The sequence below is a fragment of the Fulvimonas soli genome, from assembly GCF_003148905.1.
Lineage (GTDB): Bacteria > Pseudomonadota > Gammaproteobacteria > Xanthomonadales > Rhodanobacteraceae > Fulvimonas > Fulvimonas soli.
The window spans coordinates 112,428-227,044 of the sequence record NZ_QGHC01000004.1 but is presented as its reverse complement, the minus strand read 5'-3'; the positions used below and the strand labels follow the sequence as shown (position 1 = coordinate 227,044).

Sequence of the window (114,617 nt, the reverse complement as noted above, 5' to 3'; positions counted from 1 at the left end):
TCGATCACGTCCAGCCGCAGGGCGCGCACGTCGGCCCCGTGCCGCGGCTCGGCGCGGACGAAGCCGACGTCGATCTGGCCGCTGCGCAGCGCGTCGAACTGCGCCTCGGAATACATCTCGTGCAGCTGCATGCGCACCCTGGGCACGCGCTGGCCGAAGCGCAGCAGGGTCTGGGGCAGGGCGCGGTGGAAGGAGACCGATACCGTATAGGCGAGCTTGAGGTGGCCGCTGAAGCCGGCGGCCGCCTCGTTCACCTGCGCGCGCGCCTCGTCGGCCTTGGCCAGGATCTGGCGGGCCTGCTCGAGCATCACCCGGCCCGGCTCGGTCAGCGCCACGTTGCGCCGGTCGCGCTGGAACAGGCGCACGCCCAGGTCCTGCTCGAGCGCCTGGATCTGCTGCGAAAGCGGCGGCTGCGAGATGTGCAGGCGCTGGGCGGCCCGGGTGAAGCTCAGTTCCTCGGCAACCGCCACGAAGTAGCGCAACTGGCGGAAATCGAACATATACGAATATCAAATAAGAAGTATCCAAAATATATATTGGATTGGATACCCGGTCGATCATAATCTATCCCCGTCCCGCCACTACCCCTCCCCCAGGTGGCGGTGACCCTCGCCCCGCAGCGACGCTATCCCCGCGGTATCCGGCTATCTCCCCCCCGAGCCGATACCGACGCGTCGTTCGCGGGGCGCTTTCGTTTCCGCTTCCCTGCGCAAGCCGCGGCGGGCGCCGCCGCTCAGAGGCTCGCGGCCAGGCGGGTGCCCTGGTCGATGGCGCGCTTGGCGTCGAGCTCCGCCGCCACGTCGGCGCCGCCGATCACGTGGGCCTTCACGCCGATGGCCAGCAGGGCCTCGGCCAGGCGGCGGTCCGGCTCCTGGCCGGCGCAGACCACCACGTGGTCGACGGGCAGCACCTGCTCCCTGCCGTCCACCGTGATGTGCAGTCCTTCGTCGTCGAAGCGCCGGTAGGCGACGCCGCCCAGCATGGTCACTCCCTTGGCCTTCAGCGTGGCGCGGTGCACCCAGCCGGTGGTCTTGTTGAGGCGGGCTCCCGGGCGGCCCTCGCTGCGCTGGAGCAGCCACAGCTGCCGCGCCGGCGGTTCCGGCGCGGCGGGCAGCAGGCCGCCGCGGTGCGCCAGGCGCATGTCCACGCCCCACTCGCGGCACCAGCGCGCGGGATCGGTGGCGGGCGAGGGCGGCGTCTCGGCCAGGAACTCGGCGACGTCGAAGCCGATGCCGCCGGCGCCGACGATCGCGGCCCGCGGGCCGACCGCCGCGCCGCGCGCCAGCACGTCCAGGTAGCCGAGCACGCGCGGGTCGTCGCAGCCGGGAAAGTCGGCCCTGCGCGGCACCACGCCGGTGGCCACCACGATCTCGTCGTAGCCCCCGGCCTGCAGCGCGGCGGCGTCGGCCGCCTGGCCGAGCCGTACCTCGACGCCCAGCTCGGTCAGCCGCTGGCGGAAGTAGCGCAGCGTCTCGTGGAATTCCTCCTTGCCCGGAATCCGCTTGGCGTGGTTGAACTGGCCGCCGATCTCCGCGGCGCGCTCGATCAGCGTCACGGCATGGCCGCGCTCGGCCAGCGTGGTGGCGCAGGCCAGGCCGGCCGGCCCGGCGCCGACCACGGCGACGCGCTTGCGCCGCGCCGCCGGCGCGATCCTCAGCTCGGTCTCGTGGCAGGCGCGCGGGTTGACCAGGCAGCTGGCACGGCGGTTCTGGAACACGTGGTCGAGGCAGGCCTGGTTGCAGGCGATGCAGGTGTTGATGCGCTCGCTGCGGCCGGCGCGGGCCTTGGCCGCCCAGTCCGGGTCGGCCAGCAGCGGCCGCGCCATCGACACCATGTCGGCCTCGCCGTCGGCCAGCACGCGCTCGGCCACCTCGGGCATGTTGATGCGGTTGCTGGTCACCAGCGGCAGGCCCACCTCGCCCTTGAGCTTGCGGGTCACCCAGGCGAAGCCCGCGCGCGGCACGCTGGTGACGATGGTGGGCACGCGCGCCTCGTGCCAGCCGATGCCGGTGTTGATGAGGCTGGCGCCGGCGGCCTCGACGGCCTTGGCGAGCGCGACGACCTCGCTCCAGTCCTGGCCGCCCTCGACCAGGTCGAGCATGGACAGGCGGTAGATGATGATGAAGTCGCGGCCCACCGCCTCGCGCATGCGCCGCACGATCTCCACCGGGAAGCGCATGCGCCGCGCCGCGTCGCCGCCCCAGGCGTCGTCGCGGCGGTTGGTGCGCGCGGCGATGAACTGGTTGATCAGGTAGCCCTCCGAGCCCATCACCTCCACGCCGTCGTAGCCGGCCTCGCGGGCGAGCGCGGCGCAGCGCGCGAAGTCGCCGATGGTGCGCTCCACGCCGCGCGCGGAGAGCGCCCGCGGCGTGAAGGGGGTGATCGGCGACTTGAGCCTGGACGGCGCCACCGACAGCGGGTGGTAGCCGTAGCGGCCGGCATGCAGGATCTGCAGGCAGATGCGCCCGCCCTCGGCGTGCACCGCGCGGGTCAGCCTGCGGTGCCGCGCCACGTGCCAGGGCATCGACAGGCGGCCGCCGAAGGGCTTGAGCCAGCCCTCGATGCTGGGCGCGATGCCGCCGGTCACCATCAGGCCGACGCCGCCGCGCGCGCGCTCGGCGAAGTAGGCGGCCAGCTTGTCGTAGTCGGCGGCCCGGTCCTCCAGTCCCGTGTGCATCGACCCCATCAGGATGCGGTTGGGCAGGGTGACGTGGCCCAGGTCGAGCGGGGCGAACAGGTGCGGGTAGCGCATGCGGGCGGCCGGATTCAAACGAGTGTATGAATTTGCCGCCTGCACGGCCGCCGGTCAAGCGGGCGCGCGCGCGTCCGGCGGCGATGCCGGATGCGCGGGCGGTCGGGAGAACGGCGTGGGCCGGCGGATCAGGCGAGCAGCTGCCGCACCAGCGCGACGTAGCGGCGCATCGCCTCCTCCGCGCCGAGGCCGCGCAGCTGGTTCCAGGCTTCGTGCTTGGCGGTGCCGACGAAGTCGAAGAAGCCGGGCTGGTCCGCGTGGATGTCGCCCTCGGTGGCCTGCTTGTAGAGCGCGTACAGGCGCAGCAGGGTGTCGTTGTCCGGGCGGCGGGCCAGCTGCTTGACGTCCTCGGCGGCCTGGTCGAACTCGCGGCGAAGATCGTTCATGGGCGGGTGGCGCTGGCCTGCGGAAAAGCGGTGCGGCTTGATAGCACGCGCCCCCGGGAGGGTCAACGCGCTAGACTGGCGCATTCGTCCCGCACCACCAGGAATTCCCCATGAGCCGAGCCTCGTCCGTCCCCGTGCTGACCATCGACGGACCTTCGGGGTCGGGCAAGGGCACGGTCAGCCGGCTGGTGGCCGAGCAGCTGGGCTGGCGGCTGCTGGACTCGGGCGCGCTGTACCGGGCGGTGGGCTACGCCGCCGGCATGGAGGGGCTGGACCTGTCCGACGGCGACGCGGTGACCCGCTGCGCGCAGTCGGTGAAGATCCGTTTCCAGCCCAGCGCGGACGGCGCCGACACCCGCATCCTGGTCAACGGCCACGACGCCACCGACGAGCTGCGCACCGAGACGGCCGGCGCGGCGGCCTCGGCGATCGCCTCGATCCCGTCGGTGCGCCAGGCGCTGGTGGATTTGCAGCTGTCGTTCCGCAAGCCGCCCGGGCTGGTGGCGGACGGGCGCGACATGGGCACGGTGATCTTCCCCGATGCCCCATACAAGGTGTTCCTCACCGCCAGCGCCGCCGAGCGGGCGAAAAGGCGCTATAAACAGTTGAAGGAAAAGGGGCTTGGCGTTACACTCGGCACTCTTCAGCGGGAAATCGAGGCGCGGGACGAACGCGATGCGTCGCGGGCGGTCGCGCCGCTGAAACCGGCCGAGGATGCGCTGCTGGTGGATTCCACCGGCATGCCCATCGCGGACGTGGTCGCGAAGGTTTTGGCCGTCGTGCGTCCCTGACAAGGGGCCGTGCGCGGCCTTTAGGCGCCTCCGCCGCGGCGGGGGTCTTGGTCAACGGTGGCAACGGACCGGCGCTTCGCGCACCGGGCCTGCGGCACCCACAACCGGTGGGCCTGATCGTCCCTGCGCATGACATCCGACGGCGCGCACGGGCGGCGGCCTTTTCTCATTTCTGGAATCAACATGACTGAAAGTTTTGCCGAGCTGTTTGAACAGAGCCAGCAGGCCATCGCCAAGCTCAAGCCGGGCGCCATCGTCACCGGCATCGTGGTGGAGATCCGCAACGATGTGGTGGTCATCAACGCCGGCCTGAAGAGCGAGGGCATCGTCCCGATCGAGCAGTTCAAGAACGAGGACGGCACGCTGGAAGTGCAGGTGGGCGACGAGGTGAAGGTGGCCCTCGACGCGCTGGAAGACGGCTTCGGCGAGACCAAGCTCTCCCGCGAGAAGGCCAAGCGTTCGATGGTGTGGGACGACCTCGAGCAGGCCTTCGACAAGGAAGAGACCATCACCGGCAAGATCTCCGGCAAGGTCAAGGGCGGCTTCACCGTCGACATCAAGGACGTCCGCGCGTTCCTGCCGGGCTCGCTGGTCGACGTGCGCCCGGTGCGCGACCCGGTGTACCTCGAGGGCAAGGACCTCGAGTTCAAGATCATCAAGCTGGACCGCAAGCGCAACAACGTGGTGGTCAGCCGCCGCGCCGTCGTCGAGACCGAGTTCTCCGAGGAGCGCGAGAAGCTGCTGGAGCGCCTGACCGAGGGCGCGGTGGTCAAGGGCACGGTCAAGAACCTCACCGACTACGGCGCGTTCGTGGACCTGGGTGGCATCGACGGCCTGCTGCACATCACCGACATGGCGTGGAAGCGCGTGCGCCATCCGTCCGAGGTGGTCAACGTCGGCGACGAGCTGGAAGTGCGCGTGCTCAAGTACGACCGCGAGCGCAACCGCGTCAGCCTGGGCCTCAAGCAGCTGGGCGACGACCCGTGGGTCAACATCTCCCGCCGCTACCCGGTGGGCAGCCGCCTGTTCGGCAAGGTCTCCAACGTCACCGACTACGGCTGCTTCGTCGAGATCGAGCCGGGCGTCGAGGGCCTGGTGCACGTCTCCGAGATGGACTGGACCAACAAGAACGTCAACCCGGCCAAGGTGGTGCAGGTCGGCGACGAGACCGAGGTCATGGTGCTGGACGTGGACGAGGAGCGCCGCCGCATCTCGCTGGGCATCAAGCAGACCCGCTCCAACCCGTGGGAAGCCTTCGCCGCCATGCACAAGAAGGGCGACAAGGTCTCCGGCCAGATCAAGTCGATCACCGACTTCGGCATCTTCATCGGCCTGGAAGGCGGCATCGACGGCCTGGTGCACCTGTCGGACATCTCCTGGCAGGCCTCCGGCGAGGACCTGGTGCGCAACTTCAAGAAGGGCGACGAGATCGAGGCGGTGGTGCTGGCCGTCGATCCGGAGCGCGAGCGCATCAGCCTCGGCATCAAGCAGATGGAGCAGGACCCGTTCGGCCAGTTCATGGCCAACCATCCGCGCGGCAGCATCGTCAGCGGCACGGTGAAGGAAGTGGACGCCAAGGGCGCGGTGGTCGACCTGGGCGACGGCGTCGAGGGCTACATCCGCGCCAACGACATCGCCAAGGAGCGCATCGACGACGCCACCCAGCACCTGAAGGTGGGCGACAAGGTCGAGGCCAAGTTCACCGGCATGGACCGCAAGGGCCGCCAGCTCTCGCTGTCGATCCGCGCCAAGGACGAGGCCGACCTGCAGGACGCCATGGCCGAGTACGGTTCCGCCGGCGGCGGCGCCACCACCAAGCTCGGCGCCCTGCTGAAGGAACAGCTCAACAAGGCCGACTGATCCGCGGTCGCAAAGATGGAAGCGGGACGGCGCGAGCCGTCCCGCCACTCCACGTCACGGACATAGGGGACCCATGACAAAATCCGAACTGATCGAGGCACTGGCGCGGCGCCAGACCCATCTCGCGTTTGGCGATGTCGAGCTTGCGGTCAAGAGCGTGATCGAGCAGATGAGCCACGCGCTGGCCAACGGCGAGCGCATCGAGGTGCGCGGGTTCGGCAGCTTCGCGCTGCACTACCGTCCGCCGCGGATGGGGCGCAACCCCAAGACCGGCGAGGCGGTGGCGCTGCCCGGCAAGCACGTGCCGCACTTCAAGCCGGGCAAGGAGCTGCGGGAGCGGGTCAACCAGTCCGCGGGGAATCCGCCGGCCTGAGCGGCCCCGCGTTTTTTCCTCCAGCCGGGGGCAGGCGGCGCGAGCCGGTCCTGCCTTTTTCATGTCCGGGCGCCGGACGGCCGCGTCGACGGCGCCGTGCCTGTGCCTGCCCGGCGGCTTCGGGTAAAGTCCGTTCCATGCGATTGCTAGCCTTGCTCGTTCTGTTGCTGTCCGCGGCCGCCGGCGTGGCGATCGGCGCGCTCAACGCCGATCTGGTGAGCTACGACCTCGGCCTCGCCCGGATCGAATGGCCCAAGGGGGCGGCCCTGCTGGTTGCGCTGGTCGTCGGCTGGCTGCTGGGCGGCCTGACCGCGTGGCTGGGCGTGCAGTGGCAGCACCGCCGCCGGCGTGGCAAGGAGCGCCGTAGCGGCGCCGTCGCCAGGACGCCGGCCCATTCATGAGCATCGTGTATGTGCTGGTGCTGCTGATCCCGGCGGCGTTCGTGAGCGGCTGGCTCACCGCCCGCCGCGCGGCCGCCCACCGCTCGGGCATGCGGGTCAGCGAGCTGTCGTCGGACTACTTCCGCGGCCTCAACTACCTGCTCAACGAGGAGCAGGACAAGGCGATCGAGGTGTTCCTCAAGCTCGCCGAGTACAACCGCGACACGGTGGAGACCCATCTCGCGCTCGGCAACCTGTTCCGCCGCCGCGGCGAGGTGGACCGGGCGATCCGCGTGCACCAGCACCTGGTCTCGCGCCCCGGCCTCACCGACGCCATGAAGACGGTGGCGCTGCTGGAACTGGGCGAGGACTACATGCGCGCCGGCCTGCTCGACCGCGCCGAGACGCTGTTCTCCGACCTGGTGGCGATGAACGCGCACGCGCCCTCGGCGCTGCGCCACCTGGTGTCGATCTACCAGCACGAGCGCGACTGGCACAAGGCGATCGAGCACGCGCGCCGGCTGGAGGCGATGACCGGCGAGCCGGAGTCGCCGATGATCGCGCAGTTCTACTGCGAGCTGGCCGAACGCGCGCGCCAGCACGGCGCGCACGCCGAGGCGCGCGACTACCTGCGCCAGGCCTTCGAGTGCCAGCCCGACTGCGTGCGCGCCTTCATGATCACCGGCCGCCTGCACGCCGAGGACGGCGAGCACGCCGAGGCGGTCGAGGCCTACGAGCAGGCGGTGGCGGCCGACATCGCCTTCGTGCCGGAGATCCTGCCGCCGCTGCTGCACAGCTACGCGCGTTCGCACCAGATGGAGCGCGCCGAGCGCTTCCTGCAGGACATCCTCACGCGCTACCACGGCATCTCGCCGGTGCTGGCGCTGACGCACCTGTACGGGCAGCGCGACGGCGAGCGCACGGCGATCGACTTCCTCACCTCGCAGCTGCGCCAGCGGCCGTCGGTGCGCGGGCTGATGGCGCTGATCGACGCCACCATGGACAAGGTGGAAGGGGAGGCGCGCGAGAATTTCCTGATCCTGCGCGACCTCACCCGCAAGCTGCTCGAGGGCCAGGCGATGTACCGCTGCAGCCGCTGCGGCTTCGGCGCCAAGGCGCACCACTGGCAGTGCCCCAGCTGCAAGAGCTGGAGCACGATCCGCCCGATCCATGGCGTGGCCAACGAATGAGGCGGTGGCGCCCGGCATGCCGGTGACCGTCCTTGCCTGGCCGCTGCTGGCCTTCGCGCTGGCGTGGCTGCTGGTGCGCCTGGCGATCGCCTACGCGCATCGCCGCGGCATGCTCGACCAGCCGGGGCAGCGCCGCTCCCACCGGGTCGCCACGCCGCGCGGCGGCGGCATCGGGGTGGTCGTGGCCTGCGCCCTGACCATGGCGGGGGCCGGATGGACGCTGCCGGGCGCGCAAGGCCCCGGGACCGTGGCGGCCCTGCTGGCGGCCCTGGCGCTGGTGGCGGCGGCGGGCTGGTGGGACGACCACCGCCCGCTGGGCGTGCTGCCGCGCCTGGCGGCGCAGCTGGCGGCCACGGCCCTGTTCTCGCTCGCGCTGCTGGGCGGCGCGGGCGGCCTCCTCTGGCTGCCGGTGCTGGTGCTGGCGGGCGCCTGGAGCATCAACCTGCACAACTTCATGGACGGCATCGACGGGCTGCTGGCGCAGCAGGGCATGTTCGTCGGGGCGGGGCTGGCCGTGCTGGCCTGGGTCGCCGGCGCCCCGGCGCTGGCGGCCTTCGCGGCCTGCCTGGCCGCCGCCTGCCTGGGCTTCTGGTGCTACAACCGCTCGCCGGCCCGCATCTTCATGGGAGACGTGGGTAGCGGCAGCATCGGCCTGCTAGTCTTCGGCTATGCCGCGATGCTCTGGCGGACGCAACCCGTCCTGCTGTGGCCCGCACTCGCGCTCTGTTCCGCCTTCGTTACGGATGCCGGCCTGACACTGTCCAGCCGCATGCTGCGGGGCAAGCGCTGGTATGCGGCCCACCGCGAGCATCTCTACCAGTGGCTGGTGAGATGCGGCAACACGCATGCAAGGAGTGCGGATTTGTACACGGTCTGGAATTTGCTTGTGGCCGCCCCGCTGGCGGCATGGGGAACGGCGCGGCCGGCCATGGCCCTGCCGGCCTGCGCGGCCGCCTACGCGCTGGCGGCCGCGGCCTGGTGCCTGGGCAGGCGGTTCCTGCTGCGGCGCGGCCGCGACGGAGGGCGCCGTGTCGCTGCGTAGGCTCATCGGCTTCATCCCGCCGCGCACCGCGGTGGTGGTGCACGACCTGCTGATGGCGGCGCTGGCCTGGTGGCTGGCCAAGATGCTGCGCTACACGGTCAGGCCCGACGAGGTGGAGCACTTCGGGCTGCTGGAATTCCCCATCGTGCTGCTGGTGCAGGGGCTGATGTTCACCTGGACCGGCCTGTACCGCGGCGTGTGGCGTTTCGCCAGCCTGCCGGACCTGTGGAACATCTTCCGCGCCTCGGTCGGCGGCGCGCTGGTGATCGGCCCGCTGCTGTTCCTGTACAACCGCCTGGAAGGGGTGCCGCGCTCGGTGCTGCCGCTGTACGTGGTGCTGCTGGCCGTGCTGCTGGGCGTTCCCCGGCTGGCGTACCGCTTCTGGAAGGACAGCCGGCTGGACATGTTCCAGTCGGGGCAGGTGCGGCGCGTGCTGATCGTGGGGGCCGACCGGGCCGGCGAGACGCTGTCGCGCGACCTGCGCCACGACGGCCGCTACAGCGTGGTGGGCTTCGTCGACGACCGCGCGGGCCTGCGCGGCGCCAGCATCAACGGCCATCCCGTGCTCGGGCGGATCGAGCAGCTGCCGGAGATCGTGCGCGAGGCCGCGGTGGACATGCTGCTGATCGCGCTGCCGTCGGCCTCGGCCGCCGAGATGCGCCGGGTGGTCGAGCTGTGCGACGGCACCGGGCTGCCCTACCGCACCGTCCCGCGGCTGGAGGACGTCGTGGCGGGGCGCGCGCAGTTCAACGAGATCAAGGAGGTCGCGATCGAGGACCTGCTCGGCCGCGACGCGGTGGAGCTGGACTGGACCTCGATCCGCGAGACGCTCACCGGGCGCCGCGTGCTGGTCACCGGCGGCGGCGGCTCGATCGGCTCGGAGCTGTGCCGGCAGGTCTGCCGGCTCGGCGCGCAGACGCTGATCATCGTCGAGCACAGCGAGTACAACCTCTACCGGATCACCCAGGAGCTTCGCGCCGGCTACCCGGAGCTGGTGCTGGAAAGCGTGCTGGCCGACGCGGGCGACCCGGTCGCGATGCGCCGCGTGTTCGCCGAGTCGAAGCCGCAGGTGGTGTTCCACGCCGCGGCCTACAAGCATGTGCCGATGCTGCAGAACCAGCTGCGCAGCGCCTTCCGCAACAACGTGCTGGCCACGCGCACGATGGCCGACCTGGCCGGCGAGTACGGTGCCGAGTGCTTCGTGCTGATCTCCACCGACAAGGCGGTCAACCCCACCAACGTGATGGGCGCCTGCAAGCGCGTGGCGGAGATCTACTGCCAGAACCTCAACGCGCGCTCGGACACGCGCTACCTCACCGTGCGCTTCGGCAACGTGCTCGACTCGGCCGGCTCGGTGGTGCCGCTGTTCCGCCAGCAGATCCGCGACGGCGGCCCGGTGACCATCACCCACCCGGAGATCTCGCGCTACTTCATGACCATCCCGGAGGCCTGCCAGCTGATCCTGCAGGCGGCCAGCCTGGGCAAGGGCGGCGAGATCTTCGCGCTGGACATGGGCGAGCCGGTGAAGATCCGCGACCTCGCCGAGCAGATGATCCGCCTGGCCGGCAAGAAGCCGGGCACCGAGATCCCGATCGTCTACACCGGCCTGCGCTCCGGCGAGAAGCTGTTCGAGGAGCTGTTCCACCCGCTGGAGAACTACATCGCCACGGCGCACGCCAAGATCTTCCTGGCGCAGCACCGCGAGGTGTCGTGGGAGCTGCTGCAGGCCATGCTGGCCAGGGCCGCCGAGGCCGCGGGCGCCTTCGACGAGGACGAGCTGCGCCGCTGCGTGTCCAGCCTGCTGCCCTCGTTCCGCTGGAGCGACGGGGCGCAGCCGGACAACGTGGTTTCCATCCGCCGTACCGAACATGGAGAGAAGTAAGTGAGCAAGCCCCTGCGCAAGGTGGTGTTCCCCGTCGCCGGCCTCGGCACCCGCTTCCTGCCGGCCACCAAGGTGGTGGCCAAGGAGATGCTGCCGGTGCTGGACCGCCCGCTGATCCAGTACGCGGTGGACGAGGCGGTGGACGCCGGCGCCGACACGCTGGTGTTCGTCACCAACCGCTACAAGCACGCCATCGCCGACTACTTCGACAAGGCCTACGAGCTGGAGGCGAAGCTGCAGGAGAAGGGCAAGGACGACCTGCTGGCGCTGGTGCAGGGCACGCTGCCCAGGCACGTGCGCGCGATCTTCGTGACCCAGCCCGAGGCGCTGGGCCTGGGCCACGCGGTGCTGTGCGCCAAGCCGGTGGTCGGCGACGAGCCGTTCGGCGTGATCCTGCCCGACGACCTGATCTGGAACCGGGGCAAGGGCGCGCTGCGCCAGATGGCCGAGCTGGCCGAGGCCGAGCGGGCCGGCGTGATCGCGGTGGAGGAAGTGCCGCACGACCAGACCGACAAGTACGGCATCGTCGACGCCGAGCCGGTGGACGGGCGCAGCGCGCGCATCCGCTACATGGTGGAGAAGCCCAAGCCGGCCGACGCGCCGTCCAACCTCGCCGTGGTGGGCCGCTACGTGCTGCCCGGCCGCATCTTCCAGCTGCTGGAGCAGACCACGCCCGGCGCCGGCGGCGAGATCCAGCTGACCGACGCCATCGAGGCGCTGCTGCTGGAGCAGGGCAAGGTGCTGGCCTACCGCTTCGAGGGCATCCGCTTCGACTGCGGCAACAAGGCGGGCCTGGTGCGCGCCACCATGCACATGGCCATGCAGGACCCGAAGCTGGCGCCGGTCGTGCGCGACATGGCCGGCAAGCCGTAGAAAGCCCGCGCCGTCCGCACGGCGGGCGGCAACATGCCAGAATCCGCGCCGTTCCCTGCCATCTGCGGGCGGCAGGATGAGTAGGGGAGAGCAACACCGATACGCGCCGTCCGGCCGCCGCCTGGCGGCCGGCTGCGCGCGACTGTAGCCGCCGGCCGGGCCGGCTCCATGGAACAAGCACGGGAAGGCTTTATGGATCTGCTGCGGTTTCTGCTTCTGCTGCCGGTGCGCCTGGTGCGCGGACTGCTGACCGGGATCGGCTGGCTGCTGCGCCCGCTGCTGGGCGAGCTGCATTGGTCGGCGCCGGCCTGGATGCCGGCCACGGCGGCCGCCGCGCGGCGGCGGCCCCTGCATTTCGCCGGCGGCACGGCGGCCGCCGTGCTGCTGGCCGTCGGCGGCTGGTTCGGCTGGCAGTGGTACCAGCACCGCCCGAAGCCGCCCGAGCCGGAGCGGGTGAACTTCGAGGCCAAGGCGCCGGCGATCACCGACTACACCGCGCAGACCATCAGCTTTCCTCCGCTGGACGTGCGCTTCTCGGGTTCCGCCGCGCCGCTCGCGCGGGTCGGCAAGCCGGTGCCGGAGGGCATCGTGATGCAGCCGGCGGTGAAGGGCGAATGGCGCTGGGTGGGCGACCGCCTGCTGCGCTTCCAGCCGGCCGAGGACTGGCCGGTGGGCCGGCACTTCGAGGTGCGCTTCGACGTGCCCAGGGTGTTCGCGCCGCACGTGCGGATGGCCGACGATCGCTTCGCCTTCGACACCCGGCCGTTCGAGGCCCGTCTCGGCAGCGGCGAGTTCTACCAGGACCCGCAGGATCCGGCCGCCAGGAAGACCATCGTGCAGGTCCGCTTCAACTACCCGGTGGACCCGGCGCAGTTCGAGAAGCGGGTGTCGCTGGCGCTGCTGCAGCGCGACGGCACGCGCGGGCCGGAGCTCAAGTTCAGCGTCACCTACGATCCCTACAAGCTCAACGCCTGGGTGCACTCGCAGCCGCTGGACCTGCCGCGCGACGACGGCGCGGTGCAGTTCCGGCTGGACAAGGGCGTGCGCAGCGCGCGCGGCGGCGACGGCACGGACGAGGCGATCGAGAGCCGGGTGCGCGTGCCCGGCCTTTACAGCCTGGCGCTGGACGAGATCAGCCCCACCCTGGTCGACAACGACAGGTACGAGCCGGAGCAGGTGCTGGTGCTGCATTTCAACGGCGCCGTGCGCGACGGCGACGTGGCCGGCCTGGTGCGCGCCTGGGTGCTGCCCAGACGCAAGCCCGGCGTCGCGCAGGACGAGGACGCGCCGCCCTACGCCTGGGGCGGTTCGGAGGTCGGCGAGGCGGTCCTGCGCCAGTCCACCCCGCTGGCGCTGGACGTGGTGCCCACCGAGAACGACTTCGCCGAGCTGCAGAGCTTCAAGTACCGCGCCGAGCCGGGCCAGCGGATCTACGTGCGGGTGGAGCGCGGGCTGAAGTCCTTCGGCGGCTACATGATGGGCCGGCCGCGCGTGGAAACCTTCACCGTGCCGGACTACCCGAAGCTGCTGCGCTTCATGGCCGACGGCGCGCTGCTGCCGCTGAGCGGCGACCGGCGCGTCTCGGTGGTGGCGCGCAACCTGCCGGGCATGAGGCTCGCCATCGGCCGCGTGCTGCCCGACCAGCTGCAGCACCTGGCCAGCCTCAACCAGGGCAGCTACGCGCGTCCCTCGCTGCCGTGGAATTTCGGCGAGGATCACATCGTCGAGCGCTTCGAGCAGAAGGTCGCGTTCCCGGCCGGCGAGCCGGGCAAGGCGCACTACGAGGGCGTCGACCTCTCGCAGTACCTCAAGGACGGCAGACGCGGCGTGTTCCTGCTGCACCTGTCCGCCTACGATCCCAAGGCCGAGGCGCGCAAGGCGAAGGCCGCCGCCAAGGCGCAGGACGAGGCCGGGCAGGGCTATGCCGCGCCGCCGCCCGCCGACGAGGCCGAGCCCGGCAGCTACGACGAAGCCGCAAGCGGCGAGGGCGACGAGGCCGGCGGCGACGATGCGGGCGACGGCGGTGACGTCCCGCAGGACACCCGCCTGGTGGTGGTCACCGACCTCGGCCTGATCGTCAAGCGCGCGCTGGACGGCAGCCAGGACGTGTTCGTGCAGTCCATCCACGGCGGCCAGCCGGTGGCCGGCGCCAGCGTCGCGGTCTACGCGCTCAACGGGCAGGTCCTGTTCACCCAGTCCACCGGCGCCGACGGCGTGGTGCGTTTCCCCACCTTCAAGGGCCTGGAGCGCGACAAGAAGCCGGTGATGTACGTGGTGCAGAAGGACGGCGACCTGTCGTTCCTGCCGATCGGCGCCTACGACCGCCAGCTCGACTTCTCGCGCTTCGACATCGGCGGCGAGCGCAACGCGGTGAACCAGGGCCAGCTGTCCGGCTACCTGTTCTCCGACCGCGGCATCTACCGGCCCGGCGACACCTTCCACATCGGCCTGATCGTGCGCGCCGCGAGCTGGACGCGCAGCGTGGCCGGCATCCCGCTGCAGGCGGAGATCGTCGACCCGCGCGGCGTCACCGCCAGGCGCGTGCCGCTGAGCATGGACGAGGCCGGCTTCGGCGAGCTGGCCTACGCGCCGGCCGAGGCCGCGCCCACCGGCACCTGGACGGTGAACCTGTACATCGTCAAGGACGGCCGGCCCGGCGCGCAGATCGGCAGCACCACGGTGCAGGTGAAGGAGTTCCTGCCCGACCGCATGAAGGTCGCGGCGAAGCTCTCGCCGCAGCTGCCCGAGGGCTGGGTCAAGCCCGACCAGCTCAAGGCGCTGGTGGACGCGCAGAACCTGTTCGGCACGCCGGCCGCCGGCCGCCGCGTGGAGGGCGCGCTCACCCTGCGCCCGGCCTGGCCCGCCTTCCATAGCTGGCCCGACTACCACTTCTACGACGTGCGCCGCGCCAAGGAGGGCTACGAGGAGACGCTGGAGGATGCCAGGACCGACGACCAGGGCCACGCCGAGTTCGCGCTGGACCTGAAGAAGTACGCCGACGCCACCTACCAGCTGTACTTCCTGGCCAAGGTGCACGAGGCCGAGGGCGGCCGCAGCGTGGCGGCCGCGGCGCAGACCCTGGTGTCCGCCAACGACTGGCTGGTCGGCTACAAGGCCGCCGACGGCCTGGACTACGTGAGCCGCGGCGCGACGCGCGCGGTGCGGCTGGTGGCGGTGGACCCGCGGGCCAGGTCGATCGCGCTGGACGGCCTGCGCGCGCAGCTGGTCGAGCGGCGCTACGTCTCCGTGCTCACCAAGCAGCCCTCCGGCGTCTACAAGTACGAGTCCAGGCTCAAGGAGATCCAGGTGAGCGAGCAGCCGCTGAACATCGCGGCCGGCGGCACGGACTACCCGCTGCCCACCGACAAGCCGGGCGACTACGCGCTGGTGATCCGCCGCGCCGACCGCACCGAGGTCAACCGGGTGGACTACTCGGTGGCGGGCGCGGCCAACCTCGCGCGCTCGCTGGACCGCAACGCGGAGCTGCAGCTGCACCTGGACAAGAGCGACTACGCGCCGGGCGAGCGCATCGCCATCGACGTGCGCGCGCCCTACGCCGGCAGCGGCCTGATCACCCTGGAGCGCGACAAGGTCTACGCGCACGCCTGGTTCCACGCCGACACCACCGCCTCGGTGCAGCACATCACCGTGCCGGCGGACTTCGAGGGCAACGGCTACGTCAACGTGCAGTTCGTGCGCGACCCGTCCTCCGACGAGGTCTTCATGAGCCCGCTGAGCTACGGCGTGGTGCCGTTCTCGGTGGACCTGGACGCGCGCCGCAACGCGGTGACGGTGGATGCGCCGGCGCTGGTCAGGCCGGGCGAGACGGTCACCTTCAAACTCCGTGCCGCCAGGCCGACCCGGGCGGTGGTGTTCGCGGTGGACGAGGGCATCCTGCAGGTGGCGCGCTACAAGCTGGGCGACCCGCTGAAGTTCTTCTTCCGCAAGCGCATGCTGGAGGTCGGCACTTCGCAGATCCTCGACCTGGTGCTGCCTGACTTCGCCAAGCTGATGGCGATGGCCGCGCCGGGCGGCGACGCCGACGCGGCGATCGGCCGCCAGCTCAACCCGTTCAAGCGCAAGCGCGACAAGCCGGTGGCCTACTGGTCCGGCATCGTCGACGTGGACGGCGAGAAGGACCTCGACTACGCGGTGCCCGACTACTTCAACGGCAGGCTGCGCGTGATGGCGGTGGCGGTGTCGCCGCAGCAGGTCGGCACCTGGGAGGGCGCCACCACCGTGCGCGGCGACTTCGTGCTGTCGCCCAACGTGCCGGCCACGCTGGCGCCGGGCGACGAGGCCGAGGTCAGCGTGGGCGTGGCCAACAACCTCGCCGGGCTGGGCGGCAAGGCGGTGCCGGTGAGCGTGAAGCTGGCCACCGGCCCGCAATTGCAGGTGCTGGGCGCCGCCACGCAGACGCTCGATCTGGGCGAGATGCGCGAGGGCGTGGTGCGTTTCCGCGTCAGGGCCACCGACCAGCTCGGCTCCGGCAGCCTCAGCTTCGTCGCCGGCTACGGCGGCAAGTCGGCGCGGCAGAGCGTGGACCTGTCGGTGCGCCCGGCCTCGCCCTACCGCGCCCAGGTGGACGTGGGCCGCGTGGACGCCGGCGGCAAGGCCGACCTGCCGGGCCTGCGCAAGCTCTACGACGCCTACGCCTCGCGCGAGGCGGCGGTGTCCCCGCTGCCGGCGGTGCTGCTGCAGGGCCTGGCCAGCTACCTGGTGAACTTCCAGAACTACTGCAGCGAGCAGCTGGTGAGCATGGCGATGCCGCGGCTGGTGCTGTCGCGCTGGCCGCAGGTACCGCTGTTCCAGCACGCGCTGCAGCCGGCCTTCGGCGACAGGAAGGTCGGCAACGCCGAGCTGCTCTCGCGCAGCCTGGACGTGCTGCGCAGCCGCCAGAACGGGCAGGGCGGCTTCGGGCTGTGGACGGCCACGCCGGACAGCGAGCCGTTCGTCTCGGCCTACGTCGTGCACTTCCTGCTGGAGGCGCGCGAGCGCGGCATGGACGTGCCGAAGGACATGCTCGACGCCGGCGACCGCTACCTGCGCCAGCTCGCCGCCGACGGCAGCGTGGACTCGCTGCAGGGCCTGCGCGAGCGCGCCTACGCGGTGTACCTGCTGACCCGCCAGGGCAACGTCACCACCAACGACCTGGCCGCGGTGCAGAAGCGCCTGCAGGAGGCCTACCCGAAGCAGTGGCCGGACGACCTGGCCGCCGCCTGGCTGGCGGCCTCCTACCAGCTGCTCAAGCAGGACCGCGAGGCCGCGCGGCTGATCGCCGGCCCGGAGAAGCTGCTCCGACGCAGCGCGGTGGGCGACTACGACTACGGCTACTACTACGACCCGCTGATCCGCGACGCCAGCGTGCTGTACCTGCTCGCCAGGCACTTCCCGGAGCGCGCCAAGGCGCTGCCGCCGCGGGCGCTGGAGAACATCGTCGAGCCGCTCTCGCACGGCTGGTACAACACGCTGTCCTCGGCGATGACCCTGCTGGCGCTGGACGCCTATGGCGCCGACGCGGCGCCGGGGCTGGACAAGCTCGGCATCGGCGAGGTGCACGCGGACGGCAGCGTCAGGCCGTTCGCGGCGCCGCAGGGGGGGCTGGTGCAGGCCGGCAGCTGGAGTCCCGCGGCGGCGCGGCTGCGCTTCACCAACGGCAGCGACCTGCCGGCCTGGTGGGTGGCCAGCCAGGGCGGCTACGACCGCGACGCGCCCGCCAAGGCGATCGCCGAGGGCATCGAGATCGTGCGCGAGTACACCGATACGGACGGCAAGCCGCTGGACCGGATCGCGCTGGGCGAGGAGATCGACGTGCACGTGAAGATCCGCGCCACCGGCGACCAGGGCGTCGGCAACGTGGCGATCGTGGACCTGCTGCCGGGCGGCTTCGAGCCGGTGATCGAACCGCCGCCGCCGGTGACCGACCACCAGGACGACGGCAGCGGCGACCGCGACCAGGGCGGCGACAGCGAAGTGGCCGCCTCGGCCTGGCGCTCGCCGATCGGCCTGGACAGTTCCAGCTGGCGGCCCGAGTACGCGGACATCCGCGAGGACCGCGTGGTGATCTACGGCACCGCCACCCCGGACGTGCGCGAGTTCGTCTACCGCATCAAGGCCACCAACGCGGGCCGCTACGCGGTGCCACCGGCCTACGGCGAATCGCTGTACGACCGCCGCGTGCAGGCCCGCTCCGCCGGCGGCGGCACGCTCACCGTCACCGACAAACCATGATCTCCACGCGATCACTCCCTCTCCCCGCCGGGGAGAGGGCCGGGGTGAGGGGCCGGCGCTCGCGGCAGCGTCGGATTTGCCGCCTCTGAACCTACCCGCCCGCCGTGAACCTCCAAGCCCGCCTGAAGCCGCTCGGCCACACGCTGGCCCGCTGGCTGCACCGCTGGCAGAACGGGCTGGTGGGCCTCGCCCTGCTGGCCGCCGTGCTGCTGGGCTGCCGGCTGTGGCCGCACCCGCCGCTCAAGGCATGGCTGCCGTCTTCCACCGCCGTCTACGACGACCGCGGCCGCCTGCTGCGCCTCACCCTGGCCAGCGACGGCCGCTACCGCCTGTGGGTGCCGCTCAAGGACGTCGCGCCGCCGCTGGTGGGAGGCGTGCTGCTGCACGAGGACCGCTGGTACCGCTGGCATCCCGGCGTCAATCCCTACGGCCTGCTGCGCGGCGCCTGGGTCACCTACGTGCGCCACGGCCACCCGCAGGGCGGCTCCACCGTCAGCATGCAGCTGGCGCGCCTGCTGTGGCGGCTGGACACGCGCACGCCACTGGGCAAGCTGCGCCAGATCGCGCGGGCGCTGCAGCTGGAGCTGTGCTACTCCAAGGACGCGATCCTGGAGGCCTACCTCAACGCCGCGCCCTACGGCGGCAACGTCGAGGGCGTGGCGGCGGCCAGCCTGGCCTACTTCGGCAAGCCGGCCGCGGCGCTCACCCTGCCGGAGGCGCTGACCCTGGCGGTGGTGCCGCAGGACCCCTCGCGCCGCCTGCGCGCGCCGCGGCAGGGCGTGATCAACCCGCCTTTGGCCGAGGCGCGCAACCGCCTCTACGCGCGCTGGCTGCGCCGCCATCCGCGGGACGCCGCGTGGGCGCCGCTGTTCCGCCTGCCGCTGGCGCTCAGGCCGTTGTCGCAGCTGCCGTTCGAGGCGCCGCACGCGGTGGAGCAGGTCCTCGCCGCGCGGCGGCTGGCCGGCGACGACGGCGGCGCGCGGATCGACACCACGCTGGACCTCGACCTGCAGCACAGCCTGGAGCGCCAGCTGCGCCAGTACGTGCGGCGCAACGACGCGCGCGGCATCCGCAACGCGGCGGCGCTGCTGATCGACGTGCGCGACATGGGCGTCAAGGCGCTGGTCGGCTCGGCCGACTACTTCGATGCGGAGATCCAGGGCCAGGTCAACGGCACTGCCGCCAAGCGCTCGCCGGGCTCCACCCTCAAGCCCTTCATCTACGCGCTCGGCTTCGACCAAGGCGTGCTGCACCCGCAGACCGTGCTGCGCGACGTGCCCACCGCCTTCGGCCCGTACCAGCCGGAGAACTTCGACGGGCATTTCCTGGGGCCGGTCACCGCCACCGAGGCGCTGATCCGCAGCCGCAACATCCCCGCCGTATGGGTGGCCTCGCAGCTGGCGCAGCCGAGCTTCTACCAGTTCCTGCGCGACGCCGGCGTCGGCCGCCTGGCCAGCGAGCGCCACTACGGCCTGGCCCTGGTGCTGGGCGGCGGCGAGGTGACCATGCAGGAGCTGGGCGGGCTGTACGCCATGCTCGCCAACCGCGGCGCGCTGAAGCCGCTGCGCTTGCTCGCCGCCGATCCGCAGCCGCCGGGCACGCGCCTGTTGAGCGAGGAGGCGAGCTTCATGGTGATGGACATGCTGCGGCAGAACCCGCGCCCCGACGCGCCGGTGCTGGGGCAGCCCGCGCGCCTGCCGGTGTACTGGAAGACCGGCACCTCGTGGGGCTTCCGCGACGCCTGGACCGCCGGCGCGTTCGGCCCCTACGTGCTGGTGGTGTGGGTGGGCAACTTCGACGGCAGCGGCAATCCCGCCTTCGTCGGCGTGGACGCGGCCGCGCCGCTGTTCTTCGCCATCGTCGACGCGCTGCGCGCCGAGCACGCCGACCTCGCCGAGCCGGTGCGGCGCATGCCGCCGAACCTGAAGCGCGTGCAGGTCTGCCTGGCCAGCGGCGAGCTGCCCGACCAGTGGTGCCCGCAGAAGGGCTGGACCTGGTTCATCCCCGGCAAGTCGCCGATCCGGGTGAGCAACGTGCACCGCCCGGTGGTGATCGACGACGCCACCGGGTTGCCGGCCTGCCCGCCCTACGAGGGCAGGCGCACGCACGTGGAGGTGTACGAGTTCTGGTCCTCGGACCTGCAGCGCGTGTTCGCCCAGGCCGGCATCCCGCGCCGGCAGCCGCCGTCCAACCCGGCCTGCGCCGGCGCCGGCCGCTCCGACGGCGACCCGCCGCGGATCACCTCGCCGCTGCGCGGCAGCACCTACGCGATGCGCCTGAAGCAGCTCGGCCAGGAGCGCATCGCCTTCAGCGCCACCAGCGACGCCGACGCGCACACGCTGTACTGGTTCGTGGACGACGCCTACCTCGGCAGCAGCGCACCGGGCCAGGCGCTGTTCTGGCAGCCGCAGACGGCGGGCAGCTACACCGTGCGCGTGGTGGACGACCACGGCCGCAGCGACCAGCGTCCGCTGTCGCTGACCCTGGTCGACTAGCCCGCGAGCCTTGTTCCCTCTCTCCCTGGGCGGCGGCAGCGCTTGACTCCCTCTCCCCTCCGTGGAGAGGGCCGGGGTGAGGGGCCCGGGGCTCGCCCAGCCCTTCCATGGTGCCGTCCTTCCCCTAAACGCCACGACGCCCGTCATGCCCCAAGTCATGGCAGCCCCACCGCACGCCTGCGCTATGCTCCCGCGTCTCGTCCACCGGAACCGTCCGCGACGATGCCGCCCGCCGCCGTCTCCTACTACCGCGCCACCGCCGCGCCCTACGTGCCCTACGCGCCGCTGAGCGGGCGGCACGAGGCGCGCGTGGCGGTGGTGGGCGGCGGTTACGCCGGGCTCAACACCGCGCTGGGCCTGGCCGAGCGCGGCGTGCGCGACGTGGTGCTGCTGGAGCGCGAGCGGATCGGCTTCGGCGCCTCCGGGCGCAACGGCGGCTTCGTGTTCGCCGGCTACTCGCTGGGCGAGCAGGCATTGCTCGACCGGCTCGGCGAGGCGCGCGCCCGCGCGCTGTTCCGGCTCACCCTGGACGGCGTGGCGCGCATCCGCCGGCGCATTGCCGACTACCGCATCGCCTGCGACGCGGTGGACGCCGGCGTGATCTGGGCCAACTGGTTCCGCGACCCGCGCGTGCTGCGCGCGCGCCAGCAGCTGCTGGCCGAGCGCTACGGCGTGGAGTGGGAATGGCTGCCGGAAAGCGCGCTGCGCGGCCTGGTGCGCAGCGCGCGCTACCACGACGGCCTGTACGAGCGCGACGCGCTGCACCTGCACCCGCTCAACTACGCGATCGGCCTGGCCGGCGCGGCCTCCGCGCTGGGCGTGCGCATCCACGAGGGCAGCGGCGCGCAGCGCCTGGAGCGGACCGGCGCGCAGTGGCGCGTGCGCACGGCGGAAGGCGAGGTGCTGGCCGAACAGGTGGTGCTGGCCTGCGGCGGCTACCTGGCCGGGCTGGAGCGGCGCATCGACCGCGCGATCCTGCCCGTCGCCACCTACGTGATGGCCACCGAGCCGCTGGGCGACCGGCTGGAGGAATGCCTGGCCACGCGCGCCGCGGTCTACGACACCCGCTTCGCCTTCGACTACTACCGCCCGCTGCCCGACACGCGGCTGCTGTGGGGCGGCCGCATCAGCGTGCTGGACCGCCCGCCGCGCGCGGTGCAGCGGCTGCTGCTGCGCGACCTGCTCAGGGTGTTCCCGCAGCTGGAGGGCGTGCGCGTCGAGCACGCCTGGTCGGGCCTGATGAGCTACGCGCGCCACCAGATGCCGCAGCTCGGCGGCGACGGCCACGGGCTGTGGTGGGCGCAGGCCTTCGGCGGCCACGGGCTCAGCTCCACCTGCGCGGCGGGCGAGCTGCTCGCCGCGGCGATCGCCGCGGGCGACGGGGGCTGGCGGCAATTCGCCGACTACGGCCTGCAGCGCACCTGGCGGCCGCTGGGTTTCCTCGCCGCGCAGGCCAGCTACTGGCGCGCCGGCTTCGACGACTGGCTGAAGACGAGACTGGAAGGATGAGCGAAACGGCTTCGACGCCGGGCGAGATCGCCTGGGCGGACTTCGAGAAGGTGCTGATCGTGGCCGGCACGGTGACGCGGGTGGAACCGTTCCCCGAGGCGCGCAAGCCGGCGTGGAAGGTGTGGGCCGACTTCGGCCCCTACGGCGAGAAGAAGACCAGCGCGCAGATCGCCGCGCTGTACCGGGCGGAGGACCTGCTCGGCCGGCAGATCGTCGGCGTGATCAATTTCCCGGAGAAGCAGATCGGCCCGTTCCGCTCGCAGTTCCTGCTCACCGGCTTCCCCACGCCGGAGGGCGTGGTCGTCACCACCACCGAGCGCGCGGTGCCGAACGGCACGCGGCTGGCCTGAGGGCCGCACGGTCGCCGTGCCTGCCCGGAAGGCCGGAGGGGCGTTTCCGCCCGCTTTCCCTTCGTGGCCGAGGGAGGCGCGGTCTGGCGCGATGCGTCCGCGCTTCGCCCGGCGCCGGCCCGCGCGGTTCCAGGCCGCGCCGCTACCCTTGGGTGATCCCGCGGATGGGACGATGGAGGCATGACGTGATCCTGCGCGAAGCGACGATGGACGATGCGGGCGGGCTCGCCCGCCTGGCCGGCGAGCTCGGCTATCCCACGCCGGCCGGCGAGATGGCCGCGCGCCTGCAGGTGCTGCTGCGCGACCCGGCGCACCGCATCCGCGTCGCCGCGGACGATGGCCGGCTCGCCGGCTGGATCGACGTGGAGCGGCGCTGCACGTTGGAGTCGGGCGAGCGCTTCGAGATTGCCGGCCTGGTGGTGGACGCGGCCGCGCGCGGCCGCGGCGTGGGGCGGCGGCTGGTGGAGGACGCCGAGGCCTGGGCGCGCGGGCAGGGCGCCGCGACGATCACCGTGCGCTCCAGCGTGGCGCGCGAGCTGTCGCATCCGTTCTACCTGCGGCTCGGCTACGAGCGGCGCAAGACCCAGCACGTGTATGCCAAGGCGCTGGCCCCGCCTGCCAGCATCGCGCCATAGCGCGGCCAGCCCGCTTGCCGGGGCGGGTGGCAGCCTGGGCAAACCCCTTTCCTCCACGGAGCCGACCATGCGCCTCGGGCATTGCCTCGCCATCCTCCTGCTGGCCGTCGCTTCCAGCGCCGCGATGGCGGCCGGTCCCCACGCGAATCCCGCCTGGACCGCGCCGCAGCGGCCGTTCCGCATCTACGGCAACACTTGGTACGTGGGCACGCGGGGGCTCGGCGCCATCCTGGTCACCTCGCCGCAGGGCCACGTGCTGATCGACGGCACGCTGCCGGAGAACGCGCCGCTGGTGGAGGCGAACATCCGCGCGCTCGGCTTCCGGCTGCACGACGTGCGCGCCATCCTCAACTCGCACGCGCACGTCGACCACGCCGGCGCGATCGCCGCGCTGGCCCGCGACACCGCCGCCGGAGCGACCTCCGTGGGAGCGGCCTCCGGCCGCGATAGCCATGAGCCCGGAGCCACCGTCTACGCCAGCACCGCCGGCGCCCGCGCGCTGCGTGCCGGCGGCGACGATCCGGACGACCCGCAATACGGCGAGATCCCGCACTATCCGCCCGTCCCGGCCGCGCGCGCGGTGGCGGACGGCGGCACGGTGCGCGTGGGCGAACTCGTGCTGACGGAACACGACACTCCCGGCCACACGCCCGGCGCCGCCACCTGGACCTGGCGCTCGTGCGAGGACGGACGCTGCCTGTCCATGGTCTATGCCGACAGCCTCTCGGCCTTCGCCGGCGACCGCTACCGCTACGGCGACCCGGCGCATCCGCAGCGCGTGGCCGCGTTCCGCCGCAGCCTGGCGACGCTGGCGGCGCTGCCCTGCGACGTGCTGATGACCCCGCACCCGGAAGCCAGCGACCTGCTGGCGCGCGCGGCGGCGCATGCGCGCGGCGCGCGGCCGGACCCGCTCGTCGATGGCTCCGCCTGCCGCCGCTATGCCGCGAAGATGCAAGCCATGCTGGACGCGCGGCTGGCCAAGGAGCGCGCGGCGGACCGCGGCAGGAAGTAGACCGCGACCGCGCTCAGTCGCCGGCGGCGTCGCGCACGCGCAGCGGCAGCTCGCCGTCGGCCAGCCGCGCGCGCAGCGGCTCGCCGGCCTCGACGCCGCGCACCGAGCGCACCACGCGGCCGTCCGCGTCGAACAGGATGGCGTAGCCGCGCTCCAGCGTGGCCAGCGGGCTGACCGCGTGCAGCGCGCGCGCCGCCTGGCGCAGGGTCAGCCGCTCGCGTTCCAGCCGGCGGATGATCGCCTGCCGCAGCGCGCGCGCGTCGGCGTCGAGCCGGCGGCGCAGCGGCTGCAGGCCGGGGCGGGGATGCTGCGCGAGCAGGCGCGCCTGCAGCCGGTCCAGCCGCGCGAGGCGCTGCCGCAGCGCCTCGCGCGCCGCGGCCAGCAGGCGGCGTTCGAGCTGTTCCAGCCGCAGGGCGTCGCGCGCCAGCCGCGCCTGCGGGCGCTGCGACTGCAGGCGCGCCTGCAGATGGTCGAGCCGCTGCGCCAGCGATTGCAGGCGGCGTTGCTCGAGCGAGCGGAGCTGCTGTTCCAGCTGGCGCAGGTGGCGCTCCACGGCGGCCGCGTCGGGCACCAGCAGCTCGGCCGCCGCCGAGGGCGTGGGCGCGCGCAGGTCGGCGGCGAAGTCGGCGATGGAGAAGTCGATCTCGTGGCCCACCGCGCACACCACCGGCACCGCGCTGGCGGCCACGGCGCGCGCGACCGCCTCGTCGTTGAAGGCCATCAGGTCCTCCAGCGAGCCGCCGCCGCGGGTCAGCAGCAGCGCGTCGTAGCGGCCGCAGGCGGCGGCCTTGCGCAGCATCGCCACGATCGCCGGCGGCGCCTCGCGGCCCTGCACCGGCACCGGCAGCACCTCCACCTCCACCAGCGGCCAGCGCCGCGCCAGCACGCTCAGCACGTCGCGCACCGCGGCGCCGGTGGCCGAGGTGATCACGCCGAGGCGGCGCACGTAGCGGGGCAGGGGACGCTTGCGCGCGGGATCGAACAGGCCCTCGGTGTCGAGCCTGGCCTTCAGCTCCTCGAACTGCCGGCGCAGCGCGCCCTCGCCGGCCGGCTCCATGTGCTCGGCCACCAGCTGGAACTCGCCGCGTGGCTCGTACAGGCCGACGCGGGCGCGCACCAGCACCTGCATGCCGTCGGCGGGCCGGAAGCGCAGCCAGCTGCTCCTGGGCTTGAACATCGCGCAGCGCACCTGCGCGGCGCTGTCCTTCAGGGTGAAGTACAGGTGCCCCGAGGCCGGCCGCGAGACGTTGGACAGCTCGCCCTCCACCCACACCAGCGGCAGCGCGTCCTCCAGCAGCCCACGCACCAGCCGGTTGAGCGTGCTGGGGGTGAGGATGTGGCGCGGGGGCGCGTTGTCGCCGGGCGTCTGCATGGACCGTCGAGCCTAGCACGGGCTGCTTGGAGAACAAGCGCTTGCCGGTGCCTGTGAAAGAACTTTCTCGCCTCCCGCCGCTGCGGGCCGAGGGCGGGGGCGGCCTTCCGCCGCGACGGCTCCATCGGCCTCGGGCCGCCGGCCTCATGCCCCCGGATGGCGGCACCCCTCCACCCTCGTGGAAGCGGCCTCCGGCCGCGATGCGCTGCTCCCGTCAGGCCGCGGCGCAGACGGCTTCTGGTGGAACATGGGGGAAGCGTGGACAGGCGCTCAGGCGGCGTCGTTGCGATGCCGCCGGCGCTGGCGCCAGGCGTCGATGCCGAGGTTGAGCGCGAACCACGCCGCGATCGCCGCCAGCGGCCAGGCGAGCGCGGCGGGCCAGAGCGCGCCGACCACGGCCAGCGCCAGCAGCAGGACGGTGCCGCCGAGCAGCGGGCCGGTGGCGGTGTCGCCCAGCTCGCGGCGGTCGGTCAGCGCGGCGCCGACGCGGTTGGCGATGCGCAGCGCGCCCGCCGCCGCGCGGCCCGAGCTGCCGCCTGCGCGGCGCGGCCGCGGCGGGCGCGCCTGGGTGCTGCTCACGCGCTCGCCGCTGCGGTAGCGGCGCGGCGCCAGCACGATCTCGGTGGCGTCGGCCAGGTCGCGCTCGTACTGCGCGGCCAGCTGCGTGGCGAAGCCGGCGTCCTCGACCGCCACGTCCAGCTCGTGGTTGTTGAGCCAGCTCGCCACGTTGAGGTTGGACGAGCCCACCCGCGCCCACAGGCCGTCGGCCACCGCGGTCTTGGCGTGCAGCATCGAGCCGTTCCACTCGAACACGCGGATGCCGGCCTTCAGCAGCGGCCGGTAGCCGGAGCGCGACATGCCCGCCACCATCGGGATGTCGCTGCTGCCGGGCACCAGCAGGCGCACGTCCACGCCGTCGCGCGCGGCCGCGGCCAGCGCCTGCACGTAGGGCGCCACGCCGACGAAGTAGGCGTCGGTGAGCCACAGCGTCCGCCGCGCCATCGCGGCGATCAGCTGGTCCAGCCGGTACATGCCGGCGGTGGAGGGCTGGGTGGCGATCACCCGCAGCGCCACGTCGCCGGCGATGGGGGGAACCTCGTCGCCGAAGTCCGGCAGCGGCGGGCCCATGCCGCGCCAGTTCTGCGCGAAGGCGTGCTCCAGCTCCGCCACCGCCGGGCCGCGCAGCGCCACGCCGGTGTCGCGCCATGGCGGCACGCCGCGCCGGGGGTCGCCCAGCCACTTGGCGCTGATGCACACGCCGGAGAGGAAGCCGAGCCGGCCGTCCACCGCGAGCAGCTTGCGGTGGTCGCGGCTCAGCCAGCCGAACGATTGGCCCAGCTTCGGCGGGTTGAACACGCGCACCTCGCCGCCGGCCTCGCGCAGCGGCTTCCAGAACCGGCCGCGCGACTGGCCCAGGCAGCCCATCCAGTCGCAGATCACCGCCACCCGCACGCCGGCGCGCGCGCGCTCGACCAGCGCGTCGCGGAAGGCGCGGCCGACCTCGTCGTCGCGGATGATGTAGTTCTCCAGCAGCACGCGCCGCCGCGCGCCGCGGATCGCCGCCAGCCAAGCGGCGTAGTGCGCCTCGGCGTCGATCAGCAGCTCCACCGCGTTGCCGCCCAGCAGCGGCGCGCCGGCGGCGCGGCTCAGCGCCTGCTCGGCGAGCAGGCGGCTGGCGGTGGAGGCGAGCGGCAGCGAGGGCATGCCGGGGAGTGTAGGGCATGCCTGCGACGATGCCGTAGATGCGCTGCGGCGAAGGCTTCTGCCATGATCGGCGCATGTCGCCCCAGCTCCGCTTCACCGACACCGATGCCTGCGCGCGGCACCTGGCCGAACGGCTGGGAGCGCACCTGCGCGTGGCGGCGCCGCTGGGACTGGGCAAGCCGCACGGGCTGCTCAACGCGCTCTACCGCCTGGTCGCGGCGGACGCCGCGCGCTCGCTGACCCTCTACACCGCGCTCTCGCTGACCCGGCCGCGGCCGCGGCCGGGCCTGGAGGCGCGCTTCCTGCAGCCGTTCCTCGACCGCCACTTCGGCGCCGACTGCGAGGACCCCGCCTACGCGCTGGACATGGCGCGCGACGCGCTGCCGGGCAACGTGGCGGTGCACGAGTTCTACCTGCAGTCCGGCGCGCTGCTGCACGCCGGCCGCGCGCAGCGCGACTACATCAGCCAGAACTACACCCACGTGGCGCGCGACCTGGTGGTGCAGGACATCAACCTGCTGGTGCAGCTGGTGGCGCGGCGGGAGACGGCGGACGGCGCGCGCTACAGCCTCTCCTGCAACCCCGACCTCACGCTGGACTTCCTCAGGCGGACGGAGCAGGCCGGCATGCCGCGGCCGCTGTGCGTGGCGGTGGTGCACCCGGAGCTGCCGTACCTGAGCGGGCACGCGCAGGTGCCGGAGCGCTTCTTCGACGTCGAGCTGGCGCCGGCGCACTCGCCGCGCCTGTTCGCGCTGCCGCGCCAGCCGGTGGAGCCGACCGAGTACGCGCTCGGCCTGCACGCCAGCGCGCTGGTGCGGGACGGCGGCTGTTTGCAGATCGGCATCGGCGCGCTGTCCGACGCGCTGGTCAAGGCGCTGCTGCTGCGCCAGCAGGACAACGCCGCCTGGCGCGAGGGCCTGCGGGCGCTGGACGCGGAAGGCGCCACGCAGGCGCTGGCCGGCCACGTCGGCGGGCTCGAAACGTTCGCCGCCGGCCTGTACGGCGCCAGCGAGATGGTGATGGACGGCTTCATGCACCTGGCGCGCGCCGGCATCCTCAAGCGCCGCAGCTGGGACAACCTGGCGCTGGAGCGCGCCGCGGCCGCCGGCCGGCTGCACCCGGACACGCCGGGCGGGCACTGGCTGCGCGGCGCTTTCTTCCTCGGCACGCGCGAGCTGTACGAGTGGATCGCCGCCACCGAGGCGGCCGACCCGGACGCGATCGACATGTGCCCGGTGTCCAACGTCAACCAGCTCTACGGCGACCACCAGGCGCTGGCCGCGCTGCAGCGGCGCGGCGCGCGCTTCTTCAACACCTGCATGATGGCCACGCTGCTCGGCGCGGCGGTGTCCGACGCGCTGGACGACGGCCAGGTGGTGAGCGGCGTGGGCGGGCAGTACAACTTCGTGGCGATGGCGCACGAGCTGCCGGACGGCCGCTCCGCGCTGCTGCTGCGCGCGACCCGGCAGGGCCGGCACGGGGTGGAGACCAACATCCGCTGGAACTACGGCCATACCACCATCCCGCGCCACCTGCGCGACCTGGTGGTCACCGAGTACGGCGTGGCCGACCTGCGCGGCAAGAGCGACGGCGAGTGCATCGAGGCGATGCTGTCGGTCTGCGACGCGCGCTTCCTCGACGCGCTGGCCGCGGAAGCCAAGGCGCACGGCAAGCTGGCGCCGGACTTCCGCGTCCCCGAGGCCTGGCGGCGGCACCGCCCGGAGTGCCTGCGCGAGGCGCTGCGGCCGCTGGCCGAGCGCGGGCTGCTGCCGGCGTTCCCGTTCGGCAGCGACTTCACCGAGGTCGAGCGGCGCCTGCTGCAGGCGCTGGAATGGCTCGAGCGCCGCGGCGGCAGCTGGCGCGGGCGCGCGGCGCTGCTGGGCGCGCTGCTGCGCCCCGGCGAGCCGGCCGGAAGCGAGGCGGAGGCACTGCAGCGCATGGACCTGGCGCAGCCGGCGAGGCTCGCCGACCGGCTGCAGCGGCGCCTGCTGCAGGCCGCGCTGCGCCGCGCCGGCTGAGCGACAGCGGGCGGTCACGTCGGCGCAAGGGCGATCGGCTATCCTTGGCGACATTCGCCGCAGTCCTGCGGCCTGGTTTTTGTGTGGTTTCGGCATGAGCGAGACATCCCGGCAGCCGCGCGAGGCGGCGCCCGCGCCGCGCCGCCCGAGCGTGGGCGTGAGGATCGGCAAGGTGACGGTGGGCGGCGGCGCGCCGGTCGTCGTGCAGTCGATGACCAACACCGACACCGAGGACCCGGCCAGCACGGCCAGGCAGATCGCCGAGCTGGCCCGCGCCGGCTCCGAGCTGGTGCGCATCACGGTGAACACGCCGGCCGCCGCCGCGGCGGTGCCGCGCATCGCCGAGCGGCTGGCGATGATGGGCGTGGAGGTGCCGATCGTCGGCGACTTCCACTACAACGGCCACCAGCTGCTGGAGTCCGAGCCCGCCTGCGCCGAGGCGCTGGCCAAGTACCGCATCAACCCCGGCAACGTCGGCTTCGGCAAGAAGAAGGACGGCCAGTTCGCCGCGATCATCGAGAAGGCCATCCAGTTCGGCAAGCCGGTGCGCATCGGCGCCAACTGGGGTTCGCTGGACCAGGCGATGGTCGCCACGCTGATGGACGAGAACGCCAGGCGCGCCGAGCCATGGGACGCCGCCCACGTGGCGCGCGAGGCGCTGATCCGCTCGGCGCTGGACTCGGCGGCGAGGGCCGAGGAGATCGGCCTGCCGCGCGACCGCATCATCCTCTCGTGCAAGGTCTCCGGCGTGCAGGAGCTGATCGCGGTGTACCGCGACCTGGCCGGGCGCTGCGACTACGCGCTGCACCTGGGCCTCACCGAGGCCGGCATGGGCTCCAAGGGCATCACCGCCTCCAGCGCGGCGCTGGCGGTGCTGCTGCAGGAGGGCATCGGCGACACCATCCGCATCTCGCTCACGCCCGAGCCGGGGCAGTCGCGCACCGCCGAGGTGGTCGTGGCGCAGGAGCTGCTGCAGACCATGGGCCTGCGCGCCTTCACCCCGCTGGTCACCGCCTGCCCGGGCTGCGGCCGCACCACCAGCACCTTCTTCCAGGAGCTGGCCAAGACGGTGCAGGAGCACGTGCGGGCGAAGATGCCCGAGTGGCGCGTGAAGTACGACGGCGTGGAGAACCTCACCCTGGCGGTGATGGGCTGCGTGGTGAACGGGCCGGGCGAATCCAAGCACGCCAACATCGGCATCTCGCTGCCCGGCAACGGCGAGGCGCCGTCCGCGCCGGTGTTCATCGACGGCGAGAAGGCGGTGACCCTGCGCGGCGACAACATCGCCAGCGAGTTCGTCGGCATCCTGGACGACTACGTCAGCCGCAAGTACGCCAGTCGCGCCGGCTGAAGCCGTGGAAGCGCGCGGTCCGCGGAGCGGCTGGCGCACATCGAACATGGGCGATGTGCCATTGGCAGTGCGGCAAGCACAGCGAAGGCATCGGTCAGGAAAATGGAAGCCCGGTTGTCCCGGCAAGGCAAGGTTGGTCGAACGCTGGGGTCGACAGATTGCAGCACCTTACGGGCAACCTCAGCGAAGAAGGTAAGGATCGATATCACGAGCAGATTCGCGGACATCTGCCACTGATTGCCAGTGCTCTCTCGAGGGGCTAGTCAAACCGGCCGCATCCATGGCCTGAGGCATCCCTTTCGCGCCAGTGAAGTGGTTGCAGGTGGTCGTCCGTCGCTCAACGGAGCGCTTCCGCAAACCTTGCTAGTACGGCAGCGACCGTCTGCGGATCGAGAGGGGCGGAAGCGGCCCGCAGGCGCGCTTCCGCACTGGCCACGATCCCGGAGGCCGATTCCAGTACGTCACGGCCTTTCGTCGTCAGCTCGGTCCTTTGGACGCGCCCGTGTTCAGGATGGGGCGTCCGCGAAATGAAGCCTGCGCGCTCGAGAGCGACCAGGATGGCCTGCATCGTCTGCGGGGTCACAAAAGCCCGGCGCGCGAGCGCGGCGTTCGAGGCTCCTGCCTCCTCCCTCAGATAGGTGAGGACCGCGTACTGGGGTGTAGTCAGCCCGATCTCCCGCAGTCCGGAGTCCAGACGGGTGCGCAGCGCCTGCTGGGCCAGCTTCAATGCATAGCCGATCGTCGCGTACGGATCGCTCATCTTCGGGTGGGTCCCGCCGCTTGACATATCAGGGTCCTTATATAAGTATCAGCACACTGACACTATCGCCTTGCCCAACGAAAGGAAACCCAGTCATGCCCCATCTGATCGGACCCGATTTCATCGGCATTCAAGTTGAAGACCTCGATGCCGCACGTACCTTCTACACCGAAGTCGTCGGGCTGAAGGCCGCCGACAAGAGTCCCCCCGGCGCCGTCGTGTTCGATACCAGGCCCATCCCGTTCGCCGTCCGCACCCCATTGGTCGAACTCAAGGGAACGGACGAACTGGGCGAGGGCATCGCCATCTGGTTCGGCTGCGATGACGCCGACGCGCTGCATGACCATCTCGTCCGGCACGGGGCGCACATCGTCTTCGCGCCGAAGGACGGGCCGTTCGGCCGCTACTTCGCGTTCCGCGACCCGTTCGGCTACACGATCACCCCCCATACGGTCGAGAAGTCCTGAGCACGGCGACCCGAGGAAATCAAGATGGCGGATTCCAGTCGACTGTTCGTCACCGGTTCGACCGGCGGGCTCGGACGCCTCGTGATCCGCGAACTCCTCAAGCGGGTTCCGGCGGGCAGCATCGTGGCGGGCGTCCGCTCGACCCGTCACGACGTCGCCAGGCAGTTCGCCGCGCAAGGCGTCGAGGTCCGCGTTGCCGACTACACGCGGCCCGACACCCTGTCGGCGGCCTTCGAGGGCATCGATCGGCTGCTGCTGATCTCGTCGAGCGCGATGGGCGGCCGCACTGCCCAGCACGGGAATGCCATCGAGGCCGCGAAGGCCGCAGGTGTCGGCCTGCTCGCCTATACGAGCCTGCTCCATGCCGACGCCTCGCCCCTCGGCCTCGGCGAGGAACACCGGCGGACCGAAGCGCTCCTGAAGGCGTCCGGCCTCCCGATCGTGCTGCTCCGGCATGGGTGGTATACGGAGAACCACCTGGCCTCCGTCCCGCCAGCGCTGCAATATGGGGCGGTGCTCGGCAGCGCGGGCGAGGGCCGTTTCTCGACCGCGACGCGCGCGGACTTCGCCGAGGCGGCCGCCGTCGTGTTGACGACCGATGGTCATGCGGGGCGCGTCTATGAATTGGCCGGCGACGAGAGCTACACCCTGGCCGACCTCGCCGCCGCGATCGCGGCGGCCTCCGGCCGGCCGGTCGTCTACAAGGACATGCCCAAGGCGGACTTCAAGGGCGCCCTTGTCGGCATGGGGCTTCCCGAGGACGTGGCGGAACTTGTCGCGGACTCGGACGCCGCCGCCTCGACGGGTGGACTGGAGGACAACGGCCGCCAGCTGAGCGCGTTGATCGGCCGCCCGACGACCCCTTGGCGCCAGACCGTCGAGCAGGCGGTTGCCGCCACCTGAACCCGGCGCTCCGGATGGATGCCATGCGCCGCCGACCCGCGCGATGCCGGCGGACGCGGCGGCCTCGGCCCGATGCAGCTCAGTTCGCACTCGTGCGCAGCGGTCGTGCGTTTTTCTTCAGGCGGTGGCGTCTTGCCGCAGCAGCTCGGCAGCGTGCAGCGGCGCGGCGCCATGCCAGGGCACATCGTCGCAGGGCTGGTCGGCCAGCGCCCGGGCCTGGGCGAGGAAGGCGCCGCGCGGGATTTCCACCGCGCCGAGGGCCAGCAGGTGCGGATTGCCCACCTGCGCGTCGATCAGCGGGAAGCCCCAGCCGCGCAGCCGCCGCGCCAGCGCGCACAGTGCCAGCTTGGAGCCGCCGCTCTCGGCGCTGAACATCGATTCGCCGCAGAACAGCCGGCCCACCGCCACGCCGTAGATGCCGCCGACCAGGCGCGCGCCGGCCCATACTTCCACGCTGTGCGCGTGGCCCTGCGCGTGCAGGGCGGCGTAGGCCTCGATCATCGCCGGGCCGATCCAGGTGCCGCGCTGGCCCGGCCGCGGCGCGGCGCAGGCTTCCATCACGGCGCGGAAGGCGCGGTCCACGGTGACCGTCCAGTCCTTGCCGCGCAGCTGGCGGCGCAGGCTGCGGTTGGGCCGCAGGCGCGCGGTGAGGAAGACGCAGCGCGGGTCGGGCGACCACCACAGGATCGGCTCGCCTTCGTTGAACCACGGGAAGATGCCCTGCCGGTAGGCGGCGAGCAGGCGGCGCGGCGAGAGGTCGCCGCCGAAGGCGAGCAGGCCGTTGGGCTCGGCCAGCGCCCGCGCCGGATCGGGGAACGCCTCGGGCGCGTCGTCGCGGAGCAGGGGCAGGCGGATCATCGCTGGGCGTAGGGCGAGTGCGTGGCCAGGTCGTCCAGGTAAGCGTCGACGGCCAGCGCCTCGCGCGCAAGCGCGGCGCGCACGGCGTCGCGGAAGCGCGGGTCGGCGATGAAGTGCCGCGAATGCGTGCGCACCGGCAGGAAGCCGCGCGCCAGCTTGTGCTCGCCCTGCGCGCCGGGCTCGAAGCGCTCCAGGCCCTCGGCGATGGCGTACTCGATGCCGCGGTAGTAGCACAGCTCGAAGTGCAGGCCGGGCACCTCGACGGCGGCACCCCAGTAGCGCCCGTACAGCGTCGTGCGGCTGCGCAGGAACAGCGCCATCGCCACGATGCGTCCGCCGTCGCGCGCCAGCGCCACCTGCACGGCGTCGCCGAAGGCGCGCAGGCCGGCGAAGAAGCGTGGCGTCAGCGCCGCATGGTTGCCCTTGGCGTCGAAGGTCGATGCGTAGAGCGCGTGCACCGCGCGCCACTCGTCCGCCGGGAGCGCGGCGCCGGCGCGCATTTCCACGGCGAGGCCGCTGGCGGCGACCTGCGCGCGCTCGTGGCGGATGTTCTTGCGCTTCTTGTGGCTGAGCGTGGCGAGGAAACCGTCGAAGTCGCGGTAGCCGCGGTTGGGCCAGTGGAACTGCACGTCCGAGCGCGCCAGCCAGTCGCCGTCGAAGGTCGCCGTCTCCGCCTCGGGCAGGAAGTTGGCGTGCACCGAGGACAGGCCGTGGCGCTCGGCCTCCGCGCGCATCGCCTGCGCCAGCGCGCGGCGCAGCAGCGGGGCGTGCGCGCCCTCGCCGGCGAGCAGGCGAGGGCCGGTCACCGGCGAGTAGGGCACCGCGTTGAGCAGCTTGGGGTAGTAGTCGCCGCCGGCGCGCTCCCAGGCGCTGGCCCAGCTCCAGTCGAACACGAACTCGCCGTGCGAGTTGCCCTTGAGGTACAGCGGCGCGGCGGCGACCAGGCGGCCGCGCTCGTACAGGCCCAGGTGATGCGGCTGCCAGCCCCAGTCCTCGCGGATGCAGCCGTCGCGTTCCAGCGCGTGCAGGAAGGCGTGCGCGAGGAAGGGGTTGTCGTCCGGCCGCAGCGCGTCCCAGTCGGGCGCGGCGATGTCGGCGATGCGGTCGTGGAAGCGGGCTTCGATCACGGGTCGATCATGCCATTGCCATCCAGTCGCATGCCGGTTCCCTCTCCCCTCCGGGGAGAGGGTCGGGGGTGGGGGGCCGGTCCTGCCGCATCACCCGGACGTGTCGTGGTAAGAATCTCGAAGCGGAAGATCGTCATCCCAAGCCGAGCCGAGCGTCGGGGCTAGGTTGGCCCTTCACCCTAGCCCTCTCCCCTCGGGGGGAGAGGGAAAAACGGGTCAGACGCCGCCCGTCTGCTCCAGCCAGCGCTCGGCGTCCAGCGCGGCCATGCAGCCGAAGCCGGCCGAGGTGATCGCCTGGCGGTACACATGGTCGGCCACGTCGCCCGCGGCGAACACGCCGGGCACCGAGGTCATCGTGGCCATGCCGTTCTGGCCGCCTTGGATCCTGATGTAGCCGTCGTGCATCTCCAGCTGGCCCTCGAAGATGCCGGTGTTGGGCGTGTGGCCGATCGCCACGAAGAAGCCGGTGGCCTCGATGTCGCGGGTGGCGCCGGAGTTGACGTCCTTCACGCGCACGCCGGTGACGCCGGAGTCGTCGCCCAGCACCTCGTCCACGGTGTGGTTCCACACCAGCTCGATCCTGCCGGCGGCGGCCTTCTCGAACAGCTTGTCCTGCATGATCTTCTCGGCGCGCAGCTTGTCGCGGCGGTGCACCAGGTAGACCTTGCTGGCGATGTTGGACAGGTACAGCGCCTCCTCCACCGCGGTGTTGCCGCCGCCGATCACCACCACCACCTGCTCGCGGAAGAAAAAGCCGTCGCAGGTGGCGCAGGCGGACACGCCCTTGCCCTTGAACTTCTCCTCGCTGGCGATGCCCAGGTACTTGGCGGTGGCGCCGGTGGCGACGATCAGCGCGTCGCAGGTGTACTCGCCCGAGTCGCCCTTCAGGCGGAACGGGCGCTGCTTCAGGTCCACGCTGTGGATGTGGTCGAACACCATCTCGGTGTGGAAGCGCTCGGCGTGCTCGGCCATGCGCTGCATCAGCGCCGGGCCCTGCAGGCCCTCGACGTCGCCGGGCCAGTTGTCCACGTCCGTGGTGGTCATCAGCTGGCCGCCCTGCTGCAGGCCGGTGATCAGCGTGGGCTTGAGGTTGGCACGCGCCGCGTACACCGCCGCGGTATAGCCGGCGGGGCCGGAACCGAGGATCAGCAGGCGGCTGTGCTTGGGGGTGGTCATGGTTATAATCCTTGGGTTTGCTGGCGGCTCGAAACGGTTTTCGCTTCACCCCGCGCGAAGGTTTCTTCGCCGCGACCTGGAAACCGGGGGAAGGGGAGGCTGACCCGGAAGGATGGGGAACCGCACGGCACGATTCAAGGAGCAGCGGATTTCACCACCGGCCACGGCGACCCCGTGGCTTTTGCTTGAAGCACACAGGACTCTCCATGCGCATCGGTATCCCCTCTGAAACCAAGACCCTCGAAGGTCGTGTCGCCCTCGTCCCCGCCGCCGCCGCCGACCTGGTCCGCCGCGGCCACGAGGTGTTCATCCAGTCCGGCGCCGGCGAGAAGAGCGGCTTCGCCGACGAGGCCTACGCCAAGGTCGGCGTGAAGATCGTGCCGGACGCCGCCGCGCTGTACGAGGCCGGCGAGCTGATCGTCAAGGTGAAGGAGCCGATCGCCGGCGACCTCGCCCTGCTGAAGAAGCACCACCTGCTGTTCTGCTACCTGCACCTGGCCGCCGAGCCGGCGCTGACCAGGTCGCTGCTCGACATCGGCCTGACCGGCGTGGCGTTCGAGTCGGTGGAGGAGAACGGCGGCCTGCCGCTGCTGCTGCCGATGTCGGTGATCGCCGGCCGCATCGCCACCCAGATCGGCACCACGCTGCTGCACCGCCCGCAGGGCGGCAAGGGCAAGCTGCTGGGCGGCATGGCCTCCACGCCGCGCGGCAAGGTGGTGGTGCTGGGCGCCGGCGCCGCGGGCGGCAACGCCGCCGCGCTGGCCGCGGCGGCGGGCGCCAACGTGGTGGTGTTCGACAAGCGCCAGGACCGCCTGGCCGAGATGATGGCGCTGGGCCCCAACGTCACCGCGCTGTACGCCTACGAGTCCAGCGTGGCCGAGGAGGTGCGCGACGCCGACATCGTGGTGGGCGCCGTGCTGATCCCCAGCGCCAAGGCCCCGCGCGTGGTCACCGAGGAGATGGTCAGGACGATGGAGAAGGGCAGCGTGCTGGTGGACATCTCGATCGACCAGGGCGGCTGCTTCGAGACCTCGCGCCCGACCACCTGGAAGGAGCCGACCTACGAGGTGCACGGCGTCACCCACTTCTGCGTGACCAACATGCCCGGCGCGGTGCCGCAGACCTCCTCGCTGGCGATCTCCGCCGCGATCCTGCCCTACGTGCAGCGCCTGGCCGCCGGCGCCGAGTGGCGCGACTTCGAGCCGCTGAAGAAGGGCATCAACGTCGACGGCGGCAAGCTGGTGCATCCGGCCCTGCAGGGCATGGCCTGAGCCCGGCCGCCCAGCGACGGGCCCGTGCGCGGGCGTCGCCGGTCCTGCCCGATGCGGCAGGGCCGGCGGCGCCCGCGCCGTTTCCGGCGCCGCGGCCCTGCCGGGAAGCGTGCGCGGCGAGCCTTCTGGACGGTGGAGCGGCTGTGTAGACTTGGACCGATCATCCGTAGGAAGCCCAACCCGGTGGCGCGCAGCGCGAACGTCAAGAAAGAAAAAGAGAAAGTGGGGCTGAGCGAGGAGCTCAAGCGCCGCCTGCGCGAGGCCGGCGCGCTGCTGCTGCTGCCGCTGGCCCTGTACCTGCTGGTGTGCCTGCTCAGCTACAACGACCAGGACCCGAGCTGGGGCCACGTCGGCACGGCCGAGCACGCGCGCAACTTCGGCGGCGCGGTGGGCGCCGACATCGCCAACCTGCTGCGCTACATCTTCGGGCTGGTGTCCTACTGCTTCCCGCTGCTGCTCCTGCTGCTGGGCGTGCAGGTGCTGCGCCAGCACGGCGAGCGCAGCGTGCACCCGTGGGAGCCGTCGCTGCGGCTGATCGGCTTCGTGTTCTTCTTCATCACCGCGCCGGCGCTGCTCTACCTCAACTTCAACGGCACGCCGGTGCTGCCGCAGGGCGTGGGCGGCATCATCGGGCAGTGGGTGGGCGGCGCGCTGCTGCGCGCGTTCGGGCCCACCGGCGCGCCGCTGCTGCTGCTGGCGCTGTTCCTGGTGGCGGTGACGCTGGCCACCGGGCTGTCCTGGTTCAAGGTGATGGACTGGACCGGCCAGGCCACGCTGGCGCTGTTCGGCTGGCTGCGCGGCAAGCTGCGCAAGGCGCCGGAGGTGCTCATCGCGCAGCAGGCCCGCGCCGAGCGCGAGGTGGTCAAGAAGACCGAGGCGGTGAAGCAGGCCAGGCGCGAGCCGGTGCGCATCGAGGCGCCGGCGGCGCCGGTGGCCAAGAGCGAGCGCGCCCGGGTGGAGACGCAGATCCCGCTGTTCACCGGCGCCTCGCAGCCGGGCGAGCTGCCGCCGCTGTCGCTGCTGGACGAGGCGCCGGAGCAGGGCCCGGGCTACTCGGAGGAGACGCTGGAGGTGCTCTCGCGCCAGGTCGAGCTCAAGCTCAAGGACTTCCGCATCGAGGCCAAGGTGGTGGGCGTCTACCCCGGCCCGGTGATCACCCGCTTCGAGCTGGAGCCCGCCGCCGGCGTGCGCGGCTCGCAGGTGTCCAGCCTGGACAAGGACATCGCGCGCGGGTTGTCGGTGGTGAGCGTGCGCGTGGTCGACGTGATCCCCGGCAAGAACGTGATCGGCCTGGAGATCCCCAACGCCAGGAAGCAGATCGTCTACCTGTCCGAGATCCTGCGCTCGGACAAGTACGACCAGATGAAGTCGCCGCTCACGCTGGCGCTGGGCAAGGACATCGGCGGCCGCCCGGTGGTGGCGGACCTGGCCAAGATGCCGCACCTGCTGGTGGCCGGCACCACCGGCTCGGGCAAGTCGGTGGCGGTCAACGCCATGGTGCTGAGCCTGCTGTACAAGGCCAGCCCCAAGGACGTGCGGATGATCATGATCGACCCGAAGATGCTGGAGCTGTCGGTGTACGAGGGCATCCCGCACCTGCTGGCGCCGGTGGTCACCGACATGAAGGAGGCGGCCAACGCGCTGCGCTGGTGCGTGGCGGAGATGGAGCGCCGCTACAAGCTGATGGCCGCGGTGGGCGTGCGCAACCTGTCCGGCTTCAACAAGAAGGTGAAGGACGCCGAGAACGCCGGCCAGCCGCTGCTTGACCCGCTGTTCCGGCCCAACCCCGAGATGCCCAACCTGGCCGCCGAGCCGCTGGAGCCCTTGCCCTACATCGTCGTGATCATCGACGAGTTCGCCGACATGATGATGATCGTCGGCAAGAAGGTGGAGGAGCTGATCGCCCGCCTGGCGCAGAAGGCGCGCGCCGCCGGCGTGCACCTGGTGCTGGCCACGCAGCGCCCGTCGGTGGACGTGATCACCGGCCTGATCAAGGCCAACATCCCCACCCGCATCGCCTTCCAGGTGTCCAGCAAGATCGACTCGCGCACCATCCTCGACCAGTCCGGCGCGGAGACGCTGCTCGGCCACGGCGACATGCTGTACCTGCCGCCGGGCACCGCCACGCCCGAGCGCGTGCACGGCGCCTTCGTGGACGACCACGAGGTGCACAACGTGGTGGCCTGGCTGAAGGCGCAGGGCTCGCCGCAGTACATCGAGGGCGTGCTGGAGGAGGTGCAGGCCACCGCCGACGGCAAGTTCATCAACGACGCCGGCCTGCCGCAGGAGGGCGAGGAGGGCGGCGACGCCGACGCGCAGCTGTACGACAAGGCGGTGGCGATCGTCACGCAGACGCGGCGCGCCTCGATCTCCGGCGTGCAGCGCCACCTGCGCATCGGCTACAACCGCGCCGCGCGGCTGATCGAGCAGATGGAGGCCGACGGCGTGGTCAGCGCGCCCCAGCACAACGGCAACCGCGAGGTGCTGGCCCCGCCGCCGCCGAAGGGCTGACCGCCTTCTCCCACTCCTCGGGGAGAAGGGAGTGGCCCTCGCTTTGCGCCCTCTCCCCCCCGGGGCGGGGGGCGGGGCTCGCCGCAGTACCTGCCTGCTGGCCCCGATCCATCGCGGCGCTTCCGCAAGACCGCCCCCTCATCCCAACCTTCTCCCCGCAGGGGAGAAGGGGCAGGAAAGCGCGCGGAAGGGTCGAATGCTTTGCTCCCTCTCCCCGCCGGGGCGAGGGCCGGGGCGAGGGGCCATGGCTCGCCGCAGTATCCGCTTGTTGGCCCCGACCCGTTGCGCGCTCCCGCAAGCACCGCCCCCTCATCCCACTCTTCTTCCCGCAGGAGAGAAGGAGCAAAAGCGCGCGGGTCGGCGCCCGGTTAAGCCTTCCCGCTTACAATGCGCCAACCGCACCCCGCACAGGGCCTCCATGAAACGCCTCCTCCTCATCGCCGCCGCATTCCTGCTGCCGCTGGCCGGCCCGGCCCGGGCCGCCGACACCGCGCGCGCGCGGCTGGACGCCTTCGCCGGCGGCCTGCACTCGCTCACCGGCCGCTTCACCCAGACCCTGAGCGGCGGCGAGGGGCAGGCGCCCAAGACCAGCTCCGGCACGCTGGCGCTGGAGGCGCCGCGGCAGTTCCGCTGGGAGACCACCGCGCCGTACAGGCAGACCATCGTCGCCGACGGCAGCCGCGTGTGGCTGTACGACCCCGAGCTGGAGCAGGTCACCGTGCGCGTGCAGAGCACCGAGGAGGCGCACAGCCCGCTCACCGTGATCACCGACCTCAGGCAGCTCGACCGCGACTTCAAGGTGACCGAGCAGGGCGAGCGCGACGGCCTGCTGTGGCTGCGCCTGACCTCCACCGCCAAGGACCCGCAGTTCGACTACGCCGACCTCGGCTTCGACGAGCACGGCCTGGCGCGGATGAGCTTCCGCGACCAGCTCGGCGCGGTCACCGACATCCGCTTCTCCGGCTGGCAGCGCAACGCGCCGGTGCCGCCCGGCACCTTCGAGTTCACCCCGCCCAAGGGCGCCGACGTGATCGGCGACCTGCCGGTGATCACCACCCGGCCGCTGAAGGACTGAAGCCCCGCGCATGCTGCGCCAACTACCGCGCTGGGCCTGGATCGGCGGAGGCCTGCTGGCGTTCATCGCCGGCAGCATCAACGCCGTCGGCTACCTGTGCTTCCGCCACCAGCCGATCACCCACCTCACCGGCACCAGCACCGAGCTCGGCATCGCGCTCTCGCGCCTGGACCCCGGCGAGATCGTGCACTGGGCGCTGGCGATCGCCTCCTTCCTCGCCGGCGCGGTGGCCAGCGGCTTCATCGTGCAGCAGCGCACGCTGCAGCTGGGCCGCCGCTACGGCGTGGTGCTGATGATCGAGTCGGCGCTGCTGTTCGCCGCCACGCCGCTGATCCACGACGGCCGCGACCTCGGGCTTTACCTCGCCTCGGCGGCCTGCGGCCTGCAGAACGCGATGGTCAGCACCTACAGCGGCGCCACCTTCCGCACCACCCACCTGTCCGGCATCTTCACCGACCTGGGCATCTACCTCGGCCAGCGCCTGCGCGGGCTGGAGGTGGACATGCTGCGCATCCACGTCTGCCTGCTGGTGGCGACCAACTTCATCATCGGCGCGACCGCCGGCGCGGTCGGCTTCGCCTGGCTGCAGGAGCGGGTGCTGCTGGCGCCGGCCGCGCTCACCGGCCTGGTCGGGCTGGGCTACGCGATCTACCGGCACCGCGCGATGGCGCGGTGAAGGCGCCGCGCCGTCACGGCGCCGCGACGCAGCGGTTGCGCCCGGCGCGCTTGGCCTCGTACAGCGCGCCGTCGGCGCGCGACAGCCACTGCGCCAGGCTCTCGCCCTTGCGGTAGGCCGCCACGCCGATGCTGGCCGTCACCGCCAGCGTCTGGCCGCCGTGGGCGATGCCGCCGGCGGCCAGGCTGGCGCGGATGCGCTCGGCGATCGCCATGCCGTCCGCCAGCGCGCAGTCCGGCAGGCACACCACCAGCTCCTCACCGCCGTAGCGGCCGGCCAGGTCGCCGGCGCGGCACTGGCGCAGGATGCTCCGGGCCGCGCCGCGGATCACCGCGTCGCCCGCCAGGTGGCCGTAGGTGTCGTTGATCCGCTTGAAGCGGTCCAGGTCCAGCAGCGCCATGCAGGCGTGCCCGTCCTGCGCGGTCTGGCGGATGCCCTCGGCCAGCTCGAGGAAGCGGCGGCGGTTGCAGGCGCCGGTCAGCTCGTCGGTGCTGGCCAGCTCGTCCAGCCGGCGGTTGGCTTCCAGCAGCTCGTGCGTGTGCATGTCGATCTGGCGCTGCAGCTGCCGCGCCTGCCGGCGCAGGTAGAGCGTGCGCAGCTGCACCAGCCCGACGACCAGCAGGAACAGCAGCAGCACCGCCACCAGCCGCGCCGCGGCGGTCTCGTACCAGCGCGGCTCCACCCGCACGCTGAAGGCGGTCTCGACGGTGCGCGGCCGCATGCCGCGCGTCTGCGCGCGCAGCCGCAGCGTGTACTCGCCGTGCGGCAGGTTGGTGTAGATGGCGCTGGGCAGGCTTCCGCGGGGCATCTCGATCCAGCCCTCGTCGAAGCCCTCCATGCGGTAGCTGTAGGTCGTCTCGGAGGGCGCCTGGTAGTCGAGCAGGGCGAAGTCCACGCGCAGGCTGCGCTTGCGCGGCGCCAGCGTGAGCGTGTCGCCCGGGCGCGGCAGCTGGCCGAACGGCAGCGGCGCGCCGTTGACCACCGCCTGGCTGACCGCCAGCGGCGCGTCGGGGACCGGCGGCGGCTGCCAGCCGGGGCGGATCACGGTCAGGCCGCCCAGGCCGCCGAACAGCAGCTCGCCGCCCGGCGCGCGCGTGGCGGCGGCGTAGATGTAGCTGGGGATGCGCAGGCCGTCGCGGATGCCCAGGGTGTGCACGGCATGGCTGGCGCCGTCGATCATCGCGATGCCGTTGGGCAGGCTCAGCCAGAGGTTGCCGCGGTCGTCGGACAGCACGGCGTTGACGTTGTCGCTGTCCAGCCCGTCGGCAGTGCCGAAGCGGCGGAAGCGGTACGGCGGCGCGGGCGCGTCGAGCAGGCCCAGGCCGCCGGCGGTACCGACCCAGACCCGGCCGGCCGGATCGACCGCGACCGAGCTGACCGGGTTGGCCGGCAGCGAATGCGGATCGCCCGGCCGCGCCGCCAGGTTGACGAAGCCGCGATCCTGCCCGGCGTCGGCGGCGATGCTGATGCCGCGGCCGGTCAGGTACCAGATCGCGCCGCCGACGCGCGCGATGCTGCGCACGGTGTTGCCGGCCAGGCTGCCGGGATCGCGCTCGGCGTGCTCCAGGTGCTGCAGCGCCCGCGTGCGCAGGTCGTAGCGGTAGGCGCCGTCGTAGGTGGCGATCAGCAGGCGCTCGCCGTCGGCCAGCAGGTGCAGCACCGGCGCGTCGTCGAGCGCGGGCAGGACGGAGTCCTGCACGGCCAGGCTGTCCGGGTCCACCCGCGCCAGCCCCTGGGTGCCGACCCAGATGGCGCCGTCCGGCGTCTCGGCGAACGCCTGCACGTCGCGGCGGCGCTGGCTGCCGTCCAGCTCGAGGTGGCGGATCTGCCCGGCCGCCAGGTCGATCACGTCGATGCGGCCCGCGCTCAGGCCCAGCCAGATGCGCTTGCGCCGGTCGACGTAGATGCCGCGCACGTTGGTGTTGGCCAGCGCGTGGGCCTCGCGCATCGACGGCAGCAGCGCGAAGGCGGTGCGCGCGTCCGGGTGGGTGTGCGCTACGCCCAGGTCGGTGGCGGCCCAGACGTTGCCCGAGCGGTCCAGCATCAGCGCGCGCACGGAGTCGCCCGGCAGCGAGGACGGCATCGCGGTGTCGTGGCCGATCTCGCGCACCGCCGCCGCGCCGGGCGCGTAGGCCAGCACGCCGCTGCCGTCGGTGGCGATCCACATCGTGCCCGAGGCGAGCTCCTGGAAGTCGCGCACGGTGGCGCGCCGCGCGTGATCGGCCTGGTAGCCGCTGAAGCCGGGGACGGCGTGCCAGCCGCCGTCCGGGTCGCGCCAGGCCGCGCCGGCCTGCACGCTGCCCGCCCAGAGGCGGCCTTCGCGGTCCTCGCGGAGGGCCCAGATCTGGTCGGCCAGCACGATCGCCACGCTCTCCTCGCGCGGGCGCGGCGGGCGCACGAATTCGCGCGTGCCGGCCCGGCGCACGAACAGCCCGGCGTTGTTGCCCAGCCACAGGTTGCCCGCGCGGTCCTGCAGCACGCTGAAGCTGCGCGGGGCGGGGCCGTCGCCGGTGGCGACGTGCTCGATGCGGTCGCTGGCCAGGTCCAGGTGGTCCAGGCCGTGCTCGGTGGCGATCCACACGCCGTGCCCGCCGTCGTCCGCCAGGGCGTAGATCTTGCGGTCGACGGTGCCGCCGTCGCCGACCGGGTAGTTGCGGAAGCGGTTGCCGGCCGGGTCGAAGCGGCTCAGGCCGCCGGCGTTGGTGCCGATCAGCAGGCCGCCGTCGGGCAGGGCGAGCAGGCAGCGCACGTAGGCGTCGGGCAGGCCCGGCGCGCGCCCGGCGACGTCGGCGAAGACCTGCAGGCGGTAGCCGTCGTAGCGCACCAGCCCGCCCATCGTGCCGATCCAGACCAGCCCCTGGCGGTCCTGCACCACCGCGGTGGTGATCGAGTGCGGCAGGCCGTCGGCGATGCCCAGCCGGTCGAACCAGGGCGTGTCGAACGGCTCCCACGGGTCGTCCGCGCCCGTCGCGCCGGACGGCAGCGCGCAAAGCAGGAAGACGAGCAGGGCGAGCCAGCCGGAGAGGCGGCGCATGCGGCGGCTCATGGCTGGCGGGAAGAAGGGCGGGCGACGGGAAGCGCGGAGGCGGCCATCCTCAACCGTCCCAGGGAAGCTTGCCTTCTCGCCATGCCGTCACCCCGCCGCGGCCCCTGCGCCGCTGGGGACGCATGATAGCGGGTGCTCCGCGCCGCCGTGTGCAAGCGCGGCGGCGCCGCCTGCGGCATCCTGTCCTATCATGCCGCGATGCCCTCCACGTTCACTCCCCGGGACGCCGGCCTGTTCCCCGAGCCCGACGCGCTCAAGCCGCTGGCCGAGCGCATGCGCCCGCGCACGCTGGACGAGATCGTCGGCCAGCAGCGCCTGCTCGGTCCCGGCAAGGCGCTGCGCCGCGCGCTGGAGGCCGGCCGCGTGCACTCGATGGTGCTGTGGGGCCCGCCCGGCTGCGGCAAGACCACCCTGGCGCTGCTGGTGGCGCGCTACGCCGACGCCGACTTCCGCGCCGTCTCCGCCGTGCTGTCCGGCCTGCCGGAGGTGCGCAAGGCGCTGGCCGAGGCCGAGGCCAACTTCGCGCAGGGGCGGCGCACCGTGCTGTTCGTGGACGAGGTGCACCGCTTCAACAAGGCGCAGCAGGACGCCTTCCTGCCGCACATCGAGAAGGGCGTCATCATCTTCGTCGGCGCCACCACCGAGAACCCCTCGTTCGAGCTGAACTCGGCGCTGCTCTCGCGCTGCCGCGTGCACGTGATGGAGGCCGTCTCGGCCGACGACATCGTCGCGGCGCTGCACCGCGCGCTGGACGACGGGGAGCGCGGGCTGGGCGGGCTGCGCCTCTCGGTGGACGAATCCGCGCTGCGCCTGATCGCGCAGGCCGCCGACGGCGACGTGCGCCGCGCGCTCACCCTGCTGGAGATCGCCGGCGAGCTGGCCGAGGACGGCCGCATCGGCGAGACCACGCTGGAGCAGGTGCTGGCCGACCGCACGCGCCGCTTCGACAAGGGCGGCGAGCAGTTCTACGACCAGATCTCGGCGCTGCACAAGTCGGTGCGCTCCTCCGACCCGGACGCCGCGGTGTACTGGCTGTGCCGCATGCTCGACGGCGGCTGCGACCCGCTGTACCTGGCCCGCCGCATGACCCGCATGGCGGTGGAGGACGTCGGGCTCGCCGAGCCGCGCGCCTGGCGCATGGCGCTGGACGCCTGGGACACCTACGAGCGGCTGGGCTCGCCGGAGGGCGAGCTGGGCCTGGCGCAGCTCGCCCTCTGGCTGGCCGTCGCGCCCAAGAGCAACGCCGCCTACCAGGCCTACAACGCGGCGCGCGCCACGGTGCGCGAGACCGGCACGCTGGAGGTGCCGATGCACCTGCGCAACGCGCCGACCAGGCTGATGAAGGGACTGGGCTACGGCAAGGGCTACCAGTACGACCACGACGTCGCCGGCGGCGTGGCGCTGGACCAGCAGTGCCTGCCCGACGCGCTGGACGGCACGGTGTTCTACGAGCCGACCGAGCGCGGGCTGGAGGCCAAGCTGCGCGAGAAGCTCGCCGCCCTGCGCGAGGCGCGGCGGAAGGCGCGCGGCGGCTAGGCCGCCCGGCCGGCTTGCCGCCGCGGCGGCGCGGGCCTAGAGTCGCGGCACGCCTCGGAGGGGAGGATGTGTCATGCGCGTATTCATCGCCGGCATCGTCGGCGGCATCGTGGTGTTCCTGTGGGGCGCCATCGCCCACACGGCGCTCGGGCTGGGCAACGTCGGGCTGCGCCCGCCGGCGGCCGAGGACAAGGTGCTGGGCGTCCTGCACGAGGGGCTGGGCGACGATCCCGGCGTGTACGTCCTGCCCTGGCTGGGGCCGGAGAAGATGGGCGACCGGGCGGCGGTGCAGGCCTACAGCGACAAGAGCTCCGCCTCGCCCTACGCCTGGATCATCTACCAGCCGCGCGGCAAGGACATGACCCGGATGGGCCGGCAGCTGTTCCACCAGTGGCTCTCCAACACGCTGGCCGCGCTGGCGCTGGCCTTCGTGATGACGCTGGCCGCGCTGACGTTCCGCCAGCGCCTGGGCCTGGCGCTGGCGGCGGCGCTGTTCGCCTGGCTCGGTGTCCAGGTGCCGTACTGGACCTGGTACCGCTTCCCCGGCGACTTCACCCTGGCGGCGCTGGTCGAGCAGGTGGTCGGCTGGCTGCTGGCCGGCGCCGCGATGGCCTGGTGGATCGGCTGGAGCGAACGCCGCGCGGCACGCTGAGCGCGCGGCGAATGCCCGCCGCAGGCGCGAGCGGGCGGCGGGTTGGTCGGGCCGGAACGGCCGCCCCGCCGGGCACTCACGGCGTGGCGGCCGGCTCCAGCGCGAGGTCGGCGAACCAGGCGTTGGCCTGCGAGCGGGTGTTGTCGGTGTCCGCCGCAATGGCGATGCCGGTGATCCGCGGCGCCGGCGTGCCGAACGCCTTGCGGAAATCCGCCGCGAGATCGCGCGTTTCCGCCTGCCACTGGCCGGCCCTGGCGTCGCCGCTCTCGACCACGATGGTGCGCACCGGCGCGTAGAACGGGTTGGGCGCGACGGTGCCGACGGGGTGGCGGTTGTCCCACACGTAGCAGAGCGCCGCGCCGGGCAGGTCCTGGCCGGTGAAGTCGCGCGCCAGCGCCAGCTTCATGCGCTGGCCGAAGGTGAGCTGGCTGCGGGGCACGTCGAAGAACACGTAGACGCGCGCCGCGAAATCGTCGCCCGCCTTCTTGCCCAGGTCGCCCTTGGCCACGGTGCGGTCGATCTTCCAGCGCCAGCGCAGGGTGGACTGCGCCGGCGCGTCGAAGCGGTGCGCGATGGCGCCGGCGCCGCGGTCGGCCGCGATGTGGACCACGCTGCGGCCGTCCATCGCTTCCACCGTCACCGCGGCGGGCGGCTTGTGGCGGGACATGGCGTAGCGCGTCCAGCCGGCCGGCAGGTTCGTGCCGGGCGCCGCGCCGGAGAAATCGAGCGACGGCCCGGCCGCCGGCGCGGGAACCGGGGAGAGCGCGAGCAGACTCGCCATCGCGGGCCGGAGGAGTCGGTGCATCGGCATTGCGGAACGGCCTGGCATCGGGGGCATGCGCCAGCCTGCGCGGCGGCATGTGCAGGCGGCGTCGGCGCAACGTGGCGCATTTGCGCGGCCGCGGTCGCCGCCGCGATAATTCCGGTCTTATCCGCTTGCAAGGAACGACCATGCTGGACCCGGTGCTGCTGCGCGGCCAACTCGCCGAAACCGCCGCCCGCCTGGCGGAGACGCGCGGCTACGCGCTCGACGTGGCCGCGGTCGAGGCGCTCGAGAACGAGCGCAAGCGCCTGGCCACCGAGACGCAGGAGCTGCAGAACCTGCGCAACACCCGTTCCAAGGCGATCGGCCAGGCCAAGGCCAGGGGCGAGGACGTCGCGCCGCTGATGGCCGAGGTCGCCGGCATCGGCGACAGGCTCAAGGCCAACGAGCAGGCGCTGGCCGAGGTGCAGGCCCGGCTCGCGGGCATCGCGCTCGGCATCCCCAACCTCCCGCACGAGTCCGTGCCGCGGGGCAGGGACGAGCACGACAACCGGGAAGTGCTGAAGTGGGGCGAGCCGCGCCGCTTCGACTTCGAGGTGAAGGACCATGTCGACCTCGGTGCCCGCCACGGCTGGCTGGACGGCGAGGCCGGCGCGAAGCTCTCCGGCGCGCGCTTCACCGTGCTGCGCGGCCAGCTGGCCCGGCTGCACCGCGCGCTCGCCCAGTTCATGCTCGACCTGCACACCCGCGAGCACGGCTACCTGGAATGCAACGTGCCGCTGCTGGTCAACCCCGACACCATGCAGGGCACCGGCCAGCTGCCCAAGTTCGAGGAAGACCTGTTCGCCACCCAGGTGGGCGAGTCGAAGCGCTACCTGATCCCCACCGCCGAGGTGTCGCTGACCAACCTCGTGCGCGACAGCATCCTCGACGCCGCCGAGCTGCCGCTGCGGCTCACCGCGCACACCCCGTGCTTCCGCGCCGAGGCCGGCAGCTACGGCCGCGACGTGCGCGGCATGATCCGCCAGCACCAGTTCGAGAAGGTGGAGATGGTGCAGGTCGCCCGCGCCGCCGACTCCTACGCCCAGCTGGAGGAGATGGTCGGCCACGCCGAGACCGTGCTCAGGAAGCTCGGCCTGCCGTACCGCAAGGTGCTGCTGTGCACCGGCGACATGGGCTTCGCCGCGGCCAAGACCTACGACCTGGAAGTGTGGCTGCCCAGCCAGGGCGCCTACCGCGAGATCAGCTCCTGCTCCAACTGCGAGGACTTCCAGGCCCGCCGCATGCAGGCCCGCGTGCGCAACCCGGACACCGGCAAGCCGGAGCTGGTGCACACCCTGAACGGCTCCGGCCTCGCCGTGGGCCGCACCCTGATCGCGGTGATGGAGAACTACCAGAACTCCGACGGCTCGATCACCGTGCCCGAGGCGCTGCGCCCGTACATGGGCGGCCTGGAGGCGATCGCCTGAGGACGGCGACTGCGGCGTGGGCCGCTGGCCGCGACGATGCCGTCCATCCTTGCTAGGATGCGTGGGCATGTCCCGGGACGTCATTCCCGCGGAGGCGGGAATCCAGTGCCGCGGTGGCGATGAGGCCAAGGGCACGGCTATTGAGCCGAAAAGCGGAAGACAGGGAAGCCGCCGGGCAAGCCAGCGAAGCGGTGCGCCGAGCGCGCCGGCAACCATGCGATCGGAGAGATGGCCGAGCGGTTTAAGGCACCGGTCTTGAAAACCGGCGAAGGGTCAAACCTTCCGTGGGTTCGAATCCCACTCTCTCCGCCAAGTTTCGTGAAAAGGGCTGGTCCCGCCTTCGGCTCTCGTTGAATCAAACTAGCGGAAGGTGGCGTGCCTCGGGCATCGACCCGACGCGCTTGGCATCCAAAGAGCAAGGAGTCCAAGCTCAGGGTGACGTGCTTGATGGCTTCGCCATGAGGCTCTCGCGTGAGCCGGCAAGCCGTATCGAAGAAGCCAGCCTCAGTGCTTCGTTGCCGCCGGACTGTCCATCGTCGCCGGCGTGGCGCCGGCATGGATTGCGGAGCTGCTGCTCGATGCCGCGGCAGGCGCGGCGGCGGAGCTTGTGCCGGCCGGGTTGCTGGCCCAGTGCTGGTCCTGCACCTGCATGCTCCTGTCCATCAGGCTGTCGCGGGTCTTCTCGCTGGACTTGTCCGCCTTGGCACCCGTGGAGGCCGCGGTGGAAGCGTCGTCGCGGTGGGCGTGGCAGCCGGCCAATGCCAGCAGGCAGAGCAGGGAAAGAGTCTGGATTTTCATGCGGGGACTCCGGCAGCGAAAGCCGCACTCTGGCTGCATTTCGCTGAAGCGGACGTCAATGGGCGCATCTGCAAGGGCTTCCCGTTGCCACGCCATGCTTTCGCGTTCGGCTTGCCGTCGCATGGGTACGGTGGCACCGTTGGCCTTCGTCTTGCCGACCGCGTCCGCAGAGGCCGCCTTCCATGCGTTTCCCGTGTCTGCATTTGCCCGCAGCCTTGCTGGTGTTCCTGGCGCTGGCCGTGCCCGCGCACGCCGACCAGCACTACTCGAACGAGGTGTTCTTCGACACCAGCCTGGCGGCGGGTTCCTATCCCTACAGCGAGGGCGCCATCACCGCGCCCAGCACGCTGGCGCTGGTCGACGGCAAGCTGCCGGTGACGACCGAGCAGTACGTCAGCGGGCCGAACGCGCTGAAGCTGGCCTGGCGGTCCGCGCCAAACGGCGCCTGGGACGCGCGGATCAACGTCTACCGCTGGCGCAACCGCGACACGCTGTGGGCGGGCGACACGCTGTACCTGTGGCTGTGGAGCGAGGAGGGCATCGCCGCGGCCGACCTGCCGCGCATCGCGCTGGTCGCCACCGAGCGCGGCGGCCGCCTGTTCGGGCTGGACGTCGCGCACACCGCGCCGCGGCCGCTGGCGGATTTCAGCGGGGCGATCCCCGCCCGGCGATGGACCCGCGTGCGCATCCCGCTCACCAGCTTCAAGGCCGATTCCGCCGAGCCGTTCGACCCGCGCCGCCTCGGCGCGGTGGTGTTCTCGCAGGGCGCGGCGAACGGCAAGGCGCACACGCTGTACCTGGACGACCTGCGCATCCAGGCGGACGCCGGTTCCGCCACGCCGCCGCCGGCGCCCGCGCGGCTGCGGGCGCGCGGCTACGAGCGGCACGTGCTGCTGCAATGGGACGGCGTGGCCGACCCGGACGTGGCGCAGTACGTGGTCTACCGTTCCCTGAACGGCGGCGCGTGGAAGCCGGTCGGCGTGCAGCGCTACGGCGTGAGCCTCTATTCGGACTACCTTGGCGACCCGCACGCGAAGGCGGCGTACAAGGTGTCGGCGCGCACCTCGGCGCTGGCCGAGTCGCCGCCGTCGAACGAGGCCGACGCCGCGACGCATCCGATGAGCGACGACGAGCTGCTGACGATGGTGCAGGAGGCCAGCTTCCGCTACTACTGGGACGCGGCCGAGCCGAACTCCGGCATGGCGCGCGAGTCGCAGCCGGGCGACGACGACGTGATCGCCACCGGCGCCAGCGGCTTCGGCATCATGGCGATGATCGTGGCCGCCGAGCGCGGCTTCATCACGCGCGAGCAGGCGGTGGACCGCATGCTGAAGATCACCGGCTTCCTGGCCCGCGCCGACCGCTTCCACGGCGCCTGGCCGCATTTCATCAGCGGCCGGACCGGGCGCGCGGTGGCGCTGTTCATGATCTACGACGACGGCGCGGACCTGGTCGAGACCTCGTTCCTGATGCAGGGCCTGCTCGCCGCGCGCGGCTACTACACGCGCGACACGCCCGAGGAGCGCGAGCTGCGCGCGCGCATCACCCGGCTGTGGGAAGGCGTGGACTGGGACTGGTTCCGCGCCACCGCCAGGCGCGACGCGCTGTACTGGCACTGGTCGCCCAACTACGGCTTCCACATCGCCAACCGGCTGCAGGGCTGGAACGAGGTGATGATCGCCTACCTGCTGGCGATCGCCTCGCCGACCCATCCGTCGCCGCCCGGCATCTACCGGACCGGCTACACGCGCGAGGGCACCGGCGAGCCCTACGGCGTGCCGCACGACTACTACGGCATCCGGCTGACGCAGACCTACTACCCGCCCACCGCCACCTCGCCGGGTTCGCCCGGGCCGCTGTTCTTCACCCACTATTCGTACCTGGGCTACGACCCGCGCGGCGTGCGCGACCGCTATTCCAACTACTTCTCGAGCAACCGCGACCAGTCGCGGGTCAGCCGCAAGTACGCCGAGGCCAACCCCGGCCACTTCAAGGGCTACGGCGCCGACAGCTGGGGCCTGACCGCGGTGGACGGCCCCGACGACGAGTACCACGAGTACAAGCCCTTCCTCACCGACGACGGCACCCTCGCGCCCACCGGCGCAGTGAGCGCCTACGCCTACACGCCCGCGGCCTCGCTGGCGGCGATCCGCCACTGGTACCGCGACCTCGGCGCGCAGCTGTGGGACATCTACGGCTTCCGCGACGCCTTCAACGAGCAGGTGAACTGGTACTCCGGCATCGCCATGGGCCTCAACCAGGCGCCGCAGGCGGTGATGATCGAGAACGGCCGCACCGGCCTGGTCTGGCGCGCCTTCATGTCCAATCCGGAGATCCGCAGGATGCAGCTGGCGATCGGGCTGGTGCCGGACCGCGATTGAACGCTTGCCGCGCCGTGCTTGGCCGATCCAGCGGGGACAGCACAGAAAGCGGGATCGGGAAACAAGACTTTAGGGAGAGCTCTCATGCAAGGAACCATCGCGCAGTTGGCCGCGCTCGTAGTCCATGGCAACGGATTCCTGGCGGGTGCCGTCGATGATGCGGCGCCCTTTCCCCCGAGCACGATGAATTTCTGCGAATTCGTCAGGTTCGTCGATGCGAGGCGCGGGGCGGCCGGATGGGAGGAAACGGCGTTCGCCCCCGATCCGCTGGCCTGGCTGCATCGACTCAGGGAAAACGGGACGCACGCCTTGAGGCTGATGCATGCGCCTACGGATGGAACCGCCGTCGACGGCGGCAAGATCCCCGACCGCATGCTCGCCGGCTTCGTGGGCGGTGGCGGCTTATGGCATCTCGAAGCGCTCGGGGAAACCGGCGCGGATCACTGGCAAGGACGCTGGAAGGTCGGCGACCGCAACCATCCCGACCGGAAGGTCTGGCAGGTAACCTATGGCAGGGTCGCCAGGAACCAGCCGATCGCAGGCTTGCCTCCGATCGACCTGGAAGCGTTGAAGCGGACGTTGGCCGGCAGCCTGTCCGCGACTGCGGCCTTTGCGCGGGAACGGAAGCTGGATGGCTTCGCCGGCGCCTTCGAGAACGCCCTGGATCGGCTGGACTCGCCCGTGCCGGCGCGGGAGCTGTTCCACGCTGACCTGTGCGAGGCGCCGTGGCTCCCGTTGCCTGCGTCACAGCTGCTGGCGGCGGCGCAGCCGGCCTGGGTGTTCGGCGGCATGGGGTCGTGGAACGACCTGGGATTCGAGGAGGGCCTGCAGGCCACCTACGAACGGCTTTCCGAGGCCCTCTACGACGGGCTCAACCGAGCCATCGTCGCCGCGGCGAACGCATCGATGCCGGACGCGCTCCCTTCCGCGAGGCGGAAGCCGGCAAGGCCGCGACGATGGTGGCGCCTCTGGGGCTGAAGCGGCGTCCGGCAAGGGACAGCCGGGTGGACTGCGCGACCCCGGCACAGCCTGCGATCCCTACGGCAGCGCATGGCCCGCCGCGCGCGTTAAGATCGCGGTTTGCTCATGCTGCCAGGAGTCATCGCGTGATCATCAATCCCAAGGTGCGCGGGTTCATCTGCACGACGGCCCATCCGGTGGGCTGCGAGCGGAACGTGCTGGAACAGATCGAGATCACCAGGGCCCAGGGCGACCTGGGCGAGGGCCCGAAGCGGGTGCTGGTGATCGGCGCGTCCACCGGCTACGGCCTGGCCTCGCGCATCACCGCCGCCTTCGGTTACGGCGCCGCCACGCTGGGCGTGTTCTTCGAGAAGCCTTCCAGCGAGACCAAGACCGGCACCGCCGGCTGGTACAACGCCGCCGCGTTCGACAAGTTCGCCAAGCAGGCGGGGCTGTACAGCAAGTCGATCAACGGCGACGCCTTCGCCGACGAGACGCGCGCCAAGGCCATCGAGATCATCAGGAACGAGATGGGCGGCCAGGTGGACCTGGTGGTCTATTCGCTGGCCTCGCCCGTGCGCAAGATGCCAGGCACCGGCGAGGTGGTGCGCTCCTCGCTCAAGACCATAGGCGAGACGTTCACCGCCACCTCGATCGACACCAACAAGGACACCGTGGTGCAGGTGTCGGTGGAGCCGGCCACCGGGAAGGAGATCGAGGACACCGTGAAGGTGATGGGCGGCGAGGACTGGGCGCTGTGGATCGACGCGCTCTCCGCCGCCGGCGTGCTGGCGAAGGACGCCGTCACCATCGCCTACAGCTACGTGGGCACCTCGATCACCTGGCCGATCTACTGGCACGGCACGCTGGGCCGCGCCAAGCAGCACCTGGACAACACGGCGAAGCAGCTCACCGAGAAGCACAAGGCCGAGGGCCTGCACGCCTACGTGGGCGTGATGAAGTCGGTGGTGACCCAGGCCAGCGCGGCGATCCCGGTGATCCCGCTGTACGTCTCGATGGTGTTCCGCATCATGAAGGAGAAGGGCATCCACGAGGGCACCATCGAGCAGATCAACCGCCTGTTCCGCGACCGCCTCTACCGCAAGGACCGCCAGCCGCCGCAGACCGACGAGGAAGGCCGCCTGCGCCTGGACGACTGGGAGCTGCGCGAGGACGTGCAGGACGCCTGCAAGGCGCTGTGGCCCACGGTGACCACCGAGAACCTCAACCAGCTGACGGACTACGCCGGCTACAAGCACGACTTCCTCAGGCTGTTCGGCTTCGGCCGCGACGACGTGAACTACGAGGAGGACGTGGATGCGGACCGGAGGTTCGACTGCATCGAGCTGTGAGGCGGGGGCTTCGCGGTTCCTGTCCGCTTAGGGGGAAAGGCGCCGGCGACGGCGCCTTTCTTTTTGGGCATGTCTCCGGGTGCGGACGCTTTCCCGGAAGCCGGACACTCCAGCCGTCATTCCAGCGAAAGCTGGAATCCAGTGAAATACGTCGTGCGCAGCACTCGAATCAGGTTTTGCGTGCTTCGCACGGTTACTCGACTGGATTCCGGCTTTCGCTGGAATGACGCCGGAAGGTCATGCGGAGCGAGGCAGGCGCGAACGCCCGGAACCTCGTATTGCGGCCTATCCCATCCTCTCCGCACCCCCAGCTGCCGGATACCGCCGCAGCAGCCACGCCAGCACCGGCGGCGTCACCATCGCGGTGAGCAGCGACATCGCCACGATCAGCGCATAGGTGCGGTCGCTGAACACGCCCGCGGCCAGGCCCAGGCTGGCGATCACCACGCCCACCTCGCCGCGCGGCACCATGCCGAAGCCGACGATGGTGGCACCGCGGCGGCCCAGCGACAGCGCGCCGAGGAAGCCGCCGGCCAGCTTGGAGACGATGGCGATGGCGGTGACGGCCGCCAGCGCCAGCAGGGCATCCGGGCTGGCCAGCTGGCGCAGGTCGATCTTGCTGCCGGTGACGACGAAGAAGAACGGCGTGAGCAGCGCCAGCAGGGGCCGGGTCTGCTGCTCCAGCGCGTGCTGCTGGCGCGTCTCCGAGGCGATCATGCCGGCGAGGAAGGCGCCGATGATCGCGGCCAGCCCGAACAGCGTGGAGACGTAGGCCAGCCCCAGGCACAGCGCCAGCACGATGGCCAGTGCCGAGTGCGGGCTCTGCGGCTTGTCCAGCCAGGCGGAGTTCCAGCGCATCACCCGCGCGCCGCCCAGGCCGATCACCGCGATGAAGCCCACCGCGCCGGCCAGCACCATTGCCAGGTGCGACAGGTCGAGGCCGCCGCCGCCCTGCAGCGACACCACCACGCCGAGCAGCAGCATGGCGAGGATGTCGTCGATCACCGCGGCGCCGAGGATCACCTTGCTCTCCGTGCGCTGCAGCGCACCCAGCTCCTGCAGCACGCGCGCGGTGATGCCGGCCGAGGTGGCGACGAAGGCGGCGGCCACGAACAGCGACTTGCTCCAGTCGAAGCCGCTGCCATGCGCCCACAGGCCGCCCAGGCCGAACGGCACCAGCACGCCCAGCACGCCGACCAGGAAGGCGGCCTTGCCCACGCGCTTCAGGTCCTCCAGCCGCGTCTCCAGGCCCACCGCGAACAGCAGCAGCACCACGCCGATCTCGGCCAGCACGTCCAGCGGCGTGCCGGTGGCGATCTGCCCGGGCGTGATCCAGCCGAGCACGGAGGGGCCGACCACCGCGCCGGCGGCGATCTCGCCGACCACGCCGGGCAGCCGCAGGCGCTGCGCGATCTCGCCGCCCACCTGGGCGGCCACGAAGACGATGAACAGGGTGAGCAGGATGTCGCTGGCGTGGTGCATCTCGGACCGTCGGGCGGGGGCGTCCGCCCGATCCTACACGCCGCGCCGCAGCGGGCGAACCGTCAGGCGGCGCGGGCGGCGGCGGTCGCCGGGCGGTCCGGGCGCAGCTGGCTGAAGATGCGGCTGGCGCCGGCGGTGATCGCGGCGAGGATCAGCACCGTCCAGCGGAACGCCACGATGTAGTCCTCGTGCGCGTGGCCCCGCAGCAGCGACTCCATCAGCAGCGTGGACAGCGCGATGCCGAAGCTCATCGACAGGTACTGCGCGGTGGAGGCCATCGACGAGGCCATCGCCGCGTGGCGGATGTCCAAATCGTGGTAGATCAGCGTGTTCATCGCGGTGTACTGCATGCCCATGAAGCTGCCGTAGACGAACACCAGCAGCGCGATCAGCCACATCGGCGTCTCGCGCCCGAACAGCGCGAAGGAGGCCAGCAGCACGGCCACCACCAGCGTGTTGGTCAGCAGCAGGCGGCGGTAGCCGAAGCGCACCAGCACGCGGTTGATCAGCCACTTCGCGCTGATCGAGCCCAGCGCCTGCGGCACCATCATCAGGCCGGCCATCAGCGGCGACCAGCCGCAGCCGACCTGCAGGAACAGCACCAGCAGCAGGAACATGCCCGACACGCCCAGCCGGGTGAACAGGTTGCCGGCCAGCGACACCCACACGCTGCGCACGCGCAGCAGCGACAGGTCCGCCACCGGGTGCGGCGCGCGCCGGCTGTGCCACACGTACAGCGCGCCGAACAGCAGCGCCAGCGCCGCGCAGGCGCCGATCAGCCGCCACACCACGCGCTCGCCGCCGACCAGCTCCGAGGCGGTGAGCAGCAGCGCGGAGGCCGCGGCGAACAGCAGGAAGCCGAGGAAGTCGAAGCGGTGCGCGCGGTCCAGCCGGTAGTCGGGCATGTCCTGCTGGTTCATCCACAGCCCGGCGACGCCCACCGGCACGTTGATCAGGAAGATCAGCCGCCACGAGGCGAACTCGGTCAGCGCGCCGCCGAGCAGCGGCCCCAGCACCGAGCCGAGCAGGCCGAAGGTGGCCACCGTGGCCATCACGTGCACGAACTCGCGCTTGTCGAAGCTGCGCACCAGCACGTAGCGTCCCACCGGCATCAGCGAGGCGCCGCCGATGCCCTGGAGCACCCGCGAGGCCACCAGCTGCGGCAGGTTCTGCGAGATGCCGCACAGCAGCGAGCCGACGCCGAACACCGCGATCGCCGCGCCGAACACCCGCCGGGTGCCGAAGCGGTCGCACAGCCACGGGCTGGCGGGAATCAGGATCGCCAGGGTCAGCACGTAGCTGGTCAGCGCGGTGCGCATGCCCAGCGGGGTGACGCCCAGCGCCTCGGCCATCGCCGGCACCGCGGTGTTGACGATGGTGGAGTCGAGCGCCTGCATGAAGAACGCGGCGGCCACCAGCCAGATCAGGCCGCGGCTGGAGCCGCGCGCGCCGGCGCCGACCGCCGCCGCGTCGTCGGCGGATGCGGCGGCGACGGGGGAGGAGGCGGAGTCGTCCGGCATGGCCCGCCCATGATAGCTGCTGTGACAGCTTGCATTCCCGGGCAGGCATGGCCAGAGTCAGGGCGGTTTCATCTTCCGCGCGCGCCGGGCCTCGGTCCGGCGCGCCGCTTTTTCGGTACCGGAGTCCGCGCATGACCTTGCCACCCATCGTGCTGTCGCGCCTCGACGTCGAGCGCATCGAGGCATTGCTGGAGCGCCTGCCGCCCGCCGAGGCGGCGCGGCACGAGGGGCTGCGCGCCGAGCTGGAGCGGGCCGAGGTGCGCGAGCCGGAGGCGATGCCGCCCGACGTGGTCACGATGAACTCGCGCGTGCGCTTCGAGGACGGGCAGGGCGGCGAGCTCGCCGTCACCCTGGTCTATCCCGCCGCGGCCGGCGCGCCGGGCACGGTGTCGGTGCTGGCGCCGGTGGGCAGCGCGCTGCTGGGCCTGGCGCGCGGGCAGGAGATCGACTGGCCGATGCCGGACGGCCGCCTGCGCCGCCTGCGCGTGGTGGGCGTGGAGTGGCAGCCGGAGGCCGCGGGCAGGCTGCACCGCTGATCGGCTGGCTGGTACGACCTGGCGCCGCCGCATGATCCGTCATCCCGGCGCAGAGCCGGCCGCGGACCTGATCCGGGGCTGGGGTCCAGTAGTGAAGGAATTCATCCGGACCGTAAGGCGCTGGATTCCGGCTTGCGCCGGAATGACGGGCGGATGCGCCGACGTTGAGGCAGCGGCTTCCCTGGCCGCCGCGTTTGCAGCGCGGGCGCCCGAGCCTCCCGCTGATGCGATGGCGCCATGCCGCGCCGCCCAGCCGCTAAACTCGGCGGCATGAGGAAGCCCGCATGACCGACGCACCCGTTCCCGCCGCCGTCGCGGCGCGCGCCGCCAGGCTGCGCGCGCGGATCGAGGACGCCAACCACCGCTACTACGTGCTCGACGACCCGGACATCACCGACGCCGAGTACGACCGCCTGCTGCGCGAGCTGGAGGCGCTGGAGGCCGAGCATCCCGCCCTGGCCACGCCCGACTCGCCCACGCACCGGGTCGGCGCGCGCGCGCAGGGCGGCTTCGCCGAGGTCAGGCACGCGATCCCGATGCTCTCGCTCAACAACGCCTTCGAGCAGCCGGGCGAGGACGACCGCACGCGCTTCCGCGAGGTGGCCGAGTTCGAGCGGCGCATCGAGCAGACGCTGGACCGGCGCGAGCCGGTGTTCTCGGTGGAGCCCAAGCTGGACGGCCTGGCGATCAGCCTGCGCTACGAGGACGGCGTGTTCGTGCAGGGCGCCACCCGCGGCGACGGCGCCACCGGCGAGGACGTCACCGCCAACCTGCGCACCGTGCGCGCTATCCCGCTGCGCCTGCGCGGCAAGGGTTGGCCGCGCGTGCTGGAGGTGCGCGGCGAGGTGATCATGCTGCGCAAGGACTTCGAGGCGTTCAACGAGCACGCCCGCCGGCACGGCGAGAAGCCGCTGGCCAACCCGCGCAACGGCGCCGCCGGCTCGCTGCGCCAGCTCGACCCGGCGGTCACCGCGCGGCGCAGGCTCAGCTTCTACGCCTACGGCGTGGGCGAGGTGGACGGCTGGCGGCTGCCGCCCACCCACTCGGAGACGCTGGCGCAGCTGCGCGAATGGGGCTTCCCGGTGTCGTCCGAGGTGGGCACCGCGCGCGGCTTCGACGGCCTGATCGCCTACTTCCGGCGCATCGGCGCCAAGCGCGACAGCCTGCCGTATGACATCGACGGCGTGGTCTACAAGCTGGACGACTACGAGGGCCAGCGCGCGATGGGCTACGTGGCGCGCGCGCCGCGCTGGGCGCTGGCGCACAAGTTCCCGGCGCAGGAGCAGACCACCACGGTGGAGGCGATCGAGATCCAGATCGGCCGCACCGGCGCCGCCACCCCGGTGGCGCGGCTGAAGGCGGTGCAGGTGGCCGGCGTCACCGTCACCAACGCCACCCTGCACAACGCCGACCAGGTGGCGCGGCTGGACGTGCGCGTGGGCGACACGGTGATCGTGCGCCGCGCCGGCGACGTGATCCCCGAGGTGGTGCGCGTGGTGCCCGAGCACCGGCCGCCGCACGCCAGGCCCTGGCACATGCCCGCGCACTGCCCGGTGTGCGGCTCCGCGCTGCTGCGCGAGGAGGGCGAGGCGGCCTACCGCTGCTCCGGCGGCCTGGTCTGCGCGGCGCAGCGCAAGGAGGCGCTGATCCACTTCGCCTCGCGCCGCGCGATGGACATCGAGGGCATCGGCTCGCGCTTCGTCGACGCGCTGGTGGACTTCGGCTACGTGCACACGCCGGCCGACCTCTACAGGCTCGCGCTGGACGACTTCCTGGAAATGAAGCGCCGTGCCGACGAGCGCGACGGGACGACGCCCGAGACGGTGAAGCAGGGCAAGATCGCCACCAAGTGGGCGGAGAACCTGATCGCCGGCATCGACGCCAGCCGCCGCACCACGCTCACCCGCTTCCTCTACGCGCTGGGCATCATGCACATCGGCGAGAGCACCGCCAGGACGCTGGCCGCGTGGCTGGGCCGGCTGGAATTCGTGCGCAGCATGCCGGCGCCGGTGCTGCGCGTGCTGCCCGACATCGGCGACGAGGTGGCCGGCTCCATCGCCGGCTTCTTCGCGCAGAAGGGCAACCAGCAGGTGGTGGACGCGCTGCTCGCCGCCGGCATCGTGCTGGCCGACGAGGGCGATCCCGACCCGCGCCTGCGCGGGAAGCTCGACCTCGGCGTGCTGCTGGACGCGGCGAGGATCCCCAAGCTCGGCCCCAAGAGCACGGCGCTGCTGGCGCAGCACTTCGGCACGCTGGACCGGCTGCTGGAGGGTGGCGAGGCGCACTGGATCACCGCCGGCCTGCCGCAGGCCGCCGCCGCCGGGCTGGCCGCGCACCTGGCGCACGCCCGCGCGGTGAAGGAGCTGCGCGAGGCGGAGGCGGCGATGCGGCGCCTGCTCGACGCGATCCCGGCCGCCGCGAAGGCGGCGCGGGCGCCGCTGGCGGGGCAGACCGTGGTGCTCACCGGCGCGCTGGCCTCGCTCACCCGCGACCAGGCCAAGGAGCGGCTGGAGGCGCTGGGGGCCAAGGTGGCCGGCTCGGTGTCGAAGAAGACCAGCTTCGTGGTGGCCGGCGAGGAGGCCGGCTCCAAGCTGGACAAGGCGAAGGAGCTGGACGTGCCGGTGTGGGACGAGGCGCGGCTGCTGGCGCTGCTGGCCGAGCACGAGGGCGGCAGGTGAGCGGGGAGGCGTTCGCCGCGCTGCGCCTGCGCGCGCGGCTGTATACGCTGGTCCGCGCCTTCTTCGCCGAACGCGGCGTGCTGGAGGTGGAGACGCCCGTCCTCTCCGCCGCCGGCAACACCGATCCGCACATCGAGAGCTTCGGCACGACCTTCGGCGGCCACGTCGACGCCGGCGCGCGCGAGCGCTGGCTGCGCACCTCGCCGGAGTTTCCGCTCAAGCGCCTGCTCGCCGCCGGCCTGGGCGACTGCTACGAGCTGGGCCGGGTGTTCCGCAACGGCGAGGCCGGCGGGCGGCACAACCCCGAGTTCACCATGCTGGAGTGGTACCGCGTGGGCTGGGACCACCGGCGGCTGATGGACGAGACCGTGGCGCTGGTGCGCGAGGCGCTGGCTCTAGTGGGGCGGCGCGCCGAAGTGCGGGTGACGAGCTACCGCGAGCTGTTCCTCGACGGGCTGGGCCTCGACCCGCTGCGCGCGGACACCGGCACGCTGGCCGCGCCGCTGCGCGGGAGCATCGACCCGGAGGGCCTGACCCGCGACGACTGGCTGGACCTGCTGCTCACCCACAGGCTGCAGCCGGCGTTCCCGCGCGACCGCATCACGGTGATCCACGACTACCCGGCCACGCAGTGCGCGCTGGCGCGCATCCGACATGACGACCCTCCGGTGGCCGAGCGCTTCGAGCTGTATCTCGGCCCGCACGAGCTGGCCAACGGCTACCACGAACTGAACGACGCCGCCGAGCAGCGCGCGCGCTTCGAGCGCGACAACGCGCGGCGGCGCGCGCGCGGCCTGCGCGAGGTGCCGGTCGACGAGCGGCTGCTGGCCGTGCTCGACGCGCTGCCGGACTGCGCCGGCGTGGCGCTGGGCGTGGAGCGCCTGCTGATGTGCCTGGCCGGCACCGACGCCATCGCCGACGTGCTGGCGTTCCCGTTCGCCGAGGCCTGAGCCGCGTTCAGTCCAGGCGCGCGATGCGCGACGCGCGGTTGATCCAGACCAGGTAGAGCTCGATGCCGGCGAACAGGCCGAGCACCGCTGCCGCGCCGGCGGGGCCGGCCACGTCGTGGGCGAAGCGCGCGGACACGTACAGCAGCACCAGCAGGCTCTGCCCCATGCCGACCAGGCCGGGCGTCCGCGACAGCGGCCCGCGGTGGTAGCCGATCCAGAACGCGAAGCGGGCGAGGATCCAGACGACGGAGGTCGCCGTCACCGCACGCATCGATGCGCCGTCCCCGCAGTACTGCGCCAGCCCCAGCAGGCCGGGGATGAACAGCAGCAGCTGCTCCAGGGTGTTCTGCAGGTAGCGCAGGTTGACCTTCATGCGTGCCGATTCGGCGCCGGCCAGCGGATCCATCGCGGGCGTGACGAAGCGCTCGTGGGCGACGGCCTCGATGCCCGGCGCGAAGCACAGCAGCACCGACACGCAGCAGCAGCCGACGGCGTACCACAGCCGGTCCGGCCACGCCTGCATGCCCGGCACCGGCGGCAGGCCGTAGCGCAGGGCGAGCCAGAGCAGCAGGGCGATCGCCGCGGCGGCCGGCATGCCGCGCATGAGCGTCCTTCGCCGGGCGCGTACATCCTGCAGGTCGTTCGCCTCGCTCATGCCGGCGCCTCGTGGGGGCCCGGCCACGCGGGCCGGGCCCCGGGATCCAGGCTCAGTCCTGCCGCTGTTCCAGCAGGTAGCGGTAGATCAGGCCGCCGACGATGCCGCCGACCAGCGGCACCAGCCAGAACAGCCACAGCTGCTGCACCGCCCAGCCGCCCTGGAACAGCGCCACGCCGGTCGAGCGTGCCGGGTTCACCGAGGTGTTGGTGACCGGAATGCTGATCAGGTGGATCAGCGTCAGCGCGAGGCCGATGGCGATGCCGGCGAAGCCGGCCGGCGCGCGCCTGTCGGTGGCGCCGTGGATCACGATCAGGAAGAACGCGGTCATCACCAGCTCGCAGACGATCGCCGCGTGCATCGAGTAGCCGCCCGGCGAGTGCTCGCCGTAGCCGTCGGAGGCGAAGCCCGAGGCCGCGGCGTCGAAGCCGGGCTTGCCGCTGGCGATCACGTACAGCACCGCGCCCGCGGCGATCGCGCCAACCACCTGCGCGATCACGTAGGGCACCACGTCCCGCGCCGGGAAGCGGCCGCCGGCGCACAGCCCGACGGTGACGGCGGGATTGAAGTGCCCGCCCGAGATGTGGCCCACCGCGTACACCATGGTCAGCACGGTGAGGCCGAAAGCGAGCGCCACGCCCGCGAAGCCGATGCCCAGCTGCGGGAACGCCGCGGCCAGCACCGCGCTGCCGCAACCGCCCGTCACCAGCCAGTACGTGCCGAAGAACTCGGCCGCCAAACGCTTGCCCATGCCCATCGCGATTCTCCTTGCAACGTGGAAGGGAATGCCGAAACGCACAGCAGGAACGCAGCGGCGCAGCGGATGCGCCGCCGGCGCAGGCTAGCAGAACGGCGACGCCCCGGTGCGGCTGCCGGGGAGGCCGCCGGCGCCGCGGCGCCGGCGGCCCTCCGCTCAGGGCGCGTCGAAGCGCAGCGCCAGCGCGCGGCGCTCGACCAGGCCCATCGCCGGCTGGTCCTGCAGGCGCAGGTCGCGCAGCTCGTATGGCGCTCCCACGCCGCGCAGGCTGGCGGCGTCGTAGTGCAGCACCAGCGCGGCATTGCCCGGTTCGAGCCAGGCGGCCGACTGCGCGTAGGCGGCCGGCACCATCCGCCCGTGCGCGTCGCGGCCGTACAGCACGGCGGAGGCCGCGTAGCGGCTGGCCGATGCGGCGGCGACGCCGAGGCGCACGTCGAGGCCGCGGTCGGCCGCGCGGCGGACCTCCGCCGCGCCGTCGAGCCGCGCGTCCGGCGTCGCCGCGGTGAACACGGTGGTGGTGTCGCGGCGCACCGCGTGGCCCTGGCCATCGTCGCCCACGGTGAAGCTGTGGACTTCCCACAGGCCCGGCGTGGCGGGCACGGCGGCGGGCGCGATCTCGGCGGCGAAGCTGCCGTCGGGCTGGCGGCGGTAGTCGAGCAGGGTGGTGCTGCCGTCGGGCGCGCGCAGGAAGCCGCCGGCGGCCTGCAGCGGGCGGTCGCGCTCGCCCTCCTGCATGCCGACGCGCAGGTGCAGGCGCTGGCCGACGAGCAGGTCGTCGCGGTCGGCGCGCGCGGTCACGCTGAAGGCGCTCTGCGGCTCGAACACGTGCACCACGTAGCGGCCGCTGGCGGTCGGCGCCTGCAGCGTGGCCGTGCCGCTGCCCAGCTCGGGGCGCAGCTTCATCACCAGCGTGGCGTCCGGCACGGCCATGCCGGCGGCGCGCAGCGACGCGGCGTCGGCGAGCTGGCTGGCCGCCTGGTCGGCGCCCAGCGTCCGGCTGCCCAGCCGCAGGCGCACCGCCGACGGCTGCAGGCGGCCGCCCGTGCCGTCGCCGGGGCTGAGGCGGATCACCGCGCCGGGTGCGCTCAGCGGCAGCTCGACGCCGCGCTGCAGTTCGGTGGCGGAGACGTCGGTCCAGTATTCGCGGCTGCTGCGCGCGAAGGGTTGCGGCCGCGCCTGCAGCGCGGCGTCGCGCGGCAGCGGCCAGCTCACGCTGACCGGCTGGCGTTCGACATGCACGCGCGGCTGCGCGACGGCCTGCGCCGCCGGCGCGACGGTGGTGCGCGGCAGCAGCGTGGCGGGCACCATGTCGCCGTCCTGCGGCGGCAGCAGGGCACGGGTGGCGGACAGCGCGGGCAGGGCGGCGCCGAGCGCGCAGAGGGCGAGGACGAGCTTGTTCCGTGTCTGCATGGCTTAGCCCCGGATGTCGTTGGCGAGCGTGGCTTCCAGCCCGAAGCAGGCGCGCCGGCTCTGGTTGTGGTTGAGCACCTGGCCGCCGCTGGTGCGCTGCGTGTCGCGGAACCAGACGCTGCCGGCGGCCGCGGCGCTGGTGCACTCGATGAAGCCGTCCGAGCAGCTGCTCAGCCAGTTCTGGGTGATCTCCAGCCCCACGCTGTCGGCGTAGCCGCCGCAGTAGGCCTGGCTGCTGAACGGGCTGGACGCCACGTCGGTGCCGACCACGTCGCGGAACGGCACCGGCAGCGCCGGCCGGCCCGCGGTGCCGAGCAGGTACTGCTGGTTGTAGGTGGCCATCCAGCCGACCTGCTGCTGGCGCACCGCGTCGGTCTTGTAGCCGAGCAGCCAGCCCAGCGAGCTCTCGAACACGTTGCCCGCGATCACCGCGTCGGCCAGCGGCGTGCCGGCGCTGGAGGGCGCGATCGCGTCCACCTTGACGATGCGCCGGATGATGTCCGGGTAGCGCGCGTCCCAGGTCGGGTTGGACAGGATCCAGCGCATCACGTTGCCGCCGTTGGAATGCGTGATGACGATCAGGCGGTCGATGTTGCGGCTCTGGATGAAGCCGGCGAGCTGCGTGGCCAGGCAGCCGGCCGCGCGGTCGTCCCACATGTACTGGTCGAAGTCGCAGTTGACCACCAGCAGGTTGTTGCGGTCGGCGAGGCCGTTGCGGATGCCCTCGACCATGGCGGCCTGCCAGTAGTCGTCGTAGGCGTCGGTCTGGTGGCCGGTGCCGTGGACCAGGGCCACGCCGGTGGCGGCCTGCGCCCCGGCGGCGGCCAGGGCAAGGGACAGCAAGCATGTCATGCGTCGCACGTTGGTTTCTCCCCTCGGAGCGGCTTGCGCCGCGCTGGAAGCCGACCCGCGTGCAACGGACGGAAAAGCCAACCACCTCGTCCCTGCAGGAAGGCCGACCGGATGATGGGCGCCGCGACCGGCGCCCGCCTGCCGCGCGGGCTCTCCCCTCGGAACCATTCGGCGGCGCATGGAATCTAGCCCCGCCGTGTGACAAGGGCATGCCGCAGCGCCGCAGCCGGGCGGGGCAACGCTTGGTAATGTGACGCCTTTCGCCTTCGGGGAGCCGTCCGTTCCGATGAATACCGTCCCGCTCGCCGCCGCCCCGGCCGACCGGCTGCTCGCGCGCGACCTGCGCACGCTGGCGCTCGCCGCGCTGGGCGGCGCGCTGGAGTTCTACGACTTCGTGGTGTTCGTGTTCTTCGCGCTGCCGCTGAGCGAGCTGTTCTTCCCGCAGGGCACGGCGCCGTGGCTGGCGCAGGCGCAGGTGTACGGCATCTTCGCCGCCGGCTACCTGGCGCGGCCGCTGGGCGGCATCGTGATGGCGCACTTCGGCGACCGCTCGGGGCGCAAGCGCATGTTCACGCTCAGCGTGTTCCTGATGGCGCTGCCCACGCTGGCGATCGGCCTGCTGCCGGTGTACGCGAGGATCGGCGTGGCGGCGCCGCTGCTGCTCCTGCTGATGCGCGTCGTGCAGGGCATCGCGGTGGGCGGCGAGGTGCCGGGCGCGTGGGTGTTCGTGGCCGAGCACGTGCCGCGCCGGCGCGTCGGCTTCGCCTGCGGCTGCCTCACCGCGGGGCTCACCGTGGGCATCCTGATCGGCTCGCTGGCGGCGGCGTGGATCGACCGCCACCTCGCGCCGGCCGAGGTGCTGGCCGGCGGCTGGCGGCTGCCGTTCCTGCTCGGCGGCGCGTTCGGCTTCGTCGCGGTGTGGCTGCGCCGCTGGCTGGGCGAGACGCCGGTGTTCGTGGAGCTGCGCGAGCGCAAGGCGCTCAGCCGCGAGCTGCCGCTGCGCGTGGTGCTGGCCGGCCACCGCGGCGCCGTGCTGCTGTCGATGCTGGCGACCTGGACGCTGACCGCGGCGATCGTGGTGCTGGTCCTGATGCTGCCCACGCTGGTGCAGAAGGGCTTCGGCATCGCGCCGCCGCGCGCCTTCCTCGGCAACAGCCTGGCCTCGGCGGCGCTGGCGCTGGGCTGCGTGGCCTTCGGCACGCTGGCCGACCGGATCGGCAGCGGCCGCGCGCTGTGCCTGGGCTCGCTCGGGCTGCTGCTCGGCACCGCGGCGCTGTTCGCCGACCTCGCCGCGGGCGGCGCGCACTTCCTGCCGCTGTACGCCGCGCTCGGCTTCCTGGTCGGCATGGTCGGCACGGTGCCGGCGGTGATGGTGGAGCGGTTCCCGCCGGCGGTGCGCTTCTCCGGCGTGTCGTTCGCCTACAACGTGGCGTATGCCGTGTTCGGCGCCGGCACGGCGGGCCTGGTCGGCCTGTTCGCCGCCTGGGCCGGGCGGATGGCGCCGGCCTGGTACGTGGGCTTCACGGCGCTGCTGGGCGCCGCGGTGGGCGCGTACCTGTCGGGCGGCGCGAGGCGCGGGGCGCGCCGCTAGTTCCGGAGCAGGCGCGACACCCCCGCTCCCTCTCCCCGGAGGGGAGAGGAGGCGCGGCGGCCGGCCGGCTTGGCCAGGGTCGCGGGCGCTAGAACTCCAGCTCCTGCGTCGCGCACAGGTAGTCGATCATCGGCGCCAGCCGCTTGTAGCACTCCACCGTCCACGGCAGCAGCTCGGCCGAGCAGGCGAAGGCCTCGTCGAAGTCCTCGCCGGCGGCGAAGTCCTTGCGCTTCAGGTCCTCGATCAGCTCGTGGTTCGGGTCGAAGCCGCGCGGCGGGCGGCTCAGCGACTCGCCCCAGAAGGTGAAGCGCTCGCGGAACGCCTTGCCGTGCGTGGCGCGCTTCCACGCGGCCGGGTTGTCGGCGAGGAAGGCGCGGATGCGCTTGAGCGCGTCCGGCTCGGGATGCCACATGCCGCCGCCGGCGAAGCACTCGCCCGGCTGGATGTGCAGGTAGAACGAGGGTGCCGGGATCTCGTGCCGCCGCTCGTGGAAGAAGCGCGCGCCCTGCCAGGGCTTGTACGGCAGCTTGTTGTTGGAGAAGCGCGTGTCGCGGTAGATGCGGAACAGCGAGCTGCCGTTCCTGCGCGCGTCGGCGCGGTAGTGCGGGCTGATCTTCGCCAGCGGCGCGGCCATGTCGGCGATCAGCGCCAGGAACGGCTCGCGCACGTGGCGCTCGTAGTCGGCCTTGTGCGCGGCGAACCACTCGCGGTTGTTGTTGCGGTCCAGGCCGCGCAGGAAGCGGAAGGTGGCGGGCGTGAAATAGGCTCGGTGGGGCATGGCGTCGTCGGGTCAGGCGGAAAGCGGCAGGAGTTCGGCGGCCAGCTGCTCGCCCCAGGCCTGCAGCCGGTCGAGCAGCGGCAGCTTGCCGGCGGCGGCCGGGTCGACGCGCAGCTCGGCCAGGCGGGCGAAGTAGTCGTCGAGGGTGAGCGTGGTGAGCGGCGTCGGCCGGGTCAGGCGCGCGCGGCGGAACGCCTCCCAGCGCTCGCGCTCGGCGGCGTCGAGCGTCTCCGGCCAGTTGCGCGCGCGGTAGCGGAACAGCAGCTCCGGGTAGCGCGGGTCGCGGAACGGGAACGCGCGCCGGCCCAGCTCGGCGGGCGGCGTGCCGCGCACCTCGGCGAGCAGGCGCTTGTCGGCGTCGGGCAGGAAGCCGGCGTACAGCGCCAGCTCCGGGTCCTCCGGCGGCGGCAGCTCGGCGGCGCGGGCGAACACGCGGCGCAGCTTCGCCGCCAGGCCCTCGGCGCGCGCGAGCAGGGCGCGGTGGCCCAGCGCCCGCTCCACGTCCAGCCCCAGCCGCGCCAGGTCCACGCCCTTGAGCGCCGACAGCGGCGCCAGCGCCGGCGCGTGGTTGGCGCGCACGGTGCGCAGCGGGATGCGCTCGACGTCCTCCGGCAGGTCGGCGCGCGCGGTGAAGATGCGGTCGGCGATCTCGTCCTCGTCCAGGTCGAGCCAGCCGGCCGGGTCGGCGGCGAGGTCGTACACGATCACCTCGCTCGGCCGGCTCGGATGCAGCGCCAGCGGCGCGATCAGCGCCAGGCAGTGCCGGCTGGCCGGGTAGCGCGAGGACACGTGCACCAGCGGCGTCATCCCGGCCACGTCCAGCAGCTCGAACACGCGCTGCTTGCGGCGCAGCGCGAAGTGCCAGTCCCACAGCCGCGGCTGGCGCACGCGGATCAGCCGGGCCAGGTCGACCAGCGCGTACACGTCCGACAGCGCGTCGTGCGCGTGCTCCTGGCGCAGCCCGTTGGCCGCGGCGAGGTGCTCGAGCCTGAAGCTGGGCGAGCCGTCCTCGCGCAGCGGCCAGGCGATGCCCTCGGGGCGCAGCGCCTGGCACATGCGCGCCAGGTCGATCAGGTCCCAGCGCGAGTTGCCGTTCTCCCACTCCCGCGCGTAGGGATCGTGGAAGTTGCGGTAGAGCATCTGCCGGGTGAACTCGTCGTCGAAGCGCAGCGAGTTGTAGCCGGCGCCGCAGGTGCCCGGCTCGGCCAGCTGCTCGTGCACGCGCGCGGCGAACTCGGCCTCGCCGAGCCCCTCGCGCTCGGCGTCCTGCGGCGCGATGCCGGTGATCAGGCTGGCGTCGGGCGAGGGCGGCATCTCGCGCGGCGGCCGCGCGTAGAACATCACCGGCTCGCCGACGATCTCCAGCTCCATCGTGGTGCGGATGCCGGCGAACTGCGCCGGCCGGTCGCGCCGCGGGTCGGCGCCGAAGGTCTCGTAGTCGTGCCAGAAGAACGTCTGCATGAACGGATCATCGCACGGCCGGAGGCGCGCCATGCGCTGCTGCTAAACTGGCCGCTTGCAGGGAGGACGCATGAACCAAGCCAACGACGAGAACCTGATCTGGATCGATCTGGAAATGACCGGCCTGGACACGGATGCCGATTCCATCCTGGAGATCGCCACCATCGTCACCGACAAGGAACTCAACGTGCTGGCCGAGGGGCCGGTGTTCGCGATCCGCCACGAGCTGGACCGGCTGGAAGGCATGGATGCGTGGAACCGCAACCAGCACCGCAAGTCCGGCCTGTGGCAGCAGGTGCTGGAGTCGCCGACCGACCACGCCCAGGCCGAGCAGGCCACGCTGGAATTCCTCAGGGCCTGGGTGCCGGCCGGCAAGTCGCCGATGTGCGGCAACTCGATCTGCCAGGACCGCCGCTTCCTGCACCGGCAGATGCCGCGGCTGGAGCGCTACTTCCACTACCGCAACCTCGACGTGTCCACGCTCAAGGAGCTGGCCCGGCGCTGGGCGCCGGCGATCGGCCGCGGGGTGAGCAAGGAATCGGCGCACACCGCGCTGTCGGACATCCGCGACTCCATCGAGGAGCTGCGCTATTACCGCCGGCACATGGGCGCGCTGGGCGGGCAGGCCTGAAGGCGAGCGGCCGATGATCGACACCGACCCGTTCGCCCCCGTGCTCGACTGCAACGGCCGCCGGCTGGCGCTGGACCGGCCGCGCGTGGTCGGCATCCTCAACGTCACCCCCGACTCCTTCTCCGACGGCGGCGCGCACGCCGACGTCGACGCGGCCGTGGCGCACGGGCTGGCCATGGCCGGGCAGGGCGCGGACATGCTCGACGTGGGCGGCGAGTCCACCCGCCCCGGTGCCGCCGAGGTGCCGCTGGAGGAGGAGCTGCGCCGGGTGATCCCGGTGGTCGAGCGGCTCGCGGCGGAAACCGCGCTGCCGATCGCGGTGGACACCTCCAAGCCCGAGGTGATGCGCGCCGCGGTGGCCGCCGGCGCCGGCATGGTCAACGACGTCTACGCGCTGCGCCGCGAGGGCGCGCTCGACGCGGCGGCGGAACTGGGCGTGCCGGTGTGCCTGATGCACATGCTGGGCGAGCCGCGCAGCATGCAGGACGACCCGCGCTACGACGACGTGGTGGGCGAGGTGCACCGCTTCCTCGCCGACCGCCTGTTCGCCTGCGAGCTGGCCGGCATCGACAAGCGCAGGGTGATGGTCGACCCCGGCTTCGGCTTCGGCAAGACGCTGGAGCACAACCTGGCCCTGCTGCGCGCGCTGCAGCGCTTCGCCGACCTGGGCAGCGGGGTCTACGTGGGCCTGTCGCGCAAGTCGATGATCGGCGCGCTGACCGGCCGCCAGGTGCCGGCCGATCGCGCGGCCGGCTCGGTGGCCGCGGCGCTGGTCGCGGTGCAGCGCGGCGCGCGCATGGTGCGCGTGCACGACGTGGCCGCCACCGTCGACGCGCTGGCGGTGTGGCGGGCGGTGAAGGCCGGCGACGCGCCGCCGCGGCGCGACGAGCGCCCGGCCATGCCGCGCTGGCCGGACGACGAATAACCAGAACGAGGCGCACGGGGCGCCGCAGGGATCCCTCCATGAACCAACGCAAGTATTTCGGCACCGACGGCATCCGCGGCCAGGTCGGCCGGTGGCCGATCAGCGCGGACTTCATCCTGCGCCTGGGCCGCGCCGCCGGCGCGGTGCTCGCGCGCGGCGCGCAGCGGCGGCCGCTGCTGCTGATCGGCAAGGACACCCGCGTGTCCGGCTACATGTTCGAGTCGGCGCTGGAGGCCGGCCTGGTCGCCGCCGGCGCCGACGTGGGCCTGCTCGGCCCCATGCCCACGCCGGGCGTGGCATTCCTCACCCGCTCGCTGCGCGCCTCGGCGGGCATCGTCATCAGCGCCTCGCACAACCCGCACCAGGACAACGGCATCAAGTTCTTCTCCGCCGACGGCGAGAAGCTCTCCGACGAGATCGAGCTGGCGGTCGAGCAGGAACTGGAGGCCGAGTTCACCACCGTGCCCTCGGAAAAGCTCGGCAAGGCGCGCCGCATCGACGACGCGGTGGCGCGCTACGCGGAGTTCTGCAAGGCCACGGTGGCCGAGGACTTCAGCCTGCGCGGCCTGAAGGTCGTGCTGGACTGCGCCAACGGCGCGACCTACCAGGTGGCGCCCAAGGTGTTCGCCGAGCTGGGCGCCGAGGTGAGCGCCATCGGCGACCGCCCGGACGGCTTCAACATCAACGCCGGCGTCGGCTCCACCCATCCGCAGGCGCTGCAGCAGGCAGTGCTGGCGCAGGGCGCCGACCTCGGCGTCGCCTTCGACGGCGACGGCGACCGCGTGCAGCTGGTCGACCGCCACGGCGTGCTCGCCGACGGCGACGACATCCTCTACGTGCTGGCCCGCGACTGGCAGGCGCGGGGCCTGCTGGAGGGCCCGGTGGTCGGCACGCTGATGAGCAACTACGGGCTGGAGCAGGCGCTCGCCCGGCACGGCATCCCGCTGCTGCGCGCCAACGTCGGCGACCGTTACGTGCTGCAGCAGCTCAAGGCGCACCGCGGCATCCTCGGCGGCGAGACGTCGGGCCACATCCTGTGCCTGGACCGCGCCACCACCGGCGACGGCATCGTCGCCGCGCTGGCCGTGCTGGAGGCGCTGGCGCGCGGCGGGCAGGATCTCGCCGCGGCGCGGCAGGGCCTGGCCAAGCTGCCGCAGGTGATGCGCAACGTGCGCTTCGCCGGCGACGCCAGGGCGGTGCTGGGCAGCGCGCCGGTGCGCGCCGCGGTGGCCGACGCCGAGCGCGCGCTGGCCGGGCGCGGGCGCGTGTTCCTGCGCGCCTCGGGTACCGAGCCGCTGATCCGCGTCACCGTGGAGGCCGCCGACGCCGGCGAGGTGGCGCGGATAGCCGCCGGGCTGGCGGACGTCGTAAAATCCGCCGCCGAACGCTCGTGAACCAGCGGGCGCCGCGCGCGCGGCGCCCGCCCCAGGTCGCCAAGGATTGGCCCGACGTGCCCCGCCCCTGCGGTGGCGGAACAAGACGACCGCACGCCCACCTGGACACGACAGCCATGAAAAACGTTCCCACCCTCGACATCCGCCGCTACGACACCGACCGCGACGCCTTCGTCGCGGAGCTGGGCGCGGCCTACCGCGAGTTCGGCTTCTGCTGCATCAGCGGGCACGGCATCCCGCGCGAGCTGGTGGACGGTGCCTACGACGCCTTCCAGCGCTTCTTCGCGCTGCCCGCCGAGGTCAAGCTGAAGTACCACGTGCCCGGCGGCGGCGGCGCGCGCGGCTACACCCCGTTCAAGGTGGAGACCGCCAAGGACAGCCAGTACCCCGACCTCAAGGAGTTCTGGCACATCGGCCGCGAGATCCCGCGCGGCTCCAGGTTCGCCGACGTGATGCCGCCCAACCTGTGGCCGGAGGAAGTGCCGCAGTTCAGGGAATACGGCTACGGGCTGTACGAGGCGCTGGACCAGCTCGGCACCCGCGTGCTGCGCGCGCTGGCGCTGCACATCGGGCTGCCGGAAAGCTACTTCGAGGACAAGACCGACCAGGGCAACTCGATCCTGCGGCCGATCCACTATCCGCCGATCACCGAGGAGAACATCCCCAACGTGCGCGCCGGCGCGCACGAGGACATCAACTTCATCACCCTGCTGGTCGGCGCCAGCGCGGAAGGGCTGGAGGTGCTCACCCGCGAGGGCGGGTGGCTGCCGATCACCACCCAGGGCGACGCCATCGTGGTCAACATCGGCGACATGCTGCAGCGCCTGACCAACCACGTGTACCCGTCCACCACCCACCGCGTGGTGAACCCGCGCAACGAGAACGCGCGCAAGCCGCGCTACTCGGTGCCGTTCTTCCTGCACCCGAACCCCGACGTGGTGCTCGACCCGCTGCCGCAGTGCGTGACGCCGGACAACCCGAGCCGCTACGCCACCTCGATCACCTCGCACGAGTACCTGCAGCAGCGCCTGCGCGAGATCAAGCTGATCTGAGCAGCGCGGCCCCTGATCTCCCTCTCCCCTCAGGGGAGAGGGCCGGGGTGAGGGGCCGGCCTCGAAACACCATTCGGGGTCGCCCGCTCAAGCCATCCAGAAGAACACCGCCGTCATCCGCCGCTCGGCGAAATCCTGTCCCCAGTACGCCGTGGCGCTGTGGATGATGTTGGCCTTGTACAGCAGCAGCCGGTTGTAGCGGTGCGGCACGCGCACGTCCTCGGCGAAGGCGTTGGGCGGCACGAAGCGGGCGCCCAGCGCGTCGACCAGGTTGCGATGCGGCGGCATCACCACGTTGCCGCCGAGCTGGCCGTTGGGCATGCGCTGGCGGAAGAAGCTGGTGCCGCAGCGGTCCGGTACCGCCGGGTTGAGGTAGAGCACCGCCGCGTAGCGGCACAGGTGCAGCGAGTCGGTATGCGGCTTCACCGCGCCCTCGGTGGCGCCGACCACCTGCACGCAGTTGTGGTTGAGCTTCACGCCCGCCCCGGTGCTTTCCACCCACACCTTCTTCGCCCCGGTGAGCTGGCACACCAGCGCCTCCAGCGAGGACAGCTCGCCGTCCAGCAGCGCCGGCGCGGCGCGCATGCCGGGCCACACCTCGCCGGTGGTGGGATAGCCGTACTCCCAGTCGGTCTTGGCCAGGCAGCGCGCGCGCACCTCGTCCGCGTTCGGCAGCGCCTCGTCCACCACCCAGTAGTCGCGGCCCTCGGTGGGCTTGCGGTAGGGCAGCGGGCGCATCGCGGGATGCTGCGGGAACAGGGACATGGGGGCTCCTTGCGTCGTGCGCGTCCAAGGTAGCGCACGCGAGTGCATTCTGCCGGGAAGGGGGAGGGGCGCGCTGCGGCTCATTCCTCCAGTTGGCGGTAGCGCTTCGACTCCCGTGCCGACAGCGCGAGCGCCAGCCGGTCCGGCAGCAGCTCGGCCAGCGCCTTGATCGCCCGGTTCACCCGCCCGGTGACGTGCACCACCTTGCCGCGCTCCACCGCCGCCACGCCCTGCCGCGCGACTTCCTCCGCGGTGAGCCACATGAAGCGCGGCAGCCTGTCCATCTTCGCGCGCGTGCCGGTGACGTCGTGGAACTCCGACCAGGTGAAGCCGGGGCAGAGCGCGCACACGTTGACGCCGGCGGCGCGGTTCTCCAGCGCCAGCGACTGCGAGAACTTGACCAGGTAGGCCTTGGCCGCCGCGTACAGCGTGTGCCCGGCCGAGCCCGGCACGAAGCCGGCCAGCGAGGCCACGTTGACGATGCGCCCGTAGCCGCGCGCGCGCATCGCGGGCAGCAGCCGCCAGGCCAGCTCGGTGGGCGCGGCCAGCAGCACCTGCAAGAAGTCGGCATGCGTGCGCCAGGCGTTGGCGACGAAGCTGCCGGGCACGCCGTAGCCGGCATTGTTGACCAGCCAGTCCACCGCCAGGCCGCGCCGCTCCAGTTCGCCGCACAGCCGATCCGGCGCCGCCGGATCGGCCAGGTCGCACGGCAGCACGGCGACCGCGCCGCCGTGGCGTTCGCGCAGTTCCGCGGCCAGCGCCTCCAGCCGCTCGACGCGCCGCGCGACCAGCACGAGATCGTGCCCGCGCGCGGCGAGCTCGCGCGCGAAGGCGGTGCCGATGCCGGCGGAGGCGCCGGTGACGAGGCTGAGCGGTCGGGCGGGCGGCATGCGGGTTCCATCGGTGCGGGCGACGCATCCATCCTGCCTGCGGCCCCGGCGGCGCGCCAGCGGTTTGCCCGCCTCGGGCGGCCTCGCTTAAGCTTCCGCTCTTTATCGACACGGACTCACGCCATGCGCAGGAAACTCGTCGCCGGCAACTGGAAGATGCACGGCAGCCGCTCGATGGCCTCGGCCCTGGTCGGCGAGATCGCCGCCGCCCTGCCGGCCGCCGCCGACGTGCTGGTGTTCCCGCCGTTCCCCTACATCGCCGAGCTGGCCGCCGCGCACGGCGGCAACGGCATCGGCTTCGGCGCGCAGGACGTGAGCGCGCACGAGGGGCAGGGCGCCTACACCGGCGAGGTGTCGGCCGCCATGCTGGCGGACGTGGGCGCGCAGTGGGTCCTGGTCGGCCACTCCGAGCGGCGCCAGTACCACGCCGAGAGCGACGCGCTGGTGGCGGAGAAGTTCGCCGCCGCGCGCGCCGGCGGGCTCACCCCCGTGCTGTGCGTGGGCGAGACGCTGGAGGAGCGCGAGGCGGGCCAGACCGAGGCGGTGATCGCACGTCAGCTCGGCGCCGTGCTGGCGCGCAACGGCATCGCCAGCTTCGACACCGCGGTGATCGCCTACGAGCCGGTGTGGGCGATCGGCACTGGCCGCACCGCCACGCCCGCGCAGGCGCAGGAGGCGCACGCCTTCATTCGTAGCCAACTGGCGAAGGAAGATGCTATGATTGCCGGTCTGACCCGGCTGCTTTACGGCGGCAGCGTCAAGCCGGCCAACGCCGCGGAACTGTTCGCGCAGCCGGACGTCGACGGGGGCCTGATCGGCGGCGCGTCACTGGCCGCGGCCGACTTCCTCGCCATCTGCGCCTCGGCGCAACAGTAAGCGCCACGGACCTTCGGAACCCCATGTTCGTCATCTTCAGCGTGTTCTACATCCTGATCGCGGCGGCGATGATCGTGCTGATCCTGATGCAGCGCGGCGCAGGCGCCGACGCCGGTTCCGGCTTCGGCGGCGGCGCGTCCGCCACCGTGTTCGGCGCGCGCGGCTCGGCGAGCTTCCTCACCCGCACCACTGCGGTGCTGGCCACGCTGTTCTTCCTGCTGAGCCTGGGCATGGGCATCTACCTCAGCCACAACGGCGCGCCCAAGGGCAGCACCGACAGCGACCTCGGCGTGATGGCGGGGCTTGCCAACAAGCCCGCCGCCACCCAGAATGCGCAGCCCGCGAAGCCGGCCGGCGCGGAAGTCCCGCAGGCCACGGCCCCGGCGGCCAACGGCGACGTGCCGGCCGCGCAGCCCGCGACGGCCGGCTCGACCCCGGCGCAGCCGCCCGCGAAGCAGTAACCGACGCTAGACAACACACACCTGCCCAGGTGGCGGAATTGGTAGACGCACTACCTTGAGGTGGTAGCGACGCAAGTCGTGGGGGTTCGAGTCCCCCCTTGGGCACCAATCGATGGCCGGACGCCGTTCCGTCCGGCAGCAAGAAGACCCGCCGCGAGGCGGGTTTTTCGTGTCCGGCCGCCGCGCCTGGGCGCACGGGAGAAGACCCGGACCCCGCCGCGATGGCATGGCGGGCTGCCCGGACGGGGCGGGCGGAAAAAAAACCGGCAGGAAAAGCCGGAAATTTCGCCTTGCCTATGCGTGCGAAGCCTCGATTTCGCGTAGATTTGACAGGCCGCAAGGCCGCCGCTCGCGGAGCGGCGTTTCCTTATCCATCCTTGGAAAATCTATGGCCACCAAATCCACTGCCAAGAAACCCGCTGCCAAGCCCGCCGCCAAGGCCGCCCCGTCGGTCAAGCCGGTCAAGGACGTGCTCAGCAAGTCCGGGCTGATCGCCCACCTGGCCCAGCAGGCCAGCGTCGAAACCAAGCACGTCAAGGCGGTGCTCGCCGCGCTCGAGCACACCGTGCTCGGCGCCGTGAGCAAGAAGGGCGCCGGCCTGTTCACGCTGCCGGGCCTGTTCAAGGTCACCGCCGTCAAGGTGCCCGCCAAGCCGGCGCGCAAGGGCAAGAACCCGTTCACCGGCGAGGAGCAGGTCTTCGCGGCCAAGCCGGCGACCGTCAAGGTCAAGGTGCGTCCGCTCAAGAAGCTCAAGGACGCCGCCGTCTGAGGCTTCCGGCGCCTATCCGCCGCCGGCGGATAGGCGCCCCCGGTTTCCAAGGCCGTCGGCATCGTGCCGCCGGCGCGGGGCGAAGGGTTCGCCCGCGCGTTTTTTTCCTTCATCCAACCCAGGGAGGGCAACCGATGATCAAAGTCGTACTCGTGGACGACCACGAGCTGGTGCGCACCGGCTTCCGCATGATCCTGCAGCAGCAGGCCGACATCAGCGTGGTGGGCGAGGCCGGCTCGGCGGAGGAGGGCCTGCGGCTGATCCGCAAGCACGCTCCCGACGTGGCGCTGGTCGACGTGCACATGCCCGGCATGAGCGGCATCGAACTGACCGAGCGCGCCAGCCGGCTCAAGGCGCCCACGCGCATCGTCATCGTCACCGTGGTGGACGACGCGCGCTTCCCCAAGCGTCTGCTCGACGCCGGCGCGCTGGGCTATCTCACCAAGGGCTGTTCGGCGGACGAGCTGCTGCTGGCGGTGCGCCAGGTGTCCGGCGGGCGCCGCTACCTGGCGCCCTCGGTCGCGCAGCAGCTGGCGCTGGCCACGCTGGACGGCGAGGGCTCGCCGTTCGACGCGCTGTCCAGCCGCGAGCTGGAGGTGGCGATGATGCTGGTGCGCGGCAAGCCGCTCACGGTGATCGGCGAGCAGCTCAGCCTGAGCCCCAAGACGGTCTCCACCTACAAGCAGCGGCTGATGGAAAAGCTGCACGTGGACCACATCATCGGGCTGGCGCACCTGATGACGGTGCACGGACTGATCGACCAGCCCGGCCAGACGACGGGCGGCTAGCGCAGAAAACCAGGACAGAAAAAAGCCGGACGAAGCGTCCGGCTTTTTTCATCGCGGGTCGATGGCTCTTCAGCCCTGGCCGACGTTCTTCTTTTCCTCCGGCCCGTCCGTGGCCGCCGCCGGCGGCAGGCTGGCGGCGAGCAGGTCGCCCTGGGCGGGCTCGGCCGCAGTCTGGGTGGGCGCCGGCACGGCTTCGGCTTCCGCCGCAGGCGCCGGCGCGTGCAGCGTCACGGCGTCCGTCGCGGCCGGCGGCGCGGCGACCAGGTTGACCCCGACAGGGGCCGGGGCAGGCGCCTCGGCGCCGAGCGGCGCGGTTTCCGCCACCGCCTCCAGCTCCGCCGCGCCGTGCGGCAGGATGGCAGGCTCCGGCGTCTCGTGGACGGACGGCGCCAGTACGACGTCGGCGTCGGCCGCCTCGGTCCGTGCCGGGATCGGCGGCAGCGGCGGCAGGTTGAAGGAGCTGGGCGTCGGCGCCGGCATCACGACGGCGGGCGCTTCATCGTGCGCCGCGGCCGGCGTCGCCGGGGCCGGCTCGTTCGCCGCGGCGAACGCTGCCGCCGGGCGGTCCGGGGAAACGGTCCCCGGCGTCGCCGCCGGCGCGGGGCTGCCGGCCAGCTCGCGGGTCACGTCGGCGACCACCGAGCCGGGCTGGCGGTCTTCGTCGTCCAGTTCGTCGAGCGCGCTCGCCTCGGTGGCGGAAAGGGCGGCTGCGCCTTCCTCGTGGCGCCGGCGGCGCCGGCCGCCGCGCCGGCCGCGCCGGCGGCGCGCCGGTCCCGCTTCGCCGGCCGCAGCCTCCTCGGGCCTGGATTGCTCGCCGGCGGTGGCCGCCACGGGCTTGAGGGTCGTCTCGTCCTCGGCCGACGGGGACACCGCCGGCGTCGCCGGGGCCTGCTCGACCGGCGCCGGGGCCGGCTTGGGCTGGCGCTCGGGTCTGGGCTGGGCCGGCGGCTGGCGGCGCTCGTTCTGAGCCGCCGCATCGGCCTGGCCACCGGCCTGCGGGCGCTCGGCCCTCGGCTGGGACTGGGGCTGCTGAACGGCGGGTTGCTGGCGCGCCTGCGCGCCGGCCTCGTTGCCGCGCTGGCGATTGCCGCGCTGGCCCTGCGAAGGATTCTGGGCACTGCCGCCCTTGCCGGCCGCCTGCGGCTGCTCGCGGCGGCCCTGGCGCGCGTTGCCGCCCTGCGCCTGGTTCTGGCCGCGGGGACGCTCGTCGCGGCGGGACGGCTGGCGGGCCTCGCTCTTGCCGCTGGCCGGCGCGGGAGCGGCCGCGACCGGCGCCGGCGCGGCGGCGGGCTGGCCGCGGAACCAGCCGAGCAGGCGAGCGATCACGCCGCCCTGCGGCGCGGGCGTGGCCGGCGCCGCGGCGGGCGGCCTGCGCGGGGCGACGACAGGGGCGGGCGCGGGGGTGGCGGCGACCGGCTGCGGGGCCTCCTCGCGCACCGGCGCGGGCGTGGCCGGCACGATGCCGCTGACCGCCGGCTGCTCGCTGCTGCCCAGCAGCTGCCCCATCTTCGGGACCGGCGTGGCCTCGACCGGCGTCAGCCGCTCGTAGCTGGGCTTGCTGTGCTCGCCCATGTCCGCCTCGCGGATGCGCTGGATCTGCAGGTGCGGCGTCTCCAGCTTGTCGTCGGCGACGATCACCACGTGCACCTTGTGGCGCAGCTCGATCTCGACCACGCTGGCGCGCTTCTCGTTGAGCAGGAAGTTGGCGACCGGCGGCGGCGCCTGCACCAGCACCTGGCCGGTGTTGTCCTTCATCGCGTGCTCTTCGATCAGGCGCAGGGTGGACAGCGACAGCGACTCCACGCTGCGGATGTGGCCGTGGCCCTCGCAGCGCGGGCAGACGATCTGGGTGGCCTCGCCCAAGGACGGGCGCAGGCGCTGGCGCGACATCTCCAGCAGGCCGAAGCGGCTGATCCGGCCCACCTGCACGCGGGCGCGGTCAAGCTTCAGGGCGTCCTTGAGCTTCTCCTCGACCTCGCGCTGGTGGCGCGGGCTGTCCATGTCGATGAAGTCGATCACGATCAGGCCGCCGGCGTCGCGGATGCGCAGCTGGCGGGCGATCTCCACCGCCGCCTCGCAGTTGGTGTTGAAGGCGGTCTCCTCGATGTCGCCGCCCTTGGTCGACTTGGCCGAGTTGATGTCGATGGCGGTGAGCGCCTCGGTCTGGTCGATCACGATCGAGCCGCCGGAGGGCAGCCGCACCTGGCGGTCGAAGGCGCTCTCGATCTGCGTCTCGATCTGGTAGCGCGAGAAGAGCGGGGTGTCGTCCTTGTAGAGCTTGAGCTTGCGCAGGTTGTTGGGCATCACCTGCTGCATGAACTCGCGGGCGTCGTTGTAGAGCGACTCCTCGTCGATCAGGATCTCGCCGATGTCGTTGCGCAGGTAGTCGCGCAGGGCGCGGATGAACAGCTTGGATTCCTGGTAGATCAGGAACGGCGCCTTCTGCTTGCCGGCCGCCTCGGAGATCGACTTCCACAGCTGCAGCAGGTAGTCCAGGTCCCACTGCAGCTCCTCGGCGTCGCGGCCCATGCCGGCGGTGCGCACGATCAGGCCCATGTCGTCGGGGACGGTGAGGTGCTCCAGCGCCTCCTTCAGCGCCTGGCGGTCCTCGCCCTCGATCCGGCGCGAGACGCCGCCGGCCTTCGGGTTGTTGGGCATCAGCACCATGTAGCGGCCGGCCAGGCTGATGTAGGTGGTCAGGGCGGCGCCCTTGTTGCCGCGCTCCTCCTTCTCCACCTGCACGACCACTTCCTGGCCTTCCTTGACCAGCTCGCGGATGCTCGCCTTGTTCGGGTCCAGGCCCGCGGTCATGTACTCGCGGGCGATTTCCTTCAGCGGGAGGAAGCCGTGGCGCTCGGCGCCGTAGTCGACGAAGCAGGCTTCCAGGGAGGCCTCCACGCGGGTGATGCGACCCTTGTAGATGTTGGCCTTCTTCTGTTCGCGGGAGGGGATTTCGATATCGAGATCGTAGAGGGTCTGGCCATCGACGATGGCCACGCGCAACTCTTCACGCTGAGTTGCGTTGATCAACATGCGCTTCATTGTGTGTCCTCGGCCCTGCCGCGCGTCGCGCGCCGCGGTGGCGCCGGGAAGGGCGGCCTGCCGGGGATCGCGCCGCAGCGGTAAAGCGGCAAATTACGGTATCGCTCCCGATACCTGGGGTGATTCGTGGCTTTCGCGCCCGTCGGGTCCGGCGCAGGGCACCGGGCAAACGGCGTCCCGAACCGTTACGATGCATGGGAGTCTGCGGCCGGTGCCGGGGAAAGGCGATCGGCGCAATCCTCGCCGGCGTCACGGACGGGCGCCCGATCCCCCACTGAGTGCCTGCGAGACCGGGCGTAGCGCCCGCCAAGTATCCCCTTTCGCCAGGTTTTTTTCAATGCAGACGGCAACTTCCCCCACCGCACCTCAAGGCGTGCGTCAAGTCCTGATCGGCCCGGAACGGGATGGGCAAAGGCTGGACAACGCCTTGGTGACCCTGCTCAAGGGGGTGCCCAAGAGCCTGATCTACCGGCTGCTGCGCACCGGCCAGGTGCGGGTGAACGGCAAGCGGGCCAAGCCCGACACCCGTCTCGCGGCTGGCGATACGCTGCGCATCCCGCCGGTGCGGACGGCCGAGAAGGCGGAGACGCAGGGGCCGCCGCCCGGCCAGGTCGAGCAGGCCGCCGCCGCGGTGATCTTCGAGGACAAGCACTTCCTGGTGATCGACAAGCCCGCCGGCATGGCCAGTCACGGCGGCAGCGGGGTCAGCCATGGCGCGATCGAGCTGCTGCGCGCCGCGCGTCCGAACGAGTCGCTGGAGCTGGTCCATCGCCTGGACCGCGACACCAGCGGCGTGCTGGTCTTCGCCAAGACCCGCGCCGGCCTGACCGGCCTGCAGGCGGCCATCCGCGCCGGCGAGGTGACCAAGCAGTACCTCTGCCTGATGCTGGGGCACCCGTCCAAGGCCAGGTTCAGCGTCAACGCCCCATTGCAGAAATCGGTGCTCCAGGGCGGAGAGCGCATGGTAAGAGTGTCCGATAACGGCAAGCCATCGCTCACTTTTTTCCGCGAGATGGAGCAGTATCCAGGCGCCCGGCTGATGCAGGCGACGCTGGGCACCGGCCGCACCCACCAGATCCGCGTGCACGCCGCGCACGCCGGCCATCCGCTGGCCGGCGACGCGAAATACGGCGACAAGGAAGCCAACCGGCGCTTCCGCGAGCTGGGCCTGCACCGGCTTTTCCTGCATGCCTCGCACATGGGCTTCGAGCTGGACGGGCGCGCCTACGGCTTCTCCGCGCCGCTCCCGGACGACTTGAAGTCTTTCCTGGATGTACTTGCCACTAAAGGAAAAAGCGCGCGCTGACCTCGAGCGAGCGCAGCAGGCCGCCGGCCAGGCCGGCTTCCGCCAGCAGGGCGCAGAGGGCATGGGCGAGCGCGACCGGCAGCAGCCGGCGCCGGCGCAGGAAGCACCAGCCCCACCACAGCTCGGCCAGCAGGCACAGCTGCATCAGCCGGCCGTTGGGCGTGTGCAGCAGGGCGAACAGCAGCGCCGCGCCCAGCACGGCGAGGCCAGCCCGGGGCAGCAGCCGTTCCAGCCGGCGCTGCACCACCACCAGGACCAGCCATTGCTGCAGGGCGGCCCAGGCGAGGTAGGCCGCCACGTGCGCCGGACGCGGCGGCGCGAAGGGATGCCCGTACAGCCGCCACAGCAGCAGGACCGCCGGCAGCAGGGCGAGCGGCGGCAGCCAGGCGCGCCATTCGCCCGTCCAGCACCAGTCGCGGCGGGGGGCGCGGCGCTCGGCCCAGGCGGCGTAGAGCAGGGCCAGGACGAACCCCAGCATGGCCGGCATGCCGGGACGCGGCCCCCATTGCAGGCCCGCGATCAGCCACAGGGGGCCGAAGGCGAGGGCGCCGATCTCCAGCCAGCGGCCGCCCCGGCCCGAGGGCTCCCGCCGCGCCAGCAGCAGCAATCCCGCCGCATAGGCCAGGGCCAGCGCCCAGCCGGGCCATGCCGCCGGCTCCGCGGATGCGGCCGGCGGGAACGGCAAGTCGGCCGGCAGGAGCAGGGCTGCCGGGCGCACCGCCTGGACGGCGTCGCGCCAGTCCAGTTGCCGCTCGGCCGTCGCGCCCGGCGGCAGCCGGAGCACCGGCGCCGCCGCGGCGAGCCCGAGCCGTTCCGCCGCCACCACGGACGGGGCCGTTCGTGGTGGCAGCTCATGTGCATCGGCCGGGTCGGGCAGGGGAGCGGGCGCGACGGCCTGCAGCGCCGCGGCCCGCAGCACGATGGCCCGTTGCGCCGGCACCGCGATGCGCAGCCGCAGCATCGTGGCGCCGGCCGGCGCCGCGCAGCCGCCGGGAGCCATCGCCTGCCAGTGCAGGCCGCGCAGGTCGATGCGCAGCCGCCGCTGGCTGTCGCGCAGGGGCATCGCGGCCGCGGCCATGCAGGCCGCGCCGTCGGCACCGCGCCAGACCACGCCCAGCATGCCGTCCGCCGGACTTTCCAGTTCCAGCGCCAGCAACGGCCAGTGCGCGAGATCGACCGGGCGCGCCAGCGGCAGGCCCAGCTCGAACGGCGAACCGTCCAGGCCGGTGATGCGCAGGCCCGACGGCGCGGCCTCGACCCGCGCCGCGCCGAAGGCGCGGCCGGCGACCAGGTCCGCCGGCCGGTGGAACCGCCACTGCCACAGCGGCTGGCCCGAGCGCAGCAGGGCGAACTCGCGCGCGGCCTCGCCGGCGAGGTGCGCGGCGGTGAGGCGCGCGGCGAGCGCCTGCAGGGCCAGCAGCAGGACCGCCGCCAGCACGGCGATGGCGGCGGCTTCGAGCCAGCGGCGCGGCGGGGCAGCCACGTCAGCGCGCGAGCAGGGTCTCGACCTTGGCGGCGCAGATGAAGTCGTTGAGCGACAGCCCGCCGACGTCGTGGGTGGACCAGTACAGCCGGCAATGGCCGTAGCCGGCCTCGAGGTCGGGGTGATGGTCCTCCCGGTTGGCCATGAAGCCCACGGCGTTGATGAAACCCAGCGTGCGGTGGAAGTCGTCGAAGCGGAAATCCTTGACGATGCCCTTGCCGTCGGCACTGCGCTGCCAACCAGGCAATTGGGCGAGCAGCCCGTCCACCGCGGCGGCGTCCAGCGCGTGTTCCGCTCCCCTGCGCGGTACGCAATGCTGGGCGGCGAGCTCGTTGAGGGTCATGGCGGTTCTCCATGGGCGTGACGAGGTGGCGAAGCGTCGGGGCAGTGCGCGGAAATGTCAAAGTGTCCGCGCGGCCAAAATAGGACTAAAATGGTGCTGTTTCGGCCCGCGCCCTGCGCGGGCGCCGCAGGACATGCAGCGACACGCCATGATCGAGATTTCCGAACGCGCGCAAGCGCACTTCCGCCGCCTGCTCGCCCAGCAGGGCGGCGATGGCCTGGGCATCCGCCTGCGCGTCACCGCCGCCGGCACCCCGGCGGCCAACTGCGAGCTGGAGTTCTGCGAGCCGGGCGAGCTGGACGGCAGCGAGTGGACCATCGAGTGCCCGGGCTTCGAGTTCCACGTCGAGGGCGCCAGCGTGCCGTGGATCGAGGGCGCCTCGATCGACTTCGAGCCCAGCCCCACCGGCGGCCTGCTCAACATCCGCGCGCCGAAGATCAAGGGCGAGGTCCCGGGCGCGGAAGCCGGCCTGATCGAGCGCGTGCGCTACGTGCTGGAGGCCGAGATCAATCCCCGGCTGGCCTCGCACGGCGGCCGGGTCAGCCTGCTGGAAGTGGATGCCGAGGGCGCGGTGGTGCTGCAGTTCGGCGGCGGCTGCCACGGCTGCGGCATGGTCGACGTCACGCTCAGGCACGGCGTGGAGAAGACCCTGCGCGAGCGCGTGCCCGAGATCACCGCCGTGCGCGACGGCACCGATCATGCCGGCGGCGCCAAGCCGTACTACCGCGGCCGGCAGGGACGCTCGGCGATCGGCTGAGCCGCACGCCCTTTCCGGAAAGACGAAGGCCCGCCGGAGCGGGCCTTCCTTGCATTGCGCATCGCATCGCGGCGCGGACCTACTTGGCGCCGTCCCCGTCGCCCTGGATGTGGCCGTGCAGCGTGCCGAGCTTGCCGGGCAGGCTGGAGAAGTAGGCGGCGACGTCCTCGATGTCCTGGTCGGACAGCGTGGCGACGAAGCCCTTCATGATCGCGTTGTTGCGGCGGCCGTCCTTGTACTCGTGCAGCGCCTGCTGGATGTACAGGTTGTACTGGCCGGCCAGGCGCGGGTACTGCGGGTCGACCGCGTTGCCGTCGGCGCCGTGGCAGGCGAAGCAGGTGGCGGCCTTGGCCTTGCCGTTCTCGATATTGCCCTCGGCCAGCGCGGCGGTGGCGGCGAACGCCAGGACGGCGCCGAACGAAAGCAGGATGGTTGCGCGCTTCATGCGGTGGTCCTTGGGCTTACTTGGCGAGGCTGGAGAGGTAGGCGGCGATGTCGGCGATGTCCTTGTCGGACAGGCTCTGCGCCTGCGCGCCCATGGTCGGGTGGGTGCGCTCCCCGGACTGGTACTCGTGCAGCGCGTTGAGCAGGTACTGCTCGTTCTGGCCGGCGATCTTCGGCACCGGGTAGCGCGGGTAGGCGTTCTCGTAGCCCACGACGCCATGGCAGCCGTTGCAGGTGTAGACCAGTTTGCGCCCGGCGGCCTTGTCGCCCTCGGCATGCGCGCCGGCGGCGAACAGGGCCGCGGCCGCGGTCAGGCCAAGCAGTTGCAGTCGTGTCATCGAGATGTTTCCCACGCTACGGAGGTTCGAGAGGTGAATCCGCGGAAGTATAGACGTTGCTCCGCAGCCTGAACAACAGCGGGCGGGTCGTTCAGAACAGGCTCCTGAGGATGCGGATGCCGGCGGCGTATTCGCCGACGATCGTGCCCAGGCTCACCAGCAGGAAGTTGAGCAGGGTGCGGGCCACGCGGTTGCTCCACCAGCCGCGCCAGTGGCCGACGTCGTCGCGCAGGGACTCGAAGTCCGCCACGCGCGGCTTGCGCACCCAGGCCTCGACCATCGCGCTGATGCCGCCGGAGGGGATGCCGGGCCGGAACGGCTTGACCGGCGCCGCCACGGCCGCCGCCAGCAGGCTGAGCGGGTGGGCGCCGGCGACGAGCGCGCCCAGCGCGGCGAAGCCGGCGGTGTAGAGCACCCAGTCGCGCAGCGCCAGCGCGCCCAGCGCGGTGTCGCGGTGGAAGGCCAGCGCGATCGCGGCGAACACCAGCAGCACCAGGCCCAGCGCCAGCCACTTCGGCCAGCGCGCCCTGGGCGGCGACTGCGCCAGCGCCGCGGCGCGCGCGGCCGGGTCGTCCTGCTGCGCGCGCAGTTGCTCGCACAGGCCCTTGAGGTGGCCGGCGCCGATCACCACCAGCACGCGCCGCGCCGCCGCCGCGGACCGCCCGGCCTCCTCGCGCAGGCGCGCGGCCATGTAGGCGTCGCGCTCGGCGATCAGGCTTCCGTACAGCGGCGCGGAGTTGCTGGCGAACTCGCCGAAGGCGCTCTCCAGCAGGTCGCCCTGCTTGAGCTTCTCGATCTCCGTCTCCTCGACCTCGCTGCGCTCGAACACGCTGGCCAGCAGGCCGCCGAGCAGGCCGAAGCGCTGCCAGAAGCCCACGCCGTGCCAGGCGCGGCGCAGGGTGGTGCCCACGTCGCGGTCGACCAGCCACACCGGCACGCCGCGCCGCTCGGCGCCGTCCATCGCCGCCTTCATCTCGGCGCCGGGCTGGATGCCGTACTGCGCGGCCAGCCGCTGCTGGAAGGCCGACAGCACCAGGCTCGCCGCGACCATGCCGACCTTGCCCTGGCGGATCACCTGGAACAGGTCCATCCGCTTGAGCGCCTCGGGATCGCGCATGCCCTGCGCGCGGCTGGGGCACAGCTCCACCGCCACCGCGTCGAAGCGCTCGCGCTCGAGCAGCGCCTCGACCGCCACCACCGAGCTGCGCGAGACGTGGGCGGTGCCCAGCACGACGTATTCGACGCCGTCGCGGACGACGCGCTCGACGGGCTGGCCGTCCAGCGCGTCGGGCAGGGGCGGTGCGGGTTCCGGGACGCTCATGCGATCGATGGCCGTGGCGGGGAAAGTCCCAGCATGGGGACCGGCGCGCGGCGAAGCAAGCGTGGCGCGGCGGGCGTCGGTAACGTCATCCCAGTGAAAGCCGGGATCCAGCGTCGCTGACTTCTCGAGGAAACGTCACTGGATGACCAGTCCTTCGGCTGTTGAAAAGCGCCTCCTGCCTTCGAAGGAATGACGGCGAGGCAATAGCCGGACCAACACGGTAGATCGTGAACAGGCGCTCAGTCGCGGAAGCGCTTGAGCAGGTCGCCGTAGGCGTCGATGCGGCGGTCGCGCAGGAACGGCCAGATGCGCCGCACGTGCTCGCTGCGCGCCATGTCGATCTCGGCGAGCAGCAGCTCGCGGCCGTCGGTGCCCGCCCTGGCGAGGAACTCGCCCTGCGGCCCGGCGACGAAGCTGGTGCCCCAGAACCGGATGCCGGCGCCGACGCCGGACGGGTCGGCCTCGTAGCCGGCGCGGTTGCAGGCCAAGAGCGGCAGGCCGTTGGCCACCGCATGGCCGCGCTGCACGGTGACCCAGGCCTCGCGCTGGCGGTCCTGCTCGTCCTGCGCGTCGTTCGGGTCCCAGCCGATCGCGGTGGGGTAGAGCAGCAGCTCCGCGCCGGCCAGCGCCATCAGGCGCGCGGCTTCCGGGTACCACTGGTCCCAGCACACCAGCACGCCGAGGCGGCCGACCGAGGTGTCGATCGGCTCGAAGCCCAGGTCGCCCGGCGTGAAGTAGAACTTCTCGTAGAACGCCGGGTCGTCCGGGATGTGCATCTTGCGGTACCTGCCCGCGATCGCCGCCGAGCGGTCGAACACCACCGCGGTGTTGTGGTACAGCCCGGCGGCGCGCTTCTCGAACAGCGAGGCGACTACTACCAGCTTCAGCGCCTCGGCCAGCTTGCCGATGCGCGCGGTGCTGTGGCCGGGAATCGTCTCGGCCAGCTCGAACTCGTCCACCGACTCGCGCTGGCAGAAGTACGGGCCGTTGTGCAGCTCCTGCAGCAGCACCAGCTCGGCTCCGGCCGCGGCGGCCTCGCGCAAGCCGGCCTCGATCGCGTCCAGGTTGGCGTCGCGGCTGCCGCGGTGGGTTTCCTGCAGCAGGGCGACCTTGAGGGTCTTGCGGGTCATCGGCTCGAATCCTCGACGGCCAGGGCCGCCCGTGCGGCGGCGAACGATGCGGGGAAGTCTAGATGGCGGCGGCTGAAGCCCAGGCCAAGCCCGCCGGCAGCTGCATGGTGATGCAGTGCAGGCTGCCGTTCTGCCAGATCAGCGGGCGGCAGGGCACCTGCACCACCTCGCGGCCCGGATGCGCCGCGGCGATCACGCGCGCGGCCGCGTCGTCCGCCGCGTCGCCGTAGGCGGGCACCAGCACCGCGCCGTTGACGACCAGGTAGTTCGCGTAGGAGGCGGCCAGGCGCCGGCCCTCGTCGATGATCGGCCGCGCCCAGGGCAGCGGGTGCAGCGCGTAGGGGCGGCCACCGGCGGTGCGCAGCGCGGCGAGTTCCTCCGCCATGCGCGCGAGTTCCGCGTGGTGCGGATCGGCCGGGTCGTCGCAGGCCTGAAACACGATGGCGTCGCCCGGCGCGAAGCGGGCGAGGGTGTCGATGTGCGCGTCGGTGTCGTCGCCTTCCAGGTAGCCGTGGTCCAGCCACAGCACGCGCGCGGCGTGCAGGGCGTCGCGCAGGATCGCGTCCATCGCCTCGCGCGGCTGCTCCGGGTGGCGCTGGTGCAGGCAGCGCCAGGTGGTGAGCACGGTGCCCGCGCCGTCGCTTTCGATCGCGCCGCCTTCCAGCGCCCAGTCGATGCGCCGGTGCGCGGCCCGGCCGAACACGCCGGCGCGCACCAGCGCGGCGACCAGCGCGTCGTCGCGCTCGGCGCCGAACTTGCCGCCCCAGCCGGTGAAGCGGAAGTCGGTGAGCTGGAAGTGGCCGTCGGCGCCTTTCAGCGTGATCGGCCCGGAGTCGCGCAGCCAGGTGTCGTCGTAGGGCAGCTCGACGAAGCGGACCCGCGCGAGGTCCGCGCCGGCCCCGCGCAGCAGGCCCTCGGCGCGCGCGCGCACGGCGGCGTCGGCCGTCACCACGACCAGCGCCTCGAAGCGCGTCACCGCGGCGGCCAGCGCCACGTAGGTGGACTCCACGGCGGCCAGCCGTTCGGCCCAGTCGGTGCCGGCATGCGGCCAGGCGACCAGCACCGCGGCCTGCGGTTCCCATTCCGCCGGCAGGCGCAGGGGAGCATCGGTCATCGTCGTCACTCGGAAGGATGGAGCGCCGCGGCGGACGCCGGGCGGGTGGCGAAGTGTACGACGGAAGGCGCGGCCGTGCCGCGGCCGGGAGGGCCGCGGCAGGCGCGGAAGGTCAGTTCACCGCAGCCGGATTGGTGTTGTTGCCGGCCGGCGTGTTGAGCACGCTGTGGATCACGTGGTCGTGCTCGAAGTACACGATGAAGCTGGCGTACTCCCAGCGGTTGATCACCGGGTGCCTGGCGCTGTCGCCGCCGCGCGGCGACAGCTTGCGCTGCGGCGCACCGTACTTCCTCTCCACCTGCGCCATGCTCATGCCGCGGCTGGGCAGGTCCATGCCCTTCTCCTGCTGCACGCGGTGGATCAGCAGGTTGTCGGCCCGCGCCGGCTGCGGCGCGGCGAAGCCGATCGCGGCCAGCAGGGCGATCAGCGGCAGGCTGGAAATGCGCGTGTTCATGGGTCCCCTCTCCGCACTAGGCGTGGCCGCGCCGTTGTAGCAGAACCGCCGCAGGCCCGCCACGGGCGGCCGCGGGCATTGCGATGGGGTGGGCATTCTCCCGGCCGGCTATCATGCGCGGCTGTCCCACGCGAAGCTTCCGCATGATCGCCTTCCGCCATTTCGCCCTGCGCCGCGGCGCCCGGCTGCTGCTCTCCGACATCGACCTGGTGATCCAGGCCGGCTGGCGGCTGGGCGTGGTGGGCCGCAACGGCTGCGGCAAGTCCAGCCTGTTCGCCGCGCTGCAGGGGCAGGTGGAGGCGGACGCCGGCGAGCTGGACCTGCCGGCGAAGCTGCGCCTGGCGGCGGTGGCGCAGGAGACGCCGGCGCTGCCCGATCCCGCCATCGAGTACGTGATGGGCGGCGACGAGGCGCTGGCCGCGGCGATCCGCGACGAGGCCGACGCGCAGGCGCGCGGCGACACCGAGGCGGTGGCGAAGGCGCACCACCGCATCGAGGAGCTGCACGGCTACGACGCCCGCGCCCGCGCCGGCCGCCTGCTGCACGGCCTGGGCTTCGCGCCGGAGACGCACGAGCGCGCCGTGCGCGCGTTCTCCGGCGGCTGGCGCGCGCGCCTCAACCTCGCCCGCGCGCTGATGGCGCCGTCCGAGCTGCTGCTGCTGGACGAGCCGACCAACCACCTCGACCTCGACGCCGTGCTGTGGCTGGAGGAATGGCTGCGCCGCTACCAGGGCACGCTGCTGGTGATCTCGCACGACCGCGACTTCCTCGACGCGGTGACCACCCACACGCTGCACCTGCACGAGGGCCGCGCACGGCTGTACGTGGGCGGCTACAGCGCCTTCGAGCGCCAGCGCGCCGAGCAGCTGCGCCAGCAGCAGATCGCGCACGAGCGCGAGCAGGCCGAGCGCGCGCACCTGCAGTCCTTCATCGACCGCTTCAAGGCCAAGGCGAGCAAGGCCAAGCAGGCGCAGTCGCGGATGAAGCGGCTGGAGAAGCTGGCCGGCACCGAGGCGGTGCGCGCCGAGCGCCCGTTCCGCTTCCAGTTCGACGCGCCGGAGAAGGTGCCCGACTCGATGCTGCAGCTGGAGGGCGTAAGCGCCGGCTACACACACGCGGAACCGCTCCCTCTCCCCGCCGGGGAGAGGGCCGGGGTGAGGGGCCGGTCTGGCGACGAGGTTTCATCCGGGCGTGGCTCCGATGAAGCCGCCCGCGAGCTTGCCCCCTCGTCCCGGCCTTCTCTTCCCCAAGGGGGAGAAGGAGCCAAGGTCGTGCTGCGCGACGTGCGCTTCCGCCTCGAGGCCGGCGAGCGCATCGGCCTGCTCGGCCCCAACGGCGAGGGCAAGTCCACCCTGGTGAAGACGCTGATGGGCGAGCTGCCGGCGCTGGCGGGCGAGCGCAAGGCGCACAAGGACGTGCGCATCGGCTACTTCGCCCAGCACACGGTGGAGAGCCTGCGCGCGGGCGCCACCCCGTTCGACCACCTGCAGGAGAAGGCGCCGGACGCGCCGGCGCAGGCGCTGCGCGATTTCCTCGGCGGCTGGAACTTCGCCGGCGACCGCGCCTTCGAGCCGGTGGAGGGCTTCTCCGGCGGCGAGCGCGCGCGCCTGGCGCTGGCGCTGATCGCCTGGGACAAGCCCAGCCTGCTGCTGCTCGACGAGCCGACCAACCACCTCGACCTGGACATGCGCGAGGCACTGGCCGACGCGCTGGCCGACTTCGACGGCGCGCTGGTGCTGGTGGCGCACGACCGCCACCTGCTCGGCATGGTCTGCGACAGCTTCTGGCGCGTGGCCGACGGCCGCGTCGAGCCGTTCGACGGCGACCTGGACGACTATGCGCGCTGGCTGCGCGCGCGCGGCGGCGGCGCGAGGAAGGCGGACGAGGCCAGGGCCGCGCCGGCCGAATCCGCCGCCGACCGCCGCCGCGCCGCCGCGGCCCAGCGCGAGAACGAGAAGGCCTCGCGCCAGCGGGTGAGGAAGATCGAGGCGCGCGTGGCCGCCATCGACGCCGAGCTGGCGGCGCTGGAGGCGAAGCTGGCCGATCCGGCGACCTACGACGGCCCCACCGCGGCGCTGCTGCAGCTGGGCCAGCGGCAGGCCGAGCTGCGCCGCGAGAAGGACGCGCTCGAAGCCGAATGGCTGGAGCTCTACGAGGCGCTGGAAGCCTGATGGCCGCGCCGTCGCCCGCCCGCGCGCTGGAACTGTGGCTGCCGGACCTGCGGCGCTTCGACCGCGCCTCGCCGCTGCGCCGGCTGCTGGCGCGCGCGGACCGCGAGGCGGACGGCCCGGCCGGCTACCTCGGCGGCCTGGACGGCTATTTCGACGCCGGCGCGCGGCCGCTGCCCGCCGCCGCGCTGACCCGCGAGCTGCTCGCCGGCGATGCCGGCGCGGCGCCGTGGCTGGCGGCCGACCCGGCGTGGATCGAGCCGGACATCAACGGCGCGCGCCTGCTGGCCTGCGGCCGGCTCGGCCTCGACGCGGCGGAAGCCGAGGCCCTGGCCGAGACCCTGCGGCCGCTGTTCGCGGAACACGGCATGCGGCTGGAAACCACCACGCCCGACCGCTGGCACCTGCGCGTGCCGGAGGACGTCCCGCTGCCGGATTTCCCGTCGCCGGAGCAGGCGCTGGGCGAAAACCTGCTGGGCCACCTGCCGCAGGGGCCGCAAGGCCGCCGCTGGCGCGTGCTGCTCAACGAGGCGCAGGTGCTGCTGCACCAGCATCCGCTGAACGCCGGGCGCCGCCGGCGCGGCCAGCCGCCGGTCAACAGCCTGTGGCCGTGGGGCGGCGGCCGCCTGCCGGCCACGGTGGAGAGCACGCTGGCCGGCGTCTGCGGCGACGATCCGCTGCTGCTCGCGCTGGCCGCGCGCGCCGGGCTGCCGCATCGCCGCCGCGAGCCCGCGCGGCTGGCGGACCTGCCCGCCGGCTGGCTGGCCGACCTGCAGGACCTGCCCGTCGACGATATCGAGCAGGCGTGGCGGCCCGCGATCGAGGCCGCGGCGCGGCGGCGCGCGCTGCGCCTCGCGTTCGCCAGCGGCGAGCGCTGGCGCTGGCGGCCGTGGCACCGGCTGCGCGCCTGGCGCGGGGCGCGCGCATGAGCGCGCCGAAGCCGGAGCTGCGCCGCCGCGCGCCGCAGGGCGAGCCGCACGGTTGGGACGAGCGCGTGCATCCGGTATTGCGGCAGGTCTACGCGGCGCGCGGCGTGCTGCATCCCGCGCAGGCCGAACACCGGCTGCAGCGCCTGCTGCCGCCGCAGACGCTGGGCGGTCTGGACGCGGCGGTGGAGCTGCTGGCCGAGGCGATCCGCGCCGACTGGTCGATCGTGGTCGCCGGCGACTACGACTGCGACGGCGCCACCGGCACCGCGCTGGCCGTGCGCGGGCTGCGCATGCTCGGCGCGCGGCGGGTGGACTTCGCCATCCCCAACCGCTTCGCGCACGGCTACGGGCTCAGTCCCGCGCTGGTCGAGTCGTTGCAGCCGGCGCCGCAGCTGATCGTCACCGTGGACAACGGCGTGGCCAGCGTGGCCGGCGTGGCGGCGGCGAAGGCGCGCGGCATCCGCGTGATCGTCACCGACCACCACCTGCCGGGCGAGCGCCTGCCGGCGGCGGACGCGATGGTCAATCCCAACCTCGCCGGCGACGGCTTCCCCAGCAAGGCGCTGGCTGGCGTGGGCGTGATGTTCTACCTGCTGCTGGCCCTGCGCGCGCGGATGCGCGGGCAGGGCGCCTTCGCCGGCCGCGAGCCGGACCTGGGCGGCCTGCTCGACCTCGTCGCGCTGGGCACGGTGGCCGACCTGGTGCCGCTGGACTTCAACAACCGCGTGCTGGTGGAGGCGGGGCTGAAGCGCATCCGCGCGGGCCGCGCCTGCGCCGGCATCGCCGCGCTGGTCGAGGCCAGCCAGCGCAGCCCCGCCGCGCTGTGCGCCAGCGATCTCGGCTACGCGCTGGGGCCGCGCCTCAACGCGGCCGGCCGGCTGGAGGACATGCGCCTGGGCGTGGCCTGCCTGCTCGCCGACGACCCCGCGCAGGCCCGCCACCTCGCCGGGCAGCTCAGCGCGATCAACCAGGAGCGCCGCGAGCTGCAGGCGGCGATGGTCGCCGAGGCGGAGGCCATGGTGGCGCTCGCCGGGCCGACCGACGCGGTGGGCGTGGCGCTGTACGAGCCGTCCTGGCACGCCGGCGTGGTGGGCCTGGTCGCGTCCAAGCTGAAGGAGCGGCTGCACCGCCCGGTGATCGCCTTCGCGCCGGCGGGCGAGGACGACGCGGCCGAGCTGCGCGGCTCGGCGCGCTCGATTCCCGGCTTCCACGTCCGCGACGCGCTGGCCGCGATCGACGCGCGCCATCCGGGCCTGATCGGCCGCTTCGGCGGCCACGCGATGGCGGCCGGCCTGAGCCTGCGCGCGGACGACTACCCGCGCTTCGCCGCGGCCTTCGACGCCGTGGCGCGCGAGTGGATCGCCGCCGAGCAGCTGCAGGCGGTGCTCTACACCGACGGCGAGCTGCCGCCCGGCGCCGTCTCGCTGGAGCTGGCGCGCCAGCTGCGCTTCGGCGGGCCGTGGGGGCAGGGCTTCCCCGAGCCGGTGTTCGACAACGTGTTCGACTGCGCCGGCTGGCGCCCGATGGGCGAGCGCCACTGGCGGCTGGACCTGCGCGACCCGCGCGACGGCGCGCGCCACGACGCGGTGCTGTTCAACGCGCCGCCGGGACCGCCGCCGCCGCGGCTGCGGGCGGCCTACGAGCTGACCGTCAACGACTGGCAGGGCCGCGAAAGCCCGCGCCTGCTGCTGCGCCACGTCGAGCCGGCCTGAGCCCGTCCGCTTCGTGCCTTCACGCACTGCCGCTTGCCTTCGGGCCGCGCCGGCGCTTGGATGGAGCCCTCCCGCGCCAAGGAACAACGCAGCCATGATCGAACAGATGAGCGGCCTGCCGGCCGGCGTGCTGGGCTTCAGCGCCCACGGCCAGATCACCGCCGCCGACTACGAGAACGTGATCATGCCGGACATCGAGGCGGCCTTCGCCCTGAACCGCAAGATCCGCCTCATCTACCACCTGGGCCCGGACTTCACCGGCTACGACGCCGGCGCGATGTGGGACGACGTCAACCTCGGCCTGCGCCACTTCAGCGGCTGGGAGCGGGTGGCGCTGGTCACCGACGTGGGCTGGGTGCGCGCGATGGCCAGGATGTTCGGCTTCGCCATCCCCGGCGAGTTCCGCCTGTTCGGCAACGCGGAGCTGGAGGAGGCCAAGCGCTGGATCGCCGGGCCGCCCGAGCGCACGCCTTCCGCATAGGCCGCACGGGATACTTGCGCGCCCGCCGCGGTTCTGTTCTAGTCGGCGGCATGTCCACGTCCGCCGCCCGCTTCGCCGCCGTCCCCGCGCCCATCGCGCGGACCGCCGTGCCGGGCGGCGACCGCAACCGCGCGAACAATAACAACGCCAACCGCTGGCGGGCCCGCGCGTAGCCGAGACACAACCGGATACACGCGACGAAGGCCCGCCCACCGCGGGCCTTCGTCGTTTCCGCATGCCGTTTTCCAGACGATGAAGGGGAAAGTGCGATGTGCTCGATCTTCGGAATGTTCGACCTGGCGCCGGGCGACGACCTGGCCGCGCTGCGCCGGCTGGCGCTGGAGCTGTCGCAGCGCCAGCGCCACCGCGGCCCCGACTGGAGCGGCGTGTTCGTGGACGCCGGCGCGATCCTGGTGCACGAGCGCCTGGCCATCGTCGACCCGGCCAGCGGCGCGCAGCCGCTGCGCTCGCGCGACGGCGCGCTGGCGCTGGCGGTGAACGGCGAGATCTACAACCACCGCGAGCTGCGCGTGGGCAGCGCCTACGACTTCACCACCGGCTCGGACTGCGAGGTGATCAACGCGCTGTACCGCGAGCTGGGCCCCGAGGCGTTCGCCGCCGAGGGCGTGGGCCGGCTCAACGGCATCTTCGCCTTCGCGCTGTGGGACGGCGCGGCGCGGCGCTGCCTGATCGCGCGCGACCCGATCGGCGTGTGCCCGCTGTACTGGGGCCACGACCGCGAGGGTCGCCTGTGCGTGGCCTCGGAGATGAAGGCGCTGGCCGGCGTGTGCGCCGACGTGGCGGCGTTCCCGCCCGGCCACGTGTACGACAGCGCCGCCGGCCGGCTGGCGCGCTACTACGAGAGGCCATGGCGCGACTACGCGGCCACGCGCGGCAGGGCGGTGGCGCCGGGCGAGCTCCGCGCCGCCTTCGAGCAGGCCGTGCACCGCCAGCTGATGACCGACGTGCCCTACGGCGTACTGCTCTCCGGCGGCCTGGACTCCTCGCTGGTCGCCGCCTGCGCGGCGAAGTTCGCCCGCGAGCGCGTCGAGGACGACGACCGCAGCGAGGCCTGGTGGCCGCGCCTGCACTCCTTCGCCATCGGCCTGGAAGGCTCGCCCGACCTGGCCGCCGCGCAGGTCGCCGCCGACGCGCTGGGCACCGTGCACCACGGCTTCGTCTACACCTTCTGGGAAGGGCTGGACGCGCTGCCGGAAGTGATCCGCCACATCGAGAGCTACGACGTCACCACCGTGCGCGCCTCCACGCCGATGTACCTGCTGGCTCGGCGGATCAAGGCGATGGGGGTGAAGATGGTGCTCTCCGGCGAGGGCTCCGACGAGATCTTCGGCGGCTACCTGTACTTCCACAAGGCACCCTCGGCCGAGGCCTTCCACGAGGAGACCGTGCGCAAGCTCGACGCGCTGCACAGCTACGACTGCCTGCGCGCCAACAAGGCGATGATGGCCTGGGGCGTGGAGGCGCGCGTGCCGTTCCTGGACCTGGCCTTCCTCGACGTGGCGATGGGCATGGACGCGGCGCACAAGATGGCGGGGCAGGGGCGCATCGAGAAGGCGGTGCTGCGCGAGGCCTTCCAGGGCGCGCTGCCGGACTCGATCCTGTGGCGGCAGAAGGAGCAGTTCAGCGACGGCGTGGGCTACGGCTGGATCGACGGCCTGAAGGCGCACGCCGAGCAGGCGGTCAGCGACCGCGAGTTCGCCGCGGCCGCCGCGCGCTTCCCGTACAACACGCCGGCGACCAAGGAGGCCTACCTCTACCGTGCGATCTTCGAGAGGCACTTTCCCGGCGAGGCCTGCGCGGCCACGGTGCCGGGCGGCAAGTCGATCGCCTGCTCCTCGCCGGCGGCGCTGGCCTGGGACCCGGCCTTCGCCGCGATGGCCGATCCGTCCGGGCGGGCGGTGCGGGGCGTGCACCAGCAGGCGCTGGCCTGAGCGTCCTTCGCGGCCGGAGGTTGCCCCCGCAGGGTTGCCGCAGCGCTGTGGGGGAGCGGCCTCCGGCCGCGAAGTCCCGGCTCAGCGCAGCCCGTCATGCAGCAGCATGCAGGTATGGCGCCCCCCGAAGTCGAAGTAGAAGTCCATGTCGTCCAGCGCGCCGCTGCCGAGCACGTAGTCCCAGCGCATCCGGGCGTCCTTGAACACGCCGAAGGTCATCCTGATCGGCTGGCCGGAGATCACCACCTCGGCGGTGGCCTCGTTGACCCGCGCCGCGTGCCGGCGCGGCCCGATGTCGCCCAGCCCGATGCGGTGGGTGTAGGTGGCGTGCAACTGGCCCAGCGCGGTCTGGTCGCCGCTCAGGTAGAAGCTGCTGCCGCTGTCGAGCAGGGTGGTGCGCAGCGTGCCCTCGATCGGCAGCGCGGCGACCACGCGGATGTCGTTGCCCCACACGTCGCTTGCGACCAGCATGGGCTCCTGGCAGGCCGGGCGCGGCTCGGCCTTGCCGTAGACGTGGATGCGGTCCCTGGTCAGCCGGAAGGTGCCCAGGTGCCGCAGCACGTCGATGCCGATCAGCCGGGCGTGGCCCGGCAGCACCTCCACCGGCGCGTTCTCCACGACGACGCCGGCGAAGCCGAGCCGGTCCAGCACGCCGTACTCCACCGGCACGCCGCGCGACAGGAAGCCGTTGGCCTGCCCGGACCTGCCGAGCATGCGCACGCCCAGCCGCCGCGCGGTGTCCGCGTCCATGGCGAGGAAGGAGGCGCCGGTGTCGACCGTCAGGCGGGCTTTCCCGCCGTTGGCCTCGACCTCGATCGCGCCGCGGTTGTCGTGGACCGGATGCTCCAATGGAATGTCGAAGCCCGCCTCGGGGCGCTGCAGGCGCAGCGGCGGGCGCGCGCGGCGTTCCTCGACGTAGCGGCGCATCCCGTCCAGCTCGGCCTGCGGCACGCGGCCGGCGAAGCGGCGCGCGATGTCCAGCTCGGCGGCGGCGGCCACGCCTTCGCCCTGCGCCAGGCGCAGGTTGCCGTTGGCGAAGCGGGCGCAGAACAGGGCGATGCCCGGCCGGCTGGCGAAGAGCTCGCGCTCGCACAGCCGCGCGTCCTCGTCGGCCTTGTCCAGATTGAAGTGGATGCGTTCCAGCGCCATCGCCGCCAGCACGCGCGACACCGGGTCCGGCGACTGCCGGTAGATCGCGGCCAGCGTGGGCACGTCCGCCAACAGCAGCGACTGCGTGACGACCACGCGCGGGTCGGCGGGAGCGGAGGGCGCCGGTTCCGGCGCCGTGCCGGCGACGGCGGCGCCGCTGCCGAGGACGGCCAGCAGGCCGCGGGCTAGCCAGGACTTCACGATCCCTGTTCCCCTGTCCGAGCGCGAGCGGCGCAGTCTACCGCCGGCGGGGCGATGCGCGCGAGCCGCGTCCCGCGCATCCGTGGCGGCCGCCGGCTCTGCTACCATGGGCGGCCGTTTTTCCCACAGTGTCATCTCCATGATCGAGACCAATCCGATCCTCGCGCAGATCGCGGACCTGAAGGGCCGCATCGAGTCGCTTAGGGGGTATCTTTGACTACCCGGCCAAGCGCGAGCGCCTGGAGGAAGTAGGCCGCGAGCTGGAAAGCCCCAACGTCTGGGACGATCCGCCGCGCGCGCAGGAACTGGGCCGCGAGCGGGCCCGCCTGGAAAGCATCGTCAGCGGCATCGACGGCATCACCGCCGGCCTGGCCGACGCGGGCGAGCTGCTCGAACTGGCCGCGGCCGACGGCGACGAGGCCACGGTGAACGCCGTGCTGGCCGACGTGGCCAGGCTCGACGCGCAGGTGAACAAGCTGGAGTTCCAGCGCATGTTCTCCGGCAAGATGGACTCGGCCAACGCCTTCGTCGACATCCAGGCCGGCGCCGGCGGCACCGAGGCGCAGGACTGGGCCGAGATGCTGCTGCGCATGTACCTGCGCTGGTGCGAGTCGCGCGGCTGGAAGACCGAGCTGATGGAAGTCAGCGCGGGCGAGGTGGCCGGCATCAAGTCCGCCACCTTCCGCGTGGAGGGCGACTACGCCTACGGCTGGCTGAAGACCGAGATCGGCGTGCACCGGCTGGTGCGCAAGAGCCCGTTCGACTCGGACAACCGCCGCCACACCAGCTTCACCTCGGTGTTCGTCTCGCCGGAAGTCGACGACGACATCGACATCGAGATCAACCCGGCGGACCTGAAGACCGACGTGTACCGCTCCAGCGGCGCCGGCGGCCAGCACGTCAACAAGACCGAGTCGGCGGTGCGCATCACCCACGTGCCCACCGGCGTGGTGGTGGCCTGCCAGACCGAGCGCAGCCAGCACGCCAACCGCGACCGCGCGATGAAGATGCTGAAGGCCAAGCTGTACGAGCTGGAGCTGCAGAAGCGCAACGCCGAGAAGGACGCGCTGGAAGCGAGCAAGTCCGACATCGGCTGGGGCAGCCAGATCCGCAACTACGTGCTCGACCAGAGCCGCATCAAGGACCTGCGCACCGGCGTCGAGCGCTCGGACACGCAGAAGGTGCTCGACGGCGACCTGGACGAGTTCGTCGAGGCGAGCCTGAAGGCCGGCCTGGATGCCGGCGCCAAGCGCGTCGATGCTTGAGCCGCCGGCATGGCGGGGTTACGATATGGCTACCCATATTCATGGATAAGGGTAACCATATGAAGACCACGCTGGACATCAACGACGAACTGTTCCGGCAGATGCGCGACATCGCCCAGCACGACAAGGTCACGCTGAAGAGCCTGGTCGAGCAGGGGCTGCGCCTGGTCATCAAGAGCAGGGAGGCGGCGCCGGCGCGCAAACGGGCCGAGCCCGTGGTCTTCAAGGGCAGGCTCGGCTTCACCCCCGAGTTCGAGGGCAAGGACTGGCGCGCGTTCAAGGACGAGGCGCGGCGCAGGTGATCGCCGTCGACACCAACATCCTTGCCTACGCGCACCGCCCGGACTACCGCGACGAGCATGCGCCGGCCCGCGATGCGCTGGCCGAACTGATCGGCGGCGCGCGCAGCTGGACCGTTCCATGGCCGTGCGTGCATGAATTCCTCGCCCTGGTGACCAATGCCCGCGCGTTCCGGGAGCCCAGCCCGATCGACATCGCCTGGGCTGCGGTGCGGGCATGGTTCGATTCGCCTGGGTTCATCCGGATCGGGGAATCGGCCCAGCATCTGCAGACGCTCGAACGCATCGCGCGGCAAGGCAAGATCAGGGCCGCCATGTACCACGACGCCCGCATTGCGGCGATCTGTATCGACAATGGCGTGTCCGAGTTCTGGACCGCTGACCGGGATTTTTCCCGATTCCCCGAGTTGCGCCTGCGCAACCCGCTTGTGGCCTGAAGCATGAACGACGCGAACCCGACCCAGACCGCCATATCCGACGAAAACAAGCTGATCGCCGAGCGCCGCGAGAAACTGAAGGCGCTGCGCGGGCAGGGCATCGCGTTCCCCAACGATTTCTCGATCGACAGCTTCGCCGGCGACCTGCAGGCCGAGTACGCCGACAGGGAGGCGCACACCGCCGAGGCGATCGAGGCCGCCGCGCGCCGCGTGAAGGTGGCCGGCCGCATCCTGCTCAAGCGCGTGCAGGGCAAGGTCAGCTTCGCGCAGCTGCAGGACATGACCGGGCGCATCCAGCTGTTCGTCCACCAGGGCACGGTGGGCGAGGCGGCCTACGAGGCGTTCAAGGGCTGGGACGTGGGCGACATCGTGGGCGCCGAAGGCACGCTGATGCGCACCAAGACCGGCGAGCTGTCGGTGAAGGTCGAGGCGCTGCGCCTGCTCACCAAGAGCCTGCGTCCGCTGCCGGACAAGTTCCACGGCCTGGCCGACGTGGAGCAGCGCTACCGCCAGCGCTACGTGGACCTGATCGTCACCGAGGAGGCGCGCCGCACCTTCGCGCTGCGCTCGCGGATCATCGGCTTCATCCGCCAGTGGCTGGAGGCCGCGCCGCGCCGCTTCATGGAGGTGGAGACGCCGATGATGCACGTCATCCCCGGCGGCGCCACGGCCAAGCCGTTCGTCACGCACCACAATGCGCTGGACATGGACCTCTACCTGCGCGTGGCGCCGGAGCTGTACCTCAAGCGCCTGGTGGTGGGCGGCTTCGAGCGCGTGTACGAGATCAACCGCAACTTCCGCAACGAGGGCGTGTCGACCCGGCACAACCCCGAGTTCACCATGCTCGAGCTGTACCAGGCCTACGCCACCTACAACGAGGTCATGGACCTCACCGAGAACCTGATCCGCGAGACGGCCCGGCAGGTGATCGGCAGCACCGAGCTGACCTGGGAGGGCGCGCGGATCGACCTCGGCCCGCCCTTCCGCCGCTGGACCATGGAAGACGCCGTGCTGGAGCACAACCCCGCGATCCGCCGCGAGGAGCTGCGCGACCGCGCGGCGATGGCCGCGCACGCCGCGCGCCTGGGCATCCCGGTCAAGCCGGGCTACGGCTGGGGCAAGCTGCTGCTGGAGATCTTCGAGAAGACGGTGGAGCACACGCTGGTCCAGCCGACCTTCATCACCCAGCACCCGGTGGAAGTCTCGCCGCTGGCGCGCGAGAACGACGCGGACAAAGGCATCACCGACCGCTTCGAGCTGTTCGTCAACGGCAAGGAGCTGGCCAACGGCTTCTCCGAGCTCAACGACCCGGAGGACCAGGCCGCGCGCTTCCAGGCCCAGGTGGACGCCAAGGACGCCGGCGACGACGAGGCGATGCACTTCGACGCCGACTACATCCGCGCGCTGGAGGTGGGCCTGCCGCCCACCGGCGGGCTGGGCATCGGCATCGACCGGCTGGTGATGCTGCTCACCGGCTCGGCCTCGATCCGCGACGTGCTGCTGTTCCCCTACATGCGGCCGGAAAGCTGACGCGCCCGCGCGGCGGGCCTCCGCCGTTCCGGCCGCCGCCCGCCATGGCGGACGACGCAGTCGGGTAAAATGCCGTTTTGCCCGCGCGGAGTCTGTCCCATGTGGTTCTCGATCGTCGCCAAGGATCATCCCGGCTCGCTGGACAAGCGGCTGGCCGCGCGCCCCGCGCACCTGGAGCGGCTGCACGCGCTGCAGCGGGAAGGGCGCCTGCTGCTGGCCGGCCCGTTCCCCGCGATCGAGTCGGAGGACCCGGGCCCGGCCGGCTTCACCGGCAGCCTGATCGTCGCCGAGTTCCCCTCGCTGGCCGAGGCCGAGGCCTGGGCGGCGGCCGATCCCTTCGCCGCCGCCGGCGTCTATGCCGCAGTCGAGGTCAGGCCGTTCCGCAAGACCCTGCCATGAGCGAGGCGATGGTCGAGGAAATCCGCCGGCGCCTCACCGAGGCGCTGGCGCCGGTGGAACTGGAGGTGCTGGACGAGGGCCACAGGCACGCCGGCCACGCCAACGAGGGCAAGGGGCACTACCGCGTGCGGATCGTCAGCGCCGCCTTCGCCGGCGCGCTCCCGCTCGGGCGGCACCGCCTGGTGTATGCCGCGCTGGCCGGCCTGATGGACCATGGCATCCACGCGCTGGCCATCGATGCGCGCACGCCCGACCAGCAGGATCAAGCAGTTGGACGACATTCCTGAAGCGGCTTCCGGTGCCGTGCCGCGTTGCGGCCTCACCCCGCGTTTGGCACAGTGCCCCATCGCCCGGCGAACCGGGCGGCTCACCCCAAGTCGATGACCGCATGCGCCTGACCACCATCAAACTCGCCGGATTCAAGTCGTTCGTCGATCCGACCACGCTGCACCTGCCCACCAACATGACGGGCGTGGTGGGGCCCAACGGCTGCGGCAAGTCCAACATCATCGACGCGATCCGCTGGGTGATGGGCGAGAGCGCGGCCAGCCGCCTGCGCGGCGACTCGCTCACCGACGTGATCTTCTCCGGCTCCAGCGCGCGCAAGCCGGTGGGGCAGGCCACCGTCGAGCTGATCTTCGACAACGGCGACGGCACCATCCAGGGCGAGTACGCCCAGTACGCCGAGATCTCGGTGAAGCGCCAGGTCACGCGCGACGGGCAGTCCTCCTACTTCCTCAACGGCGCGCGCTGCCGCCGCCGCGACATCACCGACCTGTTCCTCGGCACCGGCCTCGGCGCGCGCAGCTACTCGATCATCGAGCAGGGCATGATCAGCCAGATCATCGAGGCGCACCCGGAGGAGCTGCGCACCCACCTGGAGGAGGCCGCCGGCATCTCCAAGTACAAGGAGCGCCGCAAGGAGACCGAGAGCCGCATCAAGGCCACCCGCGAGAACCTCGACCGCGTCAAGGACGTGCGCGACGAGGTGGACAAGCAGCTGGAGCACCTCAACCGCCAGGCGCGCGCCGCCGAGCGCTGGAAGGCGCTGAAGGAGGAGCAGACCCGCGGGGAGGCCGAGCTGCGCGCGCTGGAATACCGCGCGCTCAAGCAGCAGCACGACGGCGAGGGCGCCGGCCTGTCCGCCGCCGAGGTCGAGATCGAGAAGCGCCTGGCCGAGCAGCGCCAGGTCGAGGCCCAGCTGGAGGGCGTGCGCGAGCGCCACGCCGCGGCCAGCGAGCACCTCAACGGGGTGCAGGCCGAGGTCTACAAGGTCGGCGCCGAGATCGCCCGCGTCGAGCAGCAGGTGCGCTACAACCGGGAGACCGCCGAGCGCCTGCAGCGCGCCCAGGCCGACGCCGAGCGCGAACACGCGGAGCTGGCCGAGCACATCGCCGGCGACCGCGCCCAGGTGGAGGCGCTGCGCCAGGCGCTGGCCGAGGGCGAGCCCCGGCTGGAGGCCCTGCGCCAGCTGCAGGACGAGACCGCCGAGGCGCAGCGCAGCACCGAGGCCAAGCTGGCCGACTGGCAGCAGCGCTGGGACGCCTACACGCGCACCGCCGGCGAGGCCAGCCGCGCCGCCGAGGTGGAGCGCACCAGGCTCGACTACCTCGACCGCCAGGCGATCGATCTGGCCAAGCGCCGCGAGGCGCTGGAAGCCGAGCAGAAGGCCACCGACGTGGCCGCGCTGGATGCCGCCGCCGAGCAGCTCGCGCTGGAGCACGACACGCAGCGCGAGCGGGTGGAGTCGCTGGGCGGCCTGCTCGACCAGCACAAGCTCGCCCACGAGAAGGTGCTGGACGAGGAGCGCCAGGTGCAGTCCGCGCTCAACGAGGCGCGCCAGCAGCTGCAGTCCGCGCGCGGCCGCCTGTCCTCGCTGGAGGCGCTGCAGCACGCCGCGCTGGGCCAGGAGGAGAGCGCCGCCAGCGGCTGGCTGGCGCGGCTGGGGCTGGACAAGGCGCGCCGCCTGGGCGAGGCGCTGCAGGTCGAGGCCGGCTGGGAGACCGCGGTGGAGACCGTGCTGGCCGGCTTCATCGACGGCGTGCTGGTGGACGGCGCGCACGCGCTGGCCAGCGAGTTCGGCGCGCTGGAGAACGCCGACGTCGCGCTGATCGACGCGGCCGAGGGCGGCGCCAACGCCGCCGGCACGCTGGCCGCGCACGTGCGCGGTCCGGCCGCCGCGGTGGCCTACCTCGGCCACGTGCTCACCGCCGAGACGCTGGAGGAGGCGCACCAGCGCCTCGCCGCGCTGTCCGCGCTGGCGCCGTACCAGTCGGTGGTCACCCGCGGCGGCGAATGGCTGGGCCCGGGCTGGGCGCGCGTGCGCCGCGCGCAGGGCAACCAGGTGGGCGTGCTGGCACGCGAGCGCGAGATCCGCGCGCTGACCGGGCAGGTCGCCGCGCTGGAGGCGCGCATCGAGGAAGCCACCGAGCGGCTCGACGAGCTGTGCACGCGCAAGTTCGAGGCCGAGCGCGCCCGCGACGACGCCCAGCGCGAGCTGTACAACGCGCACCGCCGCCAGTCCGAGCTGGCCGGCCAGCTGCAGGGCCACCGCGGCAAGGTCGAGACCGCGCGCGCGCGCGCCGAGAAGGTCGCCGGCGAGCTGGCCGCGCTGGTCGCGCAGGTGGACGAGCTGCAGGGCCAGACGCGCGAGGCGCGCGCGCGGCTGGACGAGTCCGTCCACCACATGGGCGACCTGGAGGACCGGCGCCGCGAGCTGGAGAACGAACGCCGCGCGCTGCTGGAAGCGCGCGAGGAAGCGCGCATGAACGCGCGCGAGGCGGCCGAGCAGGCGCACGCGCTGGCGCTGGCGCTGGAATCCAGGCGCTCGTCGCTGGCCTCGCTGGAACAGTCGCTGGCGCGCATGGAGGCGCAGCTGAAGCAGATCGAGGCGCGCCGCGCCGAGATCGCCGAGCAGCTCGCCGCCGGCTCCGACCCCATCGCCGAGCTGGAAGCCGAGCGGCAGACCTACCTGGACCAGCGCCTGCTGGTCGACCGCCAGCTGGTCGAGGCGCGTCGCGCGCTGGAGGACTGCGACGTCGAGTTCCGCCGGCTGGAACAGCAGCGCCAGCAGATCGAGCAGGGCCTGACCGCGCTGCGCGAGAACCTGTCGCAGAAGCGCCTGGCCGCGCAGGCGCTGGAACTGCGCGCCGCGCAGCTGGCCGAGGCGATCGCCGCCTCCGGCCTGGAGCTGGAGCCGCTGCTGGCCGAGCTGCCCGAGGACGCCGACGCGGCGCAATGGCGCGCGCAGCTGGCCGACCTCGGCCAGAAGATCGCGCGGCTGGAGCCGGTCAACCTCGCCGCGATCCAGGAGCACGCCGAGCAGAGCGAGCGCAAGACCTACCTGGACAACCAGCTCGCCGACCTCAACAACGCGATGGAGACGCTGGAGAACGCGATCAAGAAGATCGACCGCGAGACGCGCCAGCGCTTCAAGGAGACCTTCGACAAGGTCAACGCCGGCATCCAGGAGCTGTTCCCGCGCCTGTTCGGCGGCGGCCACGCCTACCTGGAGCTGACCGGCGACGACCTGCTCAGCACCGGCGTGTCGATCATGGCGCGCCCGCCTGGCAAGCGGCCGTCCAACATCTCGCTGCTGTCCGGCGGCGAGAAGGCGCTCACCGCGGTGGCGCTGGTGTTCTCGATCTTCCAGCTCAACCCCGCGCCGTTCTGCCTGCTCGACGAGGTGGACGCGCCGCTGGACGAGGCCAACGTGGGCCGCTTCTCCAACATGGTGAAGGAGATGAGCGAGAAGGTGCAGTTCGTCTTCGTCAGCCACAACAAGGCCACGATGGAGGCCGCCAGCCAGCTCTGCGGCGTTACCATGCGCGAACCGGGCGTGTCGCGCCTGGTGCAGGTCGATCTCGCCGAAGCGGCCAAGCTGGCCGGCGCCGCCTGAGGAACCCCGCATGACGCTGCAACCCGCAATCGCCTTCGCCTGGAACCCCGCGGTGGGCATCCCGCTGCTCGTCGTCGGCGCCATCGTGCTGGTGCTGATCTGGATCTTCGGCCAGCCGAAGAAGGAGCAGGGCAGACGGCGCGCGCCCGCCGAGGCCGGCGCCGGCGAGCCGCGGCGCGAGCCCACGCTCGGCGGCGGCAGCCTGGCCGACGATCCGTTCTTCGAGACGCTCGACCGCCACAGCCGCGCGCCGGCGGACGAGCCGGCGCCGCAGCAGGGCGAGCTCGACATGGGGCTGCGCGAGGAACTGGAGAAGCTCGGCGCCACGCTGGCCGGCGAGCGCGCCTCGGGCGCGGCGCCGTCCCCGGTGCTCCGTCCCGGCAGCCACGCCGCGTCGATCGTCGACGCGCTGCGCTCGCCGCAGCAGCCGGAAGCGCCCGCCGGCGCGCCGGCTCCCGCGCCCGCGGCAGCTGCGCCCGCGGCCGCGCCGGCAGCGGCGCCGAAGACGCCGCCGCGTTCCGACATCGGCCGCCGGCCGGCGCAGCTGCCGGTGGAGCGCATCGTCACGCTGTTCGTGGTGGCGCGCGAGGGCCAGCGCTTCGGCGGCGCCGACCTGGTGGTGGCGGCGGAAAAGGCCGGCCTGGAATTCGGCGACATGGGCATCTTCCACCGCCTGGTCGATGGCAAGCGCGAGCAGGGCCCGCTGTTCAGCGTGGCCAACATGCTCAAGCCCGGCAACTTCGACCTCAGCCGGCTGGACAGCCTCAGCACGCCGGGCCTGAGCTTCTTCATGACCCTGCCGGCGCCGCTGCCGGCGCTGGACGCCTGGGACGCCATGCTGCCCACCGCGCAGCGCATGGCCGAGCTGCTCGACGGCCTGGTGCTGGACGACGAGCGCAACGCGCTCGGCCGCCAGCGCATCGCCCACATCCGCGACGAGCTGCGCGGCTGGGACCGCAACCACGAGGGGCCGGAGATCACCTTCGGGCGCTGAGCTTCTCCGGGCGGCCCCGGCGGGCCGGTAGGCCGGCATCTGCGCGGGTCGGAGTTCTCGGTGCGGTTCCCAGGCCATCGGCGGCGGCTGGCCGCGCTCCGGCGGGCACGGCGGCGATGCGCCCCCTGGAGCGCGTGCTCGCCGGCTTCGACTCGGGACTTGAGCGCCCTGTCGCTGTCGCCGTCCGCGCCTGCCGGATGCGACGGATGGACTCTCGCCTTTCGGAAGCCGCCGCTTCCGCATCGATCCCGGCAAGCGCCTTTCGCCGGCCTTCGCCGCTACCCTGCCGGTGCTCCCGCTTCCGTTCCGATGGCCGCCAACGCCTCGGCCAGGGCGGCGCCGAGCCCGATCAGCGCGTTCTCCTGCGGGATGCTGTCGGTGGTGACGATCCGCGCGGCGCCGGCCGCGCGCAGCAGCTCGCGCGCGCCTTCGGCGAACACGCCGTGCACCGCGACGCAGACCGGCGGCGGCAGTCCGCGGGCGCGCAGCACGCGCACGGTTTCCGCCATGGTGTGGCCGCTGGAAACGATGTCGTCCAGCAGGACCGGGGTGCGGCCGTCCCAGTCGCTGCCGGCCGGCAGCGTCACCCGCACGTCGCGGTCGCCGCGGCGCTCCTTGCCGGCGATGGCGACCGGCGCATCGACCAGCGCCGCGACCTCGCGCGCCCATTGCTCGCTCTCGCCGTCCGGGCCGACGACCAGCGGCCGCGCCACGTTGGCGCGGACCCAGGCCGCCAGCGCGGGCGCCGCATGGATCAGCCGGCCGCGCGGCAGGCCGGCCTCGGCCAGCGTGCGGTGGCGGTGCAGGTGGGGATCGACCGTGAGCAGCCAGTCGAACGCCTGGTCCAGCAGCCGGCCGAAGATGCGCGAGGACACCGCCTCGCCGGGGTGGAAGCGCGCGTCCTGCCGCATGTAGCCGAGATAGGGCGCGACCAGCCCGACCCGCGCGGCGCCCAGCTCGCGCAGCGTGGCCGCGGCCATCAGCAGCGGCACCAGCTTCGGGTCGGGCCGGTCGAGCGTGCAGGCCAGCACCGCCTCGCCGCCCGCCGGCGGCGCGGCCACGGTGACCAGGCTCTCGCCGTCGGGAAAGCGGTGCACGTCGAGCGCGGCGCGCGGCCAGCCGCCGCGCCGCGCCAGGTCGTCGGCCAGGGCCTCGTTGCCGGGCAGGGCATACACGGCGCGCGTCACGGTGCCACCTCGACGATGCGCGGATGGCGCGACACGTATTCCAGCGCGTAGGCCAGCTCGCCCCGGCTCTGCGCGTGCACGGTGAACAGCGGCTGCCCGGCCGCCACCGCGTCGCCCAGCCGGGCCTCGAGCGTCAACCCGGCCAGCGGGGCCAGGGGCGCCCCGGCCAGCTTGGCCACGCGCGACAGCTGCCGATTGTCGATGCAGGCCACGCGCCCGGACGCCGCCGCCGCGATCGGGTAGCGGTGCGCGGCCTGGCCGGGCTCGCGCAGGCCGCCCTGCGCCTCGCAGATCGCCTGGAACTGCGTCCATGCCTTGCCGCTCTCCAGGGTCCGCCGCGCCAGCGCCTGCGCGGCGTCCTCGCCCTCCGCCAGGCCGCCCAGGCGGAGCAGCGCCGCGGCCAGCGCGAGCGCGCGAGCGCGCAGGTCGGCGGGCGCGTCCGCCTGCCGCCGCAGCACCGCCAGCACGTCGTGCGCCTCCAGCGCCGGGCCGATGCCGCGCCCGACCGGCTGGCTGCCGTCCGTCACCAGCGTCTGCAACTGCATGCCGAAGCCGGCGGCGGTCCGCTGCATCAGCCGCGAGAGCGAGGCGGCCTGCCGCGCGTCGCGCACCTTGGCGGAAGGCCCCACGGGAATGTCGATCAGCACGTGGGTCGAGCCGGCGGCGATCTTCTTGGACAGCACGGAGGCCACCAGCTGGCCCTCGCTGTCGATGTCCAGCGCGCGCTCGATGCGGATCAGCACGTCGTCGGCCGGGCTGAGGTTGATGCTGCCGCCCCAGACGATGCAGCCGCCGGTGCGCTCCACCGCGCGGCGCATCTGCGCCAGGTCGAGCGCCACCGGGGCGAGCATCTCCATGGTGTCGGCGGTGCCGGCGGGCGAGGTGATCGCGCGCGAGGAGGTCTTGGGCATCACCAGCCCGAGCGCGGTGACGATGGCCACCACGATGGGCGTGGTGCGGTTGCCCGGCAGGCCGCCGATGCAGTGCTTGTCCACCACCGGCGGCCGGTCCCAGTGCAGGCGCTGCCCGCCGTCCACCATGGCGCCGGTGAGCGCGGCGACTTCCTCGTCGCTGAGGCGGCCGTCCGAGCAGGCGGCGATGAACGCGGCCAGCTCCTCGCCCGAGTAGCGGCGCGCGGCGATGTCGTCCACCACGGCGGCGAACTGGGCGGCGTCGAGCGCGTGGCCGTAGATCTTCCGCCGCACCAGCGCCAGCGAGTCCACGCTGGGCGCGTGCGCGAAGGTGACGCGCTGGTCGGGCTCCGGCTGCAGCGCCGCCCAGGCCGACTCGGACAGGCCGGCCTCGTCCGCGGCCAGCAGCTCGCCGTGCACCACGTCGAGCATCGCCGTCAGCCGCCGCTCGCCCATGCGCAGCTCCACGCGGCTGCGCGCGTTGAAGCCCTCCCCGCGGCAGATCGGCGAATCGCTGCGCAGGTACGCCACGCGCTCGTCGCCGGTGTCGATGCCCAGGCGGCGCAGGCGGCGGCCTTCCAGTGCCGGGCGCGGGACCTCCGGTGCCGGGTTGCTCTTGGACATGCCGTCCTCCGTGCGTGGTGCGGGCGGGCAGGGAGCCGGGGCCACGCGGCGACGGCCGCGCCCGGCCGGCACCCATCATGCACCATCACGCCCCCGGCACCAGCACGGCCGCGCCTTGCAGGCGTCCGGCGCGCAGGTCGCCGAGCGCCTGGTCGGCCGCCTCGAGCGGATAGCGCCGCACGTGCGTGACGACGCGCGCGCGGGCCGCCGCGGCGAGGAAGGCATGGCCGTCCGCGCGGGTGAGGTTGGCCACCGACAGCAGGCGGCGTTCCTCCCACAGCAGGCGGTAGGGAAAACGCGGAATGTCGGACATGTGGATGCCGCCGCACACCACGCTGCCGCCCTTGCGCACCGCGCGCAGCGCCAGCGGCACCAGCTCGCCGGCCGGGGCGAAGATGATCGCCGCGTCGAGCGGCTGCGGCGGCAACGTGTCGGCGTCGCCGGCCCAGGCGGCGCCCAGCGAGCGCGCGAACTCCTGCGTCGCGCGGTCGCCGGCGCGCGTGAAGGCGAACACGCGGCGCCCCTGGTGGAGGGCGACCTGGGCCAGGATGTGCGCCGCCGCGCCGAAGCCGTACAACCCCACGTTCGCGCCTTCGCCGGCCAGGCGCAGCGCGCGGCCGCCGATCAGCCCCGCGCACAGCAGCGGCGCGGCCGCGGCGGCGTCGGGATAGTCCTCGCGCGGCAGCGGCAGGCAGAACGCCGCGTTGGCGATCGCGTGGGTGGCATAGCCGCCGTCGCGCGTGCAGCCGGTGAAGGTCGGCGCATCGCACAGGTTCTCGCGGTCGTGGCGGCAGTAGTCGCAGATGCCGCAGGCGCCGCCCAGCCAGGGAATGCCGACGCGCTCGCCGAGGGCAGGGGAGCCCACCCCCTCGCCCAGCGCATCGACCACGCCGACCACCTCGTGCCCGGGCACGACGGGCAGGCGCGCCTGCGGCAGCTCGCCGTCGAGCAGGTGCAGGTCGGTGCGGCAGACGCCGCAGGCCTCGACGCGGACGCGGACCTCGCCGGGGCCGGGCGCGGGGTCCGGTCGATCCTCAGGTCGCAGCGGCGAACCCGCTGCCTTCAGCACCATCGCGCGCATGATTCGTGGTTCCGCGTATCGCCATTCGCCGTGCCGGCGGATGGCGTCTTTTCCGTCGCCGCAAGCTCAGGCCGCAAGCTCAGCGCGATGACGATCTAACCACATCGGCGCGGACAGCGGGAATCGGGTGGCGGTGTCCCGGTCCTTGCACAGGCTGCGCCGCACGTGGCCCGGCGCTTCATTTGCGTGTCTTGCCGACGAAGCCCAGCGCTCTCACCCACTCGGAGTCCTGGCGTTGCGTCGCGGCGCGCTGGGCGCGGTAATGCCGCTCGGCGCGTTGCTGGACCAGGGTCACCCAGGCCCGCAGCCAACGGCGGCTGGTGCGCATGCCGGATACCAGGCGCTTCATCAGCACCCGGCTCGCCGCCGGTGCGAAGCGGCGGAACAACTCGTCGTCCACGCTGACGATGGCCTCGGTGGTGCCGGGATCGCCCTGGCGGGCGCAGCGGCCGAACAACTGGCGGTCGACGCGCGCCGACTCGTGGAATTCGGTCAGGATGACGTGCAGGCCGCCGGCCTGCTCCGCGCGCGGGTCCAGCTTGATGTCGGTGCCGCGCCCGGCCATGTTGGTGGCCACGGTGATCCGTCCCGGCAACCCGGCGAGCGCGACGGCCTCGGCCTCGGCCTTGTCCTGCCGGGCATTGAGCACGGTGTGCTCGACGCCTTCCTCGCGCAGCAGCGCGCCGAGCCGCTCGGACGCCTCCACCGACCGGGTGCCGACCAGGACCGGCCGGCCGCCGGCAGCCACCTCGCGCGCGCGGCGCGCCACCTCGCGCCAGCGCAGGGACGAATCGGCGCACACCCGGTCGGGCAGCCGGGTGCGCCGGCTCGGGCGGTGCGGGGGAATCCGCGTCACGGCGAGCCCGTAGGTCCGCCCCATTTCGGCGGCGACCTCCTGTGCGGTGCCGGTCATGCCGCACGGCAGCAGGTAGCGGCCGAAGAACCGCTGGTAGGTGATCTGCGCCAGCGTGCGCCGCTGGCCGGTGATCTGGCAGCCTTCCTTCGACTCGATCATCTGGTGCAGGCCGCGCTCCCAGGTGCGGTCGGGCATCACGCGGCCGGTCGACTCATCCACGATCTGCACCTTGCCGTCCGCCAGGATGTAGTGCTGGTCGCGCTGGAAGCAGTGGATCGCGGACAGCGCCTTCTGGACGAACTCCTCGCGCCAGAGCGGCGACAGCCACAGCCCGCCGTAGCCGGCGCCGGCCTGGCGGACCGTCTGCTTGCCTTCCATCGTCAGCCAGACGTCGCGCTGCTCGCCCAGCATGAAATCGACGCCCGCCCGCAGCGAACCCGCGAGCGCGATGGCCCGGGTGTAGATGGCCGGGTCGAGGTCGTCCTTCGAACGCCTGGCACCTGGGCTGTGGGCCCCGTTCAAGGGCAGGGATGCGGACACGGTGTCGACCGAGGAACAGGCGGAAGAACTCTACATTGCCGTGGCCATCCGCAACCGGATGGCCGCGAAGGCCGATATCCGGCTGCCGGTCGATACCGGCTGCCCGCGGCGATGGTCGTGCACGAAACAACGGCTCCATCCCCTGATCGCTATGTGGCTCCGCTTTCGCCACCACTCGCGTCCGGGCAGGACGGGCGCGAGCGGATTGGCCTGGGCCAGGCTCGGCCAGAGTCGGTCAGTCCCTCCTTGTGTTCCAGAAGGTCGTCCCGCACCAGCGCGAGGCCGTCGGGCAAGGTATTCCACTATGCGCCACCGACATTGGCTGCTGCCGCCCGCATTCAAGCTAAGACTGTGGTGACCGCCGGCTACTTTCATTCAGTGCCCGGGCTATCCGCGAAATCGAATACTGCGCACGCAGCCATGCCTTCATCGGCCGGCAAATCCGACGGCATGAAATCGTAAAGTGATCCCAACTGCGCGACAGTATTGCGCCCCAGCGTCGAACACTACCTCCGAGGACCAGCGCGCCAGCAATACACTTCCAATCCTGCACGCGGCCGGTCGCCGTCGAGGGGATCAGGGCCGGTAGCCGGCGAAGCCAGCCGGTACATGCGAGTCCAGCGGCACCGCCACGCCTAGGAACTTCGGATCCAGCAACATGCCTGCGTAGGTGCGCCCCTGCGCGTCGCACATGTGCCTACCCAGGACCTTGCCGTTTCTTTCGACCATCACGCCACTGCGTTCGCTCGCGCCATCCCCCTGGTACGCAGGATTGATAGCCTCCGAAAAAACGGTGTAGCTGGTGTCGCGGTTGGTCATGCGCAGGTAGACCAGCGTTCCCCGCATGCCGTCGCGGAGGTGATTGCCGCTGGCGTACGTCTGTGGACGCATGGGACGCGCAGGAAATTCCAGTTCCAGGCCATGGCTGTCGCCGAAGCGATAGCGCAAGGCTCCAAAAGCCGAGCCTCCGGAAGAAGCCGCACAAACGGCTATCCGCTTTTCCCCCGCGTTGCACGCGAACATGACGCTTTCATCGGCACGGCACAGGGTTCCCTCCACCGGACTGCCGAATTACGATTGCGCGAACGCCACGGGCGTGAAGGCGGCCACGAGTACGAGTGCCCACGAAGACCAGCTGCGTAAAGGCGTCATGGCATTGGCCTCTTCCGCGTCCCGTTGTTTCGTCGCCGGTGTCTGCCATTCCGCCTTCCCCACATCAGTGGCGTCCCCATACCCACACATCGCCGTTTTCGTCGATGGCCGCGCTGCTGTTGTAACCGGCGGCGATCGCCACCGCCTTGCCGATGCCCGGCACTATGCGCGGCGCGGCGGAGAAGCCGGCGCGATCGCCTCGGCCGTATTCATTGTCGCAGGCGGGGCTGCCACTCAAATCGAGCCGTGGTCCCAGTTCGCTGTCGGCATTTTCTCCCCAGGCCCAGACCCGGCCGTCGCCGTCCAGCGCGAGCGAATGGCGCTTGCCCGATGCGATGGCCTGGATGGGAGGCAATCCCTCTATCCGCCGCGGATGTTCGATGTAGTATTCAATGCGATCTGGGCCCTGGCCTGGATTCACGCCAAGCTGGCCGCAGGTGTTGAAACCCCAGCCCCATACCTGTCCTTTCGAATCCAGGGCCAGGTCGCTGGCGTAATAGGTGGCGATTTGCCGGATGCGCGGGAGGCTGGCGACCTCGCGCGGATAATCGTCGCGCGCGCCGGAAAGACGATGGCCTGCCCACTCTATGTCCTGGTAAGGGCAATACGGATTGCCTGCCACCGGCGGAGACGTCGGGGAACTGAACAACGGATTGGAGAGGTTTCCCCAGGTGAAGACCACGCCCCCGGTATCGAGCGCCATGCTGCTGCGCATGCCTGCCGCCACGGCGACGATGTTGCTCATGCCGGGTACTTGTCTGAAATGGTCGGCGTAAGCGGAGTCGTCCTCACGGCCAAGCTGTCCGCAATCGTTCATGCCCGACGACCACAGACTGCCATCATCGCGCGCGACGAGCATGTGGCGGTCGCCGGCAGCCAGGGCGACGATTCCGCCGAACCCCACGGTGTCTGATGGGAGACATTTGCTGTTTACGGCATCGCAGCGGTCCGGGAACTCCAGGCCGAGCGAGATGATGGCCTGGCCGTCCATCAGTACCGAGGACCGTTGCACCGCGCGAGGCAGTCCCGCGGTCGGATACAGTTTCCTCGCCGTATCGGCGGCGAGCACCTTGACCGGCGCCGGGTCGTCGCAGTTGGATTCGCCGCGGAAATACGTCCAGACGTTGCCCTGGCGATCGACCGCGACAAGGCGGCTGCTCACGAAGGAGATCGATACGATGTCGCGCAACACTGGCAAGCGTTGTGGTGGATTGGCCCCGAAGCGCGGGCAGAAGCCTGGATCGGGCACGGATGCCCCCGGCATGGCCGTGGATCTTCTGTGGTCGAGCGCATGCCGAACGCCCCAGAGCCCCAGCAGCGCCAGCAGCAGGATGACGACGGATCGGCGGTTCATGGATATCTCTGGCCGGCTCAGATCGCATTTTCTTCCCCCCCGTTCCGTCTGATTATGCACGACATTATCGGAGGGTGGCAGTCGGTTCAATCCAAGGCCTAAAAACTCGGCGTCGATCTCGGCATTTGCTCGAGCACGGTCGGCGATTATCGGAGCCATTTTCTCCGGGGCGATTTCCGCAGCAACGTTTACAACGTCCCACTGGCTCACCGGCAGCAGGAAGTCGCCGAGCCGGTCCAAGGCCAGAAGAGATAAGCGCGCTTCGATCTGGCCGTGGAAGGCATCCGCGAGGTCCGCAGGACCGGCCCACGGGTCACCGTCAATCATCCACGGCTCGCCCGGCGGTGGCTCGATGCACTTCAAGGCGGCGTAATAGGCCTGCAACGCGATCCGGCAGGCATCCTCAGCAGTGAAGAAGCAGCATTGCGCCGCGTGGTCGGTTTTCATGAGAACATTCCTTTGGGGCTTCGGCCCCGGTTGTGGTTGAGGCCCCCGTTCATGCTTGCCGGCTGGCGGGGGCCTCGCTTTTTCTGCGTTCGGATCAGTCCTCGGGCGGGT

Annotated in this window: 94 protein-coding genes, 2 tRNA genes and 1 pseudogene (2 of these 97 cut by a window edge); 58 read left to right on the top strand and 39 right to left on the bottom strand. The window is 72.2% G+C overall.

The features are described from left to right. The 3 genes from C7456_RS06640 to C7456_RS06630 all read right to left on the bottom strand — a co-directional run. Positions 1-500 carry the 5' portion of a LysR substrate-binding domain-containing protein gene (locus tag C7456_RS06640; protein ID WP_109722957.1) on the bottom strand. Its footprint begins 412 nt before the window's first position, so the window shows 500 of its 912 coding nt (coding positions 1-500); its start codon is at positions 498-500; its stop codon lies beyond the left edge, outside the window. Between the two features lie 233 nt (positions 501-733). Continuing rightward, positions 734-2,752 (bottom strand): FAD-dependent oxidoreductase, encoded by a 2,019-nt coding sequence (locus tag C7456_RS06635; RefSeq protein ID WP_109722956.1) that lies wholly within the window; start codon positions 2,750-2,752, stop codon positions 734-736. A gap of 128 nt (positions 2,753-2,880) precedes the next feature. Further along, positions 2,881-3,138 carry an acyl-CoA-binding protein gene (locus C7456_RS06630; RefSeq protein WP_109722955.1) on the bottom strand — a complete coding sequence of 86 codons (258 nt, stop codon included), beginning with the start codon at positions 3,136-3,138 and terminating at the stop codon, positions 2,881-2,883. A 110-nt stretch (positions 3,139-3,248) separates the two neighbouring features. On the opposite strand from C7456_RS06630, the gene cmk reads away from it, so the two are divergent. The 14 genes and pseudogenes from cmk to C7456_RS06560 all read left to right on the top strand — a co-directional run bounded on the left by cmk (position 3,249) and on the right by C7456_RS06560 (position 23,761). Continuing rightward, complete coding sequence (gene cmk, locus C7456_RS06625) at positions 3,249-3,929, top strand: (d)CMP kinase (protein WP_109722954.1); 681 nt, start codon at positions 3,249-3,251, stop codon at positions 3,927-3,929. A 183-nt stretch (positions 3,930-4,112) separates the two neighbouring features. Beyond that, positions 4,113-5,789, top strand: coding sequence for a 30S ribosomal protein S1 (rpsA, locus tag C7456_RS06620; protein ID WP_109722953.1), 1,677 nt, complete (start codon positions 4,113-4,115; stop codon positions 5,787-5,789). A 37-nt stretch (positions 5,790-5,826) separates the two neighbouring features. Then, a pseudogene (locus C7456_RS06615) lies at positions 5,827-6,162 on the top strand (integration host factor subunit beta); the annotation flags it as partial. A 137-nt stretch (positions 6,163-6,299) separates the two neighbouring features. Continuing rightward, positions 6,300-6,563 (top strand): LapA family protein, encoded by a 264-nt coding sequence (locus C7456_RS06610; RefSeq protein WP_109722951.1) that lies wholly within the window; start codon positions 6,300-6,302, stop codon positions 6,561-6,563. Then, on the top strand, positions 6,560-7,732 hold the full coding sequence (lapB, locus tag C7456_RS06605; protein ID WP_109722950.1) for a lipopolysaccharide assembly protein LapB: 1,173 nt from the start codon (positions 6,560-6,562) through the stop codon (positions 7,730-7,732). The genes C7456_RS06610 and lapB overlap by 4 nt, the downstream gene beginning before the upstream one ends. Positions 7,733-7,748: 16 nt before the next feature. Further along, on the top strand, positions 7,749-8,774 hold the full coding sequence (locus C7456_RS06600; RefSeq protein ID WP_109723092.1) for an MraY family glycosyltransferase: 1,026 nt from the start codon (positions 7,749-7,751) through the stop codon (positions 8,772-8,774). Continuing rightward, positions 8,761-10,656: a polysaccharide biosynthesis protein gene (locus C7456_RS06595; protein ID WP_109722949.1), complete on the top strand. Its 1,896-nt coding sequence runs from the start codon at positions 8,761-8,763 to the stop codon at positions 10,654-10,656. The genes C7456_RS06600 and C7456_RS06595 overlap by 14 nt, the downstream gene beginning before the upstream one ends. Beyond that, a complete protein-coding gene (gene galU / locus C7456_RS06590; RefSeq protein WP_109722948.1) occupies positions 10,657-11,529 on the top strand; it encodes a UTP--glucose-1-phosphate uridylyltransferase GalU in 873 nt (290 codons plus the stop codon). A gap of 192 nt (positions 11,530-11,721) precedes the next feature. Further along, positions 11,722-17,760, top strand: a complete 6,039-nt coding sequence (locus tag C7456_RS06585; protein WP_109722947.1) for an alpha-2-macroglobulin family protein — start codon at positions 11,722-11,724, stop codon at positions 17,758-17,760. Between the two features lie 104 nt (positions 17,761-17,864). Beyond that, positions 17,865-20,255, top strand: a complete 2,391-nt coding sequence (pbpC, locus tag C7456_RS06580) for a penicillin-binding protein 1C (RefSeq protein WP_245889793.1) — start codon at positions 17,865-17,867, stop codon at positions 20,253-20,255. A gap of 222 nt (positions 20,256-20,477) precedes the next feature. Beyond that, complete coding sequence (locus tag C7456_RS06575) at positions 20,478-21,764, top strand: NAD(P)/FAD-dependent oxidoreductase (protein ID WP_109722946.1); 1,287 nt, start codon at positions 20,478-20,480, stop codon at positions 21,762-21,764. Then, positions 21,761-22,114: a tRNA-binding protein gene (locus C7456_RS06570; RefSeq protein ID WP_109722945.1), complete on the top strand. Its 354-nt coding sequence runs from the start codon at positions 21,761-21,763 to the stop codon at positions 22,112-22,114. The genes C7456_RS06575 and C7456_RS06570 overlap by 4 nt, the downstream gene beginning before the upstream one ends. A 185-nt stretch (positions 22,115-22,299) precedes the next feature. Then, positions 22,300-22,749, top strand: coding sequence for a GNAT family N-acetyltransferase (locus C7456_RS06565; protein ID WP_109722944.1), 450 nt, complete (start codon positions 22,300-22,302; stop codon positions 22,747-22,749). Between the two features lie 67 nt (positions 22,750-22,816). Continuing rightward, on the top strand, positions 22,817-23,761 hold the full coding sequence (locus C7456_RS06560; protein WP_109722943.1) for an MBL fold metallo-hydrolase: 945 nt from the start codon (positions 22,817-22,819) through the stop codon (positions 23,759-23,761). A gap of 13 nt (positions 23,762-23,774) precedes the next feature. On the opposite strand, the gene xseA is transcribed toward C7456_RS06560, so the two are convergent. Both xseA and C7456_RS06550 read right to left on the bottom strand, forming a co-directional pair. Beyond that, positions 23,775-25,133, bottom strand: coding sequence for an exodeoxyribonuclease VII large subunit (gene xseA, locus C7456_RS06555; protein WP_109722942.1), 1,359 nt, complete (start codon positions 25,131-25,133; stop codon positions 23,775-23,777). A gap of 270 nt (positions 25,134-25,403) precedes the next feature. Then, entirely contained in the window at positions 25,404-26,837 is a 1,434-nt protein-coding gene (locus tag C7456_RS06550) for a phospholipase D-like domain-containing protein (protein WP_109722941.1), read from the bottom strand. 74 nt (positions 26,838-26,911) lie between these two features. On the opposite strand from C7456_RS06550, the gene C7456_RS06545 reads away from it, so the two are divergent. Further along, entirely contained in the window at positions 26,912-28,855 is a 1,944-nt protein-coding gene (locus C7456_RS06545; RefSeq protein ID WP_109723090.1) for an acetyl-CoA hydrolase/transferase C-terminal domain-containing protein, read from the top strand. Between the two features lie 94 nt (positions 28,856-28,949). Then, positions 28,950-30,206, top strand: coding sequence for a flavodoxin-dependent (E)-4-hydroxy-3-methylbut-2-enyl-diphosphate synthase (gene ispG / locus C7456_RS06540; protein ID WP_109722940.1), 1,257 nt, complete (start codon positions 28,950-28,952; stop codon positions 30,204-30,206). Positions 30,207-30,543: 337 nt separating this feature from the next. Here ispG and C7456_RS06535 read toward each other — a convergent pair whose 3' ends face one another. Further along, a complete protein-coding gene (locus C7456_RS06535; protein ID WP_109723089.1) occupies positions 30,544-30,966 on the bottom strand; it encodes a MarR family winged helix-turn-helix transcriptional regulator in 423 nt (140 codons plus the stop codon). A 95-nt stretch (positions 30,967-31,061) separates the two neighbouring features. Here C7456_RS06535 and C7456_RS06530 point away from each other — a divergent pair, with 95 nt between their 5' ends. Together C7456_RS06530 and C7456_RS06525 are read left to right on the top strand one after the other, a co-directional pair. Next, positions 31,062-31,433: a VOC family protein gene (locus C7456_RS06530; protein WP_109722939.1), complete on the top strand. Its 372-nt coding sequence runs from the start codon at positions 31,062-31,064 to the stop codon at positions 31,431-31,433. A 24-nt stretch (positions 31,434-31,457) separates the two neighbouring features. After that, positions 31,458-32,336, top strand: a complete 879-nt coding sequence (locus tag C7456_RS06525) for an SDR family oxidoreductase (protein ID WP_109722938.1) — start codon at positions 31,458-31,460, stop codon at positions 32,334-32,336. Positions 32,337-32,453: 117 nt separating this feature from the next. Here C7456_RS06525 and aat read toward each other — a convergent pair whose 3' ends face one another. The 3 genes from aat to trxB all read right to left on the bottom strand — a co-directional run bounded on the left by aat (position 32,454) and on the right by trxB (position 35,497). Further along, positions 32,454-33,194: a leucyl/phenylalanyl-tRNA--protein transferase gene (aat, locus tag C7456_RS06520; RefSeq protein ID WP_109722937.1), complete on the bottom strand. Its 741-nt coding sequence runs from the start codon at positions 33,192-33,194 to the stop codon at positions 32,454-32,456. Continuing rightward, positions 33,191-34,321: a GNAT family N-acetyltransferase gene (locus C7456_RS06515; RefSeq protein ID WP_109722936.1), complete on the bottom strand. Its 1,131-nt coding sequence runs from the start codon at positions 34,319-34,321 to the stop codon at positions 33,191-33,193. Before C7456_RS06515 ends, aat begins: the two co-directional genes overlap by 4 nt. A 216-nt stretch (positions 34,322-34,537) precedes the next feature. Continuing rightward, positions 34,538-35,497, bottom strand: a complete 960-nt coding sequence (trxB, locus tag C7456_RS06510; RefSeq protein WP_109722935.1) for a thioredoxin-disulfide reductase — start codon at positions 35,495-35,497, stop codon at positions 34,538-34,540. A gap of 206 nt (positions 35,498-35,703) precedes the next feature. Here trxB and ald point away from each other — a divergent pair, with 206 nt between their 5' ends. The 4 genes from ald to C7456_RS06490 all read left to right on the top strand — a co-directional run bounded on the left by ald (position 35,704) and on the right by C7456_RS06490 (position 41,030). Further along, a complete protein-coding gene (gene ald / locus C7456_RS06505; RefSeq protein ID WP_109722934.1) occupies positions 35,704-36,768 on the top strand; it encodes an alanine dehydrogenase in 1,065 nt (354 codons plus the stop codon). Positions 36,769-36,951: 183 nt separating this feature from the next. Continuing rightward, positions 36,952-39,279 carry a DNA translocase FtsK gene (locus C7456_RS06500; RefSeq protein ID WP_109722933.1) on the top strand — a complete coding sequence of 776 codons (2,328 nt, stop codon included), beginning with the start codon at positions 36,952-36,954 and terminating at the stop codon, positions 39,277-39,279. A 418-nt stretch (positions 39,280-39,697) separates the two neighbouring features. Next, a complete protein-coding gene (gene lolA, locus C7456_RS06495) occupies positions 39,698-40,354 on the top strand; it encodes an outer membrane lipoprotein periplasmic chaperone LolA (RefSeq protein WP_109722932.1) in 657 nt (218 codons plus the stop codon). Between the two features lie 10 nt (positions 40,355-40,364). Continuing rightward, positions 40,365-41,030 (top strand): YoaK family protein, encoded by a 666-nt coding sequence (locus C7456_RS06490; protein ID WP_109722931.1) that lies wholly within the window; start codon positions 40,365-40,367, stop codon positions 41,028-41,030. Positions 41,031-41,043: 13 nt separating this feature from the next. Here C7456_RS06490 and C7456_RS06485 read toward each other — a convergent pair whose 3' ends face one another. After that, positions 41,044-44,064, bottom strand: a complete 3,021-nt coding sequence (locus C7456_RS06485) for a ligand-binding sensor domain-containing diguanylate cyclase (protein WP_245889791.1) — start codon at positions 44,062-44,064, stop codon at positions 41,044-41,046. A gap of 210 nt (positions 44,065-44,274) precedes the next feature. Between C7456_RS06485 and C7456_RS06480 the strand changes: the two genes are divergently transcribed. Next, the gene (locus C7456_RS06480) at positions 44,275-45,612 is read left to right on the top strand and encodes a replication-associated recombination protein A (RefSeq protein ID WP_109723088.1); all 1,338 of its coding nucleotides are present in this window, start codon (positions 44,275-44,277) and stop codon (positions 45,610-45,612) included. 73 nt (positions 45,613-45,685) lie between these two features. Further along, positions 45,686-46,264 (top strand): hypothetical protein, encoded by a 579-nt coding sequence (locus C7456_RS06475; RefSeq protein WP_109722929.1) that lies wholly within the window; start codon positions 45,686-45,688, stop codon positions 46,262-46,264. Positions 46,265-46,340: 76 nt separating this feature from the next. Here the strand turns inward: C7456_RS06475 and C7456_RS06470 are convergent, their stop codons facing one another. Beyond that, complete coding sequence (locus tag C7456_RS06470; RefSeq protein WP_109723087.1) at positions 46,341-47,069, bottom strand: DUF3047 domain-containing protein; 729 nt, start codon at positions 47,067-47,069, stop codon at positions 46,341-46,343. A 146-nt stretch (positions 47,070-47,215) separates the two neighbouring features. Here C7456_RS06470 and serS point away from each other — a divergent pair, with 146 nt between their 5' ends. Together serS and C7456_RS06460 are read left to right on the top strand one after the other, a co-directional pair. After that, a complete protein-coding gene (serS, locus tag C7456_RS06465; protein WP_109722928.1) occupies positions 47,216-48,496 on the top strand; it encodes a serine--tRNA ligase in 1,281 nt (426 codons plus the stop codon). A gap of 222 nt (positions 48,497-48,718) precedes the next feature. Further along, positions 48,719-48,808: transfer RNA gene (locus tag C7456_RS06460), tRNA-Ser, on the top strand. A gap of 192 nt (positions 48,809-49,000) precedes the next feature. Here C7456_RS06460 and C7456_RS06455 read toward each other — a convergent pair. Continuing rightward, positions 49,001-49,294, bottom strand: coding sequence for a hypothetical protein (locus C7456_RS06455; protein WP_109722927.1), 294 nt, complete (start codon positions 49,292-49,294; stop codon positions 49,001-49,003). A 203-nt stretch (positions 49,295-49,497) separates the two neighbouring features. Between C7456_RS06455 and C7456_RS06450 the strand changes: the two genes are divergently transcribed. From C7456_RS06450 to fabV, 3 genes are all read left to right on the top strand, one after another. After that, positions 49,498-51,675 (top strand): glucoamylase family protein, encoded by a 2,178-nt coding sequence (locus C7456_RS06450; protein WP_211306281.1) that lies wholly within the window; start codon positions 49,498-49,500, stop codon positions 51,673-51,675. Between the two features lie 84 nt (positions 51,676-51,759). After that, the gene (locus tag C7456_RS06445; protein WP_109722925.1) at positions 51,760-52,653 is read left to right on the top strand and encodes a hypothetical protein; all 894 of its coding nucleotides are present in this window, start codon (positions 51,760-51,762) and stop codon (positions 52,651-52,653) included. Between the two features lie 128 nt (positions 52,654-52,781). Then, positions 52,782-53,987, top strand: coding sequence for an enoyl-ACP reductase FabV (fabV, locus tag C7456_RS06440; RefSeq protein WP_109722924.1), 1,206 nt, complete (start codon positions 52,782-52,784; stop codon positions 53,985-53,987). Positions 53,988-54,272: 285 nt separating this feature from the next. Here the strand turns inward: fabV and C7456_RS06435 are convergent, their stop codons facing one another. Continuing rightward, the gene (locus C7456_RS06435; RefSeq protein WP_109722923.1) at positions 54,273-55,469 is read right to left on the bottom strand and encodes a cation:proton antiporter; all 1,197 of its coding nucleotides are present in this window, start codon (positions 55,467-55,469) and stop codon (positions 54,273-54,275) included. A gap of 62 nt (positions 55,470-55,531) precedes the next feature. Beyond that, positions 55,532-56,989: an MFS transporter gene (locus tag C7456_RS06430; RefSeq protein ID WP_109722922.1), complete on the bottom strand. Its 1,458-nt coding sequence runs from the start codon at positions 56,987-56,989 to the stop codon at positions 55,532-55,534. 131 nt (positions 56,990-57,120) lie between these two features. Between C7456_RS06430 and rnk the strand changes: the two genes are divergently transcribed. The 3 genes from rnk (at position 57,121) to epmA (ending at position 61,153) form a co-directional block, all read left to right on the top strand. Next, entirely contained in the window at positions 57,121-57,525 is a 405-nt protein-coding gene (gene rnk, locus C7456_RS06425; RefSeq protein WP_109722921.1) for a nucleoside diphosphate kinase regulator, read from the top strand. A 284-nt stretch (positions 57,526-57,809) separates the two neighbouring features. Continuing rightward, a complete protein-coding gene (gene ligA / locus C7456_RS06420) occupies positions 57,810-60,203 on the top strand; it encodes an NAD-dependent DNA ligase LigA (protein ID WP_109722920.1) in 2,394 nt (797 codons plus the stop codon). Then, positions 60,200-61,153, top strand: coding sequence for an EF-P lysine aminoacylase EpmA (gene epmA, locus C7456_RS06415; protein ID WP_109722919.1), 954 nt, complete (start codon positions 60,200-60,202; stop codon positions 61,151-61,153). The genes ligA and epmA overlap by 4 nt, the downstream gene beginning before the upstream one ends. Positions 61,154-61,160: 7 nt before the next feature. Here epmA and C7456_RS06410 read toward each other — a convergent pair whose 3' ends face one another. The 4 genes from C7456_RS06410 to C7456_RS06395 form a co-directional block, all read right to left on the bottom strand. Further along, positions 61,161-61,757, bottom strand: a complete 597-nt coding sequence (locus C7456_RS06410; RefSeq protein ID WP_170120190.1) for an MAPEG family protein — start codon at positions 61,755-61,757, stop codon at positions 61,161-61,163. A gap of 103 nt (positions 61,758-61,860) precedes the next feature. After that, positions 61,861-62,565 (bottom strand): aquaporin Z, encoded by a 705-nt coding sequence (gene aqpZ / locus C7456_RS06405; protein ID WP_211306279.1) that lies wholly within the window; start codon positions 62,563-62,565, stop codon positions 61,861-61,863. 156 nt (positions 62,566-62,721) lie between these two features. Further along, positions 62,722-63,975 (bottom strand): DUF4785 domain-containing protein, encoded by a 1,254-nt coding sequence (locus tag C7456_RS06400; protein ID WP_109722917.1) that lies wholly within the window; start codon positions 63,973-63,975, stop codon positions 62,722-62,724. A gap of 3 nt (positions 63,976-63,978) precedes the next feature. After that, the gene (locus C7456_RS06395) at positions 63,979-64,827 is read right to left on the bottom strand and encodes an alpha/beta hydrolase (protein ID WP_109722916.1); all 849 of its coding nucleotides are present in this window, start codon (positions 64,825-64,827) and stop codon (positions 63,979-63,981) included. A 286-nt stretch (positions 64,828-65,113) separates the two neighbouring features. Between C7456_RS06395 and C7456_RS06390 the strand changes: the two genes are divergently transcribed. Then, positions 65,114-66,418 carry an MFS transporter gene (locus tag C7456_RS06390; protein ID WP_109722915.1) on the top strand — a complete coding sequence of 435 codons (1,305 nt, stop codon included), beginning with the start codon at positions 65,114-65,116 and terminating at the stop codon, positions 66,416-66,418. Between the two features lie 88 nt (positions 66,419-66,506). Here C7456_RS06390 and C7456_RS06385 read toward each other — a convergent pair whose 3' ends face one another. Both C7456_RS06385 and sbcB read right to left on the bottom strand, forming a co-directional pair. After that, entirely contained in the window at positions 66,507-67,196 is a 690-nt protein-coding gene (locus C7456_RS06385; protein WP_109722914.1) for a DUF2461 domain-containing protein, read from the bottom strand. A gap of 12 nt (positions 67,197-67,208) precedes the next feature. Next, a complete protein-coding gene (gene sbcB / locus C7456_RS06380) occupies positions 67,209-68,657 on the bottom strand; it encodes an exodeoxyribonuclease I (protein WP_109722913.1) in 1,449 nt (482 codons plus the stop codon). 70 nt (positions 68,658-68,727) lie between these two features. Here sbcB and orn point away from each other — a divergent pair, with 70 nt between their 5' ends. From orn to C7456_RS06360, 4 genes are all read left to right on the top strand, one after another. Then, positions 68,728-69,288: an oligoribonuclease gene (orn, locus tag C7456_RS06375; protein ID WP_109722912.1), complete on the top strand. Its 561-nt coding sequence runs from the start codon at positions 68,728-68,730 to the stop codon at positions 69,286-69,288. A 13-nt stretch (positions 69,289-69,301) separates the two neighbouring features. Then, complete coding sequence (folP, locus tag C7456_RS06370) at positions 69,302-70,213, top strand: dihydropteroate synthase (protein WP_109722911.1); 912 nt, start codon at positions 69,302-69,304, stop codon at positions 70,211-70,213. A 38-nt stretch (positions 70,214-70,251) separates the two neighbouring features. After that, positions 70,252-71,607 (top strand): phosphoglucosamine mutase, encoded by a 1,356-nt coding sequence (gene glmM / locus C7456_RS06365; protein WP_109722910.1) that lies wholly within the window; start codon positions 70,252-70,254, stop codon positions 71,605-71,607. 116 nt (positions 71,608-71,723) lie between these two features. After that, entirely contained in the window at positions 71,724-72,659 is a 936-nt protein-coding gene (locus tag C7456_RS06360; RefSeq protein WP_109722909.1) for an isopenicillin N synthase family dioxygenase, read from the top strand. Positions 72,660-72,746: 87 nt separating this feature from the next. On the opposite strand, the gene C7456_RS06355 is transcribed toward C7456_RS06360, so the two are convergent. Continuing rightward, positions 72,747-73,424: a DUF6445 family protein gene (locus C7456_RS06355; protein WP_109722908.1), complete on the bottom strand. Its 678-nt coding sequence runs from the start codon at positions 73,422-73,424 to the stop codon at positions 72,747-72,749. An 80-nt stretch (positions 73,425-73,504) separates the two neighbouring features. Then, complete coding sequence (locus C7456_RS06350) at positions 73,505-74,314, bottom strand: SDR family NAD(P)-dependent oxidoreductase (protein ID WP_109722907.1); 810 nt, start codon at positions 74,312-74,314, stop codon at positions 73,505-73,507. Positions 74,315-74,437: 123 nt separating this feature from the next. On the opposite strand from C7456_RS06350, the gene tpiA reads away from it, so the two are divergent. From tpiA to C7456_RS06325, 5 genes are all read left to right on the top strand, one after another. After that, positions 74,438-75,190 (top strand): triose-phosphate isomerase, encoded by a 753-nt coding sequence (gene tpiA, locus C7456_RS06345; RefSeq protein ID WP_109722906.1) that lies wholly within the window; start codon positions 74,438-74,440, stop codon positions 75,188-75,190. A 23-nt stretch (positions 75,191-75,213) separates the two neighbouring features. Further along, positions 75,214-75,651, top strand: a complete 438-nt coding sequence (secG, locus tag C7456_RS06340; protein ID WP_109722905.1) for a preprotein translocase subunit SecG — start codon at positions 75,214-75,216, stop codon at positions 75,649-75,651. A gap of 23 nt (positions 75,652-75,674) precedes the next feature. Then, positions 75,675-75,759: transfer RNA gene (locus C7456_RS06335), tRNA-Leu, on the top strand. Between the two features lie 280 nt (positions 75,760-76,039). Beyond that, positions 76,040-76,420, top strand: coding sequence for an HU family DNA-binding protein (locus C7456_RS06330; RefSeq protein ID WP_109722904.1), 381 nt, complete (start codon positions 76,040-76,042; stop codon positions 76,418-76,420). 134 nt (positions 76,421-76,554) lie between these two features. Then, positions 76,555-77,208: a response regulator gene (locus tag C7456_RS06325; RefSeq protein WP_109722903.1), complete on the top strand. Its 654-nt coding sequence runs from the start codon at positions 76,555-76,557 to the stop codon at positions 77,206-77,208. 69 nt (positions 77,209-77,277) lie between these two features. Here the strand turns inward: C7456_RS06325 and C7456_RS06320 are convergent, their stop codons facing one another. Next, the gene (locus tag C7456_RS06320; protein WP_109722902.1) at positions 77,278-80,250 is read right to left on the bottom strand and encodes an Rne/Rng family ribonuclease; all 2,973 of its coding nucleotides are present in this window, start codon (positions 80,248-80,250) and stop codon (positions 77,278-77,280) included. A gap of 337 nt (positions 80,251-80,587) precedes the next feature. Here C7456_RS06320 and C7456_RS06315 point away from each other — a divergent pair, with 337 nt between their 5' ends. Beyond that, entirely contained in the window at positions 80,588-81,556 is a 969-nt protein-coding gene (locus C7456_RS06315; protein ID WP_109722901.1) for an RluA family pseudouridine synthase, read from the top strand. Here C7456_RS06315 and C7456_RS06310 read toward each other — a convergent pair. Both C7456_RS06310 and C7456_RS06305 read right to left on the bottom strand, forming a co-directional pair. Further along, positions 81,534-83,039, bottom strand: a complete 1,506-nt coding sequence (locus C7456_RS06310) for a CPBP family glutamic-type intramembrane protease (protein ID WP_109722900.1) — start codon at positions 83,037-83,039, stop codon at positions 81,534-81,536. The two genes, C7456_RS06315 and C7456_RS06310, sit on opposite strands and share 23 nt — an antisense overlap. Position 83,040: 1 nt before the next feature. Next, positions 83,041-83,382: a 4a-hydroxytetrahydrobiopterin dehydratase gene (locus tag C7456_RS06305; RefSeq protein WP_109722899.1), complete on the bottom strand. Its 342-nt coding sequence runs from the start codon at positions 83,380-83,382 to the stop codon at positions 83,041-83,043. A 148-nt stretch (positions 83,383-83,530) separates the two neighbouring features. Between C7456_RS06305 and C7456_RS06300 the strand changes: the two genes are divergently transcribed. Further along, a complete protein-coding gene (locus C7456_RS06300; RefSeq protein WP_109722898.1) occupies positions 83,531-84,139 on the top strand; it encodes an NfuA family Fe-S biogenesis protein in 609 nt (202 codons plus the stop codon). Between the two features lie 79 nt (positions 84,140-84,218). Here the strand turns inward: C7456_RS06300 and C7456_RS06295 are convergent, their stop codons facing one another. The 6 genes from C7456_RS06295 to C7456_RS06270 form a co-directional block, all read right to left on the bottom strand. Next, a complete protein-coding gene (locus tag C7456_RS06295) occupies positions 84,219-84,584 on the bottom strand; it encodes a c-type cytochrome (RefSeq protein ID WP_109722897.1) in 366 nt (121 codons plus the stop codon). 16 nt (positions 84,585-84,600) lie between these two features. Further along, the gene (locus C7456_RS06290; RefSeq protein ID WP_109722896.1) at positions 84,601-84,921 is read right to left on the bottom strand and encodes a c-type cytochrome; all 321 of its coding nucleotides are present in this window, start codon (positions 84,919-84,921) and stop codon (positions 84,601-84,603) included. A gap of 91 nt (positions 84,922-85,012) precedes the next feature. Further along, positions 85,013-86,242, bottom strand: a complete 1,230-nt coding sequence (locus tag C7456_RS06285; protein WP_109722895.1) for a TraB/GumN family protein — start codon at positions 86,240-86,242, stop codon at positions 85,013-85,015. Positions 86,243-86,481: 239 nt separating this feature from the next. Next, positions 86,482-87,372 carry a carbon-nitrogen hydrolase gene (locus tag C7456_RS06280; protein ID WP_109722894.1) on the bottom strand — a complete coding sequence of 297 codons (891 nt, stop codon included), beginning with the start codon at positions 87,370-87,372 and terminating at the stop codon, positions 86,482-86,484. Between the two features lie 58 nt (positions 87,373-87,430). Then, positions 87,431-88,486 carry an agmatine deiminase family protein gene (locus tag C7456_RS06275; protein WP_109722893.1) on the bottom strand — a complete coding sequence of 352 codons (1,056 nt, stop codon included), beginning with the start codon at positions 88,484-88,486 and terminating at the stop codon, positions 87,431-87,433. Positions 88,487-88,598: 112 nt separating this feature from the next. After that, on the bottom strand, positions 88,599-88,940 hold the full coding sequence (locus C7456_RS06270; RefSeq protein WP_109722892.1) for a hypothetical protein: 342 nt from the start codon (positions 88,938-88,940) through the stop codon (positions 88,599-88,601). Between the two features lie 143 nt (positions 88,941-89,083). On the opposite strand from C7456_RS06270, the gene C7456_RS06265 reads away from it, so the two are divergent. The 6 genes from C7456_RS06265 to asnB all read left to right on the top strand — a co-directional run bounded on the left by C7456_RS06265 (position 89,084) and on the right by asnB (position 96,182). Beyond that, on the top strand, positions 89,084-91,111 hold the full coding sequence (locus C7456_RS06265; protein WP_109722891.1) for an ABC-F family ATP-binding cassette domain-containing protein: 2,028 nt from the start codon (positions 89,084-89,086) through the stop codon (positions 91,109-91,111). After that, positions 91,111-92,037 (top strand): phosphoglycerate mutase, encoded by a 927-nt coding sequence (locus tag C7456_RS06260; RefSeq protein ID WP_109722890.1) that lies wholly within the window; start codon positions 91,111-91,113, stop codon positions 92,035-92,037. The genes C7456_RS06265 and C7456_RS06260 overlap by 1 nt, the downstream gene beginning before the upstream one ends. Then, positions 92,034-93,749: a single-stranded-DNA-specific exonuclease RecJ gene (recJ, locus tag C7456_RS06255; RefSeq protein ID WP_109723085.1), complete on the top strand. Its 1,716-nt coding sequence runs from the start codon at positions 92,034-92,036 to the stop codon at positions 93,747-93,749. Before C7456_RS06260 ends, recJ begins: the two co-directional genes overlap by 4 nt. A 94-nt stretch (positions 93,750-93,843) precedes the next feature. Next, on the top strand, positions 93,844-94,230 hold the full coding sequence (locus C7456_RS06250; RefSeq protein ID WP_109722889.1) for a SpoIIAA family protein: 387 nt from the start codon (positions 93,844-93,846) through the stop codon (positions 94,228-94,230). 50 nt (positions 94,231-94,280) lie between these two features. Continuing rightward, the gene (locus C7456_RS17640; protein WP_281268503.1) at positions 94,281-94,403 is read left to right on the top strand and encodes a hypothetical protein; all 123 of its coding nucleotides are present in this window, start codon (positions 94,281-94,283) and stop codon (positions 94,401-94,403) included. 96 nt (positions 94,404-94,499) lie between these two features. Next, positions 94,500-96,182: an asparagine synthase B gene (gene asnB / locus C7456_RS06245; RefSeq protein ID WP_109722888.1), complete on the top strand. Its 1,683-nt coding sequence runs from the start codon at positions 94,500-94,502 to the stop codon at positions 96,180-96,182. Positions 96,183-96,263: 81 nt separating this feature from the next. On the opposite strand, the gene C7456_RS06240 is transcribed toward asnB, so the two are convergent. Then, the gene (locus C7456_RS06240; protein WP_245889789.1) at positions 96,264-97,532 is read right to left on the bottom strand and encodes a retropepsin-like aspartic protease; all 1,269 of its coding nucleotides are present in this window, start codon (positions 97,530-97,532) and stop codon (positions 96,264-96,266) included. Between the two features lie 139 nt (positions 97,533-97,671). On the opposite strand from C7456_RS06240, the gene prfB reads away from it, so the two are divergent. The 8 genes from prfB (at position 97,672) to zipA (ending at position 106,354) form a co-directional block, all read left to right on the top strand. Further along, positions 97,672-98,797 (top strand): peptide chain release factor 2 gene (gene prfB / locus C7456_RS06235; RefSeq protein WP_109722887.1). Its coding sequence is split into 2 segments (ribosomal slippage): positions 97,672-97,746 and positions 97,748-98,797, totalling 1,125 coding nucleotides; the frame shifts between segments, so codons are not numbered across the junction. 59 nt (positions 98,798-98,856) lie between these two features. Beyond that, complete coding sequence (locus C7456_RS06230) at positions 98,857-99,099, top strand: hypothetical protein (protein ID WP_109722886.1); 243 nt, start codon at positions 98,857-98,859, stop codon at positions 99,097-99,099. Further along, the gene (locus C7456_RS06225; RefSeq protein WP_170120189.1) at positions 99,096-99,533 is read left to right on the top strand and encodes a type II toxin-antitoxin system VapC family toxin; all 438 of its coding nucleotides are present in this window, start codon (positions 99,096-99,098) and stop codon (positions 99,531-99,533) included. Before C7456_RS06230 ends, C7456_RS06225 begins: the two co-directional genes overlap by 4 nt. 3 nt (positions 99,534-99,536) lie before the next feature. Then, positions 99,537-101,063, top strand: coding sequence for a lysine--tRNA ligase (lysS, locus tag C7456_RS06220; RefSeq protein ID WP_109722884.1), 1,527 nt, complete (start codon positions 99,537-99,539; stop codon positions 101,061-101,063). A 99-nt stretch (positions 101,064-101,162) separates the two neighbouring features. Further along, on the top strand, positions 101,163-101,462 hold the full coding sequence (locus C7456_RS06215; protein WP_109722883.1) for a YciI family protein: 300 nt from the start codon (positions 101,163-101,165) through the stop codon (positions 101,460-101,462). Then, positions 101,459-101,749, top strand: coding sequence for a BolA family protein (locus tag C7456_RS06210; RefSeq protein ID WP_109722882.1), 291 nt, complete (start codon positions 101,459-101,461; stop codon positions 101,747-101,749). Before C7456_RS06215 ends, C7456_RS06210 begins: the two co-directional genes overlap by 4 nt. A gap of 101 nt (positions 101,750-101,850) precedes the next feature. Further along, entirely contained in the window at positions 101,851-105,360 is a 3,510-nt protein-coding gene (gene smc, locus C7456_RS06205; protein ID WP_109722881.1) for a chromosome segregation protein SMC, read from the top strand. A 10-nt stretch (positions 105,361-105,370) separates the two neighbouring features. Next, positions 105,371-106,354: a cell division protein ZipA gene (gene zipA / locus C7456_RS06200; protein WP_109722880.1), complete on the top strand. Its 984-nt coding sequence runs from the start codon at positions 105,371-105,373 to the stop codon at positions 106,352-106,354. Positions 106,355-106,632: 278 nt separating this feature from the next. Here the strand turns inward: zipA and C7456_RS06195 are convergent, their stop codons facing one another. From C7456_RS06195 to C7456_RS06165, 7 genes are all read right to left on the bottom strand, one after another. Further along, a complete protein-coding gene (locus C7456_RS06195) occupies positions 106,633-107,541 on the bottom strand; it encodes a ribose-phosphate diphosphokinase (protein ID WP_109722879.1) in 909 nt (302 codons plus the stop codon). Further along, entirely contained in the window at positions 107,538-109,076 is a 1,539-nt protein-coding gene (locus C7456_RS06190) for a thymidine phosphorylase family protein (protein WP_109722878.1), read from the bottom strand. The genes C7456_RS06195 and C7456_RS06190 overlap by 4 nt, the downstream gene beginning before the upstream one ends. Before the next feature lie 85 nt (positions 109,077-109,161). After that, entirely contained in the window at positions 109,162-110,157 is a 996-nt protein-coding gene (locus C7456_RS06185) for a zinc-dependent alcohol dehydrogenase family protein (protein ID WP_109722877.1), read from the bottom strand. Between the two features lie 178 nt (positions 110,158-110,335). Then, positions 110,336-111,553 (bottom strand): preprotein translocase subunit SecA, encoded by a 1,218-nt coding sequence (locus C7456_RS06180; RefSeq protein ID WP_109722876.1) that lies wholly within the window; start codon positions 111,551-111,553, stop codon positions 110,336-110,338. A 576-nt stretch (positions 111,554-112,129) separates the two neighbouring features. Beyond that, positions 112,130-112,576, bottom strand: coding sequence for a hypothetical protein (locus C7456_RS06175; RefSeq protein WP_139942808.1), 447 nt, complete (start codon positions 112,574-112,576; stop codon positions 112,130-112,132). Positions 112,577-112,769: 193 nt separating this feature from the next. Then, positions 112,770-114,506, bottom strand: a complete 1,737-nt coding sequence (locus C7456_RS06170; RefSeq protein ID WP_170120188.1) for an RCC1 domain-containing protein — start codon at positions 114,504-114,506, stop codon at positions 112,770-112,772. 94 nt (positions 114,507-114,600) lie between these two features. Continuing rightward, a protein-coding gene (locus tag C7456_RS06165; protein ID WP_109722873.1) for a hypothetical protein crosses the window boundary here: on the bottom strand, positions 114,601-114,617 show its 3' end. The gene runs 199 nt beyond the window's last position; 17 of the gene's 216 nt are visible here — the last part of the coding sequence; its start codon lies off the right edge, out of view — the gene reads right to left on this strand; it ends in the stop codon at positions 114,601-114,603.

Bases quoted from the DNA above. Each gene is read 5' to 3' on its own strand.
- C7456_RS06350 (WP_109722907.1), bottom strand. From the start codon at position 74,314: ATGCCGCCCGCCCGACCGCTCAGCCTCGTCACCGGCGCCTCCGCCGGC.
- C7456_RS06275 (WP_109722893.1), bottom strand. From the start codon at position 88,486: ATGACCGATGCTCCCCTGCGCCTGCCGGCGGAATGGGAACCGCAGGCC.
- C7456_RS06570 (WP_109722945.1), top strand. From the start codon at position 21,761: ATGAGCGAAACGGCTTCGACGCCGGGCGAGATCGCCTGGGCGGACTTC.
- C7456_RS06270 (WP_109722892.1), bottom strand. From the start codon at position 88,940: ATGAACACGCGCATTTCCAGCCTGCCGCTGATCGCCCTGCTGGCCGCG.
- C7456_RS06300 (WP_109722898.1), top strand. From the start codon at position 83,531: ATGATCGAGATTTCCGAACGCGCGCAAGCGCACTTCCGCCGCCTGCTC.
- C7456_RS06190 (WP_109722878.1), bottom strand. From the start codon at position 109,076: ATGTCCAAGAGCAACCCGGCACCGGAGGTCCCGCGCCCGGCACTGGAA.
- C7456_RS06560 (WP_109722943.1), top strand. From the start codon at position 22,817: ATGCGCCTCGGGCATTGCCTCGCCATCCTCCTGCTGGCCGTCGCTTCC.
- C7456_RS06480 (WP_109723088.1), top strand. From the start codon at position 44,275: ATGCCCTCCACGTTCACTCCCCGGGACGCCGGCCTGTTCCCCGAGCCC.
- C7456_RS06265 (WP_109722891.1), top strand. From the start codon at position 89,084: ATGATCGCCTTCCGCCATTTCGCCCTGCGCCGCGGCGCCCGGCTGCTG.
- C7456_RS06630 (WP_109722955.1), bottom strand. From the start codon at position 3,138: ATGAACGATCTTCGCCGCGAGTTCGACCAGGCCGCCGAGGACGTCAAG.
- C7456_RS06230 (WP_109722886.1), top strand. From the start codon at position 98,857: ATGAAGACCACGCTGGACATCAACGACGAACTGTTCCGGCAGATGCGC.
- C7456_RS06330 (WP_109722904.1), top strand. From the start codon at position 76,040: ATGGCCACCAAATCCACTGCCAAGAAACCCGCTGCCAAGCCCGCCGCC.
- C7456_RS06290 (WP_109722896.1), bottom strand. From the start codon at position 84,921: ATGACACGACTGCAACTGCTTGGCCTGACCGCGGCCGCGGCCCTGTTC.
- C7456_RS06185 (WP_109722877.1), bottom strand. From the start codon at position 110,157: ATGCGCGCGATGGTGCTGAAGGCAGCGGGTTCGCCGCTGCGACCTGAG.
- serS (WP_109722928.1), top strand. From the start codon at position 47,216: ATGCTGGACCCGGTGCTGCTGCGCGGCCAACTCGCCGAAACCGCCGCC.
- C7456_RS06410 (WP_170120190.1), bottom strand. From the start codon at position 61,757: ATGCGCGGCATGCCGGCCGCCGCGGCGATCGCCCTGCTGCTCTGGCTC.
- asnB (WP_109722888.1), top strand. From the start codon at position 94,500: ATGTGCTCGATCTTCGGAATGTTCGACCTGGCGCCGGGCGACGACCTG.
- zipA (WP_109722880.1), top strand. From the start codon at position 105,371: ATGACGCTGCAACCCGCAATCGCCTTCGCCTGGAACCCCGCGGTGGGC.
- C7456_RS06475 (WP_109722929.1), top strand. From the start codon at position 45,686: ATGCGCGTATTCATCGCCGGCATCGTCGGCGGCATCGTGGTGTTCCTG.
- C7456_RS06210 (WP_109722882.1), top strand. From the start codon at position 101,459: ATGAGCGAGGCGATGGTCGAGGAAATCCGCCGGCGCCTCACCGAGGCG.
- C7456_RS06455 (WP_109722927.1), bottom strand. From the start codon at position 49,294: ATGAAAATCCAGACTCTTTCCCTGCTCTGCCTGCTGGCATTGGCCGGC.
- cmk (WP_109722954.1), top strand. From the start codon at position 3,249: ATGAGCCGAGCCTCGTCCGTCCCCGTGCTGACCATCGACGGACCTTCG.
- C7456_RS06550 (WP_109722941.1), bottom strand. From the start codon at position 26,837: ATGCCCTCGCTGCCGCTCGCCTCCACCGCCAGCCGCCTGCTCGCCGAG.
- C7456_RS06250 (WP_109722889.1), top strand. From the start codon at position 93,844: ATGATCGAACAGATGAGCGGCCTGCCGGCCGGCGTGCTGGGCTTCAGC.
- C7456_RS06260 (WP_109722890.1), top strand. From the start codon at position 91,111: ATGGCCGCGCCGTCGCCCGCCCGCGCGCTGGAACTGTGGCTGCCGGAC.
- aqpZ (WP_211306279.1), bottom strand. From the start codon at position 62,565: ATGGGCATGGGCAAGCGTTTGGCGGCCGAGTTCTTCGGCACGTACTGG.
- ald (WP_109722934.1), top strand. From the start codon at position 35,704: ATGCGCATCGGTATCCCCTCTGAAACCAAGACCCTCGAAGGTCGTGTC.
- tpiA (WP_109722906.1), top strand. From the start codon at position 74,438: ATGCGCAGGAAACTCGTCGCCGGCAACTGGAAGATGCACGGCAGCCGC.
- C7456_RS06600 (WP_109723092.1), top strand. From the start codon at position 7,749: ATGCCGGTGACCGTCCTTGCCTGGCCGCTGCTGGCCTTCGCGCTGGCG.
- C7456_RS06490 (WP_109722931.1), top strand. From the start codon at position 40,365: ATGCTGCGCCAACTACCGCGCTGGGCCTGGATCGGCGGAGGCCTGCTG.
- C7456_RS06175 (WP_139942808.1), bottom strand. From the start codon at position 112,576: ATGTTCGCGTGCAACGCGGGGGAAAAGCGGATAGCCGTTTGTGCGGCT.
- trxB (WP_109722935.1), bottom strand. From the start codon at position 35,497: ATGACCACCCCCAAGCACAGCCGCCTGCTGATCCTCGGTTCCGGCCCC.
- C7456_RS06470 (WP_109723087.1), bottom strand. From the start codon at position 47,069: ATGCACCGACTCCTCCGGCCCGCGATGGCGAGTCTGCTCGCGCTCTCC.
- recJ (WP_109723085.1), top strand. From the start codon at position 92,034: ATGAGCGCGCCGAAGCCGGAGCTGCGCCGCCGCGCGCCGCAGGGCGAG.
- C7456_RS06305 (WP_109722899.1), bottom strand. From the start codon at position 83,382: ATGACCCTCAACGAGCTCGCCGCCCAGCATTGCGTACCGCGCAGGGGA.
- lapB (WP_109722950.1), top strand. From the start codon at position 6,560: ATGAGCATCGTGTATGTGCTGGTGCTGCTGATCCCGGCGGCGTTCGTG.
- orn (WP_109722912.1), top strand. From the start codon at position 68,728: ATGAACCAAGCCAACGACGAGAACCTGATCTGGATCGATCTGGAAATG.
- lysS (WP_109722884.1), top strand. From the start codon at position 99,537: ATGAACGACGCGAACCCGACCCAGACCGCCATATCCGACGAAAACAAG.
- C7456_RS06430 (WP_109722922.1), bottom strand. From the start codon at position 56,989: ATGCCGGACGACTCCGCCTCCTCCCCCGTCGCCGCCGCATCCGCCGAC.
- sbcB (WP_109722913.1), bottom strand. From the start codon at position 68,657: ATGCAGACGTTCTTCTGGCACGACTACGAGACCTTCGGCGCCGACCCG.
- xseA (WP_109722942.1), bottom strand. From the start codon at position 25,133: ATGCAGACGCCCGGCGACAACGCGCCCCCGCGCCACATCCTCACCCCC.
- C7456_RS06355 (WP_109722908.1), bottom strand. From the start codon at position 73,424: ATGTCCCTGTTCCCGCAGCATCCCGCGATGCGCCCGCTGCCCTACCGC.
- rpsA (WP_109722953.1), top strand. From the start codon at position 4,113: ATGACTGAAAGTTTTGCCGAGCTGTTTGAACAGAGCCAGCAGGCCATC.
- ispG (WP_109722940.1), top strand. From the start codon at position 28,950: ATGAGCGAGACATCCCGGCAGCCGCGCGAGGCGGCGCCCGCGCCGCGC.
- C7456_RS06635 (WP_109722956.1), bottom strand. From the start codon at position 2,752: ATGCGCTACCCGCACCTGTTCGCCCCGCTCGACCTGGGCCACGTCACC.
- folP (WP_109722911.1), top strand. From the start codon at position 69,302: ATGATCGACACCGACCCGTTCGCCCCCGTGCTCGACTGCAACGGCCGC.
- C7456_RS06395 (WP_109722916.1), bottom strand. From the start codon at position 64,827: ATGACATGCTTGCTGTCCCTTGCCCTGGCCGCCGCCGGGGCGCAGGCC.
- C7456_RS06390 (WP_109722915.1), top strand. From the start codon at position 65,114: ATGAATACCGTCCCGCTCGCCGCCGCCCCGGCCGACCGGCTGCTCGCG.
- lolA (WP_109722932.1), top strand. From the start codon at position 39,698: ATGAAACGCCTCCTCCTCATCGCCGCCGCATTCCTGCTGCCGCTGGCC.
- C7456_RS06400 (WP_109722917.1), bottom strand. From the start codon at position 63,975: ATGCAGACACGGAACAAGCTCGTCCTCGCCCTCTGCGCGCTCGGCGCC.
- glmM (WP_109722910.1), top strand. From the start codon at position 70,252: ATGAACCAACGCAAGTATTTCGGCACCGACGGCATCCGCGGCCAGGTC.
- C7456_RS06320 (WP_109722902.1), bottom strand. From the start codon at position 80,250: ATGAAGCGCATGTTGATCAACGCAACTCAGCGTGAAGAGTTGCGCGTG.
- C7456_RS06325 (WP_109722903.1), top strand. From the start codon at position 76,555: ATGATCAAAGTCGTACTCGTGGACGACCACGAGCTGGTGCGCACCGGC.
- C7456_RS06215 (WP_109722883.1), top strand. From the start codon at position 101,163: ATGTGGTTCTCGATCGTCGCCAAGGATCATCCCGGCTCGCTGGACAAG.
- C7456_RS06285 (WP_109722895.1), bottom strand. From the start codon at position 86,242: ATGAGCGTCCCGGAACCCGCACCGCCCCTGCCCGACGCGCTGGACGGC.
- C7456_RS06535 (WP_109723089.1), bottom strand. From the start codon at position 30,966: ATGAGCGATCCGTACGCGACGATCGGCTATGCATTGAAGCTGGCCCAG.
- C7456_RS06575 (WP_109722946.1), top strand. From the start codon at position 20,478: ATGCCGCCCGCCGCCGTCTCCTACTACCGCGCCACCGCCGCGCCCTAC.
- C7456_RS06545 (WP_109723090.1), top strand. From the start codon at position 26,912: ATGTCGCCCCAGCTCCGCTTCACCGACACCGATGCCTGCGCGCGGCAC.
- C7456_RS06280 (WP_109722894.1), bottom strand. From the start codon at position 87,372: ATGACCCGCAAGACCCTCAAGGTCGCCCTGCTGCAGGAAACCCACCGC.
- rnk (WP_109722921.1), top strand. From the start codon at position 57,121: ATGACCTTGCCACCCATCGTGCTGTCGCGCCTCGACGTCGAGCGCATC.
- C7456_RS06585 (WP_109722947.1), top strand. From the start codon at position 11,722: ATGGATCTGCTGCGGTTTCTGCTTCTGCTGCCGGTGCGCCTGGTGCGC.
- C7456_RS06445 (WP_109722925.1), top strand. From the start codon at position 51,760: ATGCAAGGAACCATCGCGCAGTTGGCCGCGCTCGTAGTCCATGGCAAC.
- smc (WP_109722881.1), top strand. From the start codon at position 101,851: ATGCGCCTGACCACCATCAAACTCGCCGGATTCAAGTCGTTCGTCGAT.
- C7456_RS06485 (WP_245889791.1), bottom strand. From the start codon at position 44,064: ATGCGCCGCCTCTCCGGCTGGCTCGCCCTGCTCGTCTTCCTGCTTTGC.
- C7456_RS06435 (WP_109722923.1), bottom strand. From the start codon at position 55,469: ATGCACCACGCCAGCGACATCCTGCTCACCCTGTTCATCGTCTTCGTG.
- C7456_RS06360 (WP_109722909.1), top strand. From the start codon at position 71,724: ATGAAAAACGTTCCCACCCTCGACATCCGCCGCTACGACACCGACCGC.
- ligA (WP_109722920.1), top strand. From the start codon at position 57,810: ATGACCGACGCACCCGTTCCCGCCGCCGTCGCGGCGCGCGCCGCCAGG.
- C7456_RS06315 (WP_109722901.1), top strand. From the start codon at position 80,588: ATGCAGACGGCAACTTCCCCCACCGCACCTCAAGGCGTGCGTCAAGTC.
- C7456_RS17640 (WP_281268503.1), top strand. From the start codon at position 94,281: ATGTCCACGTCCGCCGCCCGCTTCGCCGCCGTCCCCGCGCCCATCGCG.
- C7456_RS06385 (WP_109722914.1), bottom strand. From the start codon at position 67,196: ATGCCCCACCGAGCCTATTTCACGCCCGCCACCTTCCGCTTCCTGCGC.
- aat (WP_109722937.1), bottom strand. From the start codon at position 33,194: ATGATCCGCCTGCCCCTGCTCCGCGACGACGCGCCCGAGGCGTTCCCC.
- C7456_RS06295 (WP_109722897.1), bottom strand. From the start codon at position 84,584: ATGAAGCGCGCAACCATCCTGCTTTCGTTCGGCGCCGTCCTGGCGTTC.
- secG (WP_109722905.1), top strand. From the start codon at position 75,214: ATGTTCGTCATCTTCAGCGTGTTCTACATCCTGATCGCGGCGGCGATG.
- C7456_RS06610 (WP_109722951.1), top strand. From the start codon at position 6,300: ATGCGATTGCTAGCCTTGCTCGTTCTGTTGCTGTCCGCGGCCGCCGGC.
- C7456_RS06530 (WP_109722939.1), top strand. From the start codon at position 31,062: ATGCCCCATCTGATCGGACCCGATTTCATCGGCATTCAAGTTGAAGAC.
- C7456_RS06170 (WP_170120188.1), bottom strand. From the start codon at position 114,506: ATGAAAACCGACCACGCGGCGCAATGCTGCTTCTTCACTGCTGAGGAT.
- C7456_RS06525 (WP_109722938.1), top strand. From the start codon at position 31,458: ATGGCGGATTCCAGTCGACTGTTCGTCACCGGTTCGACCGGCGGGCTC.